The 115,343-nt window shown below is 67.1% G+C and carries 93 protein-coding genes and 1 tRNA gene (2 of these 94 running past the window's edge); 51 read left to right on the forward strand and 43 right to left on the reverse strand.

The window, feature by feature from the left end:
- Positions 1–890, forward strand: the 3' portion of a protein-coding gene (gene rfbA / locus LZC94_41955; GenBank protein WXB14379.1) for a glucose-1-phosphate thymidylyltransferase RfbA. 25 nt of this gene lie to the left of the window's left edge; 890 of the gene's 915 nt are visible here — the last part of the coding sequence; its start codon lies off the left edge, out of view; its stop codon occupies positions 888–890.
- Positions 891–962: 72 nt separating this feature from the next.
- Here rfbA and LZC94_41960 read toward each other — a convergent pair whose 3' ends face one another.
- The gene (locus tag LZC94_41960; protein WXB14380.1) at positions 963–1,817 is read right to left on the reverse strand and encodes a hypothetical protein; all 855 of its coding nucleotides are present in this window, start codon (positions 1,815–1,817) and stop codon (positions 963–965) included.
- Between the two features lie 268 nt (positions 1,818–2,085).
- On the opposite strand from LZC94_41960, the gene LZC94_41965 reads away from it, so the two are divergent.
- From LZC94_41965 to LZC94_41985, 5 genes are all read left to right on the forward strand, one after another.
- Positions 2,086–2,256 (forward strand): hypothetical protein, encoded by a 171-nt coding sequence (locus LZC94_41965; GenBank protein ID WXB14381.1) that lies wholly within the window; start codon positions 2,086–2,088, stop codon positions 2,254–2,256.
- A gap of 12 nt (positions 2,257–2,268) precedes the next feature.
- A complete protein-coding gene (gene rfbB / locus LZC94_41970; GenBank protein WXB14382.1) occupies positions 2,269–3,330 on the forward strand; it encodes a dTDP-glucose 4,6-dehydratase in 1,062 nt (353 codons plus the stop codon).
- Between the two features lie 25 nt (positions 3,331–3,355).
- Positions 3,356–4,195, forward strand: coding sequence for a sugar nucleotide-binding protein (locus tag LZC94_41975; GenBank protein WXB14383.1), 840 nt, complete (start codon positions 3,356–3,358; stop codon positions 4,193–4,195).
- A 67-nt stretch (positions 4,196–4,262) separates the two neighbouring features.
- Positions 4,263–5,906: a glycosyltransferase gene (locus LZC94_41980; protein WXB14384.1), complete on the forward strand. Its 1,644-nt coding sequence runs from the start codon at positions 4,263–4,265 to the stop codon at positions 5,904–5,906.
- A 48-nt stretch (positions 5,907–5,954) separates the two neighbouring features.
- Entirely contained in the window at positions 5,955–7,310 is a 1,356-nt protein-coding gene (locus LZC94_41985) for a hypothetical protein (GenBank protein ID WXB14385.1), read from the forward strand.
- A 16-nt stretch (positions 7,311–7,326) separates the two neighbouring features.
- On the opposite strand, the gene LZC94_41990 is transcribed toward LZC94_41985, so the two are convergent.
- On the reverse strand, positions 7,327–8,271 hold the full coding sequence (locus LZC94_41990; GenBank protein WXB14386.1) for an NAD-dependent epimerase/dehydratase family protein: 945 nt from the start codon (positions 8,269–8,271) through the stop codon (positions 7,327–7,329).
- A gap of 182 nt (positions 8,272–8,453) precedes the next feature.
- On the opposite strand from LZC94_41990, the gene LZC94_41995 reads away from it, so the two are divergent.
- The 4 genes from LZC94_41995 to LZC94_42010 all read left to right on the forward strand — a co-directional run bounded on the left by LZC94_41995 (position 8,454) and on the right by LZC94_42010 (position 11,448).
- Positions 8,454–8,526 (forward strand) — tRNA-Lys (locus LZC94_41995).
- A 172-nt stretch (positions 8,527–8,698) separates the two neighbouring features.
- Positions 8,699–9,766 carry a M4 family metallopeptidase gene (locus LZC94_42000; GenBank protein ID WXB14387.1) on the forward strand — a complete coding sequence of 356 codons (1,068 nt, stop codon included), beginning with the start codon at positions 8,699–8,701 and terminating at the stop codon, positions 9,764–9,766.
- A 30-nt stretch (positions 9,767–9,796) separates the two neighbouring features.
- Positions 9,797–10,108: a hypothetical protein gene (locus tag LZC94_42005; GenBank protein ID WXB14388.1), complete on the forward strand. Its 312-nt coding sequence runs from the start codon at positions 9,797–9,799 to the stop codon at positions 10,106–10,108.
- Between the two features lie 116 nt (positions 10,109–10,224).
- Positions 10,225–11,448 carry a histidine kinase gene (locus LZC94_42010; GenBank protein WXB14389.1) on the forward strand — a complete coding sequence of 408 codons (1,224 nt, stop codon included), beginning with the start codon at positions 10,225–10,227 and terminating at the stop codon, positions 11,446–11,448.
- Here LZC94_42010 and LZC94_42015 read toward each other — a convergent pair.
- Positions 11,438–12,487 (reverse strand): NAD(P)-dependent alcohol dehydrogenase, encoded by a 1,050-nt coding sequence (locus LZC94_42015; GenBank protein ID WXB14390.1) that lies wholly within the window; start codon positions 12,485–12,487, stop codon positions 11,438–11,440. The genes LZC94_42010 and LZC94_42015 overlap by 11 nt on opposite strands.
- A 144-nt stretch (positions 12,488–12,631) precedes the next feature.
- Between LZC94_42015 and LZC94_42020 the strand changes: the two genes are divergently transcribed.
- The gene (locus tag LZC94_42020) at positions 12,632–13,552 is read left to right on the forward strand and encodes a LysR substrate-binding domain-containing protein (GenBank protein ID WXB14391.1); all 921 of its coding nucleotides are present in this window, start codon (positions 12,632–12,634) and stop codon (positions 13,550–13,552) included.
- Positions 13,553–13,578: 26 nt separating this feature from the next.
- Here the strand turns inward: LZC94_42020 and LZC94_42025 are convergent, their stop codons facing one another.
- The 3 genes from LZC94_42025 to LZC94_42035 all read right to left on the reverse strand — a co-directional run bounded on the left by LZC94_42025 (position 13,579) and on the right by LZC94_42035 (position 16,726).
- A complete protein-coding gene (locus LZC94_42025) occupies positions 13,579–14,571 on the reverse strand; it encodes an alcohol dehydrogenase catalytic domain-containing protein (protein WXB14392.1) in 993 nt (330 codons plus the stop codon).
- A gap of 377 nt (positions 14,572–14,948) precedes the next feature.
- Positions 14,949–15,899, reverse strand: coding sequence for an AraC family transcriptional regulator (locus LZC94_42030; GenBank protein ID WXB20317.1), 951 nt, complete (start codon positions 15,897–15,899; stop codon positions 14,949–14,951).
- Positions 15,900–16,285: 386 nt separating this feature from the next.
- Entirely contained in the window at positions 16,286–16,726 is a 441-nt protein-coding gene (locus LZC94_42035; GenBank protein ID WXB14393.1) for a hypothetical protein, read from the reverse strand.
- Between the two features lie 212 nt (positions 16,727–16,938).
- Between LZC94_42035 and fadI the strand changes: the two genes are divergently transcribed.
- Positions 16,939–18,261, forward strand: coding sequence for an acetyl-CoA C-acyltransferase FadI (gene fadI, locus LZC94_42040; protein WXB14394.1), 1,323 nt, complete (start codon positions 16,939–16,941; stop codon positions 18,259–18,261).
- Positions 18,258–20,459, forward strand: a complete 2,202-nt coding sequence (gene fadJ / locus LZC94_42045) for a fatty acid oxidation complex subunit alpha FadJ (GenBank protein WXB14395.1) — start codon at positions 18,258–18,260, stop codon at positions 20,457–20,459. Before fadI ends, fadJ begins: the two co-directional genes overlap by 4 nt.
- A gap of 1 nt (position 20,460) precedes the next feature.
- Here fadJ and LZC94_42050 read toward each other — a convergent pair whose 3' ends face one another.
- From LZC94_42050 to LZC94_42060, 3 genes are read right to left on the reverse strand one after another with little or no spacing between them, the layout of a single operon-like run.
- The gene (locus tag LZC94_42050; GenBank protein ID WXB14396.1) at positions 20,461–20,829 is read right to left on the reverse strand and encodes a type II toxin-antitoxin system VapC family toxin; all 369 of its coding nucleotides are present in this window, start codon (positions 20,827–20,829) and stop codon (positions 20,461–20,463) included.
- Entirely contained in the window at positions 20,826–21,083 is a 258-nt protein-coding gene (locus tag LZC94_42055) for a type II toxin-antitoxin system prevent-host-death family antitoxin (GenBank protein WXB14397.1), read from the reverse strand. Before LZC94_42055 ends, LZC94_42050 begins: the two co-directional genes overlap by 4 nt.
- 38 nt (positions 21,084–21,121) lie before the next feature.
- Positions 21,122–21,448 carry an RNA-binding protein gene (locus tag LZC94_42060; GenBank protein ID WXB14398.1) on the reverse strand — a complete coding sequence of 109 codons (327 nt, stop codon included), beginning with the start codon at positions 21,446–21,448 and terminating at the stop codon, positions 21,122–21,124.
- Positions 21,449–21,606: 158 nt separating this feature from the next.
- Between LZC94_42060 and purB the strand changes: the two genes are divergently transcribed.
- The 7 genes from purB to LZC94_42095 all read left to right on the forward strand — a co-directional run bounded on the left by purB (position 21,607) and on the right by LZC94_42095 (position 32,710).
- Positions 21,607–22,902, forward strand: coding sequence for an adenylosuccinate lyase (gene purB, locus LZC94_42065; GenBank protein ID WXB14399.1), 1,296 nt, complete (start codon positions 21,607–21,609; stop codon positions 22,900–22,902).
- A gap of 29 nt (positions 22,903–22,931) precedes the next feature.
- Entirely contained in the window at positions 22,932–24,128 is a 1,197-nt protein-coding gene (locus tag LZC94_42070) for an AAA family ATPase (GenBank protein WXB14400.1), read from the forward strand.
- A gap of 17 nt (positions 24,129–24,145) precedes the next feature.
- Entirely contained in the window at positions 24,146–24,574 is a 429-nt protein-coding gene (locus LZC94_42075; protein WXB14401.1) for a hypothetical protein, read from the forward strand.
- A complete protein-coding gene (locus tag LZC94_42080; GenBank protein ID WXB14402.1) occupies positions 24,571–26,517 on the forward strand; it encodes a hypothetical protein in 1,947 nt (648 codons plus the stop codon). Before LZC94_42075 ends, LZC94_42080 begins: the two co-directional genes overlap by 4 nt.
- On the forward strand, positions 26,514–30,302 hold the full coding sequence (locus LZC94_42085) for a protein phosphatase 2C domain-containing protein (GenBank protein WXB14403.1): 3,789 nt from the start codon (positions 26,514–26,516) through the stop codon (positions 30,300–30,302). Before LZC94_42080 ends, LZC94_42085 begins: the two co-directional genes overlap by 4 nt.
- 578 nt (positions 30,303–30,880) lie before the next feature.
- Positions 30,881–31,552: a hypothetical protein gene (locus LZC94_42090; protein WXB14404.1), complete on the forward strand. Its 672-nt coding sequence runs from the start codon at positions 30,881–30,883 to the stop codon at positions 31,550–31,552.
- 360 nt (positions 31,553–31,912) lie between these two features.
- Positions 31,913–32,710 (forward strand): trypsin-like serine protease, encoded by a 798-nt coding sequence (locus LZC94_42095; GenBank protein WXB14405.1) that lies wholly within the window; start codon positions 31,913–31,915, stop codon positions 32,708–32,710.
- 51 nt (positions 32,711–32,761) lie between these two features.
- Here the strand turns inward: LZC94_42095 and LZC94_42100 are convergent, their stop codons facing one another.
- Positions 32,762–33,517 carry a glycosyltransferase family 2 protein gene (locus tag LZC94_42100; GenBank protein ID WXB14406.1) on the reverse strand — a complete coding sequence of 252 codons (756 nt, stop codon included), beginning with the start codon at positions 33,515–33,517 and terminating at the stop codon, positions 32,762–32,764.
- A 24-nt stretch (positions 33,518–33,541) separates the two neighbouring features.
- Here LZC94_42100 and LZC94_42105 point away from each other — a divergent pair, with 24 nt between their 5' ends.
- Positions 33,542–34,162, forward strand: coding sequence for a hypothetical protein (locus LZC94_42105; GenBank protein WXB14407.1), 621 nt, complete (start codon positions 33,542–33,544; stop codon positions 34,160–34,162).
- A gap of 37 nt (positions 34,163–34,199) precedes the next feature.
- On the opposite strand, the gene LZC94_42110 is transcribed toward LZC94_42105, so the two are convergent.
- The gene (locus LZC94_42110; protein WXB14408.1) at positions 34,200–34,592 is read right to left on the reverse strand and encodes a rhodanese-like domain-containing protein; all 393 of its coding nucleotides are present in this window, start codon (positions 34,590–34,592) and stop codon (positions 34,200–34,202) included.
- Between the two features lie 167 nt (positions 34,593–34,759).
- On the opposite strand from LZC94_42110, the gene LZC94_42115 reads away from it, so the two are divergent.
- Both LZC94_42115 and LZC94_42120 read left to right on the forward strand, forming a co-directional pair.
- Positions 34,760–35,257: a hypothetical protein gene (locus LZC94_42115; GenBank protein ID WXB14409.1), complete on the forward strand. Its 498-nt coding sequence runs from the start codon at positions 34,760–34,762 to the stop codon at positions 35,255–35,257.
- Between the two features lie 131 nt (positions 35,258–35,388).
- A complete protein-coding gene (locus LZC94_42120; protein WXB14410.1) occupies positions 35,389–36,021 on the forward strand; it encodes a hypothetical protein in 633 nt (210 codons plus the stop codon).
- Positions 36,022–36,053: 32 nt separating this feature from the next.
- Here LZC94_42120 and LZC94_42125 read toward each other — a convergent pair whose 3' ends face one another.
- The 6 genes from LZC94_42125 to LZC94_42150 form a co-directional block, all read right to left on the reverse strand.
- Entirely contained in the window at positions 36,054–37,127 is a 1,074-nt protein-coding gene (locus LZC94_42125) for a polysaccharide deacetylase family protein (GenBank protein ID WXB14411.1), read from the reverse strand.
- Positions 37,128–37,662: 535 nt separating this feature from the next.
- Positions 37,663–38,805 carry a hypothetical protein gene (locus LZC94_42130; GenBank protein ID WXB14412.1) on the reverse strand — a complete coding sequence of 381 codons (1,143 nt, stop codon included), beginning with the start codon at positions 38,803–38,805 and terminating at the stop codon, positions 37,663–37,665.
- Positions 38,806–38,902: 97 nt separating this feature from the next.
- The gene (locus tag LZC94_42135; protein WXB14413.1) at positions 38,903–40,090 is read right to left on the reverse strand and encodes a PEGA domain-containing protein; all 1,188 of its coding nucleotides are present in this window, start codon (positions 40,088–40,090) and stop codon (positions 38,903–38,905) included.
- A 59-nt stretch (positions 40,091–40,149) separates the two neighbouring features.
- A complete protein-coding gene (locus LZC94_42140) occupies positions 40,150–41,460 on the reverse strand; it encodes a metallophosphoesterase (protein ID WXB14414.1) in 1,311 nt (436 codons plus the stop codon).
- A gap of 101 nt (positions 41,461–41,561) precedes the next feature.
- A complete protein-coding gene (gene prmC, locus LZC94_42145) occupies positions 41,562–42,443 on the reverse strand; it encodes a peptide chain release factor N(5)-glutamine methyltransferase (protein ID WXB14415.1) in 882 nt (293 codons plus the stop codon).
- Positions 42,440–43,849 (reverse strand): phosphomannomutase/phosphoglucomutase, encoded by a 1,410-nt coding sequence (locus LZC94_42150; GenBank protein ID WXB14416.1) that lies wholly within the window; start codon positions 43,847–43,849, stop codon positions 42,440–42,442. The genes prmC and LZC94_42150 overlap by 4 nt, the downstream gene beginning before the upstream one ends.
- Positions 43,850–43,892: 43 nt before the next feature.
- Between LZC94_42150 and LZC94_42155 the strand changes: the two genes are divergently transcribed.
- Positions 43,893–44,534 (forward strand): hypothetical protein, encoded by a 642-nt coding sequence (locus tag LZC94_42155; protein WXB14417.1) that lies wholly within the window; start codon positions 43,893–43,895, stop codon positions 44,532–44,534.
- Between the two features lie 52 nt (positions 44,535–44,586).
- On the opposite strand, the gene LZC94_42160 is transcribed toward LZC94_42155, so the two are convergent.
- The 3 genes from LZC94_42160 to LZC94_42170 are packed head-to-tail and all read right to left on the reverse strand — an operon-like array spanning position 44,587 to position 49,810.
- The gene (locus LZC94_42160; protein WXB14418.1) at positions 44,587–46,872 is read right to left on the reverse strand and encodes a UvrD-helicase domain-containing protein; all 2,286 of its coding nucleotides are present in this window, start codon (positions 46,870–46,872) and stop codon (positions 44,587–44,589) included.
- Between the two features lie 35 nt (positions 46,873–46,907).
- Positions 46,908–48,875, reverse strand: coding sequence for a glycosyltransferase family 39 protein (locus LZC94_42165; GenBank protein ID WXB14419.1), 1,968 nt, complete (start codon positions 48,873–48,875; stop codon positions 46,908–46,910).
- Entirely contained in the window at positions 48,872–49,810 is a 939-nt protein-coding gene (locus tag LZC94_42170; protein ID WXB14420.1) for a hypothetical protein, read from the reverse strand. Before LZC94_42170 ends, LZC94_42165 begins: the two co-directional genes overlap by 4 nt.
- A gap of 70 nt (positions 49,811–49,880) precedes the next feature.
- On the opposite strand from LZC94_42170, the gene LZC94_42175 reads away from it, so the two are divergent.
- Positions 49,881–51,410 (forward strand): hypothetical protein, encoded by a 1,530-nt coding sequence (locus LZC94_42175; protein WXB14421.1) that lies wholly within the window; start codon positions 49,881–49,883, stop codon positions 51,408–51,410.
- On the opposite strand, the gene LZC94_42180 is transcribed toward LZC94_42175, so the two are convergent.
- Positions 51,407–52,633, reverse strand: a complete 1,227-nt coding sequence (locus tag LZC94_42180) for an NAD(P)/FAD-dependent oxidoreductase (protein WXB14422.1) — start codon at positions 52,631–52,633, stop codon at positions 51,407–51,409. The two genes, LZC94_42175 and LZC94_42180, sit on opposite strands and share 4 nt — an antisense overlap.
- Positions 52,634–52,848: 215 nt before the next feature.
- Between LZC94_42180 and LZC94_42185 the strand changes: the two genes are divergently transcribed.
- The 5 genes from LZC94_42185 to pyrE all read left to right on the forward strand — a co-directional run bounded on the left by LZC94_42185 (position 52,849) and on the right by pyrE (position 56,369).
- On the forward strand, positions 52,849–54,222 hold the full coding sequence (locus LZC94_42185; protein ID WXB20318.1) for a HAMP domain-containing histidine kinase: 1,374 nt from the start codon (positions 52,849–52,851) through the stop codon (positions 54,220–54,222).
- A 50-nt stretch (positions 54,223–54,272) separates the two neighbouring features.
- Positions 54,273–54,707 carry a polymer-forming cytoskeletal protein gene (locus LZC94_42190; GenBank protein ID WXB14423.1) on the forward strand — a complete coding sequence of 145 codons (435 nt, stop codon included), beginning with the start codon at positions 54,273–54,275 and terminating at the stop codon, positions 54,705–54,707.
- 108 nt (positions 54,708–54,815) lie between these two features.
- Positions 54,816–55,130 carry a polymer-forming cytoskeletal protein gene (locus LZC94_42195; protein ID WXB14424.1) on the forward strand — a complete coding sequence of 105 codons (315 nt, stop codon included), beginning with the start codon at positions 54,816–54,818 and terminating at the stop codon, positions 55,128–55,130.
- Between the two features lie 7 nt (positions 55,131–55,137).
- Positions 55,138–55,812: a polymer-forming cytoskeletal protein gene (locus tag LZC94_42200; protein WXB14425.1), complete on the forward strand. Its 675-nt coding sequence runs from the start codon at positions 55,138–55,140 to the stop codon at positions 55,810–55,812.
- A 2-nt stretch (positions 55,813–55,814) separates the two neighbouring features.
- Positions 55,815–56,369, forward strand: a complete 555-nt coding sequence (pyrE, locus tag LZC94_42205) for an orotate phosphoribosyltransferase (protein WXB14426.1) — start codon at positions 55,815–55,817, stop codon at positions 56,367–56,369.
- 182 nt (positions 56,370–56,551) lie between these two features.
- Here pyrE and LZC94_42210 read toward each other — a convergent pair whose 3' ends face one another.
- The 8 genes from LZC94_42210 to LZC94_42245 form a co-directional block, all read right to left on the reverse strand.
- On the reverse strand, positions 56,552–57,493 hold the full coding sequence (locus tag LZC94_42210) for a hypothetical protein (protein ID WXB14427.1): 942 nt from the start codon (positions 57,491–57,493) through the stop codon (positions 56,552–56,554).
- A gap of 62 nt (positions 57,494–57,555) precedes the next feature.
- Entirely contained in the window at positions 57,556–59,064 is a 1,509-nt protein-coding gene (locus tag LZC94_42215; protein ID WXB14428.1) for an ATP-binding protein, read from the reverse strand.
- A gap of 122 nt (positions 59,065–59,186) precedes the next feature.
- Positions 59,187–60,098, reverse strand: coding sequence for an ornithine carbamoyltransferase (gene argF / locus LZC94_42220; GenBank protein WXB14429.1), 912 nt, complete (start codon positions 60,096–60,098; stop codon positions 59,187–59,189).
- The gene (argH, locus tag LZC94_42225) at positions 60,095–61,537 is read right to left on the reverse strand and encodes an argininosuccinate lyase (GenBank protein WXB14430.1); all 1,443 of its coding nucleotides are present in this window, start codon (positions 61,535–61,537) and stop codon (positions 60,095–60,097) included. The genes argF and argH overlap by 4 nt, the downstream gene beginning before the upstream one ends.
- 31 nt (positions 61,538–61,568) lie before the next feature.
- The gene (locus LZC94_42230) at positions 61,569–62,051 is read right to left on the reverse strand and encodes an arginine repressor (protein WXB14431.1); all 483 of its coding nucleotides are present in this window, start codon (positions 62,049–62,051) and stop codon (positions 61,569–61,571) included.
- The gene (argJ, locus tag LZC94_42235) at positions 62,029–64,167 is read right to left on the reverse strand and encodes a bifunctional glutamate N-acetyltransferase/amino-acid acetyltransferase ArgJ (GenBank protein WXB14432.1); all 2,139 of its coding nucleotides are present in this window, start codon (positions 64,165–64,167) and stop codon (positions 62,029–62,031) included. Before argJ ends, LZC94_42230 begins: the two co-directional genes overlap by 23 nt.
- Complete coding sequence (argC, locus tag LZC94_42240; protein ID WXB14433.1) at positions 64,164–65,216, reverse strand: N-acetyl-gamma-glutamyl-phosphate reductase; 1,053 nt, start codon at positions 65,214–65,216, stop codon at positions 64,164–64,166. Before argC ends, argJ begins: the two co-directional genes overlap by 4 nt.
- Before the next feature lie 114 nt (positions 65,217–65,330).
- Positions 65,331–65,816, reverse strand: coding sequence for a hypothetical protein (locus tag LZC94_42245; protein ID WXB14434.1), 486 nt, complete (start codon positions 65,814–65,816; stop codon positions 65,331–65,333).
- 642 nt (positions 65,817–66,458) lie between these two features.
- Here LZC94_42245 and LZC94_42250 point away from each other — a divergent pair.
- Positions 66,459–67,304, forward strand: coding sequence for a kinase/pyrophosphorylase (locus LZC94_42250; GenBank protein WXB14435.1), 846 nt, complete (start codon positions 66,459–66,461; stop codon positions 67,302–67,304).
- A 4-nt stretch (positions 67,305–67,308) separates the two neighbouring features.
- Here LZC94_42250 and LZC94_42255 read toward each other — a convergent pair whose 3' ends face one another.
- A complete protein-coding gene (locus tag LZC94_42255; GenBank protein WXB14436.1) occupies positions 67,309–68,379 on the reverse strand; it encodes an ADP-ribosylglycohydrolase family protein in 1,071 nt (356 codons plus the stop codon).
- Positions 68,380–68,451: 72 nt separating this feature from the next.
- Between LZC94_42255 and LZC94_42260 the strand changes: the two genes are divergently transcribed.
- The 4 genes from LZC94_42260 (at position 68,452) to LZC94_42275 (ending at position 74,370) form a co-directional block, all read left to right on the forward strand.
- Positions 68,452–69,645 carry a TerB family tellurite resistance protein gene (locus LZC94_42260; GenBank protein WXB14437.1) on the forward strand — a complete coding sequence of 398 codons (1,194 nt, stop codon included), beginning with the start codon at positions 68,452–68,454 and terminating at the stop codon, positions 69,643–69,645.
- A gap of 172 nt (positions 69,646–69,817) precedes the next feature.
- On the forward strand, positions 69,818–70,657 hold the full coding sequence (gene proC, locus LZC94_42265) for a pyrroline-5-carboxylate reductase (GenBank protein ID WXB14438.1): 840 nt from the start codon (positions 69,818–69,820) through the stop codon (positions 70,655–70,657).
- A gap of 760 nt (positions 70,658–71,417) precedes the next feature.
- Entirely contained in the window at positions 71,418–73,307 is a 1,890-nt protein-coding gene (locus LZC94_42270) for a hypothetical protein (GenBank protein WXB14439.1), read from the forward strand.
- A 40-nt stretch (positions 73,308–73,347) separates the two neighbouring features.
- A complete protein-coding gene (locus LZC94_42275) occupies positions 73,348–74,370 on the forward strand; it encodes an NAD(P)-dependent oxidoreductase (GenBank protein WXB14440.1) in 1,023 nt (340 codons plus the stop codon).
- 12 nt (positions 74,371–74,382) lie between these two features.
- Here the strand turns inward: LZC94_42275 and LZC94_42280 are convergent, their stop codons facing one another.
- Entirely contained in the window at positions 74,383–75,924 is a 1,542-nt protein-coding gene (locus tag LZC94_42280; GenBank protein ID WXB14441.1) for a right-handed parallel beta-helix repeat-containing protein, read from the reverse strand.
- Between the two features lie 226 nt (positions 75,925–76,150).
- Entirely contained in the window at positions 76,151–78,007 is a 1,857-nt protein-coding gene (locus LZC94_42285; protein ID WXB14442.1) for a hypothetical protein, read from the reverse strand.
- 86 nt (positions 78,008–78,093) lie between these two features.
- Here LZC94_42285 and LZC94_42290 point away from each other — a divergent pair, with 86 nt between their 5' ends.
- On the forward strand, positions 78,094–80,205 hold the full coding sequence (locus LZC94_42290; GenBank protein WXB14443.1) for a hypothetical protein: 2,112 nt from the start codon (positions 78,094–78,096) through the stop codon (positions 80,203–80,205).
- Positions 80,206–80,247: 42 nt separating this feature from the next.
- Here LZC94_42290 and LZC94_42295 read toward each other — a convergent pair whose 3' ends face one another.
- Positions 80,248–81,069, reverse strand: coding sequence for a hypothetical protein (locus LZC94_42295; protein ID WXB14444.1), 822 nt, complete (start codon positions 81,067–81,069; stop codon positions 80,248–80,250).
- Between the two features lie 397 nt (positions 81,070–81,466).
- On the opposite strand from LZC94_42295, the gene LZC94_42300 reads away from it, so the two are divergent.
- Positions 81,467–83,290, forward strand: a complete 1,824-nt coding sequence (locus LZC94_42300) for a hypothetical protein (protein ID WXB14445.1) — start codon at positions 81,467–81,469, stop codon at positions 83,288–83,290.
- 286 nt (positions 83,291–83,576) lie between these two features.
- Positions 83,577–85,340 carry a YfhO family protein gene (locus tag LZC94_42305; protein ID WXB14446.1) on the forward strand — a complete coding sequence of 588 codons (1,764 nt, stop codon included), beginning with the start codon at positions 83,577–83,579 and terminating at the stop codon, positions 85,338–85,340.
- On the opposite strand, the gene LZC94_42310 is transcribed toward LZC94_42305, so the two are convergent.
- From LZC94_42310 to LZC94_42320, 3 genes are all read right to left on the reverse strand, one after another.
- The gene (locus LZC94_42310; protein ID WXB14447.1) at positions 85,324–86,385 is read right to left on the reverse strand and encodes a M50 family metallopeptidase; all 1,062 of its coding nucleotides are present in this window, start codon (positions 86,383–86,385) and stop codon (positions 85,324–85,326) included. The genes LZC94_42305 and LZC94_42310 overlap by 17 nt on opposite strands.
- Before the next feature lie 98 nt (positions 86,386–86,483).
- Positions 86,484–87,095: a hypothetical protein gene (locus LZC94_42315; protein ID WXB14448.1), complete on the reverse strand. Its 612-nt coding sequence runs from the start codon at positions 87,093–87,095 to the stop codon at positions 86,484–86,486.
- Between the two features lie 16 nt (positions 87,096–87,111).
- Entirely contained in the window at positions 87,112–87,867 is a 756-nt protein-coding gene (locus tag LZC94_42320) for a helix-turn-helix domain-containing protein (protein WXB14449.1), read from the reverse strand.
- A gap of 286 nt (positions 87,868–88,153) precedes the next feature.
- On the opposite strand from LZC94_42320, the gene LZC94_42325 reads away from it, so the two are divergent.
- Positions 88,154–89,293, forward strand: a complete 1,140-nt coding sequence (locus tag LZC94_42325) for a hypothetical protein (protein ID WXB14450.1) — start codon at positions 88,154–88,156, stop codon at positions 89,291–89,293.
- Positions 89,294–89,326: 33 nt separating this feature from the next.
- Here the strand turns inward: LZC94_42325 and LZC94_42330 are convergent, their stop codons facing one another.
- The 3 genes from LZC94_42330 to LZC94_42340 are packed head-to-tail and all read right to left on the reverse strand — an operon-like array spanning position 89,327 to position 93,936.
- A complete protein-coding gene (locus LZC94_42330) occupies positions 89,327–90,340 on the reverse strand; it encodes an iron ABC transporter permease (protein ID WXB14451.1) in 1,014 nt (337 codons plus the stop codon).
- A 28-nt stretch (positions 90,341–90,368) separates the two neighbouring features.
- Positions 90,369–91,139, reverse strand: coding sequence for a type III pantothenate kinase (locus tag LZC94_42335; GenBank protein WXB20319.1), 771 nt, complete (start codon positions 91,137–91,139; stop codon positions 90,369–90,371).
- Between the two features lie 19 nt (positions 91,140–91,158).
- Positions 91,159–93,936, reverse strand: a complete 2,778-nt coding sequence (locus LZC94_42340) for a YdcF family protein (GenBank protein WXB14452.1) — start codon at positions 93,934–93,936, stop codon at positions 91,159–91,161.
- A gap of 60 nt (positions 93,937–93,996) precedes the next feature.
- Between LZC94_42340 and LZC94_42345 the strand changes: the two genes are divergently transcribed.
- The 3 genes from LZC94_42345 (at position 93,997) to LZC94_42355 (ending at position 98,619) form a co-directional block, all read left to right on the forward strand.
- Complete coding sequence (locus LZC94_42345; protein WXB14453.1) at positions 93,997–94,839, forward strand: MBL fold metallo-hydrolase; 843 nt, start codon at positions 93,997–93,999, stop codon at positions 94,837–94,839.
- A 941-nt stretch (positions 94,840–95,780) separates the two neighbouring features.
- Positions 95,781–96,437 carry a sigma-70 family RNA polymerase sigma factor gene (locus LZC94_42350; protein WXB14454.1) on the forward strand — a complete coding sequence of 219 codons (657 nt, stop codon included), beginning with the start codon at positions 95,781–95,783 and terminating at the stop codon, positions 96,435–96,437.
- A gap of 349 nt (positions 96,438–96,786) precedes the next feature.
- Complete coding sequence (locus LZC94_42355) at positions 96,787–98,619, forward strand: S41 family peptidase (protein ID WXB14455.1); 1,833 nt, start codon at positions 96,787–96,789, stop codon at positions 98,617–98,619.
- Positions 98,620–98,672: 53 nt separating this feature from the next.
- Here LZC94_42355 and LZC94_42360 read toward each other — a convergent pair whose 3' ends face one another.
- A complete protein-coding gene (locus LZC94_42360; protein WXB14456.1) occupies positions 98,673–99,416 on the reverse strand; it encodes a TSUP family transporter in 744 nt (247 codons plus the stop codon).
- A gap of 205 nt (positions 99,417–99,621) precedes the next feature.
- Here LZC94_42360 and LZC94_42365 point away from each other — a divergent pair, with 205 nt between their 5' ends.
- Positions 99,622–99,894, forward strand: coding sequence for an FHA domain-containing protein (locus LZC94_42365; protein WXB14457.1), 273 nt, complete (start codon positions 99,622–99,624; stop codon positions 99,892–99,894).
- On the opposite strand, the gene LZC94_42370 is transcribed toward LZC94_42365, so the two are convergent.
- Positions 99,855–102,797, reverse strand: a complete 2,943-nt coding sequence (locus LZC94_42370) for a TIGR03960 family B12-binding radical SAM protein (protein WXB14458.1) — start codon at positions 102,795–102,797, stop codon at positions 99,855–99,857. The two genes, LZC94_42365 and LZC94_42370, sit on opposite strands and share 40 nt — an antisense overlap.
- Positions 102,798–103,100: 303 nt before the next feature.
- On the opposite strand from LZC94_42370, the gene LZC94_42375 reads away from it, so the two are divergent.
- From LZC94_42375 to LZC94_42385, 3 genes are read left to right on the forward strand one after another with little or no spacing between them, the layout of a single operon-like run.
- Complete coding sequence (locus LZC94_42375) at positions 103,101–103,754, forward strand: radical SAM protein (GenBank protein ID WXB14459.1); 654 nt, start codon at positions 103,101–103,103, stop codon at positions 103,752–103,754.
- Between the two features lie 20 nt (positions 103,755–103,774).
- Positions 103,775–104,293 carry a hypothetical protein gene (locus LZC94_42380; protein ID WXB14460.1) on the forward strand — a complete coding sequence of 173 codons (519 nt, stop codon included), beginning with the start codon at positions 103,775–103,777 and terminating at the stop codon, positions 104,291–104,293.
- Positions 104,280–104,639 carry a hypothetical protein gene (locus LZC94_42385; GenBank protein ID WXB14461.1) on the forward strand — a complete coding sequence of 120 codons (360 nt, stop codon included), beginning with the start codon at positions 104,280–104,282 and terminating at the stop codon, positions 104,637–104,639. The genes LZC94_42380 and LZC94_42385 overlap by 14 nt, the downstream gene beginning before the upstream one ends.
- A 49-nt stretch (positions 104,640–104,688) precedes the next feature.
- On the opposite strand, the gene fbp is transcribed toward LZC94_42385, so the two are convergent.
- Complete coding sequence (fbp, locus tag LZC94_42390; GenBank protein ID WXB14462.1) at positions 104,689–105,762, reverse strand: class 1 fructose-bisphosphatase; 1,074 nt, start codon at positions 105,760–105,762, stop codon at positions 104,689–104,691.
- A gap of 104 nt (positions 105,763–105,866) precedes the next feature.
- Here fbp and LZC94_42395 point away from each other — a divergent pair, with 104 nt between their 5' ends.
- The 5 genes from LZC94_42395 to LZC94_42415 all read left to right on the forward strand — a co-directional run bounded on the left by LZC94_42395 (position 105,867) and on the right by LZC94_42415 (position 114,610).
- Positions 105,867–106,790: a class I fructose-bisphosphate aldolase gene (locus tag LZC94_42395; protein ID WXB14463.1), complete on the forward strand. Its 924-nt coding sequence runs from the start codon at positions 105,867–105,869 to the stop codon at positions 106,788–106,790.
- Positions 106,791–106,794: 4 nt separating this feature from the next.
- Positions 106,795–107,874, forward strand: coding sequence for an aspartyl protease family protein (locus tag LZC94_42400; protein ID WXB14464.1), 1,080 nt, complete (start codon positions 106,795–106,797; stop codon positions 107,872–107,874).
- Positions 107,875–107,879: 5 nt separating this feature from the next.
- A complete protein-coding gene (locus LZC94_42405; protein ID WXB14465.1) occupies positions 107,880–108,803 on the forward strand; it encodes a retroviral-like aspartic protease family protein in 924 nt (307 codons plus the stop codon).
- Positions 108,804–108,822: 19 nt separating this feature from the next.
- The gene (locus LZC94_42410) at positions 108,823–111,825 is read left to right on the forward strand and encodes a protein kinase (protein WXB14466.1); all 3,003 of its coding nucleotides are present in this window, start codon (positions 108,823–108,825) and stop codon (positions 111,823–111,825) included.
- Positions 111,826–111,949: 124 nt separating this feature from the next.
- The gene (locus LZC94_42415) at positions 111,950–114,610 is read left to right on the forward strand and encodes a protein kinase (protein WXB14467.1); all 2,661 of its coding nucleotides are present in this window, start codon (positions 111,950–111,952) and stop codon (positions 114,608–114,610) included.
- A gap of 71 nt (positions 114,611–114,681) precedes the next feature.
- Here LZC94_42415 and LZC94_42420 read toward each other — a convergent pair whose 3' ends face one another.
- Positions 114,682–115,343, reverse strand: the 3' end of a protein-coding gene (locus LZC94_42420; GenBank protein WXB14468.1) for a radical SAM protein. Its footprint extends 1,201 nt past the window's final position; the window shows 662 of its 1,863 coding nt (coding positions 1,202–1,863); its start codon lies off the right edge, out of view; it ends in the stop codon at positions 114,682–114,684.

The following is a 115,343-nucleotide window of genomic DNA, read 5'->3' on the forward strand; positions in this document are numbered from 1 at the left end:
TGGCCGGAGGGTCCGGCACGAGGTTGCATCCGCTGACGCGCGCGGTGAGCAAACAGCTGCTCCCCGTTTACGACAAGCCGATGATTTATTATCCGCTCACGACCCTCATGCTCGCGGGGATTCGGGAGATCCTCGTCATCACCACGCCCGAGGACGCCCATGCCTTTCACCGTGTGCTCGGCGATGGTTCGCAATGGGGTATCCAGCTCTCCTATGCCGTGCAGCCGCGGCCCGAGGGGCTCGCGCAAGCGTTCATCATCGGGCGCGATTTCGTGGGTGGCGATCGGGTCGCGTTGGTGCTCGGCGACAATATTTTCTATGGGCACGGGCTGGTGGCGCTATTGCAACAAGCCGCCGCGCGCCAGGACGGCGGGACGATATTCGCCTATCATGTGCTCGATCCCGAACGCTACGGCGTGGTGGAGTTGTCCCCGGGGGGCAAGGCGCTGCGCATCGAAGAGAAGCCGCGGGAGCCGAAGTCGAATTACGCGGTGACCGGGCTCTATTTCTATGACAATCGGGTGCTCGACATCGTGGCGGGCCTCGAGCCTTCGGCGCGCGGGGAGCTCGAGATTACCGGGGTCAATCAGGCGTATTTGGAGCTCGATGCGCTCCATGTCGAGATCATGGGCCGCGGCTACGCGTGGCTCGATACGGGGACCGTCGCGTCGCTGCAGCACGCCTCGCAGTACGTGGAGATCGTGCAAGCACGGCAAGGCTTGTCCATTGCGTGCCCCGAAGAGATCGCTTATCGCCTCGGCTACATCGATGCGAACGCCGTGCTGCGGCAGGCGGAAACGCTCAGGAACTCCGAGTACGGCAAGTATTTGCGGCAGTTCATCGAGGCCGTGCGCAGCCGACCGGGCGACGGGGGGGACGAACTCGTGTAGGATGCGCGCCCGATGCAGGTCATTCTCGTCACCGGCGGCGCTCCCGCGCCACGTACGTGGAACCACATCGAATCAGAAGCCATACCGATTTCTCATATACGTCTCGACCTGAATTTCTTGTGCGTCGGTCACGGTACCGTGAATTCCAAGTAAGAGTGCAATATCGCCCTTGAGGAACTCGACGTCCGGGGCGCCGCCGATGAGCGCGTTGAAACCCGAAGTGTTGACGTCTTTGGTGTTCACCAGGGATCCGACGACCGCGCCGTCCACACGAAGCTCGAGCGAGGTACCCGAGCGTCGAAGAACGGCGATGTGCATTTGCCCATCGGCGTAACCGACCGCCCCGCTTTTCGTCGACTTGATCCTCGTGTCGGCGTCCGTGCCTGCCCAGAATTGGCTCGGCAGACCCGTCGCAAAGAGCTGGACGCCTGGAAACGGACTGTTCGAGGCGTTCTTCGCATAGATGACTCCTGCGACTTTCTGCGGGTGATTGATGTCGGTGTAACGAAGGGCCACGAAGACCGCAAAATCGTCGGTGCCCCAGGTGAGGCTCGCCGAGTCTGCGATGATCATCCGAGTCTCCCCATTGAACGAAACGGCTCGACGTCCGTTGATGGTGACGACCCCAGGTCGGAGTGAGACGGTCGTCTGCGTCGCATGGTTGTTGTTCCCGGATGTATCCGACCACTGGGAAATGGCGCCATCAACGAGTATGACATTGTCCCCATCCAGCCAAAAAGCCGGCCGCAGCATTGCCGGCGACCACGGTGTCGGTTCGCGGATGGTGATGGGCGGAACATCGGATCCGGCGTCGCTTGCTGACGGCGAGTTGTCGTTCGACGAAGAACAGCCGCTAGAAAAGACGGACGCTCCTAGCACGGAGCATGCACAAATAGGTGCGAACAAGAAAGCGTAGCGCCGGTTCATACCGCTCTCCCATATCACTCGACCTCACCCCGAGAAAGGGTGCCCGTGTCGAACGAAGCTCCGCCTACATTTCACCGACGACGCTACAGCCCCCTCGCGAGAAGTAGCAGCACACCTTGGCGAGCCGCCGTTGAACGCGCGTCCGCTCATGTGCCATCCGCATACCCAACTTCTAGCTACGGCGCCGACCGTTTCACCAACGACCGTATACGAAAGAGTCCCCGGCCGAGCCCCTGCTCCGTTCGTACGCGTGCAAGCACGGCAAGGCTTGTCCATTGCGTGCCCCGAAGAGATCGCTTATCGCCTCGGCTACATCGATGCGAACGCCGTGCTGCGGCAGGCGGAAACGCTCAGGAACTCCGAGTACGGCAAGTATTTGCGGCAGTTCATCGAGGCCGTGCGCAGCCGACCGGGCGACGGGGGGGACGAACTCGTGTAGGATGCGCGCCCGATGCAGGTCATTCTCGTCACCGGCGGCGCGGGGTTCATCGGGTCGAATTTTGTGCATTATGCACACGATCGCGGGAAGCGCATCGTCGTGTTCGACAAGCTCACGTATGCCGGCAATGCGGACAACGTGGCGTCGCTCGAGGGCGATCCGAATTATGCCTTCGTAAAAGGAGATATCGCCGACCGCGCGCTGCTGGCAAAGGTGCTGGTGGAGCACCGCGTGGATGCCATCGTGCACTTCGCGGCCGAGTCGCACGTCGATCGATCCATCGATGGTCCGGGGGCGTTCGTGCACACCAACGTGGTCGGCACCTTCGAGCTGCTCGAGGCCGTGCGGGCCCACCTGGGCGGGCTCTCGGACGCGGAGCGAAAGCGCTTTCGGTTCGTTCATGTCTCCACCGACGAGGTGTTCGGCTCGCTCGGGGCCACGGGCGCCTTTCACGAGGAGACGCGCTACGCGCCCAATTCGCCCTATGCTGCGTCCAAGGCGGCGTCGGATCATTTGGTGCGCGCGTACCGCGAGACGTATGGGGTGCCGGCCATCACCACCAACTGCTCGAACAACTATGGGCCGTATCAGTTTCCGGAGAAGCTCATCCCGCTGGTGACCTTGAACGCGCTCGACGGCAAGCCCCTGCCCGTGTACGGCGACGGCTCGAACGTGCGCGATTGGCTCTTCGTCGAGGATCACTGCGCCGCCATCCTGCGCGTGCTCGAGGAGGGGCGCCTGGGGGAGACGTATTGCATCGGCGGGCGCAGCGAGAAGAAGAACATCGACGTGGTGCGGACCATTTGCAGCGCGCTCGACGAGATGGCGCCGCGGGCGACGCCGTATGCGGATTTGATTACGTTCGTGCGCGATCGGCCGGGGCACGATCGGCGCTATGCGATCGATTGCGGGAAGCTCGAACGCGAGCTGGGGTGGGCGCCCGCGCATACGTTCGAGAGGGGGCTTCGCAAGACGGTGACGTGGTATCTCGAGCACCGCGCGTGGTGTGAGCGCGTGAGCTCGGGTGCGTACAAGCGCGAGCGGCTCGGGCTCGGCGATGCGGGCGAAGCATGATGGGATCACCGGAAGGAATGGCGCGATGAGCGTTCTCGTTTTTGGAGCAGGTTTTCTCGGGCAGCGCCTCGCGCGCGAGGTGCCCGGCGCGAAGCTCGCGCGGGTCGACATCACCGATGCGCGCGCGGTCGCCGCCGCCATCGAGGAGCACCGGCCTGCGGCGGTCTTGAACGCGGCAGGCAAGACGGGGAAGCCCAATGTCGATTGGTGCGAATCGCACCCCATCGAGACGTACCGATCCAATGTCACGGGCGCGCTCACCTTGGCCGAGCAGTGCGCGAAGGCGAGCGTGTACCTCTTGCACCTCGCGTCGGGCTGCATTTTCTATGGTCCCTCGCCCTCCCCCGGCGGCTGGCGCGAGGACGATGCGGCCAACCCCAGCGCGCTCTATTCGCGGACCAAGTATGCCGCCGATCTGGTGCTCTCCCGCTTGCCCAACGTGGGCATCGCGCGGCTTCGTATGCCCATCGACGGCGTGCCGGGATCGCGCAACCTCATCACCAAGCTCGCCGCGTACCGTCAAGTCGTGGACGTAGAAAATTCGGTCACCATCGTGGACGATTTGGTGCGCGTGGTTATCGGCCTCATCGAGAAGCGCGCCACCGGGGTCTTTCACGTGACCAACCCTGGAACGATGCGGCATCGCGATTTGCTCGCGCTCTATCGCGAAATGGTGGATCCCACCTATACCACCACGTTCATCGGCGAAGACGAGCTCGTCGCCAAGGGCCTCGCGGTTCGCGCGCGATCCAACTGCGTCCTCGCCTCGCCGCGGCTCGATGCCATCGGCCTCACCATGCGACCCATCGACGTGGCGCTTCGCTCCACCATGGCGGAATATGCGCGCAGGGTGCGCACCACGTAGCGCGCGCGAATCGCGCCGATTTGCACGAAAGGTGCGGCCTCGGCGTCGTCTGGTATATTCCGCCCCGATGCTGGAAAAATCCGATCGACCGCGGCTCCTTATCTTCGTCATTGCCTACCACGCCGAGTCCACCTTGCGGCAGGTGCTCGAACGCGTGCCGCGGGCCATCTTCGACGAGTACGCGTGCGAGGTGCTGGTCGTCGACGATGCCTCGACCGATCGGACCTTCGAGATTGGACAAGATTACCGGCACGTCCACCCCGAGACCCCGATGACCGTTCTTCGGAACGAGCGGAACCAGGGCTACGGCGGCAATCAAAAGGTCGGCTACACGTACGCCATCGCGGAGAAGTTCGACTTCGTGGCGATGATTCATGGCGATGGACAGTACGCGCCCGAAGAGTTGCCGAGGCTGATGGAGCCCCTGCGCGACGGGCGGGCGGACGCCGTCTTCGGCAGCCGCATGATGGTGCCCGGCGCCGCGCGAAAGGGCGGGATGCCGCTGTACAAATTCGTGGGGAACAAGATCCTCACGCGCGCGCAGAACGCGCTCCTCGGCACCCGATTGAGCGAGTTCCACAGCGGCTACCGCATTTATTCCACGCGGGCGCTGGCGCGGATACCGTATCGGCTCAACTCCAACGATTTCCACTTCGACACGGAAATCATCATTCAGTTTCTCAATGCCAAATTGACCATCGAGGAGCTGCCGATCCCCACGTACTACGGCGACGAGATCTGTCGCGTGAACGGGATGAAGTACGCGAAGGACGTGATGGTCGCCACCACCAAGAACGCGCTCCACCGCGCGGGGGTGCTCTACCAGCGGCGCTTCGACACCGAGGAGCAGGAGAACGCGCACTACGATCTCAAGCTCGGATATGCGAGCAGCCATAGCTGGGCGCTGGAGGCGGTGCCGCCCGGGGGCAATGTGATCGACATCGGCGCGGGGCCCGGCGGGATGGCGCAGGAGCTGCTCGGCAAGAGCTGCAACGTGGCGGTGGTCGATCAGTTCGATCTCAGCGTGAAGCCCACCGACATCGAGGACGCGTCGCGCATCAAGGTGTTCGTGCAGGACTTGGACGAGGCGCCCAAGTTCGATGTGCGGCCCTACGAGCATTTGCTCCTCTTGGACGTGATCGAGCACCTCAAGAGCCCCGAGCAGTTCCTCGAGCGCCTGCGCGCGCAGTTCGATCACGAGCCCAAGCACCTGGTGCTCACCACGCCGAACATCGCGTTCGTGGTGCAGCGCTTGATGCTCTTGGCTGGGCAATTCAACTACGGAAAGACGGGGATCCTCGACCGAACGCACACGCGGCTCTTCACCTTCCGCTCCATCCGGCAGCTGCTGGAGGACACGGGCTTCCGCATCAAGGAGATCCGCGGGGTGCCCGCGCCCTTCCCCAAGGCGCTCGGCGACAACGTGGTTTCGCGCTTTGCGCTGAACGTGAACCTCGCGCTCATTCGCGTGAGCAAGACCCTCTTCTCGTACCAGATCTTCATCGAGGCCGAGGGGACGCCCGATATGCACTTCGTGCTCGCCAACACCAAGGAGAGCAGCGCCAAACGCGAGGCCAAGCGCCAGCGCACGACCAACGGGCACGCCGTGCTCGATGGCACGGTGAACGGGCAGAACGGGCACGCGGCGCTCGATGGCCGCATGAACGGGCACGCCGCCACCTTGGGTGGTGGCGGCAACGGCTCGCGGTAGCCCTCTTCGAGAGGCGTCTCCTCCTCGAGGCATCCCATGTCGATTCCCATGAAACGTGAGACCGGCTGGCTGCTCGTCGTCGCGTGGCTGATCGGGTTGGTCATGCTGCTGACGGCGGGCATCTACGATGGGCCGCTCGCCGAGCCGGCGCTCGCCCTCGTCTTGCTCTGCGCCGGAGTGCTCGGCGTGTACTTCGTGCGGCTGCTGCGGCGCGCGCCATCCGCCGCCACCCCGGCGCGGGTGCCGCTCGTGGCGGCGCTGGTCGGGCTCGTGGTCTTTGCGGTGGCCATCTTTGCCGATCGGCGGCTGCTCATCGACACCGACGCCGTGCCGCGGATCATCCACGGCATCGAGCTCGCCCAGCTCGCGCTCCTGGCGTCGTACGTACCGGCGATTTTATGGAAACGCAGCGAGCCGCGCGCGTGGGTCGAGGGGCGCTTCGCGCTGTTCACGATCTTCTTCGTGGTGGGCGGGGCGAGCGTCTTGGCGCTCTCGCCGCACCCGCACATCGACGTGTTTACGTTTCACACGGAGGGGGCGCGGGCGCTGCTCCACGGTGAAAATCCGTACCTGCTCGAGATGCGCGAGACCGGGCCCACCAAGCTGACCTTGGGCTTCGTGTACCCGCCGACCCCGGCGTATTTGAGCCTGATCGCGCTGGTGCTCGGCGGCGACGTTCGCTGGGCGCAGCTCACGGCCATTCTGGCGACCGGCTTGGCCATGCGCTTTCTGGCGCGCGGCGGGTGGAGCGCGCGCGACGATCGCGCCGGCTCGGCGCTGCTGGAGGACGCTCCGAGCCTGATGCTGTGGCTGACGCCCAAGGCGTTCTTCTTCATCGAGCAGGGCTGGAACGATGTCTTTCCCGTGTCCTTCGTGGCCCTCTCGCTGCTGGCGCACGCGCGCGGGCGCAAGCGGCTGTCGGCGCTGCTTTTGGGCGTGGCGCTGAGCTCGAAGCAGACGATGGTCTTGCTGGTGCCGCTGGCGTTGCTCCTCGGGTTTCAGCTGGTGGAGTGGGGCATCTTCCTCGGGACGGCCGCTATCCTGATCGTGCCGCTCGCCTTGTGGAACTACCCGGCGTTCCATCACATGGTGGTGCTGCTGCAAGGGCAGCTACCCCCGAGGCCCGATGGGCTCACGCCGATGAATTGGCTTTACCGCCACTTTGGCATCGTGCCCCGCGGCGGCACGGGGATCCTGCTGGCGGTGGTGACGTCCGCGATGGCCGCGTGGCGGGCGCCGCGCTCGCGAAGGGCCTTTGCGCTCTCGGCGGCCACCGTGTTCTTCGGCTTCTACGTGTTCAACAAGTGGACGTTCCTGAACTACTACTTTTTTCTGACCGGCCTCGCCGCCCTGGCCGCCGCCGTGACGGCCGGAGAGCGGAGCGAGTCCGCGCCGCAAGGCTAGGTGTGCCTAGGCTCGCCTAGGAGACCTCCGCGAGCCATGCCGCCTCGGCGCGCAGGCCCTCGCGGAGCGATACCTTGGGCGCATAGCCGAGCAGGGTGCGCGCGCGGGTCGCGTCCGCCCAGGTGTGGTGCACGTCGCCCAGCTGGCGCTCGCGCCGGTCGATGCGCAGAGGCCCTACGACCTCGCCCAGGGTCGCCAGGACCTCGTTGACGGTGACCCGGGAGCCGCCGCCGATGTTGAACACACCGCCCTCGGCGGCCTCCATGGCGGCCAGGTTGGCGTCGACGGCGTCGGCGATGAAGGTGAAGTCGCGCGTCTGCTCGCCGTCGCCGTAGAGCGGAATGGGCTCGCCCCGGCGGGCGGCCGTGATGAAGCGATGGAACGCCATGTCGGGGCGCTGGCGCGGGCCGTATACCGTGAAGTAGCGAAGCGATGTGGTCGGTACACCGAGGTTCATGCGATAGAGCTCGCAGAGGTGCTCGCCGGCCAGCTTGGTGACCCCGTAGGGCGAGTATGGCTTGGTGGGGCTGCTCTCGCGGGTCGGGAGCTCGCGCTCCTCCGTGTTGCCGTACACGGAGGACGACGACGCGTAGACGAGGCGGCGAATGGGGTCCTTGCGCGATTTGAGCGCCTCCAGCAGGCGCTGGGTGGCCAGCACGTTGTCGTGGAGGTACCCGCCGAAGCTCTGGCCCCAGCTCGCCCGCACGCCCGGCTGCGCGGCCTGGTGAAAGACCACCTCGGCGCCCTCGAGGATGGGCGCCAGCTCACAGGTGGCGATATCCGCCTCCACCAGCGAGAACCGCGCTTCATCGCGCAGGCGGGCGAGGTTTCGCTCTTTGATGGCGCGCGCGTAGTAGTCCGTGAATCGGTCGATTCCGACCACTTCGTGCCCCAGGGACACCAGGCGCTCGGCCAAGTGCGATCCGACGAATCCGGCGACTCCGGTGACTGCGATGCGCATATTCCGCTCAGCCTACTCGGCCGGGCGGCTGAGTAAACAGCCGAACGGTTTTCAGCACCCGAAAATCCGCAGGATTTCATGTGCCATGGTGGCCGAAATGACGCGACGCATTTTCTGGCCTTGACTCTAGCGCGCCTGCCGGATAAACGAGCGGTTCTCAATTCGCGAACGTAGCAACGAGCGGGCCATTAGCTCAATTGGTAGAGCAGCGGACTCTTAATCCGTTGGCTGAAGGTTCAAGTCCTTCATGGCCCACTAAACGCAGAGCAGGGCGACGAAGAATTTTCTCCCCGAGTGCGGGTGCGCGAGACCGAGGTCCGACGCGGGCGCACATCCCTCCGAGCAGCACGACCGAAAGTCCTAACGAGGACGCGGCCGACGTGGCACGAGTATACGACCACACTTGCTCAGGAGAGGCCGAGGACACATGGGAAACATGGACCGCAGTGGCCGGACCATTCACTGCTTTCTTCCCCCGCATATTCTTCGCAACATCGCCAAGAACGGCACCGATCAGGAGCGCGACGCGGCGCTTCAGACGCTCGCGTTGGACACCACGGCGCGGACCAGCCGCGTGGTGCAAGCCTTCGCGCGGGTGGCGGTGCGCCAGCCGCTGTTCGACGTGGGCATCCCCAAGGTCCAGCGGACCATCTACGACGCCGGTGGAAGGACCGAGCTGCCGGGGAGGGTCGCGCGGGGTGAGGGCCAGGAGAGCGCGGGGGACGTGGCCGTCGACGAGGCCTACGATGGGCTCGCGGCCACGTTCGACTTCTACGCCAAGGTCCTGAACCGCAACTCCATCGATGACAATGGCCTGCCGCTGCGCGCCACCGTCCACTACGGCCGCAACTACGACAACGCGTTCTGGAACGGCGAGCAAATGGTGTTTGGCGACGGCGATGGAACGCTCTTCAACCGCTTCACCATCGCGCTCGACGTCATCGCCCACGAGCTGACGCACGCGGTGACCGGGAGCGAGGTCGGTCTCGTCTACCTGGGGCAGTCGGGCGCGCTGAACGAGTCGGTCTCGGACGTTTTTGGCTCCTTGGTCAAGCAGTACGCGGCGAAGCAGTCGGTCACGGCGGCGGATTGGCTCATCGGGCAGGGGCTCTTTACGAACTCGGCCAACGCGCTTCGCTCGATGAAGCGTCCGGGCACCGCGTACTCCGATCCCGTGCTCGGCTCCGATCCGCAGCCGGATCACATGACCAAGTACGTGGAGACCCACGAGGACCACGGCGGGGTGCACATCAACTCGGGGATCCCCAACCGCGCCTTCTACGAGACGGCCACGGCCCTCGGAGGCTTCGCGTGGGAGAAGGCGGGGCGCATCTGGTACGGGACCATCCGGGACAAGACGCTTCGCTCGAACGCGTCGTTCGCGAGCTTTGCGCGTCACTCGGCCACCGTCGCCCAGCGCCTCTACGGCGCCGAGAGCGTCGAGCGAAAGGCCGTGGTCGAGGGTTGGGGTAAAGTCGGCATCGAGATCGCCTGAGGGTCGCGATGCGGTAAAGGGGGTGGGACCATGCGGGTGACGTTGAAGACGAGCGGAGGCGTCGGTTTCTTTCCTGGGCTGGCGAGGCCCATCGTGGCGGACACCGACGCGCTCGAACCCGAGCTGTCCGAGCGGCTTCGGGAGCTGGTGGAGAACGCGGGCTTTTTTGAGCTCCCGGACCCCATCAGCACCCTGAGCCGCGGCGCGGCCGACGTGCGAACCGAAACGCTCACCGTCGAAGATGCGGCGCGCGTGCACGAGGTCGCCGCGGTGGAGACGTCCATCCCCGAAGCGCTTCGCGAGCTGGTCGACTTCGTCAAGGAGCACGGGACGCGGGCGTGAGGCGCGGCGCTCCATTCGTCCCCGCGGATGGCGCCGTTGGGCCCCGCGGGGCTCCCGCGCGTCCCTTTGCGCCCTGGGGGTGCGCGCGGGGCCGCTAAGGTGGGTACGAAGGTAACATGGGGCGCATGGAGAAAGAGACGCAGCTGCTCGATCGGTTCGGCCTGCTCGGGGTCGCGTCGTTTCTCTTTTGGACGGTGGACGGGCTGATCGGCGTCGTTGGCTACCGCCGCATGCTGGGGCCCGAGGGAACCGTCTCGTGGTGGCACGCGCTGCGCGCGTCGATGGTGGGCGCGTGGATGTGGGTGCCGCTCACGGTGGGCATCTTCTGGCTCGCGCGGCGTTCTCCGCTCGATCCCGAGCACAGGGGGTGGCGGCGCAGCGTGGGGGTTCATGTCGCGGCCAACGTGGGGGTCATCTTGTTTCGCGCCGTCTTGGTTTACGGCGGCAATCGCTGGATCGGCTGGTACCCGGAGCTGCCGTCGTTCGGCGAGATCCTCTACGCCAGCGTGGACCACAACCTCCTCCTCTATTGGATGCTGGTCGGCGTGGCGCACGCGCTCCACTTCGCGCGCCGTCATCGCGAGCGAGCCTTGCACGCGAGCCGTCTCGAGGCGCAGCTCGCGACGGCGCGACTGGGCGCGCTCGAAGCGCAGCTCCGGCCGCATTTTCTCTTCAACGCGCTCCACTCGCTGGCGGAGCTGGTGCACCGCGACGTGGACGCGGCCGACCGCATGATCGTCCGCCTCAGCGAGCTTTTGCGCCGCACGCTCGCGGGCGACCACGCGCACGAGGTCCCTTTGCGCGAGGAGATCGCGCTGCTCGTGCCGTACATCGAGATCGAGCAGCTGCGCTTCGGCGATCGGCTCTCGGTCACATGGGACATCGCGCCGGAGGCGCTCGATGCCCGCGTGCCGCATTGGATCCTGCAGCCGCTGGTGGAGAACGCCCTGCGCCATGGTCTGGGGCGCCGGGCTGCCCCCGGGCACCTCTGCATCGCGGCCCGCGCGCAGGCGGGCCGGCTGATGCTCGAGGTTCGGGACGATGGGTCGGGTCCGCGGGAGGGGTGGGAGAAGACGGCAGGCGTGGGCTTGGCCAATACGCGCGCGCGGCTGCGGGAGCTCCACGGCGAGGATCAACGATTCACACTCGCGGCGGCAAACGACCGCGGCGCGGTGGCCTCGATCGACATTCCGCTCGCGCGGGGCCTGGCGGAGCGCGCAAGGTCGTCCGGCGCGCCCGGGGCAACGACGTCGTCCGGCGCGCCCGGGGCAACGACGCCACCCGGCGCGCCGAGGGCAACGACGCCACCCGGCGCGCCGGCGCCGCCCGCTACACCTTGAAGGACGCCGTATCGATGACGAAGCGGTAGCGAACGTCGTTCTTGAGCATGCGCTCGTACGCTTCGTTGACGTCCTGGACGCGGATGGTCTCGACGTCCGCGACGATGCCGTGCTCGCCGCAATAGTTCAGCATCTCTTGCGTCTCGGCGATGCCGCCGATGTTGGACCCGGCGAGGCGGCGGTTGCCCAGGATGAGCGAGAAGGCGGCGAGGCGCGCGTCCTCGGGCGGCACGCCGACCAGGACCATGGTGCCATAATGGTGCAAGGTGCCGAGGTACGCGTTCAGATCGTGCGGCGCCGACACGGTGTCGACGATCAGGTTGAAGCGGTTCGCCAGCTTCTGGAACGTGCTCGCGTCCTTGGTGACCTCGAAGCCTTGCGCGCCGAGGCGGCGGGCGTCGGCCTCCTTGGAGCGCGAGGTGCTCAGCACGGTCACCTCGGCGCCCATCGAGGCGGCGAGCTTCACGGCCATGTGACCGAGCCCGCCGAGGCCTACGACGGCCACGCGGTCGCCCTTTTTGCAAGCGAACTGGCGCAGCGGCGAGTACGTGGTGATGCCGGCGCACAAAAGCGGCGCGGCGCCTGCGAGATCGAGCCCCGAGGGGACCTTCAACGTGTAGTCCTCGCGCACCACGATGTGGGTCGAGTAGCCGCCGTAGGTCGGCGTCTCTCGGTCCATTTCCGTGCTGTTGTACGTGTACGCGACGCCCTGCTCGCAGAATTGCTCGTAACCTTCGCGGCACGGCCCGCACACGCGGCACGAGTCGACGAAGCAGCCGACGGCGGCGTGGTCGCCGATCGCGAACTTCGTCACGTCCTTGCCCACTTGCGTGACGCGGCCCACGATCTCGTGGCCAGGGACCATGGGGAACGTGGCGCCGCCCCACTCGTCGCGCGCCTGGTGGACGTCGCTATGGCAGATACCCGAGTAGAGGATCTCGATGAGAACGTCCTTCGGGCCGGGATCGCGGCGCTCGATGGTCGAAGGTGCCAGGCGTGCCCCCGCGGTGGCGGCCGCGTATACCGAGGTTTTCAACATGGTGCTCTCCTTTGGACCCGGAGATGATGGCTGCAATACGGCGCCAGGGAAAGACGTGCGTAGCGGACGTGCTATGTAGAAAATCTTACGAATCATGGCGCGCGCGCGCCAACCCGTCACGCCCGCTCTCTTGCGCGGAAATTCATGGCATTTACCCCGCTCAACGCCCTCAACGCCTTCCTCGCGGTCGCGCGCCGGCGAAGCTTCGCGGCGGCGGCGTCCGAGCTGGGCGTATCGCCGTCGGCGCTCAGTCAATCGGTGCAAAAGCTCGAGGATCGCCTCGGTATCGCGCTCCTCGCCCGAACGACCCGGAGCGTGGCGCTGACCGAGGCCGGGCGCCGGTTGCTCGAACAGGCGGGCCCCGCCGTGAACCAAGCGCTCGAAGCGTTGAAGAGCGCATCGGCGCGGCCCGGCGAGGTGACGGGCAAGGTGCGCCTGACCTTGCCGCAAATCGCCATGGAGCCGGTGCTCGCGCCGATCCTCCCTCGCTTCCACGCGCGCTTTCCGGAGGTCGAGGTCGAAATCCAGATCGACAACCGCCGCGCCGACATCGTGGCCGAGGGGCTCGACGCCGGCATCACCTTGGAGGAGTTCATCGCGCGCGACATGATCCACGTGCGCTTGACGGGGGAAGCGCGCTTCCTCGTGGTGGGCGCGCCCCGCTACATCAAGCGCCGGGGGAGCCCGAAGACGCCGCGCGACCTCTTGCAGCACGATTGCATCTGCATCCACTCCCCCAACACGGGCGAAATCTGGCCGTGGGATCTGGAGCGCGGCAAGAAGACGTGGCGCGTGCCCGTGCGAGGCACCTTCACCTCGAACGACACGAGGCTCACCGTGATGCTGGCCGAAGCGGGCCTCGGCCTCGCGTACGTGTTCGAGCCCGACGTGGCCGCGCCATTGGCGAGCGGGCGGCTCGAGATCGTGCTCGAGGAGTTTTCGGCGCGCGTCCCCGGGTTCTTCCTCTACTTCCCGAGCCGCGCCCAAGTCTCCCCTGCCTTCCGCGCGTTCATCGATGTGGCGCGCGAATCCATGGCGCGGGGACCCGCGGCGCGCGCCCGGTGAGGCGCCGGCGCGCGCGGCGATGAACGCTAGGCGTGCGCGAGGACCGCGCGGTAGCGCACTTTGCCGGCCTCCAGCCGGTCGCGCACCTCGTTCGCTCGGGCGAGCGGGTAAATTTCGAGCTTCGGCTCGACCTTGCCCTTGGCGGCGAGCTCGAGGATCTCCGTGAGGTGGCTCCGCTTGTCGGGCACCGCCCCGCGGAACTCGCGAAAGGCGATCATGGCGCCGAACGAATCGATGGCGACGGGGCCGTCCGCCACGCCGGTGCTCACGAGCCGGCCCCGGGGCCTCAGCCCGTTGAAGGCCGACCCGATTTGTTTCGCCGAGCTGGTGGTCGCGATCACGATGTCCGCGCCGCCCGCGTCGAGGAGGGCCTTGCCCGGATCGTCGCCCGAGACGACGACCTCGTCGGCCCCGAGCTCGAGCAGCTCCGCGCGCTTATCGGGTTTTCCGGTGATCGCAAATGTCTCGAGGCCGAGCGCGTGCGCGACTTGAACGGCGAGGTGCCCGAGCCCCCCGACCCCCAGCACGGCCACGCGCTCCCCCGGCGCGGGGCTCGCGTTTCGGAGCGCGCTCATGACCGTGTAACCCGCGCAAAAAATGGGCGCCGCCGCCTCGAGGGCGAGGCCGTCGGGGATGAGCGCGCAGCCCGAGGCCCACGCGAGCATCAGCTCCGAGTTGCCGCCCCCGAGGTCGAGCCATGTCTGCGCGTTCGGGCAGCTCACGCCCTTTTGGCATGAGGGACAGCGCCCGCAAACCTTTTGATCCCACACGACCCCCACGCGATCGCCGACCTTGAAATCGGTGACGCCGGCTCCGACCTCGACGATCTCGCCCGTCGGCTCGTGCCCGGCGACGACCGGGAGCTTGGCCGGGAACTGGCCGCGATGAAGGTGAACGTCGGTCCCGCACATGCCCGAGTAGCGAACGCGGATGAGGACCTGTCCGGCTTGGGGCCGCGGATCGGGGAGCTCGATCAGCTTCCACTCGCGATGAATCTCCGAAACGACGACAGCTTGCATGCACCATCCTCCGATTGGATCACTCCGGCCTCCGGCCTCGATGGGCGTTCGGCTCTCCGAGGATGTTTAGGCACCCCCCGGAACCCGGGCGACGACGGCTCCTGCGAAGCTCTTGCCAAATCCTGCTACGGCGCAGACGGCCACGGCGCGGCCATTCGCGCGTTGCGTCCGGTCGCGCGTTGCGGCCATTCGCGCGTTGCGTCCGGTCGCGCGTTGCGGCCATTCGCGCGTTGCGTCCGGTCGCGCGTTGCGGCCATTCGCGCGTTGCGGCCGGTCGCGCGTTGCGGCCATTCGCGCGTTGCGGCCATTCGCGCGTTGCGGCCGGTCGCGCGTTGCGGCCGGTCGCGCGATACGCCGCGATCCCGCACCCCCCGGGCTCACCGATCGCGAACGCGGCGCACGTATTCGCCCGGCGAGGCGCCAAAGAACCCGCGAAAATCCCGCGTAAAATGCGACGTGCTCTCGTACCCGGCGCGCGCGGCCGCCTCCCCGACGCGGAGCCCTTCGGCGATCATCAAGGTGCGTGCATGCTGCAGGCGCAGCTGTTTCAAGTAGCGCATCGGGCTCACGCGCGCGACCGCGCGGAACCGATGCGCGAAGTGCGACGGGCTCATCGCCACATGGCGCGCGACGTCCTCGACGCTGAGCGCGCGCTCGACATTGGCTTGGAGAAACAGCATCGCCGACTCGACCTTGTCCGTATCCCGATCCTGCCCGACGGCGCTTCGAACGGCAGCCGCCGCGTCCGTGCGGAGCAGGCGAAAGACGAGCTCCTCGACCACCAGCGGCGCGACCACGCGGCGCTCGAGCGGATCCTCGATGGCGCGCAACCATCGCACCGAGCAATCGAGGATGTGCGTATCGATGGGCGCGACGAACGCCGGAACGGGCTCCGCCATCGGCGCCGCGTCGTTCGCATCCGCGAGGGTCAAGAGCGTCTTGGCCACGACGTCCGGCGGAATGGCGTAGCAAAACGCCAAAAAGGGCTTCTCGGGTGCGGCCTCGATGACCTTGCCCGCAAACTCCGCCTCGCCCGTGACCACCAGGTAGTGCAAGGGATCGTACGCGAGGCTCACCCCCCGATACGTGGCGACCTTTCGGCCCTGCGCCACCACGATGAGCATCGGCCCGAACGCGTGCCATTTGCGGATGCTCGAGGGCTTCGATACGCGAAGAAAGCGAAACCCGGAGAAGACACTCTCCGTATCGCCCTCGTTCGTAGCCCCACGCGCCACGAGCTCCAGGAGCTCGCCCGCGAGATAACCGTCCTTCGACGTCGGTTTCGGTGTCGGGGAGAACGGAAGGCGCGATACCTGCGGCACGCGCATGCTCACGATTTTCTCATCCGCGGTCTTCGCGGGCCGCCAGGTTCGTCGTTCGAACGCGCTCGCGCAGCCTCATCGGGAGGCCATGGCGGCGTCACCCGCGAGGCGATGTCACCCACGACCTTCGACGCGCCTTTGGCGAAACCAAAGAGCGACTCGGGGGGTTGCGCTCGGGCACGCATGACCATCGTCATGATTATGGTCGTCTGGCAAACGGCAAGCAATCGCCGGCGGCGCACACCGGAGCTCTCCCCGCAGCTTCTTCAGCTCGCGAATCGCTCCGAGAGCCCGCAGATCCTTCGGTTGGTCACGGCGACCTTTCGCGTCAGCTTGGCACCGTCGTCTCCGCCACCCACCCCGCACGGAAGATGTTCCCCCCCGAGCAAACCTCAGTTCGCGTGCTTCTCGATCATCTGGCCGAGACGCGGAACCGCAGCCTCGACGTTCTTCTTCGCGCTGCCGCGGAGCTTGTCGTACGTGCCTTTGACGACGCCGCTCTTCGAATTTTTGGCCTTCGAGTCGGTGATGGCGAGGAGGGCGTCGGCGACGCGGCCGCCGTTGGCGCTGAAGAAGGCTGCGATGGCTTTGTTGCCGCTCTTGGCCTCTTGGTAGAGCGGGTCGAGCGCGGTGGCGAACTCGGGAAGGAGATCGGACACCACCTGCTTGATGAAACCCGGCTTGACCCCTTTCACCGCGGCATACCCGGCCTTGATGGCCAGGCCGGAGATTCCGGATTTGTCGGCCACCTCGGCGTCGATGAGCGCGAGGCAGTCGTCGACGACGAGCGCCTTCTTCACGTCGCTGGTGAGAACTTCAGGGAGCTTCGGCATCGGTTTTTTCCACCTTTCGTGGGCTCTGCAAGGGTCGGAGTCGAAACGTGTAGCGGTTCCCGCGATAGCACACCTTGTCGGTCCGTGCATGCCTACGCATGGCTCTGCTTGACACAACGCGTTAGCTTGCCCCACGTTATAAGTGACTGAATCGTCATTCACTTAAGGGCGCTTCACGCTTCCGGGGAGCGATCGAAACACGAGGAGACGTCATGGCCACCGCGAATGGAAACGGAAATGGCAAGGGTCGGGGAGAACGCATCGCGATCGTCTCCGGGCTGCGGACCCCCTTCGCCAAGTCGCAGACCGCCTACCGCGATTTGAGCGCGCTCGATCTGGGAAAGATCGTGGTCGCGGAGCTGCTCGCGCGCGCGGAGCTCTCGCCCAAGGAGGTCGGGCTCTGCGTTTATGGGCAGGTGCTGCCGTCGATTTCGGCGCCCAACATCGCGCGGGAGATCGTGCTGGGCACGGCCATGCCGAAGGATATCCAAGCCTTCTCGGTGAGCCGCGCATGCGCGACGTCGTTTCAGTCGCTGACGAGCGCCGCCGAGGCGCTCTTGGCGGGCCAGCACGACGTGGCCATCACCGGCGGCGCCGATAGCGCCAGCGACGTGCCCATCACCGTCTCCAAGAAGCTCGCCGCCGCGCTGCTCGACGCGAACAAAGCCAAGACCTTCGGCGAAAAGCTCAAGGCCTTCCGCAAGCTCTCGCCCGGCGATTTTCTGCCGGTCCCGCCGTCGCTCAAGGAGCCGACCACCGGCCTCACCATGGGCGAGAGCGCCGAGAAGATGGCCAAGGAGGCGCACATCTCGCGCGAAGAGCAGGACGTGTTCGCGCACCGAAGCCACTCGCGCGCCGCCCAAGCGTGGAAGGACGGCCTCTTCGCCGAAGAGGTGATGCACGTGGTCCCCGCGCCCCGCTACGACAAGCCCATCGCGCGCGACAACTCGGTTCGCGAGGAGTCGTCGCTCGACGCGTACGCCAAGCTCAAGCCGGCCTTCGATCGCAAGTTCGGGAGCATCACGGCCGGAAACTCCTCGCCGCTCACCGATGGCGCCAGCGCGCTCTTGGTGATGACCGAGCAAAAGGCCAAGGCCCTCGGCTACAAGCCGCTCGGCTACCTCCGCTCCTGGGCCTACGCGGCGCTCGACCCCGAAGGTTGGATGCTCATGGGCCCCAGCTACGCCACGCCCATCGCGCTCGACCGCGCCGGGCTTTCGCTTTCGCAGATGGACATCGTGGACATGCACGAGGCCTTCGCGGCGCAAGTTCTGTGCAATGTGCAAGCATTTTCGTCGAAGAAGTTCGCGGAGGAAAAATTGGGACGGAGCGAGCCGATCGGCGCCATCGACGACGCGAAGTTCAATGTGCACGGCGGCTCGATTTCCATCGGGCACCCCTTCGCGGCCACCGGGGCGCGCATGGTGACCACCGTGCTGCGCGAGCTCAAACGGCGCGGCGGTCAGTTCGGTCTCGCCACGGCATGCGCCGCGGGCGGGCTCGGGGCAGCGGTGGTGCTGGAGGTGGGCGAATGAGCGCGCAGACCACGACGGGAAAGAGCGCGGCACACGACGGCAAGGGCGCGATCCTCCACACCGAGGTGCGGCCGGATGGCGTGGCGGTCATCACCATCGACGCGCCGGGCGAGTCGGTGAACACGCTCACGCAGAAGTTCGGCGTGGAGCTGAAGGCCGCCTTCGAGCGCGTGGTGTCCGACTCCACGATTTTGGGCGCGGTGCTCACCAGCGGCAAGAAGGACTTCGTGGTCGGCGCCAATGTCGACATGCTCAAGGCGATCACGGTGGCGGCCGACGCCGAGCGGCTCTCGCGCGAAGGGGCCGAGGGCCTGCGAGACATCCGCGAGTCGCGCAAGCCGTTCGTGGCGGCGATTTCGGGGCAGGCGCTGGGCGGCGGCTTCGAGCTGGCCCTGGCGTGCCACGCCATCGTGGCCAGCGACGATCGGAAGACGTTGGTGGGGCTCCCCGAGGTGCAGCTCGGGCTGATGCCGGGCGCCAATGGGCTGATGCGGGTCGCCGAGCGCGCGGGTCTGCAAGTGGCGCTCGATCTGGGGCTCACCGGCAAAAATACGCGGGCGGTCAAGGCGAAGAAGCTGGGGCTCGTCGATGAAGTGGCCCCGGCGTCGGTGCTGCTGGAGGCGGCCGTCGCGCTGGTGAAGCGCCTGGCCGAGGGCAAGCCGCAAAAGCGCCCCGGCTTCAAGCTGGACACAGCGCACCTCACGAAGCTGGCGCTGGAGAAGAACCCCGCCGGGCGCGCGCTCCTCTTTCGCAAGGCGCGCGAGGCGACGCGCAAGAAGACGCACGGGCACTACCCGGCCACCGAACGGATCATCGACGTGCTCGAGCGCTTCGGCGACAAGGGCTTCACGGCCGCCGCCGATCTGGAGGCGCGCAGCTTCGGCGAGCTGGTGGTGAGCGAGACGGCGCATCGCTTGGAGGAGATCTTCTTCGCCACCACGGCGCTGAAGAAGGACACCGGGGTCGACGATCCCAACGTGACCGTGCGCCTGCCCGACAAGATCGGGCTGATCGGCGGGGGGCTCATGGGCGGCGGCATCGCGACCGTGTCCATTTCGGCCGGCATCCAAGTGCGCTTGAAGGACAAGGACGACGAGGGCGTGGGGCGCGGCCTCCTTCATGTGCGCGGGGTCCTCGACGAGCGCCAGAAGAAGAAGCAGCTCTCGCGCGAAGAGCGGGACCAAGTCTTTGCGCGCGTCACCGGCACCACCGACTACACGGGGCTCCGCGAAGCGAGGGTGATCATCGAGGCGGTGTTCGAGGATCTCGCGCTGAAGCATCGGGTGCTGCGCGAGGTGGAGGCGGTGACCAAGGACGACGCCATCTTCGCGAGCAACACATCGTCGATCCCCATCGGGCGGATCGCGGAGGCGTCGAAGCGTCCGCACACGGTGGTGGGGATGCACTACTTCAGCCCCGTCGAGAAGATGCCGCTGCTCGAGGTCATTCGCACCAAGCAGACGGCGCCCGAGGTGGTGGCCACCGTGGTGGCGCTCGGAAAAAAGCAGGGCAAGACGGTCATCGTGGTCAACGACGGCGTGGGCTTCTACACCACGCGCATCCTCGCCCCGTACATGAACGAGGCGGCGTACATCCTGTCGGAGGGGATCCCCATCGAGACGCTCGATCGCGCGCTGGTCGATTGGGGCTGGCCGGTGGGTCCCGTCACCTTGCTCGACGAGGTGGGCATCGACGTGGCCGCCCACGTGGGGCCGATCATGCAAGCGGCCTTTGGCGAGCGTTTTCTGCCGCCCGACGCGATGGCCAAGCTCATCGCCGACAACCGCAAGGGCCGCAAGAACGAGCGCGGCTTCTACCTTTATGGCAAGAACGCCAAGGGGAAGAAGAAGGCGGTCGATCCCACCGTCTACGCGGCCTTGGGCATCGAGCCGAAGAAGGACACCAACGTGCTCGGCGAGGAGCTGCAAATGCGCTGCTCGCTCCAGTTCGTGAACGAGGCGCTCCGCTGCTTGGGTGAAGGCATCCTGCGCTCGCCGCGCGACGGGGACATCGGCGCCATCTTCGGCCTTGGCTTCCCGCCCTTCCGCGGAGGCCCTTTCCGCTATGTCGACACCATCGGCGCCGCCGAAATCCTGCGCCGCACGCAAGGCTACTACGACCGCTTCGGCAAACGCTGGGAGCCCGCGCCGCTGCTCGTCGACATGGCGAAGAAGGGCGCGCGTTTTTATAGCGCGTGATTCAGGCCCACACGACGTGGACCGGATAGCGTGAAAGCAGCGGGTCTCGCGAGACGATCGCGAGACCTTCTGCCTTCGCTTGCGCTACGAGCATGCGATCGAAAGGATCGCGGTGGTGGAGGGGCAGGCTGCGCAACCCGGAGGCGTGACGGACTTCGATTGGAAGCTCCGCGAATCCATAGTCGGCGATTGCCTGTGCGACATCCGCTCGAGCCGGAAGCTTCCCGATGCCACTTTTTATGGCAATTTCCCAAGCAGTAACGGCGCTCACGAACACCTGGTCTGCTTTCTGGATGCGTGCGACGACTCGGACGGGCAGTTCGTTTTCATCCCACCAGAGAAACGTGTGTGTATCGAGAAGCAGGTTCACGAACTGGCGCGCCCCTCGAAGAGAGCGATCCATTCTTCGGACAAGGGTGCCTCGGGCTCGCTCACGGACCGAAAACGCCCCTTGCCCTTTCCGGGAACGCGAAGCTGTTTCGGCTCCGCGGGCTCGAGCGGCATGAGACGGGCGCGTGGCTTGCCAGCGCGAGCGAGCACGATCTCTTCACCGTCTGCTGCGCGTTCGATGAGCTCCGGCAGGCGAGCTTTTGCCTCGGCAACATTGAAAATGGAGCGTTTCATCGACTCTTCACGGTAGCAACATGACCAACTTGGTCAAACTACCGGGCTCGCCCGGTTCGGGCCGCGCGGTCACCGCCGCGGCCCGCGCCGGGTCCGCTGCTGCCCCCGCCTCCTTCGCGGGGGCGCGCTTCGTTGACGGTGAGGGTGCGGCCGCCGAAGACGGAGCCATGCAGCGCGTCGATCGCGCGCTTGGCGTCGTCGTCCGAGACCATTTGAACGAAGGCGAAGCCGCGCGGTTGCCCGGTCATGCGATCGTGAATGATGGCGACTTCCGCGACGTTGCGACCATCCCCCGCGAAGAGATCGCGGAGCTGGGTTTCATCGCACGTGTAAGGAAGGTTTCCCACGTAAACCTTGGTCCCCATGCGCCTCACTCCTGCTGCTGGCGTTGCTACAGAAGCGTACGGTGCTCAGTGCGCTTTGCAAGAGCCCCGGGCGGGGTCTTGAGCGCATCGAACGGGCCGCGGGCCGGCCGGGGAGAATGGTGTCGCCTTGCCGCCAAAGCGGGGATAAGAACCCACCCATGATCCCGCGTTATACCCCGCCCGATTTTCAGGAACTCTGGTCCCCCGAACGCAAGCTCGCGACCTGGCTCGAAGTGGAACTGGCCGCCTGCGCAGCCATGGAGGAAGCCGGGACGGTCCCCGCGGGCACGGCCGCGTCTTTGCGCGCCAAAGGGATCACCCTCGATCCCGCGCGGGTGGATGCCATCGAGAAGACAACGAAACACGATGTCATCGCTTTTCTTACCCATGTGGAGGAGCGGGCCGGCATCGAAGCGCGCTGGCTTCATCGCGGGATGACATCGAGCGACGTGCTCGACTCCTCGTTTGCCATCCTTTTGCGCGACGCGGCCGGCCTCCTCTTGGTCCGCTCGCACCGGCTGCTCCGCGCCCTCGCGAAGCGAGCCCGCGAGCACGCCAAGACACCGATGATCGGGCGAAGCCACGGGATCTTCGCGGAGCCGACCACCTTTGGCGTGGCGCTGGCGGGGCACCACGCAGAGATCGCGCGCGGGATCGCGCGTCTCGAGGCGGCGAAGAAGGAGATCGCGGTGGGCAAGATCGCAGGCGCCGTGGGCACGTACGCGCACCTCTCGCCGGAGATCGAGAAGAAGGCGCTCAGCGCGCTGGGCCTCGAGCCCGAGACGGTGGCCACGCAAATCGTCTCCCGCGATCGCCACGCGGCGTTCTTTTCGGCCTTGGCGTTGCTCGCGGCGGGCATCGAGCGATTCGCGACCAACGTGCGGCACTGGCAGCGCTCGGAGGTGGCGGAGGCCGAGGAGCCCTTTACCGTGGGACAAAAAGGGTCGAGCGCCATGCCGCACAAGCGCAACCCGGTGGTGAGCGAGAACCTCTGTGGCCTCGCGCGCATCGTGCGCTCGGCGGTCACGCCGGCCTTGGAGAACGTCGCCTTGTGGCACGAGCGCGACATTTCGCACTCCTCGGTGGAGCGCATGATCGCCCCCGACGCCACCGCGACCTTGGGCTACATGCTCGACCGCGCCGCGGCCTTGGTCGAAGGGCTGGTGGTGTACCCCGAGCATCTGCAGCGCAACCTGGATCGCGCCGGCTCGCTCTACTTCTCGGAGGCGGTGCTGCTCGCATTGGTCGACTCCGGCATGCCGCGCCAAGAGGCGTACGTGCTGGTGCAGCGCAACGCCATGCGCGCATGGTCGGGCGAGGGCACCTTTTACGACAACCTGGCCGCCGATGCCGATGTCATGGGGCGCATTTCGGCGAGCAAGCTCACGGCGTGCTTCGACTTGGAGCATGCGCTGGCCCATATCCCCGCCATTTTGGACCGCGCGCTGTCGTGATGCGGCCGCCGTCGTGGTAACGACGGACTGTGTCGAACGAAACGTCGGAACGGAGGCGCGCGGCGGAGAACGTTCGCCGCGCCATCTCCGAGGCATGCCAGGGGCTCGTGGATCGCGAGGCGCTCGTGGAGCTGGTGGTGCTCTGCGCGGTCGCCGGCGAGCATCTGCTGGTCATCGGCCCTCCCGGGACGGCCAAGAGCGAGGCGGTGCGGCGCATCGCGCGGCGGCTCGGGGGCGCGTACTTCGAGTACTTGATCGGGCGGTTCACCGAACCGACGGAGATCTTCGGGCCCATCGATCTGCGCAAGTTGAAGGAGGGCGTGGTCGAGACCGAGACGTCGGGGATGCTCCCCGAGGCCGATATCGCGTTTTTGGACGAGGTATTTCTGGGGTCGACGGCGATCTTGAACACGCTGCTCGGCATCCTGAACGAGCGAACGTTTCGCCGCGGGCGAACGGCGTTGGCGTGCCCGCTTCGGGTGTGCGTGGGCGCATCCAATCGGCTGCCGGCCGAGGAGGACCAGCTCGCGGCGTTCGCGGACCGCTTTTTGGTGCGGGTGTTCGTCGAGCCGGTGCGCGATTCGGCGCTCGAGGAATTGCTGGCGGCGGGGTGGTCGCTGCGCCCTTCGCCGGCGACGGTGGGGACGGCGGCCGCGTCGCTCGGGGATCTCGATGTGCTGGCGGGGGCCGCGGCGAGCATGGATCTGAGCCCGATCCGATCGGCCATTGCGCAGGGCGTGCGCCTCGTGCGCGAGGCGGGGATCGCGTGGACGGATCGGCGCATCGTGCGGGTGCAAGGCTTGATTGCGGCGGCGGCCGCGCTCGCCGGTCGGGAGCGGCCAACCGAGGCGGATCTCTGGCCCATGGTGTTTGCGCTGCCGAGCGAGCAGGCGCAGCGCGCCGGGCGTGATGCGCTGCGGGAGCTGCTTTCACGGTCGGAGAATGGGAGCTTGGTCACGGCGGCCGCGGAGGGCTCGCTCGCGCCCGAGGCGCGCGGCGCGATCCTGGCGAAGCGGGGTGCGGCGATCGTGGCGGCCCGGCCAAAGGCGGAGCCGAGCGATGGCGGTCACGGGCCATGGCGGCTGCAGCTCGAGAGCGTTGCGCGCGAGATCGACGCGACCTTCACGGCGGATGCGATGCCTCTGGAGCTCGTCGCGCTGCGTGCCCGGATCGTGCAGCTTTTGGGGGCTCCGGAGCCGAGGGGCGAAGGCGCTCGGGCAACCTAGGAGCAGGGCGCGGGATCATGGTTGGAATCGCGGTCACGTTTTCGGCGCGCCGGGAGCCGCTCGAGCCGGTTTGCGTGGTCGGCGTGGGGGAGATCGGGCGACGGTTGGCGCAGCGGGTCCTCGCGAACGGCGATGAGGCGCTTCGGGCGTTGCGCGGCATGGCCACGAGCGAGGCGCTCGTGATCCTCGGGGCGAGCGAGTCGCTTCCGTGGGTGGACGGGGTCCAGTACCTGGGGCAGGACGCGGGTGCACCGCGCTTGCTGCTGCCGACGCAGCTTCGTCCGAGCGTGCCCGTGGACGCGTTCGAGCGCGCGCTGCTTCGACACGCCGCGAAGGTGGCCCCGCCGCTGGCGGTGCTGCTCGATCCGCCGAGGGTCATTTCGGTGGCGGAGGCGAGGCCGCTCGATCGCGATCGGGTTCGCGCGTGGCTGGAGGTGCGCGCGTGATTGCGTTGCCGCCGGCGCTCAGGCCGTGGGAGAAGCAGCTCGCGATCTTTCCGCCGGAGGTCGCGCTGGCGTTGGGGGCGTTGGCCGCGCGGCTCGCCGGACTCGTGGGTGGGGCGGGCCCCGTGAGGTCGCACTCCGGGGTGTTCGATGGGTTCAGCGGGCTGACGCGGCGGGGCGCGTACGAGCGGCTTTTGACGAGTGAGTGGCTGCTGCAGGAGGAGCTGCCGGACGAGTTTTTGCGCCGTGCGGTCTCGGGCGAGCACGCCTTTCTCGAGCGCGCCTACCGGCACGAATCGAAGCACGGGCACACGCGGGTGCTGTTCGATGCGGGGCCCGAGCAGCTTGGCGCGCCGCGGATCGTGCACTTGGCGGCATTGATTGTCCTGGCGCAGCGCGCGGAGAGCCGGCAGACGGCGCTGTCGTGGGGTATTTTGCAGGACCGCACGCGCACCATGCACGCGCAGGTGACGCCGGAGAGCGTACGCGCGCTCTTGCGAGGGCGGAGCCTGCGGCGCGCGTCGGTGGCCGACTTCGAGCGCTGGTGCGAGGCAGGAGACGCCCCGGCAGCCCGTTCGCCGCAGGCCGCGATGGCCGCGGGAGGAGGTCTCCCGGCGGGCGCGGTCACGGCGGTCACGGAAATGTGGTGGGTGGGGCCCGCGCACCTCGCGGAGGAAGCGCCGCGCCGGGGTGCGTATCTTCTCGGGATCGAAGAGTCGATGGATCCGGCGCATCCTTCGCGGCTGGCGGTGAGCGTTTGCGCACCGGGCACCGAGCGAAGCGGGGTGAGCGCGAGGCTTTCCGCGGCACCTGCAGCCGGGAGGCCGCGCGAGGTGACCTTGGAGCTTCCGGCGCCGATCCTTTGCGTGCGCATGCTTCGCGATCCGTTCGCGGTCGCGGTCGCACCGTGCAGGGCGGGCAAGACGCCGCTCGATCCGAGGACGAGCATCCTCTTTTCCCCGGAAGGACGCGCGCTGCACGTGCGTACGGCCGGTGGCGCGCTGCTGACATTTCCGATCCCCAACTCACCGCGGACGGAGGCCGAGCCAACCCGGATGTACGTGCCTCCGGAAGGACATGCCGTGCTGGCCGTCGGGCGATCGGGCAGGCGCGGGCGAACGGTCGTCTTGACGCGACGAGGGTCCGTGTTCGCGTTGCACACCGTCGCCAAGCGCGGATGGCGCGTCATCCGCACGGAGGAGCACACGGCGGACGAAGACTACGAGCCTTGGCCCGTGGATTCGATGCGGCCGCTCGCGTTGCTCGGGATCTTGGACGAGCACGCCGCGTGCTTCATCGACGACGCGAAGCGCCTCGTCACCTTGGTGCGGGGACGCGTGGAGATCGTCGACGATATGCGATGCGTCGCTCCCAAGGTGCACGCCAAAGGTTTTGGATTTCTCCGGGCGGACGCCCCCGCTCCCGTTGGCCCTGCCCAGGATTTCGCCTTCCTCGTGCAGCCCGATGACAAAGAAGGGGTCGTCGTCGTGCCATCGGGTCCCGGGGTGCCATGTCGCGGCGAGGATCCACGCGTGTTCGTGGGGGCGGCCGAAGATCTCGTCGCCGTCGCCGTGGAGGGCTCGCGCTGGGAAATCCATCGAGGCTCGCGCACGACGTCCATCGCGGTGCCCGAGGGGCAGACGGTCATCGGTGTGCTCCAGCGCGGGCACGCGCGCGAGAACGCGTTCCTCGTCGTCCTGAACGGCTCGCGCACCAAGGTCGGACTGCTCCGCGAGCCACCGTCGGAGACGCTCTTCACGACCACCACGCCCATCACGTGCGCCGCGGTGAGCACCAGCGCGCCCCACATCGCCTACTTCACGGCCGCAGGCGAGCTGGGTATCTATTCGTGCGGCTACGGTGCGATGCTCCTTCGCATCGACACGCCGCGCGATGCTCCTGCGCGCCCGCGTGACGAGACGCCCCATACGGCGAGGCATCCATGACGGAGCCATGCCGTCCACGCCGGCTCGTTCATCGAGGCTCGATCCTCGCGTCGGGCTTTGTGCTCTCCACGCGCGTCGTGGGCGAAGACGCCGCCCGCGCGCGGATCCTCCGGCTCGAGGGCGCCGACGTCTTTCGCGTCGATCACCTCCTCGTGGTCCGCCTGCGTACCGAGGCGCGCGTTCATTGCGACAGCAGCCTCGGGGCGCCGCTCGTCCGCTACGGGCAGCTGCATTCCCCTGCCCCGCTCGAGCCGGACGAAGTGGCGATGCTCCGGGGCGCGCCGCTCGGTGATGGCGGCGATCGCCGGGCGGAGGCCGTGGTTCGGATCGCAGGCGGGCTCGCGGCCGTCGTAGCGCTCGAAGCGGGGCTCCGCGAAGACGTCGCGCAGTGGCTCGACGTGAGCGCCTTCGCGGTGGTGACGGAGACCATCGCGCTGGGTGCGGTCGCCATGTCGCCCACGGCGATGGTGCCTGCGCCGTCCGGCGATCTTCGAACGCCGCTGGGCGTCTCGTCGCTGCCGGCCCGGGGCGCGTCCCTCGTGGCGGACCTGGCGACGCGCGCGCGGGCGGGCGAAACGGGTGCGTCGGGCGCGTCCGGTACATCGGGCCCGTCGGGCGCGAAACGGAGCATATCGCGGCGCTCGGCGGGCGCGATGGGGAATGGCGCGGCCTCGCACGTGCTCGGAGCGCTCCTTCGCCTGGTGCGGTGGATGGGGCTCGGCTTGCAGGCGCTCGCTTGGATCGCCGGCGGATCGGCTGGCGCAGGCACATCGGGCGCGGCGCGCGCGCGGGGCTGGCTCGTGGCGCGTCGAGGGCCCGTGATGCGGGACGCATCGCAACCGCCAGGGTCTTCGTGGATCGACGTCGCGCGCGCATGGATCGGTCACGCGGCGGCGGGCTTGCTCGTATGGGCGCGGCTCGCCCCGTTGGTCGGCCGCCGGCACGCGCGGTACCTGGCCGACATGCTCGAGATGTTCGATACGAACGATCTCGAGAGCGCCCTTCGTCACGCCATTCCGCTGAGCAACGAGCTGAAGGCGCAGCTCGAGCGTCTTCCGCCCGCGCTCGGAGCGATGTCGCCGCGCAAGGAGCTGGCCCTCGTTCCCGAGGAGACCCGCGCGACGACGGCGCTCCAGCTGGGCAACGTGTACGATGTTCTGCGCGCGAAATACCGGCGCGCCTTCGAGCAGCTCGAGGCGCGGGGCGAAATCGAGAAGGCCGCGTTCGTCCTGGCGGAGCTGCTCGTAGCCAACGAGGAGGCGGTATCGTTTCTGGAGCGGCACGGCCGGTGGAAAATCGCGGCGGAGATCGCCGAGGCGCGCGGGCTCCCGCCGGGGCTCGTCATTCGCCAATGGTTCCTCGCCGGAGAGCACGCGCGCGCACTTCGCATCGCGCGCCGCACGGGCGCCTTCGCCGACGCCGTGCTGCGGCTGGAAGCTTCGCACCGAGGGCACGCCGCCGCGCTTCGCGTGATGTGGGCCGACGCCCTGGCGTCCGCAGGCTCGTACGCCGCAGCCGTCGACGCGGTATGGCCCGTCGAACATGCGCGGCACGTCGCCGCCGCGTGGATCGATCGGGCCATCGACGTGGGCGGCATCCAAGGCGCCAAGATGCTCGTTCGCAAGGCGCGGCTCCAACCGGATCGTTTCGCCGAGGTGCGCGAGCGCGTGCGCGACGTCCTCACGCAGGGCGACGGCGACGCACAGTGGCTTGCGCAAGCCATGGCGCGCGAGCTCCTCGCCGGCGAAGCAAGCGACGCGACCCGCGTTCTGAGCAGGAAGGTCGCGCGCGCGCTCCTCTCCGACGCGCTCGACGGCGACGAGGCGAAGGAGGCGCAGCAGCTCGGGCAAACGCTCATCGAAATGTCAGGCGACGCCATCCTTCGCGCAGATGTTCGCGCCTCCCGAGGCGGGAACAGGCGCACCGTGCGCGCCCTCCAGATGCGGGCGTTCGCGCTCACGCAGCGCGGCGAGAGGCGCCAATTCAATGAGGACATGGCGCTTGCAACTGAGCTCATGCGCCTGCTAACGCCAATCGTTCCCAGGCCACAGGAGGGCAACCCGACCGAGCTTGGCGTACTGCTCGGTGTATTCGATGGCGGCGGCGGTCAAGGGAACCCCGCGAGCTACTTGATCTGCGAGAGCATCGTGCACACCATGTCGGTCCATTTCGAAAACCACCGGCACGCGCCTGGCGTCTACGCGGAGCACTTCGCCCGCACCGTCGAGCACGCGGGCTCGGTGCTCTTCAACCGGGCGCAGTACGACCGTTCGCTGCGTGGCAAGGGAAGCACGGCCACGGTCGCGACATGGAGCGGCGACGCGCTGCTCATCGCACACGTCGGAAATTCGCGCGCGTACGTGCTCCGAAACGGGACGCTCGTTCCGGTCACCGAAGATCACTCGCTCTTGAACCAGCGCATCGCGGAAGGGAAGCTGACCCCGAAGGAGATCGAAACGTTTCCGCACCCGAACGCCATCGTGCGATGCCTCGGAACGAGCAAGGACGTGCCGGTCGATCTCGTCCGTGTCGAGGTGCGGCGCGGCGACACCCTTTTGCTCTGCTCCGATGGCTTGCACGGGGTGCTCGACGCGTCCATCATCCGCCAAACGCTGCTCGACGCGGCACCACGCGCCTGTTGCGAAGCGCTGGTCGCCGCCGCTCGGAAAGCGGGAGGACACGACGACATCTCCGTCGCCATCGCATGCTTTGGCGGCGCGGACTTGCGCCCGCCCGGCAACGATCCCGTTCTTTTTGCCCCAGTTCCGCGCAAAAGCATCGACGAGATCCCGCTCGACCCGTATCCACGCAGACCGACGGTCCCATCGCCCGTCCACGTCGTGTGGCCCGAAGCGGAGCGAGGCGCCCTGCACATCTACGACCTCGTCGAGCTCCCCGACGGAAAGCTCCTGGCCGGCCTCGGAGAGATCGGCGCGTGGTTGCTCTCGCGCGAGGGACGGGTGCTCACCCGCTTCGCCCAACCCACGCACCGCATCGTCCTATCCGATCACGGCGATCGCGCCATTCTGATCGCGCCGCGCGGCGAGGTTCGCCGCCTGGCGCAGCTCGACATCTCCACCCGCCGGGTGCGCGCATGGTGCGACGCGCGCATCGATGAGCACGCGCCCGATTTCGACGGCGCCATCTGGTACGTCTCCCATGGCGGTACGCTCTTCGCGATCGACGCGCTCTCGACGGGCTGGGAGCACATCTGGAGCGTGCACGAAGAGGGTCGCGACGTCGCGGCCATCCGGCGAGACCCGTCGAGCTTGAGCGTCGGGTGGAAGTACACGGGCGATTCGATCATGCACGAAGTCTGGGTCTTCGACGCGTCGTCCCACGCGCTCCGGCAACGCCAGCCCTTCAAGCTCGATCCCACGACCCTCCACCTGGAGATGGCATCGACAGGGATGGCCGTCAGCTGGCAGCAAGATGACAAAAGCACGGACATCAGCACGCTCATCACGGAATTCAAGAGAACCGGAGCCGAACGGTGGCACCTCCCATTCACTACGCGCGATACCGCGCACCCACCGCACATCGCCGAGGGCACCGTCGCGTTCCCCGCTGCAGACGGGGACGGACAGACCACCCACTTCTACGAGCCCTCGTCATCGCGCGAAATCGCCACGCTCCGCGTGGATCGCTCCGGCGCCGATCCCCATATACCTCTCGGCATCCGAACGCGCGACCGTCGTGCGCTCGTCTTCGACCCCCACGGTTCCGCGGTCATCGTCTCACTAACGACCGGCCGCATCCTCCGCCACATTCGCATCAGCGGGTAGCGACCGCGGCATTTCGTGCACATGCCGGCGCACGACCTCCCATTGCATCAACCGGCGGCGACGCTCACGAAATGGTGTCGGGGAGAGGGCGATTCCAAACCATAGCGAACCCCGTCGTAAGATAAATTCGAAGTGGCCAATTTGACAGAACCGCCCGTCAATGACGGTCGATAGACACCCGAATACCTGTCGATGGCTCAAATTTCTGACCCCACACGCGTGCAGCCTCGATGTCACGCAACGGCCATGTCGTACCGCCCTCCAGCTCGCCTCGATGCGCGAATTTTCTTCGCCAAAACGCCTGCGTCGATGCTTCCGCATGCGCTGTCGTCCGGTTTCCTAAAAGGTTTCGCAAAATGCGATTTTGCACAACTAGGTAATCACCAAATCAAATGTAGTTAATTTGATGGCACGGCGTCGGGGAATCGGTTATTTGATTTCCGCGTTCGTACACGCACTCGCGACGATGTGGCGTTGCAGCGCGCGCAGATACCAGGCTGCACGGAATGCTGCACGGAATGAGGCGTGTATCGACGCATCGTTACCGCCATAACGTATTTTATTACAAAGGAACGGATATGCAAATTCGATATCTTGGCGCTGTCATGTTTGCCATGTTTGGTGTGCTCAGCGCGACCGGCTGCGCGACGGAAACCTCGAATGGCGGGGACGCTCCCGGCCTCACCGGAGAGCAAGAGGCGGCTGGACCGCGTCCGCCCGTAGCGCTCACGAACGAACCGGGGCGCGACGTAACGGCCGAGCAAGTTGGCAACCCGGGAAGCCTCAACCCACTTCCGTGGGTCGGTGATCCCAACCGCGGCGGTGACCGTGGTATGATTGGTGGGGGCGTCGCCTATGCCGTCCGAATTTCCGCAGGTGATTTCGTGGATCAGATCGCCGTCGCTTACTACCACCCGAGCAATCCGGATAATCAATATCGTGAGGGGGATGCCCATTACGCGACGAATCCCATCGGCCATGCCGGCGGCGTAACGTACGACTGGGAATATTGCCCGGCCGGTTATGCGATAACCGGAATTCATGGCTCACAGGGGCAGGCCGTCGACGGGATCAACGTCATCTGCAGCGAAATCAACAATCCGGCCAATAAGCGATACTTGCCGGTTCGTGGCGCCAATCGAGGGGTCCCCTTCAGCCTCGAGTGTGAATATAATGGCTTCATGTCCGCCGTTCACGTTCGAGCCGGTTCCTGGATGGACGCGCTCCAAGGGTTGTGCGCTACGCGGTAACTGAGCGTGTGGGGCCCGGTGGGTTCGTTCTTTCTGCCGGGCTCCGGCGTTTTCGCGCGACGGGCACAACGAGATGCGATCCCTGATGTGGTTCTAATCCGGAAGGGCAGACGGCGCGATCCACGGGATCGTGCATGCGGCCAACCAATTTGTCGGCCATCTTTTGAAGACAAATCACCCATGCGCGAAAATGTTTGGCTGCCTACTTGGCGGCGCCTGACCGTGCTCCTGCTCGCCCTCGTTGCGTGTGACGCGCCACCAGCCCCCCTCGCGGAAAGTCCGTGTGAGAGCTCCCAAGCCATCCTGGGAGGAACCGCCGCGAGGGATGAGCGATGGCGTGCAGTCGGTACGATAGGATTCGTGAATTCATCGGGGGTCTTTCTGCCGATGTGTTCCGCTACGCTCGTCACTCCGCTTTCGATCCTGACAGCGAAACACTGTGCGCTCGCGCTCATGTCGCGATCTCCCCCGACCGACCTTGCGTTCGCCGTGGGGGAGAACGCGACCGAACCGGATCGCCGGGTCGGTGTTCTCAATGTGAAATTCGCATTGCCGAACGAAGGAGGTTTCACGGGACGAGGAAGCGACGTTGCCGTGTGGCGCCTGCGTGACGAACTGCCGGGGGTTGTTCCGCTCGAAATCGCAACGCAATCGCTGGTCAGCGTGAGCCCTGGTACGCGTTTGCTCACAATCGGTTATGGGGCCGCCAGCGTGGAAGAGAGCCGGTCCGGAGCGTACGCATGGCATCGCCGTGCGGGAGTCCAGACGATGCGGGCTGCGCGCGGGCGCCTCTTGGAGATGATCTACGGCAATCCGCAAAACTGTCGTTTGGATCGAAGTGTGGCGCGCCGCCATCGCCCATGTGGCTCTCCGGTCATTGCCATGGACTGCAGCGCATACGATCGGACGGTCCTCCTCGACGGTTACGAAGCTTGGGCAGGCGGGGCGGAAGGCGACGCACAGACATGCCAGGGCGATTCCGGAGGACCGCTTCTCATCGATTCCGATGGTGCGATGAAGATCGTCGGCGTCACATCGTGGAGTTGGCACTCTTCGAATCAGCGCTGTGACTACGGGACCGTATACGCCGCGATTGGCGACGATGTGCGTGAGATGACGAGGCAGCTACGAATGGACGGCTTGGCGGATACACCGTGAAGCACCGTTCGATTCCATGGCGCGGGAAGACAATCCGTGCGCATCGGGCCATCACCGCGTAGCGCCCGCTGCCTCCGCGCCGGCCGCCGCCCCCTCGACCCGCACCTTCCACGCGCTGCGCGCGATGATCCGCACGATGCGCGGAAGGTGCCAGAGACGCAGCTTGCTCTCCTCGCCCGCGTAGATGGGCCGCACGGGCACCTCGGCGATGGGAATGCGCCGCTGCGCCAGCTGCGCGAGCAAGTCGTTCGGATAGCCGTAGCGCGGCCAGAGCGCGTCGAGCGCCAGCGCCTCGCAAGCTCCGCGCGCCAGCGCCGTGTAGCCGCACTGGCTATCGTGGATGGAGACGCCGATGGCGAGCGACGTGAGAAAGGAGAACACGAGACCGCCCAGACGGCGGCCGGTGGGCATCACCGAGCGAATGTCGGGCGCGGAGAAGCGCTCGCCTTTCACATAGCCGGCGTCGCCGCGGGCGATGGGTCCGACCACCACGGGCAGATCGGCGGGGTCCATCTGACCGTCGCCCGCCATGACCACCAAGACGTCGCGCGCGGCATGCGTGAGGGTCAGCGCGTGGCGGTAGCCGGTCACGATGGCGGCGCCCACCCCGCGGTTCTCGGAGTGGGAGAGGACGATGATGCGGGGATCGGCCACGGCCTTCGCCATTTCGGCGGTGCGGTCGCGGCTGGCGTCGTCGACGACGACAACGTGATCGATCCAGGCCGGAAGGGTGCGCAGAACTTGGGCAATTCTCGCCTCTTCCTCGAAAGCGGGGACAACAACGACAACACGGGCATCGGCGAACATCGCCGCGTGTAGTATCACGCGAACGTGCGCGCATTACATGGGAGAAGAGTCGCGCTCGGCGTTGCTTTGGTGGTCCTCGGCGTTCTGGCCTTTGCCCTGCTCTATCGGCCGTTCCCGTCGGACCGAACGCCGGAGGGCGCGTACATGCGCGTGGCCCACTCGGTGAGCGAGGATCGAATCGCTGCGATTTTTCCGTATCTCGAGACCGACGCCCAGTGGGCGAGCTACACCATCCGCGACATGCGTGCCAGCGCCTATGCGCGCATCCGCACGAGCTACCCCGAGCCCGAGCGCAGCCGCATGCTCTCCGCCTACGAGCAGGAGGCCAAGGCCCCCGACGGCGCCGATGTCTTCGCGCTCCTCGCCCGACGACGCGGGTGGATTGCCCGGCTGCGAAAAGATCTCTCCGGCGTCGTTCGCATCGAGGTCGATGGCGAGCGCGCCAGCGTGATCACCGCCCGCGGCACACGCTACCCCTTCCACCGCCGTGAGAACGGCATCTGGGGGCTCACCATCTTCACGGCGGATCTCATCGCCGAGAGCGAGCGCGCCTCGCGCGATCTGGCGGTCGTCGCCTCCGCCGCAGACGACTATGGACGCGCCAACGCCGCCGCCGATGCGGGTGCGGACACGACGCGCAATTAACGAGGTGCGCCGCGAAGCGCCGCGAAGCGGTACGCGGTTATCCCTGCTCGGTCGGCAGCCCGGCCCGCACCCACCCGGGCTCGGTCAATTGCCCGAACGGATCGCGCACGCCGTCCCACCCGGCGCGCTGGTCGATAACGTCCGTAAAGCCGGCGGCGAGCAGCGCGTGGGCGGCGCGCAGGGAGCGTCCGCCGGAGCGGCATCCCAGAACGAGCTTTGCGTCCTTGGGAAAGCGGGCTTCCACCGTAGAGACGAACGCGGGGTTCGGGGTCATCGATCCGCCTTGCATCACCGCAAAGGGCACGTTGATGGAGCCGGCAGGGCGTCCCTCGGCAAACTCCTCCTGGGTGCGAACGTCCAGGTAGGTGTAACCGCGTGCGAGGTAATCGGACGCTTCCTGGGGTGAAATGCGCTTGGGAGAGTCGGGCATGTACCCGTTTTCCATAGGTTTTTCCGAAAAGCAAGACGGAGCCAGCAAACTCAAGCGCAAAGAGTTATCCTGATGGGATGAATCTGCGGCGCGCGCTAGGGGATCAACGCGGCGCAACTCTGGTGGAGGCTGTGCTTCTTGGGGTTGTGGTCCTTGTCATTGCGGTCATGGGCTTCAAGCTCCTGGGAAAGAACACGGCACATCAGGGCGAGGAAGCGAACCAAGCCTTCACCGGCCCCACCCGAGTACCGGACGATCGGAAGCCGAGCGTGGCGAGCAAGAGCAGCATCGCATCGAAGGCGACCGTCGGCGGTAACGTGACCGTCGGCGGGGGCCGTCCGCGGAGTGTGGCGAGCCGCATCACGGACACGTCGGCCGATGACCCGGAGTTTAGCTTCAAGAAGCTCGCGCGCTGGTTTGCCATCGTCTTGGTCGCGATGGGGGTCGGTGTCGGCTTCACCGTGTTCAAGAGGGCGCGCGCGGAGGTCGCGGCCGCCGGACCCGCGGCTTCCGTCGAGGGGGCCGGGCCCGGGCCCCTCGCGTCCCTCGCCACCGCCGATGCGGATCCCGACAAGACTTCGCCAAGGGGTGTCATTCCCACCGCCGTGCTCCCAGGCACCGGCGGACCCGTGAGCCGCCGCGCGCCCACCAAGTCCACGGGCTAAGGCACCTGCCTTTCCGCGAGCCGACCTCGAATCAACCCAGCTGCGAGGGGTGCGGCGCACCGCTTCCCTGGGAGAGCGTCGATCGCATCGTGGGTGTCTGCGGGACATGCGGGTGCTCGTTCGACTTCAGCATGCGCATGCAGGCGCCCGCGCCGAATCCGGCGCTCGCCCGGCCGCGTCCGCCCTTGCGGGTGCCGCTTGGCTTTGCGGTCGACGCATTGGAGCGCGAGGATCTGCTGCGCATCACGTTCGGGCGGGAGCTGCGGCGATGGAACTTTCTGGCCGGTGTGGCGCTGTCGGTCTTTACGGCGAGCTTGGTGGTGCTGATGCTCGTGCTCGGGAGCGCGCTCGCGTTCGTCGCGTTGTTTTTGCCCATCGTGCACGCGGGGCGGGCGGCGCGGCGGGCGTTTTCGTCCACCACCGGGGTTGCTTCGGTCACCGCTTCGCGCGAGGCCATCACCGTGCATTACGGTCCCCGCAGCTCGCGCGAGCCGCTGGTCCTCGGTGCGCGCGACGTGATCCAGCTCTATGTCGCGTTGAACCGCGAGCTGCAGATGCCGCCGGCGGTGTCTACGCGAAAAATGCAGACTCGGTTCCCGCGGTGGAACGAGACCTATGCGCTCTGCGCGCTTTTGACCGATGGCCGGCGCGTGCTCTTGGTCCCCCGGTTGCCCAATCGTGACCAGGCGCGGTTTCTCGAGCATGCCATCGAGATGCACTTGGGGATGGTTGACATTCCCGTGGATGGTGAGCTGCCGATGTAGCCGGCGTGGCTCCGGCGCGGCTTCGACTGGCGCTACTCCGAGCGGCGCGAGCGCGGAATGAGCGGACGCGCGGCGGCGCCTCGGCGCATGGCCTCGGTGCGGGTGCGGATGTACTCCTGCTTGCGCGCCTCCTCGAGCGCGGCGCGATTGGGGTACGGCTGCGGGCGTTGGGCGGTGGCGCGAAGGTAAGCGGCGAGATCGACGATGCGGTAGCCGACCGCTTCGGGGTGCGAGGGATCGTATTTTCGGGCGTCGAGCCACGTCAGGATGCGGGGCAGCGCGGCGACGGTGGAGGGGCGCACGTCGTGGAGCAAGACGATACCGCCGCCGTTTCGCTCGATTTGGCCCTCGATGCTGGCCGCGAGCTGCACCGGATCGTCGGCGAGCATGTCTTGCGCTTCGACGCTCCAGAGCACCAGCTCCCAGTGGCGCGATGCGATGGCGTCCTGCGTAAACGGGTCGAGGCGCCCGTACGGCGGTCGGAAGAACACGGGCTGGCTGCCCGTCACCCGCTGGATCGAGGCGGCCCCCTGGTCCATCTGCTCCAGCGCGCGGGTGTGCGTCACCGCGGTGAGCAGCTGGTGATCGTGCGTATGATTGCCCACCACGTGCCCGGCGCGCACGATCTGCCGAACCACGTCGCGCGCCGATTCCATGCGTGGCTCGTCGCGGTCGAGGTAGCGGCCGATCAGAAAGAACGTGGCCTTTACGCCGTGCTGCTCCAAGGAGCGCAAAATGGTCGGCGTGGTCGCGGTCGATGGGCCATCGTCGAACGTAAAGGTCACGAGCCGCTCGCCGCTCGCCGGATCGGGGTCGGGTCCCTCCGCCAGCAGCCATGCGCGATTCAGCCCCGCGTCGCGATTGAGCCGCGGCCATGGCAGAAGATCCGGAAGGGCCTCGATCAAAGGCGAGAGCGGCTGCAGCACGGGGGCCGGCGGCGCCTCCGTCGGTGCAATTTCGCCCTGATGCATGGTCGCCTTCTCGGCGCGGTCGAGCACCTCATGCGCAGCTTGTTCGATTTTTCCGGAATGATCGCGATAGTACGCACGCAACGCATCGACATCCGGACGGCCCATGCCGAGCCATGTACCGGCGGCGAGGGCCATTATCGGGAGCCAAAATTGGGAGCTCGTCACCTTGGGGGCGATCGTATGGACCCCATCGCGGGCCGGCAAAGTTTTGGCATGTTGCGAGCTTGGGACACCGGCGCGGCGCTCAGCGCCAGGCGCGGCCGGCGTGAGCACGGCAATGGCGGGCGGTCAGCGCCAGGCGCGGCCGGCGTGAGCACGGCGACGGTGCGCCAGGCGCGGCCGGCTTGGGCACGGCGACGGCGGGCGGTCAGCGCCAGGCGCGGCCGGCGTGAGCACGGCGACGGTGCGCCAGGCGCGGCCGGCGTGAGCACGGCGACGGTGCGCCAGGCGCGGCCGGCTTGGGCACGGCGATGGCGGGCGGTCAGCGCCAGGCGCGGCCGGCGTGAGCACGGCGACGGTGCGCCAGGTGCGGCCGGCGTGAGCACGGCGACGGTGCGCCAGGCGCGGCCGGCTTGGGCACGGCGACGGACCCGCCCTCAGCGCCAGGCGCGGCCGGCTTGGGCACGGCGACGGCGGGCGTCCTGGACACAGAGTGGTCACAGGCCGGCGGTCACAAGCCCGGTAAGCCCGGAACGCGGGCGCGGCGGCCCCACCCCGCGGTGCGCGTGCCATCCCCAGCCCAGGGTGCGGCAAACGCATCGCGCATGACGAGCTCGGCGACCTTACCGCGCGGCGAGAAACCCCACTCCGCCTCTTGGGAGACGTCGTCCGGATCGGCGTAGACGCGCCAGACGAAGAACCCGGCGAAGTCCGGCTCGTCGAGCAACGGGGCAAGCAGGGCGTGGTAGGCGAGCGCCTGCGCGTCCTCGTCGACCTTGACGTGCGCCATTTGGTCGGGCCACTCCCACGGGCGAACGGCGGGATCGGGCCGGGTGGTGTAGCCGATTTCGGTGAAGAGCACCGGCTTGTGCCATGTCTCGGCCAGGGCGTGCACTTTGTCGCGCACGCGCCGCGCGCCCGCGAGGAGCGCCTCGTAGCCATCGCCATCGTGCTCGGCCAGCGGGTAGAACGCGTTGATGCCGATGACGTCGAGATCGCCCAGGATGACCGTGCGATCCACGTCGTCCCAGTTGCCCGAGTACGTGATGGTGCCGTGGTAGATGTGCCGTAGGTCGCGCAGCAGCGCGCCGAAGCTGGGCGCGCGCGCGGTGGTCACCCACGACCGGAGCTCGACGCCGGCCGAGAACATCTCCGCGCCCGTCTCCTCTGCGACCTTGGCCCAAGTGCGCGCGAAGTCGCCGTAGCTTTTGGCCCACGCGGCCCACCCCTCGTCGGTCTGCGGATCGATTTTGGCGCGCCACTCGCCCGATTCCACCCAGATGTGCGGTACGAGCATCACCTTGAGATCGCGCTCGTGGGCCATCTCGATCGCGCGGCGAACGGCGGCGCGGTTTTCGTCGAAGGGGACCTCGAACGTCCGATCGATGCCGCGGCCTTGCAGATCGGCGGTGCGCCCGAACGGCGTGATGGCCACCCACTCGGCGCCTGCGCGTTTGCACTCGGCCAGGGTGCGGCCGTACGCTTCGGAGCCGTAGCCGACGCCGGGGTGGTAGCCGTTTTCGATGGGGCCGATGGTGATGCCGCGTGCGCCGCGCCAGCCGGTGTCGTGCCAGCCGCGCGCCGTGGGGAGCGGCTGGGAGATGGGTGCTCTCCCCCACCCCACCCCTCCGCCGGGGGGCGACGGGGCTACCACGGGAGCCACGAGAAGCGCGGCGGCAGCGATCCGCGCGCGGGTCCTGCGTGCGCTCGTTTTCACGCCGGGTGCTCCCGGTGCGCGGGTTCTTTGAAGGTCATTTTGCATCGAACGCGAAACCCATGCTGCTTCCCAGCCGCCACCATAGCCCGCTTGCGTCGACGGTGGATGGCGGGATCTCGCGCGCGCCGCGGAAGGCGGGGTGCGCTTGAAATGTCAGCGGGGAAACGATCAACCGCAGCGCCGGGGTGAGCGCGATCGAGGCTTCGAGGCCCGCGTGCCCCAGAACCGCCAAGCCGCGCGAGCTGGGACACCCCGCCGCCGAAGCCTCGGCGTTCGACTCACCACCGAAGAGGCCGGCCGCGCCCACGCCGACGTCGGCCCCGATTCGAATGCGCGGAGAGGCGCGCACGGCAAAACCGGCGGTGACGAGGCCGCCCGCCTCGACGGAGGATGCGCCATTCGCCATTTGACAGAGGGGCGCGGGCGACGTTCCGCCATAGCTCAGCGCCGTTGCGCGGAGGCCCGCGGTGAGCAGCACGCGCGACTCGGGGTTGAAGACATAGCGCAGCGCGAGGTGCCCCGCGGGGCGCGCGGAGCCTTGAAGGGAGCCAAGACGGGGGACGAACAGCCCCCCTTCCGCGGAGATGAGAAAACGGCGCGCCGGTCCGGAGGTGGCCATGGTGCCACCTTCGGGCGATCCGCCGGCGTCGATCGATGCGCTCGTGGGCACGAGCTTGACGCTCACCAAAATGGCGCGGCCGAAACGGGCCTCCACCTTGGACTCGTGCGGGTGGTAGCCGGCGCGCTCGATGCGAATGCGGTGCGCGCCGGGCGACACGTCGATTTCGAGCGGGGTGGGCGAGGCCGCGGGCCGGCCATCGACGAACACGGTGGCGCCGATGGGATCGGTGTCGAACGACGTTGGCGAGGGACGGCGATGCAGCTCCTGCAGCTCGCGAAGGGCCTCGGCGCGCTCGGAGGGCCGCAGATCGGGCTGCTCCAAGTAGAGCGCGAGCGCGCTCGCCGCGTCCTCCGGCTCGTCGAGGCGCTGGTAGCAGCGCACCACGTTCCAGATTTCGCTGGACGGACCGCCGAGGCGGTAGGCCGCGTTGAAGAGGCGGATCGCGTCGCGGTAGCGCCCTTCGCGAAACGCGCGAACGCCTTGTTGATCGAGGCCGCGCGCGCGAACGACGTCTTGCCCGTCGGGGGCTTGAGCCGAGGCCGTCGCGTGGGAGCCGACGAGCGCCGCGAGCACGGAGAGCGCGAGGACCAAACTTCGCATCGAACCGTTCGTTTGTTCTTAAACGACCCCGCCGAAGAAGTCCTCATTCTCGCAGCGGATTACGCGGACACGAGGACGATCTTCGTGACCTCGGGCGGCGCTCCGATGCGCGTGGGTGGACCGGCGACACCGAACCCGCGGTTGACCCATAGCGTGGAGCCCGCCTCCACGTAGCGACCCGCGAGGTAGCGCATGAAGAGCGAAGCCGGACGGAAACCGGGGTTGATTTGGCCGCCGTGCGTGTGTCCCGAAAGCTGAAGTGCGACCTGCCCTTGCGACTCGACGAAGAACTCGGGTTGATGCGCCAGCAAGATGCGCGGGCGATCGGGCGGCACCATGGCCATCGCGCGCGCGAGCGAAGGCGGCTCTTCGCGTGCACCGGGGGCGAAGATGTCGGCCACGCCCAGGAGCGCAAAGCCGCCGCCGTCGCGACCGCGCAGCACCAGGCCCTCGTTCACCAAGGCGCGCACACCCGCCGCGCGCAGGCCCGCGAGGACATCCTGCGCGCCCGTATAGTAATCGTGGTTGCCGAGGATCGCTGCCACGCCGTCGCGCGCGCGGATGGATCCGAGGGCGCGGGCCATGGCCGGAATGTAGCGCTCGTCGTGATCGACGAGATCGCCGGTGGCGACCACCAGATCGGGCCGCGCCTCCGCCACCCGCTCGAGCCCTTCGCCGAGCTCGCGATCGCCGACGAAGAGCCCCACGTGAATGTCGGAGATCTGCACGATCGTATAGCCATCGAGCGCGCGCGGCAGCCCGGGGATGCGAACGGGCACCTCCTCGATGACGAACGCGTGCCGCCCGCGAACCATGCCCCACCCCAGCGCCGTGCCGCTCGCAGCAAGAGCAGCGGCGCCGCCGACACCTTCGATGATCTGGCGGCGCGTCAGCTGCGCGGGCACCTCGTGGGCCGGGGTGTCGGTTCGCGCGACCATGGCCGGAGCGGCGCTCGGAGCAGCATCGGCCGCAGGCTCCTCGCGCCCGGGCGAAGCCGCTTCGTGCGCCTCTTCGTCTCGGCGGCGGAACCAGCCGGCCGCGCCAAAGCCAACGTGAACGCCGAGGCGCACGAGCCCCAGCGGGATCATGCTCAGGGCGACGATGGATGCTTCGACGGTGCCCAGGCTCCCCACGCGCTGGCTCTTCTCACCGTGCCACTTTCCGTGAACGATGCGCGCGGCCATGGGGATCAGCACCAGGCTCGCGACCAGCGCCCACACCCATCGCCGGCGCGCCGCCAACCATGGCGATATTTGCATGGCCCACACCGCGAGCACGTAATGGGTGCACACGGTGATCGCGAGCACCATCAAGGGAAGAACCACGGCGCGAAGCATGCTGGAGTGCAGAACGGTTACGTTAGCACGCACATTCCTTCTGTCCCGGCGGCTCCGCTTTCAAACTTCGACGCTCCGGCCCGCCGGCTGTCTTTCGAACTTCGACACGCCGGGTCCTGCCGGCCCTGAGCCTCCTACGGGGACGCGACGCAGACGCCGGACACGACCCGCTCGATGCCGCCGTAATCGCGCGCAATCTTCACGTCGGTGTAACCTCGCGCTTCGAAGAGATCGCGCACCGCTGGAGCCTCGCCTGCGCCGACCTCGACGGCCAGCACGCCGCCTTGGGCGAGCGAGCGCGGCGCGTCGTCCACGATGCGGCGGAGCAGGTCCAGGCCGTCTTCGCCGCCGTCGAGCGCCAGGTGCGGCTCGAAGCTTCGAATGTCCGGCGCCAAGGTCGCGATTTCGGCCGTCGGGATGTACGGCGGGTTGGCCGTTACCAGATCGAAGGTGCGGGCGGCGGGAGGGAGCGTGCGAAGGGCCGCGAAGAGATCGCCAGGCGCCCAGCCGACGTTGTAGGCGCCGAGGCGGAGGGCGTTGTTGCGCGCCACGGCCAGCGCGTCGTCGCTGATGTCGCTGGCGATCACGCGGGCGGTGGGGCGCTCGCGGCCCACGGTGATGGCCACGCAACCGCTGCCGGTGCAGAGATCGAGCGCGCGCAGGCTCATCGAGAGATGGCGCGTGCGCTCGAGCCCCACTTGAACGAGCACCTCGGTGTCCGGGCGCGGGATGAGCACCCGCGCGTCGACCCGAAAGGGGCGGCCGTAGAACTCGCGCTCCCCGCGCAAAAAGGCGATGGGTTCATGGCGCCGCCGCCGCTTCACCAGATCGCGAAAGCGCGCGAGCTCATCGGCCTCCAGCGGGCGGCGCCCGTCGACGATGAGCCGCACGCGATCCGTGTTCAGCGCAAACGCGAGCAGGAGCTCGGCATCGAGCCGCGGCGACTCGATGCCCCTCGTGCGAAAGTCGTCGGTCGCCCAGCGGACGACCGCTTCGATGGTCCAGGTCTCTTTCACGCGGTCGTCGTCTGACGGGCGGAGAGCACCGTCGCCTCGACCTCGGCTCGAATGCGATCGCGCTCCTCGGCGGTGGTGGCCTCGAACCGCAGGACCAGCACGGGACCGGTGTTGGAGGCGCGCACGAGCCCCCAGGCGGGCTCCCCCGGCTTTCCGAATTGAATGCGCGCGCCGTCGATGTCGATGACCTCGCGGCCGCTCTTTTTGTAGTGCTCGGTCACCGCGCGCACCACGTCGAACTTGATGGCGTCGGGGCAATCGACGCGAAGCTCGGGGGTGGAGAAGGTGGTCGGCACGTCGGAGAGCATTTCGCCGAGCGAGCGCCCGTCGTTGGCCAGGATCTCCAAAAGGCGGAGCGAGGCATAGATGGCGTCGTCGTAGCCGAAGTAGCGGTCGGCGAAGAAGAGGTGGCCGCTCATTTCGCCGGCCAGGAGCGCGCCGCTCTCCTTCATCTTCGACTTGATGATCGAGTGGCCCGTCTTCCACATGATGGGCTTGCCGCCTTGCGCCGCGATGTCGTCGTACAAGGTCTGCGAGCACTTGACCTCGCCCAGGATGGCGGCGCCGGGGTTCTCCTTCAGGAGCGCGCGCGAGAAGAGGATCATCAACTTGTCGCCCCACACCACCTCGCCGTTGGCGTCGACGGCGCCCAAGCGATCGGCGTCTCCGTCGTAGGCGATGCCGACCCGCGCGCCCGTCGTGCGCACCCGGTCGATGAGGTCCTGCACGTTCGCGAGCACGGTCGGATCGGGGTGGTGGTTCGGGAAGCGGCCGTCCATCTCGCAGTAGAGCGGATCGGGCTTCAGGCCGAGGGCGTGCATGACCGCCAGGGCCGTGGGGCCGCCCGCGCCATTTCCGGCGTCGACGACGAACGGGAGGTTCACGTTGGCGGGCAGCTTGATGCGCGCCTTCACCGCCTCGATGTAAGCCGGCAGCACGTCCACGATCTCGAGTGCGCCGGGGCGGTCGGCGACGACGTTCTCGTTCTCCTGCGCCTCGATGAGCTGGAACAGGCTCACGATGTCGGGGCCGTAGAAGCTCGCCTTCCCCTTCATGATCTTGAAGCCGTTGTCCTCGCCCGGGTTGTGGCTCCCGGTGATCTGGATGCCGCCGTCCGTGTGAAGGTGGTGCACGGCAAAGTAGAGGAGCGGGGTCGGTACGATGCCGATGTCCACCACGTCGATGCCCACCTGGGTCAGCCCGGCGATCAGGGCGTCGTGCAGTCGCGGGCTCGACAGCCGACAGTCGCGGCCGAGGGCCAGGCGCGTGCGGCTGCCATCGGCGTTGGCCAGCATGGTCCCGAGGCCGCGCCCCAGCGCCGTCGCCAACGAATCGGACAAATCCCGGTCGGCGACGCCTCGAATGTCGTACTCGCGAAAAATATGGCGCAAGGGAGCAAAACTCATGGCCGTCCTTATACGCCAGGCCCGGCCTGGAGGCACCGGTGCTATGAAGTTGGCCCCGACGGTACTATGGTCGCGCGCCGTGGACGCCCCGCCGCCCCCGCCGACCGACCCGCCCGCGTACATTTACGCCCCGACCGACATTGCTCCGCGCTCCGATCGCGAGCGAAAGCTCTGCGAGCGGGCGAGCACGGTGGACTGGCTCTATCTGTCGGCCTTGGTGTTGGCCGACGTCGCCACCATCTACGTGGACGGCCAGGTCTTCAAGTACCAGAACGAGTCGCAGCTGCGAACCATCGGCCCCGCGCTGGTGGGCCTCACGTGGGGCGCGACCCTCGGCGCGATCTACCCCGCCCTTCCAAAGTGCGATCCGACCTGGATCAGTTATGCGCCCCCCGAGGGCGAGGTCCGCTCGAGTTTGCCGTACGCCCTGTCGATGGCGCTCCTCGCCGGCGCGACCGCGCCCGTGATCATGGGCATCGAGACGGGGCCGCTCAAGGACAATTGGACCACCACCGAGCGCGTGACCCGCGTCCTCGTCTCCGGGGCCACAGGCTTCATCGGAGCGCTCTTGCCGTATTGGACCGTCATCTCGCCCCGCACCTGGCGCGCGGGGCAAGAGCTGGCCAAAATCCGCGCGTGGGGCGACTCCAATGGCGCGTTTCTCGGCTACGGCTTTCAGTTTTAGCTCGCCCCTCGCGGGCGTCGCCCCCTCCGGGTCGAGCCTCTCCCAATCGCCTTTAAGCGGGCCGTAGGAACCGCGTGAGGATCTTTTTCTCGCCCCAGCCCGGAAAGAACGCGACCACCGCGGGCTCCGCGGCATGCACCACGCTGCGAACCTCGCCCTCGCCGAACTGCTGGTGACGCACCCGCGACCCACGGCGCAGCGGCGCGCTTTCGCCGCCGTGATCGTCTTGGAAGAACTCGCGATCGACATAGCGCTGCCCCGGCGTTTGGCTCGGCGCGGGCCTCGCGGGGGCCGGCGGCGCAGACGGCGCTCCCCAGCCGCCGCGCGATGCAGCGGCCCACGGCGCGGGGGCCAGCGGGCGCTCCGGGCGGTCGATGAAGCGCTGCGGGACCGACTTGGCGCCGCGGGTTTGCTTGTGAACGATGGCCTCGCGCGGAAGATCGCGCAAAAAGCGGCTTGGGGCGCCCCAGCGCGTCTTGCCGAAGATCTGGCGCGCCTGGGTGTGGGTGAGCACCAAATGGCGCCGCGCGCGCGTCAGGGCGACATAGGCGAGGCGGCGCTCTTCCTCGAGCTCCTCGTCGCCGCGCTCGTCCATGCTCTTGTAGGGGAACATGTCCTCCTCCATCCCCGTGAGGAAGACGTACTCGAACTCGAGGCCCTTGGCGCCGTGCACCGTCATCAAGGTCACGCGCGGCTCGTCGCGAAGGCCGTCGATGTCGCTCTGGAGCGAGACGCTCTCGAGGAACCCATCGAGCGACGCCTTTTCGCCCGCCGCCGCGGCGCTCGCCTCGTACTCGCGAATGGACCCACCGAGCTCCGCGAGGTTCTCGAGGCGCGCATCCGACTCCGCCGTGTTGTCGGCCCGCAGCGCTTCGCGGTAGCCGGTTTGCTCGATCATCTCCAAGAACACGTCGCTGGGCGATGCGATCTCCACCCGCGCGCGCAGCCGCTCGAGCAAGTGGCGCAGCGCGGCCAGCCGCTTCTGCGCGGCCGCGGCGATGTCGCGCGCCTCGTCGATGACCTCGAGCGCCTCGTGGATCGACTGGTTGCGCGAGCCGGCGAAGCTCACCAGCCGATCGACGGTGGTGGTGCCGATGCCGCGCGCCGGGGTGTTGATGATGCGCAGGAGATCGACGTCGCTGCGCGGGTTGGCCAAGAGGCGCAAGTACGCGAGCGCATCTTTCACCTCGGCGCGCTCGTAGAACTTGGTGCCGCCCACGATCTGGTACGGCAAGTTGGCGATGCGCAGCGCTTCTTCCAGAACGCGGGACTGCGCATGAACGCGGTAGAAGACGGCGATTTCGCGCAAGCTGGCCCCCGCCTTGCGCGCGTCGAGGACGCGGCCGGTGACGAAGGCGGCTTCGTCGCGCTCGTCGGCGGCGGCCATCACCTCGATGGGCGGGCCGTTGTCGTTCTGGGTCCAGAGCTCCTTGGGCTCACGGTGCGGCGAGGGCGCGATGACCCCCAAGGCCGCGCGCACGATGTTCCCCGTGGAGCGGTAGTTCTGCTCGAGCTTCACGACCGTGGCGCCGGGGAAGTCGCGGCGGAAGTAGCGGATGTTGCGCACGTCCGCGCCGCGCCAGCGGTAGATGGATTGATCGTCGTCGCCGACCACGCAAATGTTGTTGTGGTCGCGGACGAGGGCGCGCACCAAGCGGTACTGCATGGCGTTCGTGTCTTGGAACTCGTCGACGAGCACGTGCGAGAAGCGCCGCCGGATCGCGTCGCCCTCCCCTTCGCGCTCGAGCAGCCGCACCATATGGCCGATGAGATCCTCGAAGTCGACCGCGTTCGCCTCGCGCATGTGCGCCTCGTAGCGGCGGAAGACCTTGATGACCGCGTCGTCGACGTACGACTCGGGGCTCATCTCGTCGGGGCCCCGCCCCTCCTGCTTCTCCTTGTGGATCTGGTACAGAACGCTGCGCGGCGGATAGCGCCGCTCGTCGAGATCGAGCTCGCGCAGCACCCGGGTGACCACCGCCTTTTGGTCCTGCGTGTCGTAAATGAGAAAGTTGCGGGTAAGACCGATGGCCTCGCCATGGCGGCGCAGCAAGCGCGCGCACGTCGCGTGAAAGGTGCCGACCCATAGATCGCGCACCACGTCTTCGCCCGCGAGCCCCGTGAGGCGATGCTTCATCTCGCCCGCGGCCTTGTTGGTGAACGTGACGGCCAAAATGCGGTAGGGCGCGATGCGCTCGCGCGCGATGAGGTTCGCCACGCGGTAGGTGATGACCCGCGTTTTTCCGCTTCCCGCACCTGCAAATACGAGCAGCGGCCCGTTCACATGGGCGACGGCCTCGGCTTGCGGCGTGTTGAGTTCGACATCGACGGAGGACACGGGGTGCATCCTAGCCGATCTGGCCGGCGCCGCGCTCACTTGCGCCGGTAGACGCTGACGATGGGCACACCATCGTGCGTGAGCACGTAAATCGGCGCGCTGGTGCCATACGCCACCCAGATCGAGTAGTCGACCTCGTTCATATGAAGCTCGTGCTGGACGAGCGAGAACATCGCCTCGCCCGGGCCCCACGTTGCGCGCAAATCCCCGCGGACCCGGCCTTCGTCGAGCATGCGCGCCCACGCGTCGCCGGTGGTGTCGTGAATGAACACGCTGGCGCCGCGCGGCGCATGGTCGCGCAGGTACGGCGCGACGCTCTGCGTGGTAAAGCCCCAGAATTGCCGGTTGAGCCCGAGATCCGCGCCGCCTGCCGTTCCGCCCACCAGCGGCACATAGGCCGAGAGGCCGAACGGATGCGAATGCGCCGTGATGGCAAGCGGCGCCAGCAGGCAAGCCACGGCGAGCGCCCATCGCGCCACGGTGCGGCGCACGTCGGACCACGCGGTGAGCCGCGCATCGAGCGCGCGCGCCACGAGCTCGAAGCCGCGCCCCGCGAACAGCGCCAAGAACGGGTACGCGGGCAACCAATGCTTGGTGCCACCGAAGATGGGCGTCTTCGGAAGAAAGAACACGGCCAAGGGCGCCGCAAAGGCGAGGAACAGCAAAAGATCCGGCTCGGCGCTCGGACGGCGCGGCGTCTCGCCCGCCGTGAACGCACCCCGCACCCGCTTGGCCAGCGCCCAAAGCCGATCCCCCGCGCCCAATAGAAAGCACAGGAGCGTGATGCTCGGCACGGTGGCGAGGATCATCACCGGCGCATAGCTGCGCGGCGACGGAGGGCCGAACACGTTCTTACCGAGGTATTCGATATTGTAATATTCGTGATTCAAATGAAAATTGAGGTACTCTTGGATCCGATTTGCCGTATCGGTCCACATCCACGGCCATAGCGCGTAGAAGACGAACGGCCCGACGGTGGCCATCGCCACGAGCTCCATCGGGAACCGAAAGCGCCCCGGGCGCGGGCCCGCCGACAAGAAGCGGCCGTAGGTCACGAGGGCGTGGGGCACGAAAACGGCGGGGAGAATCCAGGCGTTGTGCTTGGTCTCCAGGGTGAGGCCGTAGACGATGCCGGCGGCGAGCGCCCAGCCGAGGGTGCCTTCCTGCACGGAGCGGAAGTACACGTACACGGAGAGGAGCCACATCGCCATGATCGGGATATCGAAGCAGGCGAGGTGCGAGTGAAAGAAGATATGCGGCATCAGCGCAAGGAACGCCGCCGCGATCACGCCTGCCAGGCGTGAGAAGACCCGCGCGCCAAAGAGATACGTGACCCAGAGCGACATGCCGCCCATGGCCATGCCGGGCAGGCGGTACGCGGTGCTGGCGTCGGCGACGAGCTTCCACTTTTCGTGGAGCACGAGCCATGAGATGCCGAAGAGGCTCTTCATCAACGACGGGTGCTCGTGGTTGTACGACCACGCGCCATCGATGGCGCCCTGCTCGAGGGCTTGCTTCGGGTGCTCGACGAGCTGCTGGAACCAATACGCGTAGCTGGAGCCCGCGCGGAAATAGAAGCTCTCGTCCCGCGGAAAGCCGAGCGAGCGCGCCGTCACCACCAGCCACGCGACATACGCCACGAAGAGGGCCGCGCCGATCCCATGGTCGCGCCAGCCGATCGCAGCCGGCCACTGCAACAAGGTCCGCCGCGCGGCTTTCTCCGACACGACTTGCGCACGCTGCGACGGTTCGCCTGCGGGCTGCGCCGATTCGCGCTCCGCCTGCGCCGATTCGCGCTCCGCCTGCGCCGTTTCGCCCGCCTGCGCCGTTTCGCCCGCCTGCGCCGTTTCGCCCGCCTGCGCCGAGTCGTCCGACAACGGCGAACGTTGCGCCATTTCGCCCTGCGCCTGCGCCGATTCGGCACGCGCCATTTCGCCCTGCGCCGATGGCGCCGACGACTGCGGCTCGGGAGACGCCGGAGGGGTATCGATCGGATCGCTCATCGCGTAATCGCCTCGAAGCAGTACATGCGGCGGTTCGCGTTCGCGCTGGTGATCTCCACCGTCAAATCCGCCGTTTTCCCAGCAAACTCCGCCGTGGACAAATCGAAGCTTTTCCAGCCATCGCCATCGGCATGGTTCGCGTACCCCAAGAGGCTATCGCCCACCGAAAAAACCAAGCGAACCGAGGGCCCGTGCCGATCGCGCTCCGCCTCGACATAGAGCCCATGGTGACCGTGCAGCGTCTCGCCAAACGAAACGCCGTGAAAGACGAGCCGAAGCGCCTGCCCGCCCCCGGCCGGCGGCGCATAGATGCAGCGGCGCGGGCGGTAGTCGAGATCGGCCACCACGCTCACCCCGGCGAAGGTGCCCGGACACGCGAACTTGTCGCCGGGGACCGAGGGCCCAAAGCCCAAGTTGCCCGACTGCGGTGAGCCATGCACCCAGGTGCACGGGTGCACCCCGGCGTTGTCCAAGCTGCGCACGAAAGCCTCGCTCGCGGGCGGGTGAACGAGGTTCACCAGATCGGTCAACGTGGGCCGGTAGCTGGGGTTCTCCAGAGTCGCCAGGGTGATCCCGTCGACCTTCTTCTCCGCCACGCGCCTCCAACCCGCGAGCTCGGGCTCGTGCTCCCCCCGGATCGAGACCTCGATGGCCCGCGGAAAGCGTGAAACGTCCGCCCAAGCTTCGCGCTCCAAGGTCGCGAGCTCGTCGCCGAAGACCATGCGCCCGATGGGGTCCGTCCAGCGCGGGGCGAAGACGAGCAGATCGCCGGGCTGCACGAGGGCTCGGGTCTCCTCGCGCGCGCGGGCCCAGCTATCGTCCCCGATGGCGCCGCCCACTTGGACGACGTGCGCGCCGAGCTCGAAGAGCGCGATCGCTGGAACCGCCAAGAAGGCCCACGTCTTCGTCCACCCGCGCCAGCTCCAAGCCAACAAGATGGGCGGGAGCTTACACCGTTCCGTTCCGCTCCCCCGTACGAAAACCGTGTAACGTGGGCGCGCCGACATGCGGCGCACCCTCTCCTTCCGCGGCTTTCAGAGCATCACGAACATCCCCCAGGCGACATGGCTGTGGCTTCTGGTCGCCGTGGTCGCCAGCGCCCCCGCGTGGATCGTTCGCTATCCGCCCATTCAGGATCTGCCCTTTCACCTGGCGGCCATCCGGGTCATCCACGATTTTCACGACCCCGCGTACGGCTTCGATCAGGACTTCGTCCTCGCCCTCGGCCGCACCCAGTACGTCTTTTATTACCTGTTGGCGGGCGCGCTCGCGTACGTGCTCGGCGTCGTCAAGGCGAACATTGCGCTGCTCTGCATCTACCTGGGCGGCACCCCGCTGGCGATCCGCGCGCTGCTCCGGGCGCTGGGCAAAGACGAACGCCTCGCGCTGTTCGCCGTGCCGCTCTTGACCAACGTGATGTTCATCTTCGGGCTTTTGCCGTTCTTGCTCGGCATCCCCATCCTCTTTTTCGGTCTCGCCGTGGCGGTGCGCTACTTCGAGCACCCCACGCCGCCGCGCGGCATCGCGCTGGGCGTGCTGGCGCTGGCGCTCTTCCATTCGCACGTCTTCCCCTTTGCGCTATTTGGCATCGGCTTCGCGGTGATGTTCCCCTGGGATCAACCGAGGCGATGGCTCATCGCAGGCGCCCCGGTGGTCCCCGCCCTGCTCGCGGTCGCGCGCTGGACGTTCCTCACGGACGCCGGGCGCCTCACGGCCGGCGTGCTGCAACCGACGCAAGCCGACAATGTCGCGCCGCTCAGTGCGGCCATCCCGGGCGCGTACCAGTGGCTCACCGATGTGTGGCACGACACCAGCGACGAGCTCTTGCTCATCCTCCTCGTCGCCGCGGCCATTCTGGTCACCGGCCTCGCCCAAGGCGATCGCGATCGCGCCAAGCCAGTGGCGCGCGCGTACACGCTCTTGCCCCTGGCGTGCATCCTCTTTTACTTCATCCTGGGCGAGAGGCACGGCTACATCTGGCTCATTTCCCAGCGTTTTCCCATTCTATGCCTCTTCGCGGCCATTCCCCTCCTGCGGATGCCGCAAGGCCTGCGCGGATGGTTCGGGACCGCGCTCGCGGCGGGCCTGGCGCTCGGCGCGACCATCAACACGTGCAAGCACTTCATCGCCTTTCAGCTGGAGGAGGTGGGCGACATCGATGGTGCCATCGCCGCCATGGAGCCGCGAAAGCACGTGGCCGCGCTCATTTACGACCGCGGCTCGCGGGTGACCAACTGGGTCCCCTTTCTCCACTTCGGCTCGTACTACCAAGTCGAGAAAGGCGGCGTCGTGCAATTCACCTACGCCGGGTACTTCCATTGGCCGTTCGACTTCCAACCGGGTCACTATCCGCCCCCGGGCGGCCCCGCCCGCGAGCGCTGGGAGTGGACCCCCGAGCAGGTCTCCGTGCAGGGCGAGCTCTATCCTTATTACGATTACGTGCTCACCCGCGGCTCCGGCTTCCATCCGCCGCCCGGCACCTTTCACGTGAAGTGGCGCGGCGATCGCTGGGCCGTGTGGGAGCGCGATCGTTAGTCGCGATCGCCGGCCGGGATCGCCGGCCGGGAGCGCTCGCCGAGTCGCATCGCCATATAGTGCGCGCCCGCGCCCATCACCGACACGGCCATGTCGGCCGCCGACTGCCGATGGCCGGCGAAATGCCGGATGCCCGTGCGCAGCGGTGAGCCGCCGCTGCCCACGAGGAACCGCTCGGAGACGGCGCGAAGCTCGCCGAAAAAGTGCGGCAGCATGCGGGTGCGCTTGCGCAAATCCCACCCCAGACGCGAGCGCCGGACCACGTCGCTCCAGCTCGGGAGCACGGCCCGCCCGGCCAGAACGTCGGCCAAAAAGGGGCCCGCCAGCGCGCCGTACTCGATGGCTTGCGCGATGCCCTCGCCGGTCACCGGATCGATGCCCGCGGCCTCGCCCACCAGCATCAAGTGGTTGGTCGCGAGGGGTAAGTCGGGCTCGTAGCCTCGTTCGGCAAATCGTTTTTGCTTGTAGCGCGAAAGATCGAGGCCCATGTGCGCCAATCGCTCGCGAAGGCGATGCTCCAGATCGACCGGTTCGTTGTTCAAGAGAATGCGATAGATGCCGCGGCAATGGAGCGCTCGGCCGTCCACCAAGGTGGGAAAATCCCAGAAGTAACCGGAGAACGAGTGGTCCGTCAGATCGAAGTGGAGCATGCTCCGCGCGCGATCGTCGGGCACGGGCTCCGTGTCCACTTCGAGCACTTGCGCGCGCAAACGGCCGGCCCCATGGCCCATGGCTTTGCGCACCGTGCTCCCCACGCCGTCGGCGCCGACGACCACTCGGGCCCGGTATTCCCCGCGCGAGGTGGTCACGCGAGCCCGCGCACGCGAGATGTCACCCGAGCCCGCGGGCTCGACGTCGATGGCCTCGACCCTCGCTCCTTCTGCCACCGTTACCCCGCGGGAGGCCGCGATGTTGGCGAGCGCATGATCGAACTCCGCGCGCCGAACCACACGGCCAATCGAGCCGACCGACTCTTTTCGTTCGCCTCCGAGCCCGCGAAATGAGATCCCTTCGAGGGGGACGGATGGAACCTTGGGGGAGGCGTCGAGCTCGGCAAGTATCTTTTCGCCGCGGCCACCAAGGGCGCCCGCGCAATATTTCTCACGTGGATACGTGGCTTTTTCGAGGAGCACGATCGTTCGGCCGGGGGCGGCCTTTGCGAGCGCGATCGCCGTCGTGCTACCCGCAGGACCACCGCCCACGATCGCGACATCGAATTCCACGGGGCGCATCATGCACACTTACATCAAGGATGACCGACATGCGCAAGGGCGGGCAGAATCTCTCGCGCTCGATGGTTTAAGGGCCCATGCAATCCTTCGCTCCGTGGAAGGATGCAGGGACCGCGCGTAGGCGTGGGTGGGTGGAGGGGCATTCCATGGCGCCGATGCAGAGGAGGGAGCGCGCAGATTTCGGGTGGACATCGCGCTACAGCGTGATGGTACTCGCCTCCTTCGCCATCGTGGTCGCCTGCTTCGGCGCATCGACGCTCTATTCGGATCTGCGTCTGCACGACGTGGCGATTCAATCGGGCGATGTCTCCCACAATTCGCTCCCGAGCATCGTTCATCTGGCCGAAATCCGCACCACCTTGCACGATCTCGACGAGGTGACCAACGACGCGATCAGCCCCGCGTACCGCGGCGCGGTGCCCATCGAGCGCACCCTCTCGACCTTGCGCGAAGCGCGCGCGGCCTACGAAGCGCTCCCCGGATCGAGCGAGGAGGAGCCCGCCATGTGGCGGCCCGTTCGCGACCAACTCGACGCCATCGAGCGGCGCGCGCAGAACCTCGCCAGCGAGATGCACCGCACCGATTCGAACTCCGAGGTGGTGCGGGCCGGCCGCATCGCGCTGCGCGAAGACGTGGCGCGTGTCGACGATGCGCTGCGCGATCTGGTCGCCTTCAACGCGCGGCAAGGCGCCAAGACCATGGAGCGCCTCGACGAGGACCGACGGCGCATTCGGCTGGTGGGCTTTACGCTCGACGCCGTCAGCCTCATCGTCTCGATCGCCCTGGCGGCGCTCGCGGCCCGGGCCGTCAAGCGTTATACCGGGCTGGTCGAGCGACGCGCGGACGAGCTCGAAACCTTCGCCAGCCGTGTAGCACACGATGTGCGCGGACCCCTCACGCCCGCCTTGGGCGCCATGGAAATTGCGCGCAAGAAGCTGTCGAACTCACACGAGCTCGCGCCCATCCTCGATCGCGGCGTGCGCAGCGTGCGCCTGGTGGAGAGCATCGTCGACGGGCTTTTGGCCTTTGCGCGGGCGGGCGCCCAGCCCGAGCCCGGCGCCTACGCGGATTTTCGCACCGCGGTCGAAGAGGCGATGAGCGAGTGTCAGCCGTACGCCGACTCACGGCGCGTGGAGCTGCGCGCGGAGTCCATGCCGGATGTGGCAGTGCGTTGCACACCGGGCCTCTTGGCCAGCGTTCTCTCGAACCTGGTGCGCAACGCCATCAAATACATCGGCGACGGAAATGGCGAGAGCGGCGGCTCCGGCACCGACTCCATCCGCCACATTCCCATCGACGAGGAGCGCGCGGTCACCGTGCGCGCGGTGGCGGAGGGAGACGTCCTGCGTTGCGAGGTGATCGACACGGGTCCGGGCATTCCGCCCGCCATGCAGCGCGCTATTTTTCTGCCTCATGTCCGGCTCGATCGGCGGGGGCACGGTCTTGGCCTCGGGCTTGCCACCGTGGACCGGGTGGTGCGTGCGCATGGCGGGCAAGTGGGCGTCACGGCGAATCCAAAGGGGGAGGGCTCGCTCTTTTGGTTCGAGCTGCCCCAAGCCACCACCGACGACGTCCGGTGACGATGGTCCGATGACAAGAGGGACAAGCTGTACTAGGAAGCGTCCCTCGTATGGCGCGATCCACGACACGAAACACCTCGGACGAGAGTGAGGCACGCATCGGCAGCGGCGCTCAGGTGCGCGGGCGCATCGCGGGCGACGGGGATCTCACCGTCGAAGGGCGCGTCGAAGGCGACATCGTCCTGCGCGGGCTCCTGACCATCGCCGAAGGAGGCACCGTCGCCGCCGATACGGTGGAGGCGGAAGAGATCACGGTGGCAGGCACCCTCGAAGGCGAGCTGCGGGTCAAAGGCCCCGTGCGGGCCCTTGCAGGCGCGCGCGTCCGCGGCAACATTCGTGGTGGCAACCTGGCGTTGGAGGAGGGGGCAGAATTTTCGGGGCGGGTCGACTTCGATTTCGAGCTTCCCGCTGAACTCGAGTCGGGGGCGCCGGCAGCAGCCAACGGAGGAGGCGCTCGCCTGCCGGCAGCGTCCGGCCGTCGCTAGGCGGCCGTTCCAAAGAGTCAGCAGCGTCGCGAAGAGCGCGAGAGCAGCAGAAGTAGCGTAGAAGAAGAAGCAGCAGAAGAAGAAGGCAGAGGGACAAGGAGTCCGGGCATGGCGAGCACGATCATCGGCGCAGGGATCACGATCGAAGGGGAGATCACCACGGACGACGACGTCGTCGTGCAAGGGACCGTTCGCGGCAAGCTCACGGCCAAGGACTCCGTGACCGTCGAATCGGGCGCGGTGGTCGAAGCGGACATCGTGGGCGGCCCGCTCGCGGTGTCGGGCTCCATCACGGGCAACATTCAATCGAGCGATCGCGTCGATCTTCAACCCGGTGCCCGCGTCGTTGGCAACGTGAAGGCCACCCGCATCACCATCGCCGACGGCGCCCAGTTCAAGGGCAACGTCGACATGGACGTGTGAGGAAAGAATGGCAGAGACCACTGTAATCGGCCGAAGCTCGCACATCCGAGGGCGCATCACCGGCTCCGCGGATCTCGAGATCGCGGGCCACGTGGAGGGCACGGTGGAGATCGCGGGCGAGCTGGTCGTGACCGCCGAAGGCCGCGTCGCCGCCACCCTGTCCGCCGAGCGGGTCATCATCCGCGGCGCCGTCAAAGGCGATGTCACCGCCACCGAAGCGATCCACCTCGAAGACGGCGCCCGCGTCGTCGGCGACGTGCGCGCCCCCCGCATCGCCATCGCCCCGGGAGCCCTCTTCCGCGGCTACGTGCAAACCGCCGGCGATCAAGCCTCACCGAACGCGCGCACGCGCGTGCAGCCCGCCGCCGTGAGCACCCCCAGCGCTTCGCGCGCCACCAACAACGGGCGCCCAGCCATCACGCCGGCGGCGCTCACGCGCGCCTCCACGGCCCCCACCGCCCAAGTCGTGGCCGCGAGGGTCGAGGTTCGGAGCCCGGCGCAGCAAGCCGCCGCGCGGCCCTCGGCGCCGCCTGCGCGAACGGTGCCCGCGTCGAATCACAATCCCTCGTCGCCCCCTGGTCGCGCGACCGCGCCGGCGGGGGCCAAGCCGGGTCCGCCGGCCCCCACGGTCCCCGTTCTCAAGAAGGGCGCCCGAGGGACCCTGCAGAAGAAGCGCGCGTAGTCATGTCTCCGTGGCAGCGCCTCCTCGAACTGCTCAAGGTGCACTCGTACCGGAAGCAGCGCGTGACCCTGGCTTCGGGCAAAGAGAGCGACTTCTTCATCGACTGCAAGCAGACGATCCTAGGCGCTGAGGGGCACGCGCTCACCGGCGAGATCCTGTACGAGGCGGTGCAGCAGCTGCGGCCGTGTCATGCGGTGGCGGGGGTGGAGCTCGGGGGCTGTCCGCTGGCCAGCGCCGTTTCGCTCACGAGCTTCTTGCGCGACGAGCCGCTCGACGCCATCTACGTCCGCAAAGAGGTAAAGGATCACGGCAGTCGCCGAACGCTCGAGGGCGACGTTCGCCTCCCGGCGGGGGCACGCGTCGTGCTGCTCGAAGACGTGATCACGACGGGTGGTTCCACGTTGAAGGCGGTCGCCAAGCTGACGGATGCCGGTCACACCGTGGCGGGCGTGGTGGTGCTGGTGGATCGGCTCGAGGGCGGGCGTGAGGCCATCGAGGCGGCGGGGCTCACGGTGCGTGCAATTTACACGCGAACGGATTTCGATCCGTCGGTGTGACGGGCGCCGTCGGTGTGACGGCTGACGGGCGCCGTCGGTGTGACCAGCGCCGTCGAGGTGAAGCTCTCGCGCATCAAGCTCACGCTGACAGGTGCCGTCGGTGTGACACAGCTACCCGCCCCGTGCTCCTCCGGATGATCCGAAGGGTGTGCCCCTCCGAATCATCCGCAAACCGTCCCCCCTCATGTCAACACGCCCTTGTAAGGCGCAGCAGCCGGCGGCAGCTCTTCGCGGAGGCGGGCGCGCAGATTGCGCTCGATGGTGGTCGAGATGCCGCCGAGGGGCAGATCGTTGATGTCGGTGCCGAAGGGTTGCTCGATTTCGGCGCCGATGGCGTCGAGGCCGAAGAAGGCATACGAAATGGCGAGGACGACCAAAGGTGTGGCGTCGCCCGCGGTTTCGTCGAGGCCGAAGGGGAGCAAGGTGCAGTAGCCCGCGACGATGCGGTGCATGAGCACCGTGTACGAGTACGGGATCGGCGTCGACTTGATGCGCTCGCACGCGCCCTGAATGTCGGTGAGCGAGACCAGCGACTGCTCGAAAATGGCCACGTGGTACGGATTCACCCAATGGCGCTGGCGCGCCTCGGACATCAGCTCGCCCATCCGCTGTAGAAGTGCGAGCGGCACATTGTCATCGCCCCGCACCCGATCGAGCTCGCCGGGCGGCAGAATGCGCTCCAACGTCGATGTCGAGTCCGTGTCCCGCAGATGATGCCGGAGCGCGTGCACATAGCCGATGATCATGTGCACGAAGTGGCGCTCGAACGCGATCAGCGCGTCGGGCTTTGGCGCACCTGGCCCCTCCTCCGGCTCCAGCAATGTCAGCACCTGGCGGGTGAGGCTGCGCGAGGTGTTCACCAACGAGCCCCACAGCTTGCGCCCCTCCCAGAAGCGCTCGTACGCCGCGTTGTTGCGGAAGCCGAGGAAGATACCGAGCGGCAGCCCGATGAGCGCAAACGGCTTATCGCCGATGGAATGATGGAACACGGGGACCGCGTGGTAGAGCACCGTCACGATCACGCTCACCGCGGTCACCATCAAGGTCCGCTTCCAGATGCGCGGGAGAACGTACCCGCCGAGAGCCACCGTTGCGAACCACGACCGATTTCGTTCGACCCACATCGCGCGCATACCCTAGCAGGATGCGCCGCATCCTCGAGCCGCATCCACGCGCAGAAGGGTGACTAACCCCGCGGCAGCAGCACCGTAAAGGTCGTGCCCGAATCGCTGTCGCTGGTGGCCTCGATGGAGCCACCGTGCGCGAGCACGATTTCCTGCGCGATGTAGAGCCCGAGCCCCAGGCCCCGCGGCAAGCGCTCGGCGGAGCGCGCGCGGCCGCCTCGGCGGTAGGGGCTGAATAGCTGACCGAGCTCGCTCTTGGGGATGGGCGGACCGTAGTTGGTGATCGTGGTCTCCAAGAACCGACCTTCCTCCACCATGACCACATAGATGGGTGTGTCCGCCGCGCCGTAGGTCACCGCGTTGCACAGCAAGTTCTGAAAGACCTGCGCCATGCGATCCGGATCCCAGTGCCCGCTTCCATCGCCATCGACCGCGAGCTCGATGGTGCGCGCCGGGTTGACGGTCGCAATCTCGTCCACCAAATGGCGCATCAACTCGTGCAGATCGAGCGACTTGCGCGCCACGGGAATACCGCCGCCTTGGCGGCCGCGCGCGAAGTCGAGCAGATCGCGGATCATGCGGTTCATGCGATCGCCCGAGCGGACCACGCGGCGCACCAGCTCGAGCGAATCGTTCGGGAGCCCTTGCTTCAAGAGCGTCTCCGACGCGTAGTTCACCACCGACAGCGGCTGGCGCAGATCGTGGCCCAACATGCCCACGAAGCGCTCGCGGAACTCGACCTCGCGGCGACGCTCGGTGATGTCGAGCACCGTGCCGATGAAGCGCGTGGGCCGCCCCGCGTCATCGAAAAAGCATTTGCCTTCGCAGCTGACCCACCGCTCGGGCCCGTGGCTCAGACCGACCGCGCGGTATTCAATCTTGTAGGTGCCGCCGCTGCGCGGCTCCAAGGTCTGCTCCACGATCGCTTCGACCCGCGGGCGATCTTCGGGGTGAATTCCTCGAAGGAAAGCGTCGTACGAGGGCTCGTGCCCGTCGGGCAAACCCCATATTTGTTTGCAGCGATCGTCCCAGGTGAGCTCGCCGGTTATCGGCCGGAATTCCCATGTGCCGACTTCGGCGGCAACGAGCGCGAGTCGCATGCGATCCTCGTTTTCGCGAAGCGCGTGCTCCACGCGATGGCTCGCGGCGAGCCGGGCGCAGGCAACGCGATGAATGTCCGATACGATTTCGGCCATGGCATGATCGATCTCGTGATGCACGTATTCGATCGCCGTCGTCGATAAACGCACGCCCCCGCGCGAAAACGCGCGAAGAATGGCGCTTCGAAGCAGCGAGAGCTCGCGAATGGCCTCGGCGACCGTACAGTTTTCGGAGTGGCGGGCGCTCGCGACGAGGATGGCCCCCGATTGCCTCTCCTCGTCGTCCACACTAAAAAGCCGCTCGACCAGTTCCGGAACGAAGCGAGAGAGCGCGGGCTCGGTGCGAATGACCCCGCGCTCGTTGCTCTCGGAGCGAACGCGTCGCCTCCACTCCTCGAGAATTTCACGCTTAACGTGCGGAACCGGCACGAGCGGCATGTCGCCGTAGAGCCCGATCCCCGAAGTCGTCATCCCCTCAAACTTGATCCGGATGAACCGCAACCGGTAGGGGAAAAAACATACGCACCGGCCATTTTTATGGCAAGGGCGGCTATACGCCAAATACCTTACATGCGAATTGCTCGATAGAAAAATTATGTAAGCAGCAACTCGAGTAACGCTTTTTGCGCATGAAGGCGATTTTCCGCTTCATCGAAGATCGCCGATTGGGGTCCTTCCACCACGTCGTGCGTGATCTCTTCACCCCGATGCGCCGGCAAACAATGCAATACGATCGCAGACGGGTGCGCCGCCGCCAAAAGCGACGAATTGACGCTGTACCCGCCGAGCACGCGCCGGCGCTCCGCCGATTCCGCTTCTTGCCCCATGCTCGTCCAGACGTCCGTGGTGACGACATCGGCGTTGCGCACGGCCTCGCGCGCGTCGGTCGTGACGTGCACGCGCGCCCCTTTGCCGACCGTCTCGAGGAACGCGTTCGAGGGCGCATATTCCTTCGGCGCCCCGATGCGCAGCTCGAAGCCGAAAATGCGCGCCGCCTCGATCCACGAGCGCGCCATGTTGGAGGCCGCGTCGCCGACCCACGCCACCACGCGCCCTTCGAGCGATCCATGGCGCTCGATCACGGTGAACAGATCGGCCAGCAGCTGCACGGGGTGGCCGCCCTCGGAGAGGCCATTGATGACGGGCACGCGCGCATACCGTGCCATGGCCTCCAGCCGTGAGTCCCCGAAGGTGCGGAACACGATGCCGTCGGCGTAGCTCGCGGTCACCCGCGCCGTGTCTTCGATGGGCTCACCGCGCGCAATTTGGCTCTCGCCGGCCATCAACGTAATGGCATGTCCGCCGAGCTGATAGGCGGCCGCCTCGAACGAGAGGCGCGTGCGGGTCGAGCTCTTTTCGAAGATGACCACCAGCGTCTTGCCCGCGAGCGTCTGGTGCGTCTTGCCCTCGCGGCGCTCGCGCTTGAGGACCGCGGCGCGCTCGAAGAGCCGCTCGTGCTCGTCCCGGGTCAGATCGCTCAGCTGAAGGAAATCGCGCTTTTTCATAGGGGAGCCTCTCGCAATTGGGCAAACAGCGTCGAAAGCCGCGGGATCGATTCGGCGCGCTCCTTGGCGCGCGTGACGCTCTCGCGCAGCGCTTCGAGTTGCTCGCGCACCGAGTCGGGGCCCGTCCCGCCCGGGCTGGTCTTGCGCGCCACCGCGCCACGGACGCGCGCCGCTTGGAGCACCTCGTCGTTGAGGCGCGGGTCGATGGCCTGCGCCATCTCGGTGGTCACGTGCGCCAGCGGCACACGCGCGTCCTGGCACGCGCGGACCAAGGTGCCCGCGAGCTGGTAGGCCGTGCGGAACGGGAGACCCTGCTGCACCAGCGCCTCGGCCACGTCCGTCGCCTGGGTGGCGTCTTGTTCCACCGCGGCGAGGCAGCGCATCTTGTCGAAGGTGACGCGCGAGAGGCCGAGCTGCAGAATGTCCAGCACCCCGCGCACCAGCGGGCCGGTGGCCAGGATGGGCGCGCGATCCTCCTGCTGATCGCGGTTGTAGCCGCCGGGCAGCCCCTTCATATCGACGAGCAAGGTCACCAAGTTGCCGATGCCCGCGCCGGCCTTGCCGCGCACCAGCTCGAAGAGATCCGGGTTGCGCTTCTGCGGCATCATGCTCGATCCGCAGGCGATGGCGCCGTCGAGGCGCACGAAGCCGAACTCCGAGGTCGAAAAATCGACGAAGTCGGTGGCCACGCGGCTGGTGTGCACCAGCAAGCGCGAGGCGGCGTACGCGTAGTCGAGCGCAAAATCGCGATCGCCCACCGTGTCGAGGCCATTGGCGGTGAGCCGGCCGAAGGCGAGCAGCTCGCGCACCAGCTGTCGATCGATGGGCAGCGAGGTGCCCGCGATGGCGCCCACGCCCAGCGGCGAGGCGTCCGTCTGCGAGAGCACGAAGCCGAACGAGTCGACGTCGCGCGTGAACATCGCGCCGTAGGCCGCGAGCAAATACGACAAGGAGATGGGTTGCGCGCGCTGCCGATGCGTGTACGACGGCAGGATCGTGCCCGACTCCACCTCGGCGCGCTCCACCAGCGCGCCGATGAGACGCGAGAGCGCCGAGAAGATCTCCGCGCACTGCTCGCGCACGTAGAGCCTCAAGTCGAGGGCGACTTGGTCGTTGCGCGAGCGCGCGGCGTGGAGGGCGCCGGCGGCCGGGCCGAGCTTGGCGGTGAGCAGCGACTCGACGGCCATGTGCACGTCTTCTTCGTCGGGGAGCTGCAGATCGCCGGACTGGGCCGCGTCCCAAATGCTCACCAGGCCGTCACGGATGGCGCGCGCCTGCTCCTGCGGCACGATCCCGCGGCGCGAGAGCATGGTGAGGTGGGCGAGGCTCCCCACGAGATCCTCGCGGATGAGCGCGCGATCGAGCGCGAGCGAGCTCGTGAAGGCGAGGACTTCGGGGAGCAAAGTGGGGCCCCCAGCGGCGGCCGTTTTGGCGATCACGAGATGCCTCCTTGAATACGTTGGCTCATGGTTACTGCATCCCTTTCTTCCAGACCGAAATCAATCGTTTGACCAAGTTCGCCGGCGGAATCCGCGGCGCGGGCGCGAGAAAAATCGTGTCGTCGCCAGCGATGGTGCCGAGCAGCTCGGGGAGCTTGGCCCCGTCGAGCGCGCGCGCCACCGCCGAAGCAGCCCCCGGGAGCGTGTGCACCACCACGAGCGTGTCGCCCGCGAGCACGCTGGTGACCATATCGCGCACCCGCTCGAGATCGCCATCGCCCGCGGTGGTGGCAGGGAAGCCCTCGATCTCGTAGACCATCCCGCCGCCCGCCAGGGTGACCCTGCGCGCCCGCAGCCGCGCCAGATCGCGCGAGAGGGTGGCCTGGGTCACGTCGAAGCCGAGCTCCGCGATCCGTTCACGGAGCTCCTCTTGAGTGCCGATCTGCTCGGTGCGGATCAAATTGCGAATCGCTTCGCGCCGGGAGAGCGACTCATTTGGTCGCACGGGCCCCATGCTCTCCTGCCTGGCCCGCGGCCCACGCGCCGTGCAGAATGGTCCCCACGCCCTTGTCGGTGAAGAGCTCCGCGATGATCGAGTGCGGCGTGCGCCCATCGAGCACGTGCACCGCTTTGATGCCGCCGTTGAGCGCGCGCACGATGGAGTCCGACTTCACGGCCATCCCGCCTTGGACGGTGCCGCTTCGAATCTTCTCTTGAAGATCCAGCACGGTGAGCTCGCTCAAGAGCTCCCCATTCTCGAGGATGCCCGGCACGTCCGAAAGATAAATGAGCTTCTCCGCGCCCACGGCCACCGCCACACCTGCCGCCACCGTATCGGCGTTCAAGTTGTAGCTCTGTCCATCCTGGCCGAGGCCCACCGGCGAGATGACCGGCAGATAGCCTTGGTCGAGCAGCAGGTTGAGGAGCCCGTGGTTTACCTCCACCAGCTCGCCCACGTGGCCGAGATCCTGCCCATTTTCCTTGATGAGCTTTCGCGCCTTGAGCAGCGCCGCATCTTTGCCCGACAGGCCGATGGCCAGCGCGCCGTTGCGATTGAGCAAGGTCACCAGCTCGGTGTTGATCGACCCGGTGAGCACCATCTCCACGACCTTGAGGTCGGCCGCGGGGGTGACGCGAACGCCGTCGATGAACTCGGGCGCCCCTCCCCCGAGCCGCTCCAGCGCGCGCGTGATGTCCGGCCCGCCGCCATGCACCACGATGGGGCGCAGGCCGACGGCGCGCAAAAGGAGCACGTCTTGGCAGAACGAGTGCTTCAAGGACTCCTTGGTCATGGCCGCGCCGCCGTACTTGATGACGCAGCGCTGCCCTCGAAACTTTTCGATGTATCCGAGCGCCTCGACCAGCAGCGAGACCTTGAAGGCGGGGCTGTAGTTCGAGAGCCGATCGTCCTTCGCCACCCCGCCCGACGGGGTCTCGATGATCAACGACGTGTAGTCTGCATTGATCTTGACGTAGTCGTACGTGAGATCGCAGCCCCACGCGATGCCGCTCTCGGTGCCCGCGTCCAGATCCACCTCGATGAGGATCTCCGGCTCGCGCATCTTCGCCTTGAGCAGCTCGCGGTGCTCGAAGATGTCGCCCGCGCGGTACACGGTGACCCCTTGGATGCGCACGGTGGCGCGGTCGGGACGGACATCGGTGAGGCCGAGCGTGCCCGTGTGCGCGCCCACCGTGGCCAGCACGCGGCCCCAGTTGGGATCGGCGCCGAAGATGGCCGACTTGACCAAGGACGAGCCGGCGATTTTCTTGGCGATGTCGCGCGCGAGCTCCACGCTCGGCGACTGCTGGATGCGGACCTCGATGCGCTTGGTCGCGCCCTCGCCGTCGGCGGCGATTTCGCGCGCGAGCTCCTGGCAGAGGCTCTCCAGGTTGGAGGCGAACTGCTCGAAGGCGGGGCCGGTCTCCTCGATGGGGAGGTTCTTCGCGGCGCCGTTGGCCAGGGCGAAGACGATGTCGTTGGTGCTCATGTCGTCGTCGACCGTGAGCTGGTTGAACGAGGTGGTCGCGGCGCGGCGCAGGGCGGTGTGCAGGAGCTTCGCTTGAATGGCGCAGTCGGTGGTGACCACCACGATCATGGTCGCCAGCGCCGGCGCGATCATGCCGGAGCCCTTGCCGATGGCCGATAAGGTGACGGGGGTGCCCTCCACGTCGAAGGTGCGGCTCGCCATCTTCACCCGCGTATCGGTGGTGAGAATGGCCTCGGCGGCCGCGTCGGGCTCGCCGCTCAACCCTTCCACCAGGCGCGGGGTGGCCGCCACGATCTTGTCGACCGGGAGCCGGACGCCGATCACACCGGTGGAGGCCGAGAGCACGGACGATTCGGAGATGCCGAGGGCCGAGGCCACGGTGGCGTGAACCTGGTGCACGGCCTGGAGGCCCAGCGGGCCGGTGAGCGCGTTGGCGTTGCCGCTGTTCACCACCACGGCCTGAATGCCCGACGCGGGGAGGCGCGACTCCGCGTCCACCACGGGCGCAGCCTTGGCCGCGTTTTGCGTGAGCACCGCGGCCGCTTGGGCGGGCAGCTCGCTGAACACGAGCGCGAGGTCTTTTTTCTTCGGCTTGATGCCGGATGCGAGGCCCGAATACTTGAAGCCAATCGGCGTCTTCACGTGTGGAATCTCCGAAGCTGGGTGAGGCCCGCGACCTCGTCGCAGCCCAAAATGAGGTTCAAGTTCTGCACGGCTTGCCCCGCCGCGCCCTTGAGCAAATTGTCGATGGCCGAGACCACGACCACGCGCCCCGAGGCATCGCTCGCGGCGCCGATGACGCATCGATTCGTTCCGACCACTTGCTTGAGCGACACGTCGTTGGGCGAGCGCACCACGCTGACGAACGGCTCCTCGGCGTACGCATTGGCCAGCGCCGTGGTGAGATCCGCCGATGAAGCTTTGACGGAGAGCCGCCCATACGCCGTGGACAAAATGCCGCGGGCGATGGGCACCAGGTGCGGCGTGAACGTGAGCTGCACCTCGGCGCCCGCCCGCCGCGAGAGCACTTGCGCGATCTCGGGGGTGTGCTGATGCGCGAGGACGCGGTAGGCGCGCACGTCCTGGTCGACGGCCACGAACCCATACGCCTCGGTGCTCTTTCGCCCCGCGCCCGTCACGCCGGAGACGGCGTTGACGATGACGTCCGTGCGATCGATGAGCCCCGCCTCGAGCAGCGGCGCCAGCGCCAAGGTGGCGGCGGTGGGGTAGCAGCCGGGGTTGGCGATCAACTTGGCGTCGACCACTTCATCGCGAAAAAACTCGGGCAAGCCATAGGTGCCCACGCGCACGTCGCCCTTGGCGCCCACGACCTCCTTGCCGTAGTACGCGAGCGCCGAAGAATCGTCGGTGAGCCGAAAGGCGCCCGAGAGGTCGATGACCTTGCAGCCCGCGGCCAAGAGCTTCGGCGCGACCTGGGCGGAGACCTCGTTGGGGGTCGCCAAAAGCGCGACGGCGCAGCTCTTCGCGCGCTCGGCGGCTTCTTCGAAGGAGGCGTAGACCAGCTCCCCGGGCTTTCCTTCGATGCCCAGGTGCGTGGCGAGCGAGTCGCCGACCCAGCGATCGCTCGAGATGACCTCGATGCGCGCGCGCGGGTGATGCGCCAAAAGGTAGGTCAGCTCGATGCCGGCGTAGCCCGAGCCCCCAAGAATCGCGACGGGTGACGTATGCATACGGTGCGCATGTTTATGCGTTCGTTATGCATCGCTGTCAAGCAACGACTCGGAGACGACTGGGGCGCCGCTCCGTGTCAGGCTCGGATGTTCAAAGCGCTACGGCGCGCGCGCTCACTTGTCGTCGAAGACTTTGCCGAGGCCGCCGCCCTGCATACCTTGGAGCAGCTGCTCGATGGTCGGCCCCAGCTGGCTCGACTCGTCGATGGGCGAGGGTCCCGCGGGTGCACCTTTGCGGTCGTCGTCGCCCTCGCCTTTTTTCTTGGCCTTGGCGTGCTTCGCGCTCGCGGCGGGCGCGTTCTCGGCCTTCGGGAGGCGCTCCGCGTCGATCACGGGAATGCGCGGGGGCTCGGCGGATCCGGCGCCGGACGGGGGCGGCGGACTGGGCGGCAAGATGGTCGATAGGATGGCCGCCGGCGCCGACATGCCGGTGGTATCGGGCATGGCCTTTTGCACCAAGTTGGCGGCGCTCGACGATACATCCCGCTCGGTCACGAGCACGACGGTGGAGGCACCGATGATGATGCCCAGCGCGAGAAAGCGTAAGCGCTCGGCCCAGGATGATGAGGATGCAACTTTGGGCTCTCGCGATTCCGACATGCCGTGGGCACTCCGACCCGAGCTAAGGGCGACCTGCAGAGCAAGCTCGCTTCGCTCGGTCCGCCGAACGGATGGTACGGTCGCATCGGCCGGCGATGCAAGGTAGCTGGGCACGCCAGCACCGGAGGTCATTTGGCGGCGAAGAGAGGGGTCGGTTTTGGAATCTCTGGACACGTGACCCATTTCAAACTGACTCATGAGCTGAACCTTGCCAAGACGTCCCAAGCGTGGCGCTTGCGACTCAAGCATGGGCAAGGCACGAAGTATACCCATGTGCGATAGCCGTCAGGCTCGCTTCACAGTCCATCGATTGCGCGCATTTATCGGGCGCGTTTCGTACGTGAGTCAACGCTGCACCAGGACGTAACCGAGAAGATTGGATATCGATTGTCCACCGGGCGCTCCCCTCCCGTTTGCCTCCCGGGCTGGTGAAGAAGGGGTGCATGGGCACGACCCCTGCCCGTTTCTTCACGTTTCACTTTGAAGTTAGCGGAATGCCTTGGAGGTTGATAAACGTACTTTGCGTACCGTGGGAGCAGCAAAAGCATCCTCACCCGCGCGAACGCGAGGTCCCCTGCAGATAGCCGGGCCCGCGCTTCGCCTTCGAGCTCGTAGGGACCCTGGCAACTTTGGAGGCTCGTTTTGAGCGAGATCCGCACCATCGACGTACTCAGTGATTCCACCGGCGAAACGGCTGAAAAGGTCGTGCGCGCCGCGCTTTTGCAGTTCCCTCACTCCGGCGTGCAGATCCGTCTGCACACCCGTGTGCGAACGAGGGACGCCGCCCGCCCCGTCCTCGAACGCGCGGCGCGCGAAGGAGCGCTGGTCGTGTTCACCGTGGTGAGCCCGGAGCTGCGCGAGTACATCCACGCATCGAGCTACGAGCTTCGGGTGGAGGCGCTCGATCTGATTGGTTCGCTCATCGGAAAGCTCGGCACCTACCTCGATCGGCAGCCGATCAACACGCCGAGCGCCATGCTTCCACTCTCGGACGAATATTTCCGGCGGATCGAAGCGGTGGAGTTCACCGTCAAGAGCGACGACGGCAAGGAGCCGCGCAACTTCAAGAAGGCGGACATCGTGCTCGTGGGCGTGAGCCGTACGTCGAAGACGCCGCTGTCCACGCTCCTGGCCCAGCGAGGCCTTCGGGTCGCCAACCTCCCCATCGTGCTCAACTTCGAGGTGCCGCCCGAGCTGGAGGAAGCGCCGCAAGATCGCGTGGTCGGGCTCACCATCGGGCTCGATCAGCTCGTGGAGATCCGCAAGGCGCGCCTGAAGCAGCTGGGCATGCCGGTCGACGCCAGCTACGGGCTGCGCGATCAGGTGCGCGAGGAGCTCGAATACGCGGCCAAGATCTTCCGCGCACACCCGCAGTGGCCCGTCATCGACGTGACCGGCCGCGCCATCGAGGAGACCGCCGTGATCATCCTCGAGTCGCTGAAAGAACGCGACGAGCAAACGAAGAACGCGCGCGCCGCGCTCGTTTAGTCGCTCAGTGCTTCGCGGCCTTGTGCGACGCGCCGCCCGCGAGCAGCGCGTCGCCCGCCGGCAAGATCCGCGACGTGGTGCGCGCCAGGCCCGGCAGGGGCCGCCGGGCGCTGGGCGCGCTCGAGCTCGGAGCCGGCGCGCTGGAGCTGGAAACGGGTGCGCTCGAACCGGGAACCGGCGGGTCGGAGCCCGCGAGCTCCTGCACGAGCAGGGCCGCCGGGACATGCTCCGAGAGATCGGCCGCGAGGGTGCGCAGGTGGGTGGGCCCGAAGTGGCCATCGCGCAGGCGTGCGACCTGGTTCCATGGGAGGCAGGCGCCTCCGAGCAAGGTGCCCATCCAGGAGCCGAGGATGGCGCGCGGGGCGCGGGCGTGGACACCGACGACGGTGTCGAGCTGCTCCATGGCGGTGCGCGGGGTATCGCCGTAGCGCACGAAGGCAAAAGCTGCGAGCGGAACCGCCGATGTCGCGTCGTTGGAGACGCCGAGCTCGCGGGCGGCGAGGCCCATGGTCACCTTTTTCTCGACCAACTCGAGCGCATAGTGGAGCGCTACGACCAGCTCGGGCGCGCGCACCATGCCGCGGGCGCGATCGGCGAGGGCCTCGCGATCGCCGTTGGCGGGTGAGAGCACGCAGCCTGCTGCGACCTCGGCCACGAACAGGGCCGCGTCGATGGATCGTGGATCGGTGTGGGTGACCTCCGCGACGGCGTGGCCCACGGCGCATCGCCGATTGACATCGAAGGGAAACGCCGCGCCGATGATGGCCGCCCGCATGGCCGCACCACTGGTCGGAGCGGACGTGCCGGTTCGGCGAAGCCCCAGCGCAATGCAACCACATGCGTGCAAGGTGTCGGCGTCGGCGGCCCACGGGTGCCGGAGCGCCCAACCGATCAGCGCGCGACGAAAGGTGGAAGCGACTTGGTCGGCACCTGCACCGTCTCCGCCGTCGTGCAGCCGCGCGCGCGAAAGGGCGTTGGCGACGAGGCCCGCGTGGGCCGCGGCGACGCCGCTCGCATCGTTCACGGCGGCACCGAGCAACGTGCCTGCCAGGCGGTCTTGTCGGAAGAGATCCATGCGCGTGGATTCCGACGTTCGAGCGGTCCCGGATATTCCAAGGCACCGCCCTCCACGTGTACCGTACCCCCCATGCCCGACGCCACGCCCGACGCTCCGCCGCAGCCCCCGGAATCGGCGACTCTCGCGCTAGGTCAGCTCGTTCCCGTGCTCGCCGAGGAGGCGATGTTCGCGGCCCTGGCCATCCCGGGCGCGACCCGCGACGCCGTCGAAGGAATTTTGAAACGCCGCCACGACGCCCATGTGGCCTGGGCGCAAGGCCAGCCCTCGCCGAGCATGCTCGGGTCCGAGGACACATGGATCGTCTCGCTCGCGCGCGCCATCGCCCCCATCGCGCCACCCACATGGCTGCCCATGGGCGACGTGATCAAGCAGAAGGTCACGTTGGAGGTGGGCGCACGCGGTCTGCGCTCGCTCTTCTCGTCGAAGCCAAGCGACAAAGACGTGCAGCGCGTCAAGCGGCTCGGCACCCTGGCCGTTCGCTCCCTGCGCGCCGTCTTCTCCGCCGATGGTCTGATCTCACCGCTGGAGCGGCGCAACATCGCCGCGGTGGTCGCGTCGCTGGGCCTTCCGGACGCCGACGCGCAGTCGCTCCTCGACGAGGACCCCATCCGCGTGGAGCGCCTGGACGTCTACGGAGAGCTCGAGGTGGACGTGGCGCGCGCCATCCTGAGCGGCGCCTGGTTCGCCGCCGCCTCCGACGGCCTCGATCCGCGTGAGGAGCAAGTGATTCGCGCGCTGGCGGTCAAGCTTCACCGCTCGACGGAAGAAGTCGAAGAGGCGCGCAGCGCCGCCAACGCCCGCGTGGAGGCGGCGCGCGTGGTCGGCCTCGCGCTGGTGGACGTGACGCGCACCTTGCTCGCCGATCGCGCCAAGCCCGGCGGCCCCGAGCTGACCGGCGCGCTCGGGCGCCTCGCATCCCCTGCGCGCTACCACGACGAGGTGGTGGCGCAGGTGACGTCATCGGCGGCGGCTCCGGCGGTATCGTCGCCGCCCACGTCATCGCCGCAAAAGGCGCAACCGCCGCAGCCCGCGAGCCTCGCCAAACGCTACGCGAGCTTGCACGCCGAAGGCCGCGGCGCGCTGCTCGCCGCCGCATGGGCGGCCGCGCTGCACGAGGATCCGGCGCTCTCGCGTCGCTCGGCGCTGCGCGCGCGCTTCGATCGCATCGCGTCGGAGCTGGGTGATGAAGGCGGGCGCGTGCGCGGGGCCGTGGAGGGGCCGATCGACGAAGCGCTGGCCACGCTCGCGAGCGCCATGCGGTGAGCGGGTTCGCCGTCGCCTTTCGCGCCGAGTCGCATCGGGCCGCAATCGGGCTGCACCGCCATCGTGGCAGGTGCACGCAGTCGGACGTAGTTGCACGCAGTCGCAGTGCCGTCGCACGGCATCGCATACGCAGTCGTAGTCGCAGTCGCAGCCGGAGTCGCAGGAGTCCATCATGACCAAGGAACGAAGAACCGTAGGCTTTCTCGGCGCCGGCAACATGGCCGCCGCGCTCATCAAGGGGCTCTTGCACGCCGGCGTCTTTCTGCCGTCGGAGATCTATGCGAGCGACGCCAAGGCCGACCGCTTGAAGCACATTCAGACCACGCACGGCATCCGCGTGGCGAGCGACAACCACGAGCTGGCGCGCACGGTCGACGTCCTGGTCCTCGCGGTCAAACCGCAGGTGCTCGATCGCGTCCTCGACTCCATCGCGGGCGATCTCCGCCCCGACACGTTGATCGTCTCCGTGGCCGCCGGCGTCCCGCTCGAAGCCCTGGAAGGCCGCCTCCCCCCCACGGCGCGGGTCATCCGCACCATGCCGAACACCCCCGCCACGGCCCTGGCCGGCGCCACCGCCATTTCACCGGGCTCCCACGCCACCGAGGCCGATCTCGAAATCGCGCGCTCCCTCTTCGAAGCCGTGGGCCGCGTCGTCACCCTCGACGAACCCCTGCTCGACGCCGTCACCGGCCTCTCGGGCAGCGGCCCCGCGTACATCATGCTCATCATCGAAGCCCTCGCCGACGGCGGCGTCAAAATGGGCCTGCACCGCGACACCTCCCTCCTCCTGGCCGCCCAAACCGTCTACGGCTCCGCGAAGCTCCTACTCGACACCGGCGAACACCCCGGCCGCCTCAAGGACATGGTCACCAGCCCCGGCGGCACCGCCATCGCCGGGCTGCACACCCTCGAATCCGGCGCCCTCCGCAAAACGCTCATCGACGCCGTCGAAAGCGCCTCCCTGCGCGCCGCAGAGTTGGGCGCGCAAATGGCGGCGAAGATGAAGAAGTGACGGGGCGTGGGGGCCCACGGGCGCGTTCCAGACGAGCTATGTGCTCCATCGACGAACACGTTGTCCGTAGCAGGATGGCGGCGAAGATGAAGAAGTGACGGGACGTGGGGGCCCACGGGCGCGTTCCAGACGAGCTATGTGCTCCATCGACGAACACGTTGTCCGTAGCAGGATGGCGGCGAAGATGAAGAAGTGACGGGGCGTGGGGGCCCACGGGCGCGTTCCAGACGAGCTATGTGCTCCATCGACGAACACGTTGTCCGTGGCAGGATGGCGGCGAAGATGAAGAAGTGACGGGACGTGGGGGCCCACGGGCGCGTTCCAGACGAGCTATGTGCTCCATCGACGAACACGTTGTCGCGACGGACAGTTGCACGGGTGGCGGGCGGATTGCTCATGGCTCCAAATCCCCCCGCCGCCTATTCCCACGTTGAAAGGCGCGTTACCTTTGAATGTCAAAATGGTGCCGCGTCCCAAGCAGACTCGCGCAAATTACCGTGATACTAAAATAGCCTCGCGGGCATCTAGACACCTAGGCACCTAGGCACCCAGGTCGCGCGACATCCCCGTTCGTGCGACGTGCTGAACCGGCCGCACCGGCAAAGACTCCGGACCTCCAACCTCCGCATAGAACTTCGACCTCCCTCCGCCCTCGGTTGCTCACGGAATCGTGTCGAAGGCGCGGGTGGCGCGGATCGCCTGCTCGTAGGACTTCGCTCGCCTCGTCCGCGCCGTGTGATGTAGGTTGACGCGGACTTCCATGGCTTGGCTCGTCTGGATCTTTCTTACGCTTCTCGCGATCGTCTCAGGCTACGCCGTTGCCGCTGCGGTCTATCCCGAGCGGGGGCTCAGTCACCGACTCGTCGTTCTGCACATCGTTACGGCGTCGCTCATCTTGACCGCCGTACAAGCCTGCGGTTATTCGGGCCACCTAACGCCCGTTCCCTTGGGCCTATTCAGCTTATTGCTCTTCGGCGGAACGCTGTTCGTCGCAGGACGCTCCGCTGGCTGGGAGCACCTTCGGAAGATGGCCATCGCGGACGTGCGCACGCCGGGGCGCGTTCTGCAGGAGGCGTGGCAGCAGCGCGAGCCCGCGATCCTGATCGCCATTCCGGCGAGCATCGCGTTCGGCATGAGCCTCCTCATCGCATGGACGTGTCGCTCGTGGACGTTCGACCCGGTCTGGTTTCACGTCCCCATTACGGGATATGCCATTCAGAATGGCTCGCTCGCCTGGTTCGATTCACACAATGGCTTCATCTCGGGATACCCGAACGACGTCGAGTTGCTGGCCGCGTGGAATTGTATCTTTCCTCGCGACAACCGCTTCGACGAGACATCGCAATTTCCGTTTGCCACACTCGGCGTCTTCTTGACGGTCGCGTGGGCGCGCCACGTGGGCGCGTCCCGGCCCGTCGCAGCCGCGGCCGGTGCCGCATGGTTCGCCCTGCCGCCCGTGTTCTTGTTGACGCACACGAGCTACGTCGATATCGCATGCAACGCCGGAGCCGCGGGCGCGATCTACTTCTCCATGACGCGCCCCACGGCGAGGGATCGCTGGATGTCGCTGCTCGCGATGGGAATCTTCGTGGGAAGCAAGTACTCGGGCGCCTATCAGCTCGTGCTCTTGGCACCGTGGTTCGCCGCGCGCGCTGCCTGGGAGATCTGGAACACCCCCGGATCGCGCCTTCGTACCTTGGGCAGCATTGCGCTCTCGATCGGCGGATTTACCGCCGTCGGCCTTTGCAAGTACATCCAGAATGCCATTCACGTTGGAAACCCCGTCTATCCTTTCCGCCTCAAGTTGCCGATCGTGGGCATCGAGCTCGCGGGACCGGAGGTCGGCTTCGAGAATGTCGGCGCGGGCGGAGAATCCAAACCGTGGATCTTCGGAAGCGTCGCCGATCTGCAAACGCTGATCGACAAGTGGCTCATCGTCAAACCGAACTACACGCCCGAAGTGCACGACGGCGGGTTCGGCCCGTCGTTCTTGTGGCTGGCGCTCCCGTGCTTGGTCTTCGTCGCAGGCGACGTTCTACGATCGCGAAACTGGAAGAAAGGGCTCCCCCTGATCATCCTCTTCGTGCTCGTGCTCCGGCAACCGATGTCGTGGTGGCCGCGCTACACCCTGGCCGCGCCGCTCGCCGCGATGGTCGCGCTCGCGCTGATCCATACGCAGCTTCGCGTGATCTGGGTGCGGCTCGGGTTTTCGCTCGTGTTTCTTTACCTGGCTTGGATCGGGTTCCGCGCGGGGTCCGATGGCTACCGCGACGTGTACCCTCAGAAGGTCCGGCGCGCATGGAGCGCCTCGTGGGAGGAGCGCGCGTGGATGCAGCTCGAGCCGTTCCAATGGCCCGAGCATTTCGCGCGATTGCGAGAGACGGAGCTCGGGCCCGACGACGTCATTACGTACGATCAGAGCGCGAGCTTCATCGCCGAATATTTCTCGCGGGACTACCATACGCGGGTGACATACGTGAGCAGCAGCGGAGATCCCGAGGCCTACGTTCGGCGCCTGCGCGATCTCCGGGCGCGCTGGGCGGGCGTGACCCAAGGGAGCCCGGCGGAGCGTGCTGTTCAGCAAGCCGGAGGGGCACGCCTGTTCGTTGCTCCCGGCACGAGCTCCGTTCTTTATCGCATGCCGCAGTAGAGGCTAGCTTTTCTCGGGGTGAGTCTTCCATAGTGCGAACATGCTTGGTTCGAGAACCTACAATCACCCGGTGGTCGTGACCGGCGGCGCCGGATTCCTCGGCACCGAGCTGGTGAAACAGTTGCTGGAAGCCGGCTGCCCCGACGTGCGCGTAGTCGATCTTCATCCATATCCGGAAGGATCGGATCGCGTTCGATCGTTCTCACTCGATATTCGCTCGGGCGAGCTACACGCCGCGTTCGCGGGCGCCAAAACGGTTCTTCACCTCGCCGCGTGCCAATACCACTCACCGCTCGCCAAAACGACGTATCGCCTCCCCTTCTTCGGGGTGAACGTGGATGGTACCCGCCGCCTCCTGGCCGCCGCCGAGGAGCACGACCTCGAGCGCTTCGTCTTCGTGTCGACCAACATGGTCTACGGCCTGCCCCAGAGCCTTCCGCTTCGTGAGGATCATCCGAAGATCCCCATCGGTCCCTACGGCCATTCGAAGCTCGAAGCCGAGAAGTACGTCGAGCAGGCGCACGGGCGAAAGCTCGACACCGCGATCGTCCGCCCTGGGCTCATCGTGGGCCCCGGACGCATCGGCGTCATCGCGCGCGTGTTCGATTGGATCCTCGGGAACAAGCCCGTCGTCCTCATCGGCCGCGGCGACAACCGCTACGAGCTCACGTCCTCGTTCGACGTCGCGAGCCTCGTCTTCAAAGCGGGCCTGGCGAGGGGTCACGCGGTGTACAACACGAGCTCGGCCAACGTCCCCACCATGCGCGAATGGATCTCGCACGTGATCGAACACGCCGGCTCGCGCTCGCGCATCATCGGCATCCCGGGGCAGCCCCTCAAGCTCGCGCTGCAGGTCCTCGAGAAGGCTCGCATATCGCCTCTGCGCGGCGACCAATACGAAATCGCCGATCTCGATTATTACATGGACACCACGCGCGCTCGTAACGAGCTCGATTGGCGTCCGCGCTTCAGCGGCTTGGAGGCCGTCCTCGACACCTTCCGATGGTACACGTCGGCCGAGAGGAAGAACGCGGCGTCGCACGCCCGCGCGACCGCGCGGTGAACGGCGTCCGCGTCAGTTGATGATCACGTTGTCCGTGGCGGGCGAGCTGCACGAGCCGGGGTTGGAAAGGTGCCAGAACGGTAGCTTGCTCTCCGCCCAGCAACCGGCCGGCGGCTGCTGCGACGAGCCGGTGCGCCTCCAGACATTTCCGCTGACGGTGACGGGGAGCCGTAATTCCGGGCCGCGATCGTCGTCGATGGACATGTCCTCGAAGGTGTTGCCACCGGGGCTCGCCGGCGTTCCGAAGTCCACCGGCGCACCATTGAGATAAATAGGACTGGCAACGAAGGTCGACCCGCGCACGCGAATGACGTCCGCACTGGAGCCGCCGCCGATCGCGAGCCCCACGAAACGATGACCTTTGAAGAAACTGTCGGTAACGCTGGCGCTCCCGCCTTTGTCGTTCTGGAAGATCAAGGCATTCCTGGGATTGTCATGAAAGTTCCCATTCGTGATGCTCACGGACACCGGTGCGCTGTCGTTATGGGTCCAAATGCCGGAGCTCTCCGGATCACCCGGCGATCCGTTCTCGCCGATCTCCGTCCCCGTAACCGTGAGCGGCCCCACGCCGACCATATGAATCCCCCAGCTTCCATTTCCGATGAAGTGACCGTTGACGACGGTGACCCTTGCAGTGTCGAGGACCATCAACCCGGCCTCCGCATTGTTCTTCGCGTCGACGTTCTCCAGAGTGATTTTTGCCGTCCCCATGGCTTGAATACCGTGCTCCCCCATATCGTGCAATCGGACGTCGCGAACGCTCACGGTCCCGGCCTTCGCGAGGATGGCGGTGCAGAACTCCGAGACATCGAGCCCCTGCAGCTGCGTGTCGCCTGCGAGGACGAACGCGTAGCGGGCCGTGGGCTGAGCGCAGCCCACCTTGCGCGGGCCGACCAGCTTCGCAGCCGCGCTCTGTCCTTTGATCGTGATGCCAGCAGGCACGTTCGGCTCGCCCCCCCTCGGAACGGCATCGTCATTGGCCACCTCGTGGACGCCATCCTTTAGAAGAACGGTGTCTCCCGCCTGCGCCAGAGAGAAGGCCCTCTTGAGCGATCGGAACGGGTGGTCGTTCGTTCCATCGTAAGCTTTCGCATCGGGGCCGCCATCCGTCCCCGTCGGTGCAACCGTGATCGGAGTAATGGTCACGGCGTTTGCGACCGACGCCGTTCCCCCCGGTCCAACGATTTTGACGCCGTGCACTCCAAGCGGAGCGCCGTGAGGTACATTGATGGCGAAGACGATCTCCGCCGAAGTGTTGCGGACGATGGTTCCACGCAGGGCGTCGCCGACCGTAACGGAGGAGATTTCGTCCAGCTTGGCGCCACTCAGGTACACGACCGCCGGCGTGCTCGATGGCGCGGCCCCGGAGCCTTGCCGAATTTGGCCACCTTCGACCCGAACCCCCAAGATCTGCGGTGCCGACGGCAAGGGGATGACGTAGCCGTCCGAGCCCGCGTCCCCTCCCGGAGCGCTGGGCGGCGCATCGCTTCCGCACGACGCGAGCGAGATCGTCGCAGAGGCGCCCGCGAGCGCAGCCAACGCTGGGATCGACACGGCCCGTCTCGGGCGAGATAAGTAAAGCGGTAAGATTTTCATCGAGCTCAATGCGGGAACTTCTCTATTCCGCACTCCTAGCTGGGCGCATCCTATTCGCCTTCAAACGAGAGTACGTGGTCTTTTTCCAGATGTCGGGAGATCACCGATCGCTCGGCAGCCTCCTCCGGCGAAGGGCCTCACGGTCCGATAACCCGATGACCAACACCGTGCGGCGGTGGGCCCGCTAAGGAACCCTGGGCGCCGGCCCATCCCCCTGGGTCTGCCAGTCGCCCTTTTTTCGCCATAGCTCCCAGTCCCCCATTTTGCGGATGCGCACGCCGTGTTGGGTGGCGGCGGCGAGCTGGTCGCGGGTGGGGTTCCAGCCGTGGACGAGGACCAGCTCGAAGTTGTTCCAGACCTCGGGCCACTTGGACCAATCGGCGGAGTGGCCGGTGATGCGGTGAAAGTCGATACCGGCGCGGTAGCGGATGGAGCTGGTGGACACGATGGCGGGGTTGTCCGGCACCTGCCCGAAGCGATCGGACATGTAGTACTTGTCGACGTGCCAGTTGGGCTTCCACGCGAAGATGGCGCTGGTGTCGGGCGAGACCTTCACCATGTGCAGGTTCTGCCGATAAGGCGTTTGCTCGAGGACGAACTCGATGCCATTCGCCTCCGTCTGCTCGAACACCACCAGGTGCTTGTACCAAGTCCGCAAAAAGTCGCCCGTCCAGAGGACGATGCCGGCCACCACCGCGAAGCGCGCGAACCGCGAGACGCGCGCGGGGACCGGGGTGACGATGGCGGAGAAGAAGAGCCAGAGGGACACGCCGATCTGGCGCGAGCCCACGACGGGGTTGCTGGCGATGGCCTCCGGGAGGAAGAAATACGAAATGACGGTGATCGCGAAGGCCGCCTCCAGCACCGGGGGCTTGCGCCAGTGATGAAGGCGCGAGAACGCAATGGCGCCCAGCGCGAGGCCACCGAGCCCGTAGAGGGCAATCATGTCGGAATCGTCGGTGTAGATGTTCAGCGCATAGGCGAAGAGGTCGTGAAAGAGCCCGCTCGGCGTTTTGAACTCCGCGGCGAAGTTCTGCTCGATGCCGACGGTCCCCGTGGTCCCCGCGCCCTGAATCTTCCCCGAGCCGAACGCAAACGTATACCAATTGAAGAAGAGCAGCAGCGACGGAAGGGCCGCTGCGAACGCGAACATCGCGACCTTGGCCGCGCCGATCAGTCGCGCGCGAGCTTCGCCGCCCGTGCGCGTTCCGTCGGATGCGAGGGACACCGCTGCGCTGCTGCGCGCGAGCGCGCGAACGAAGTGGTAGAGCGTCAGGACGAACGTGAGGGCGCCCGTCCAGAGAAAGGCGTGGGCGTGCGCGAGAAAGGTGCAAATCAGGAGAATGGCCGCGATCCGGACCCGCCAGCGAGTCGGCGCCTCCAGCATCTGATGAAAGACGGGGATGGCCAGCACCATGAAGGGCGCGGCGAAGAGCAAGTTCGCAAAGCCCCCCACGTAATTCATATTGTAAACGAGCGGCACGCTCAGCACCGCGCCCCAGGCCGAGCGCCCGAAGGCGCGCAGCGCATACAGGTTCGCGAGCGGCACGCCGACCAAGTAAAACGTCATTCCCAGGCGCACGGCCGGCGTAACGCCGATGATCTTTCCTGCGTAACCCGCCACGAAATAGAGGAGCGCATTGGCGTTGAGCGGGTTCGGGGGATCGTAGAGCGGAGGATAGATCGAGCCCGCGCGACCGTAATCGGCGACGACCGCGCTCAGGCCGATGTGGTGTCCGAGGTCCTGCATCGGCTGGAACTTCCAGCGCCAGTAGGTCCATACGCTGAAGGCAAGCGCGACGAAGAGGACCACCAGCGGCAGCAGGGTGAGCGGCTCTGCGAGCGGATCGTCGTTGGGGTCGAAGCGCGCCAGAAAGCGCCGGCTGCGATCGCGAATGGGCAGCCAGCGGTCGCGGATGGCGCCGTAGTCCTGTCGAAGTGACTCGACAAAGCCGGGGTCGGGTGCGGGCGCGGGCGGCTGCGGGGGTTCTACGGGCTGCACGGGATCGGACTCGGGCGACACGCCGCGGGAACATAGCATGCCGGCGGCGGTCTCTTGCGAACCGCCGATCGCACACCTGCGCACCGCTTGAACGCTGCAGCCAGGGCGGACTACCCTCGCGCGACATGGTGAACGACGTTTCCCGCGGATCGTTGGCGTCCGCAGCAAAGCGCGCCCTGCGATCGGCGTGGAATAGCCGCTGGCGGGACGAAGTGGCCATATTCTGTCTCTTCGTGGGGATCACCATCGTCATGACGTGGCCCTACCCGAAATTTGCGGCGACGCATCTGCCGGCGGTCGGGATCGATGATGGTCTGATCAACGCCCGGTTCGTAAAGAACTTCCAAGACTGGGTTCTGGGGCGACGGCCGGGCGGTCTCTTCGACTTCGACTTCTTCTTTCCACATCCCTTGGCTGGAACGAGCAGTGATCCCTCGTTCGGCCTCGGAGCTTTGACGCTCCCACTGCGCCCTTTTACCAACAACTATCTCTTCCTCGTCAATTTCGCGACCTTGGCGTCGTTTCCCCTCGTGGCGCACGGAACGTATCTCCTCACGCGCGAGCTCACGGGATCGCGTGGGGGCGGTGTCTTTGCCGGCCTTGCGTTCGCGTTCTGTTTCTTTCGTTTGCATCACCTGGATCACGGCCACCTCCTTCAGATGCAGTGGCTCCCTTATGCTCTGACCTATCTCCATCGCATGCAGCGCGAAGCTACGTGGAAGAACGCGGCCTTGCTCTGCGTCTTTGTCTTTGCAGCGTGCGCGGCGAGCAACAACCTTGGTATCTATTGTGTCCTGGTCTTGCCGTTCGTCGGCCTTTTCGTGATCGGCACCGCGCCCAAAGAGACGCGACTACTTTGTGCATCGCGAATCGCGTTAGCGGGGGCGCTCGCCGTCGCGATGCTCGTTCCTGTGTATTCTCCGTACCTACGCGCGGCAAACCTGTGGCTAGGTGCCAAGCAAACATGGGAGGTGCTGCAGTACTCGGGACGTTTGGAGAGCTTTTATGCGGCGCCTTCGTCGAGCGCCCTCTACTCGAAAAATGCCATCTACGCGTTCAACGAAGGTCCGATGTTCATCGGTTTTTCGGTGCTCGCGTTTGCCGCGATAGGCCTGGTCTGGTTCGGTCGTTCCGCGCGACGGAAGCCAATGACATGGTTCCGCTATATCTATTTCTCTCTGGCGGTCGTCTTTGGCATCCTCTGCCTCGGGCCGCAGATTCGCTTCAAGGATCGCGTTCTCGCAAAGGGCATTTGGGACTATTTGACGCTGCTGCCTGGCTATGGCTCGGTCCGCACCCCAGGGCGTTTTTATTTCGTCACGGCGATGGGCCTCGCGTTGCTCTCGGGCTGCGGGGTAGCCCTCGTCCTGGCACGCGCGAAGTCGAGGTGGTTGCACGTCGCGCTCTCCATTGCGGCCTCGCTCGTGCTTCTATTCGAGCTGCGCGCCACCCCCATTGGGCTGCGCCCGTTCGACAGCTCCGAGGACACGACCGCGGTCTATCGCGCCCTGGCGGCCGCTCCACAACCGGGGGCCGTGGTCGAGCTTCCGCTCTCTTGGGATCAAGAGATGCGCCAGCGGATGTACCACCACATGATTCATGGCCGACCAACCGTCGACGCCGTGTCATCGTACAGCCTCTACTATTTTTCTATGACGGAGGACGCACAGTTCAAGGGCGATGACGGCCTTCAAACCATCTCGGAATTGCACGCGGCAGGCCTGCGATACGTGACGCTGCGCAATAACTCGCTGAATCTCGAGCAGCGCGCTCGCTACATGTCGCTGATCTCGAGCGTGGGTGCCAAGCCTTGGCGCACGGTCGGCGCCTACGACATTTTCGAGCTCCCGCCGCCTCCCAAGACCGTGCCCCTCCAAGCGGACCGGGTTACCGTCGACGTGGCATCCGGCACCAGCAGGTGGGCACCTTCGGGGACGACGGGGGGGTTCGAAATAAGGCTCCACTCGAAAATGGACGAGTTCATGTTCGAACGAGGACCGCGGTGGCTCGATCTGGACGTCAGCATGGACGCCCCCGGTGCCCCGGCACATGCCACGTTTCGCATCGGGCTCGCCCCCGTGCTCATGGCACCGCACAAACCACAACAACTCATTCGAAAGTTTCTGACGTGGAGAGTCCCCCCTGGAAACTACCGAACCAGGTATCGAATCCGGGAAGGGAGCACCGTTTGGGCAGAAGGCGAGGTCGAGCTCACCTTCATGCCGCCGAAACAGTGACCCCGGGGGAACGATCGCGCCGCCACGACAGGCGGCCGAGCCTCAGCGCGGACGCTCCGCGACGTAAATCTTCCACGGCCCCGAACGATCGGAGCCAAAGTAGATCCGGCAACCGTCGGGCGAGATCCAACTGGGCCGCTCGTTTCCCGACGAGTTCTGATTGAGCTCGACCACATTGCGGATGCTCGAGGAGACGAAGGCATCGTTCACGGTGGGTCGGGTGGCGGTCCAGATGTCGTCCTTTTGGAACCCACCATCACGACCCGAGCCAAAGAAGATCGTCAGTCCGTCGGAGCTGAGGATTGGAGCCGACTCGATTGCTGCGGAGTTCAAGTTGGATTCGGCTGTCGCGGTGGCGAACGAGCCGTTGACGAGCGCGCTGTGGTAGATGTCTCCCGCGCCTACGGCGTCGGTGACCAACCAAAGCTCCTTGCCGTTCCAGATCCACGGATAGCCCACGTTTCCATCGAGTCTAAATTCGGTGATCGGCCTACCGCCGCCAAAGTCCGACGCGCCTGGGCTCCGTCGGTATTCGAATATCTGCCAGCCACCGCCGCTCGATCGATTCGACGAGAAAAGAAGCTGGGTCTCATCGGAATTGATCCACGGGTACATGTCTCGTACCGGTGAGTTTACCGCCTTGAGCCACGTCAACCTGGCATTGGATCGGTTCAATTGGACGATATCGTCCGACCCCGACGCCGATGCATTCGTGGCGCTGGTGGCGAAATAGATCGTTCGCTCGTCGGGCGTGAGCCTAGCCCCTTCGCTGCCATCCGGAATTCCCTCGACGGGCACCGGGGACGTGAAGGGGCGCGTCGTATCGCATGGCGGCGCTGCGTCCTTCGCGCTCGAGTCATTCATGCCCGAGTCATTTGCAGGCGGAGGAGCAGGGATGATGAGCGACCCATCGGGCACTGAATCCTTGGACGCTGCCGGTGAGCTCTCGGAGGAACACCCCCCATCGAGCGCAGGCGCGGTGCCTACGAGAGCGGCAGCCACCATCAAGGCTGTACGGTGAGTTTTCATTGCGTTCACATCATCCTTCGGCCTTCTCGCGCGCGAAGCGTCGGGCGCGAGACGCGGATGCGCGATCTACCCGGTTCCGCCGTGAACCGCCGCAAATTCGCGCATCCGCCCGCTTTTTATCGCGCCCCTCGCGCTGCCGCGCCGGCCAACACGAGCGGAAGCCCGCGGCATGAACGACGCTCGCCCACGTCAGCGCACTCTTGAGCTATAGGAGAACCCAGAGAGGAACCACGTGACCTTCGCGAAAATGGCCCGAGCGCCCGGTATCGTCGCGGTGTTCTTCTCGCTGCTCTTCGTCGTGTTCACCACGGTGTTTCCGTACATGGCGACGCTCAACAACCCGAACGAGAACGTTCGCGTGTACATGACCATGGCGGTGGTGGAGCAGCACACGTTCCGAATCGATTCGATTCTGGAGCGGCATGGGTACGTGAACGACATGGCGCGGGCGCCGGATCCGAAAAATCCGGCCGAGTCGCATCTTTATTCGATCAAGGCGCCGGCGGTCAGCTACCTGGCGGTGCCGGTTTATTGGCTCTGGACCAAGGTGGGGCCGCGCGTGGGGTACCCCGTGCCCACGCGTTTTTCACCGCCGGAGGAGAAGGCCGCCTGGTTCATGGCGAGCGTGGTCCTATTTCGGCTCTGCGTACTTCAGATACCGATCTTTCTTTTTCTGGTGGGCTACGAAAGGTTCCTGCGCGCCGTGAGCTCCGACGTCGCGCTGCGGCTGATCACGGTGGCCGCCGTGGGCGTGGGGACGAACTTTCTTGCGTATACGTTGATGTTCGTCAGCCATAGCTTCTTTGGTATGGCGGCGTTCACCTCGTTCGCGATCACCACGCGCGAGCGGGCCCTCGTTCACGATGCGCGCCGGAGACGGCCTTGGGCGGCGTTTTTCGCGGGGTCGTTCGCGGGGCTCGCGACCTTGGCCGAGTATCAGGCATTTCCCGTCTCCGTGGTGCTCTCGCTGTATGCGCTCATCGTGTTCTACCGGCCGACACGGCTCGCGGCGTTTGCGCTCGGGGGGTCGATCTGCGCGGCGGCGCTCATGTTTTATCAATGGGCCTGTTACGGCAATGCCTTTACCCCCGGGCACAAAATGGCCGAAAATGCGCAATTTGCGGCGTGGCATCAGTCGGGGTTCTTTGGCTTGAGCGCGCCGAGCTGGGATACGTTTCGGCAGCTCTCGTTCAGTCACGCCTTTGGCTTCTTCGGAATGAGCCCGTTCATGTGGCTCGGGCTCCTCGCCATTCCATTCGGGCTCGTGCTCGGGCGAGGGACGCGCGACGAGAGGCGGCGACGGCGGCTCGCGTCCCTGTTCTGGATCCTCGCCATGCTCGCGCTCTTCGTGCCCATCAGCGGCGCGGTGAACTGGCGCGGGGGGTGGACGCTGGGGCCTCGCTTCTTCGGCGCCGCGCCGCCCTTCTTTGGCTATGGCGCGCTGGTGGCGCTCGAGCACCTCGCGCAGCGGCGGCCGTGGCAGCGTGCCCTTGCGCGGGGGGTCGCCGGGGGGCTCGCGCTGGCTGGCGTGGTGCAGCTCGGGTTCGTGGCGCTCGTGTTCAACACGTACCCCGAGAGCGTGACCCGGCCGCTGCCGCAGGTGGCGTTGCCGCTCGCGCGGCTTGGGTTCGTACCCCATCACGCGGGGGAGCTCGTGGGATGGCGCTCGCCGGCGTTCTGGTACTTCGTGGTCGCGTGCCTCGCGATCGCGGCGCTCCTCGCGGCGCTTTGGCCCGTTTCGGATCGCGTCGGCACCTACGCCCTGCGCCTGGGCGCGATGGGCGCCATGTTCTACATGGGGTTGGCCCCCGCCTTCAGCGCGCCCGAGCCGGACGAAGGCGGCGACGGCGCGGGCGATCTGCGCTTCTTCGCCGCCCAGTGGGAGCCCAAGGGCCGCGACCGCATCGCCCAGCTGCGCGAAACGGCGGAGCGCCATGGTCCGCGCGGGCCTTGCCTCTGGTACCAGCTCGCCGACATGGAGCGCATGGTCCACTGGGACGCCGAAGCGGCGCGCGACGAGAAGCGCGCCAATGTGCCGCGGTCCGAGTGCCCGTAAATCGAGCCTTCGTAGGAGCGCCCACCTCGTTTCATCCCTTACGCTCGGCAACGTAGATGCCGCGCGCACCGCTCTTATCGGCCGACGCCCGTCGTAAGTTGCTACCCGTATGCACGTATGGGTGCGGCATGTCGCGCGATTCGCGCATCCCGCGCGCGATTCGCGCATCCCGCGCGATCATCGCCGCAAGCTGAACCACATTCGCCGAGGAACGCGGCTCCCTCCTTCGAGCCTGCAAACGCGCACGCGTGCTACAAAGTAGCAGCGCCCCCAAGCCCCTCCAACGATGCCAAATCCGAGTTCCCCCGAGCCGCCGATCGCATCCCTTCGCGTCCGCGCCGCGATCCTCGGAAGCCTCGCCGTCGTGATGAGCACCCTGGCCTGGTACACCATGCTGGGTGCCTACCCCCGCACGCAGCAGGGCGACGGCATGACGTTTCACAAGACCATCGACGCCGCGCGCGTGAGCGTGCTTCGGTATCACGAGCTGCCGCTGTGGAATCCGTACGAGTGCGGGGGCATTCCCCTTTGGGACAATCCACAGCAAGTGGCCGCGGCGCCGCTCGCGTGGCCGGCCTTGATCGTGGGCACGACGGCGGCCATGTATTTTTGGTACGTGATCCACGGCGCGTTTGGCTTCTTGTCGATGTGGCTCCTCTGTCGATACGAGCTGCGCGCGTCGTGGATGGCGGCCTTCATCGGCTCGTGTGCTTGGGCCTTCAATGGTTTTCATCAGCACCACTATTCGGGCGGCCATCTCGCCTTCGTCGCCTTCGAGTATTTTCCGCTCGCCATTTTGCTCTGGCGACGGGCCGAAGCGGATCTGCGAGCGGCCGTCGGCTTGGGGGTGCTCGTCGCGTGGATGTTCTACGAGGGTGCCGTTTACCCATTGCCGCATCTCGCGCTGTTCCTCGGCGCGGAGACGCTCACGCGCGCTTGGCCGGCGAGGCGGCTCCTCCCCATCGCGCGCGCCGCGGCCGTCGTTCTCGTGGTGGGCTTCGTCCTCGGCGCGGCCCGCATTTTACCCGTCTTGGCGCAGATCCGAGCGCACGCGCGCGAGCTCGGAGTCGAAGGAGACGTTCTTCGAGGGAAGACCTTCCTCCGCATGTTTCTCGCCCGCCATCATGAGCGTGAAGTGCCCGGGCAGGAGTATGTCTGGACGGAGTACAATACCTATCTAGGGCCCATCATCCTGGTGCTCGCCCTCGTCGGGATTGCGCTGGCCGGGCTCCGATATGCTTGGATCTATGCGCTCCTCGCCCTCGCCGTGGCGTTGATGTTCGGCCATTTTGCGCACCTCGCGCCCTGGTCGATCCTCAAAGGGCATGTCTTCCCGTTCAAAGAGATGCGCGTTCCTTCGCGCTTTCGCTGCGAGACGAGCTTGTTCCTCGCCATGTTCGCCGCCATCGGGCTCGATGAGCTCCGCGAGATGATTCGCAGTCGCACCAAATCGATCGAGCACGCCACCGCAGCGGGGACGCTGCTCGTCGCGCTGGCGTGCATCGGGGTCGGGGACATGCTCAGCGTCAGCCTGTCGTGGATCGAGACCCGCTTCACCAATCCGAGCGCGGGCAAGGTCGTCCCGGCGGCCCACCTCTATTACGGCGGCCCCAGGCTCGCGACGTTCATCGACCAGCCGCAACAAAACCGCGGTGAGCTGGATTGTTGGGACGAATGGGGTTTCTCCGCCGGAGCGCCGCTCTGGCAGGGCGATCTGCCGCAGGCGCGCGGCGCAACGAGCGATGTCGTCGTCGAAGCCGTGAACCGTACGCAAAACACGTTCACCATGGATGTCACGGCGGCGAACGCAGGACGGGTCCTCGTCAATTCAGCGTACGATCGAGGATGGCGCACGGACACGGGGACCTTGCTCGAGGTCGACAAGCAGCTCGTCCTCGAGCTCCCGGCAGGGCGCCATCACGTCCGGCTTCATTACTGGCCGCATGGCCTCACCCTCGGGTTCGTGCTCACCCTGATGGGGATCGCCGCGACCACCGCGTATTTCGTCTGGGAGAGGCGGCGAAGGCGCCCGATCAGTGCTTCGGCATGATCTCGGAGTAGGTCACGAACGCGATCAACCCGAGCATGAGCAAGAGCCCCACCGCGTGGATGCGCGCCTCGATTTTGGCGTCGGGTTTGCGGCGGGAGGTGGCCTCGAAGAGCAGGAACAGGAGACGGCCGCCGTCGAGGGCGGGGATGGGTAGCAGGTTGAAGCCGCCCAGGTAGGCGCTCAACATGCCGAGCAGCTTGAACGTGTCGCCTGCGCCGCGTTCGACGGCGCCGCCGACGGTGCGGACGATGCCGACGGGGCCACTGAGCTCGGCCTTGGTCTTCCCCGTGATCCAGAGGCCGAGCCCCTTCACGAGCTCGTAGACGACCTTGGGCGGCTCGGTGACGCTCAGGAGCGCGGCTTGGCCCACCCCGATTTTGGTGACGCGGACGGGGGTGCCGATGAGGATTTTGCCCTCGATGCTGTCGCCGCTCTTCGACTTCTCGCCTTTGGCGGCGACGGTGGGGTGCTTGATTTCGGTTTGGCCGTCGCGCTCGATGGTGACGTCGATGGGCTCGCCGGCGTGCTTGCCCACCGCCTGACGAAGCTCGTCCCAATTGTGGATGGCCTCGCCATTGACGGCGACGATTTTGTCGTTGTCGCGCATACCGGCGGCCGCAGCGGGGCTCTCCTGCATGACGGTGATGTGCATGCTCTGATCGTCGACGTCGGTCCGGCCGGCGATGAGGAAGCCGATGAACATGAGCACCGACGCGAAGAAGTAGTTGGCCAGGGGACCGGCCGCGATGGTCACGATCCGGCCCCAGAGCGGCGCGTTGGCGTAGCTGCCCGTGTCCTTTGGGTCCTGCTCCTCGTACGGGTTCATGCCCGCGATCTGCACGTAGGCCAGGAAGGGGATGATGGCGACCTGGAAAACCGTGGGGCTTCCCTTGGGGCGGTGCTTCCAGATCGTGGGCCCGAACCCGATGGAGAATCGGATGACGCGCATCCCATATCGCCGCGCCGCCAAGTAGTGGCCGCCTTCGTGGACCACCATCAGTACGGCTAGACCAAGCGCAGCAATGAGGTTGTGGGCAACAGACATGGGGTCAGTCTAAAACCTGAAGCCGATTGACGCCATCCGAGCCGTAAATCAGCTCCGAGAAAGCTCCCGCACCGGAGACCCCGTCACGAGGAGCCTCCTCACAGAAAGAAAGAGGCCCCGATGGAAAAGGTCGGGTAGCCGACCCGCATGGTGAGGGAAATTTTTTCATTGAAGTGATAACGGCCCAAAACCGAGAACATCGGGCGCAGGCCGGTGCGGTCGGGCCGGCCGCACGAGATGCCCGGTCCGCAATAATCGTCGTCGAAGAAGCCGTGGTAGATGAAAAGGCCCGGCTCCCCGGCCACGCTCCAGCGCTCGGCGACGTAGAAATTCCATTGCATCGCCACGGGAAAGAACAGGTAGTTCGCCCCGCACCCGACTTCGCCGAACGCCCCGCGGTAGTAGCAGCCGCTGTAGTGGACCAGGTCGAGCCCGAACGAGATGCCGATGCTGTTGTTGATGGACGGGACGAAACCATTGTGAACGACGGGGATGGTGAACCGCCCTCCCGCGCCAAAACCCGTACCCCCGTAGAAATCTTCCCACGCGAACAAACCGTGGGGTTCGAGCTCGAGTTTGTAGTCGGGGTGGTCGCCCGGGTGCTTGATGGTGTCGTCGGCGTGGGCCGAAGGTTCGCCGACGAACGACGAGAGAAGGACTGCGAGAAGGACGGCTGCCGTCGAACTGCCGATGGTTCGGAGCTTGCGCATGCTCATGGACTCCCTTTCAGATCGTCTTTGGCAGGTGGCGGAAAATGCGGGGATGCGCCGTGGACGCAAGTGATTCGGCCGACGCACGCGGACTGAGCCACCAAATGCCGTCACGCGTGCTGCGTGCACGGCCATCACGCTCGAGCCGCGCAAGAAGGCGGCTGACCGTTTCCGTCGTTGCGTTGACCATGCGTGCGATATCACGACGGCGCAAAGGAATGGCGATAAAGCGCCCTTGGCCGAGAGGCGTACCGTGTGCGCGGGCGAGTCCGTCGAGCAGGCGAATGATGCGCTCGTCAGCCGATCCCGTCACCAATTCGTCGATTCGTTGCACATAGGCGCGCGCGTCGTCGGCGGCCTGGGTCAGGAGGTAGCGAGAGAGAGAAGGCTCGCGCGGGAGGATCGCGAGGAGCGCGTCGCTCGCGATGGTGAGCACCTGCGAGGAGCGCAAGGTGACGATGCTCGCCATGGCGGGTCGCCCGTCGAAGATGGACGTGTCGGGGACGCGGCAGGGTGCGCGCGCCACCGTGAGGACGATGGGGTCCGCGTTTTCGACGTCGGCCGGCTGGTGCACCAGTTTGACGGCCCCGCGCACGAGGACAATCAAATGCGGCGAGACGGCGCCCTGGGCGAGGAGGGTCACATTGGCGTGCGCCACGCGGTGGGTGGCCTCGGCCGCGAGCTCCGCCAAAACATCGGCACCGACGTCCGCCTCTGCGAGACCGGGGACGAGCCGCAGCTCCGAGGCTACGTCGAAGGGGGCCTTTGCCATGAGGTAGACTGCCGTCGAAAATATGCCGCGGTGCCCCAACACCGCAAGCACCGTCGAATTGCGTGCAACATGCAGCTTTTGGCCGATTATCCTACACGTTCGGCCGCTGTTGCGGCTGCGCTACGAGCGTGTGGCGGACGCGCGAAACCAGGTGGGCGGGCGGGCCATCACCTAACCAGGCTGCGCCGGTTTGGATTTGGGCGTTCCTTCGCGTTTAATGGCGGGGATCGGTAACCAAAGCCTGGGCCTTGTGATAGCTTGCGCACCCTTCAGAAAGGTCGAGACCATGACCCAGAGCAGCAACGAAGCGGAACAGACGGCGGGAATCGCGCTGAAAGGTGGCGCAGCCATCCTCGCCCCCGTCACCGCATTCCCGAATGGAATCCCCAGCAACGCCCTCGTCCTCATCCCGCTCGGCCCCAACGGCCAGGCGGTCGAGAAGAAGATCGTGGACGGACCCGTCGCACTCACGCAAGACGAAGTGTGGAAGCTGCTCGGTCTGAATGGGCCGCCGGTCCAGGTTCAGGACGATCAAGGGCGCCCCATCGTCATTGGCGTGGAGGATCTGCTCTCGGGCCTGGAGAAGCACTGGCGTGAAAACCCCAACCCGGACGACGCGTCGCCGGGCCGCATCTACGCGCAGAAGCTCATGGAGTACGGCCGCCACGCCAAGGCGGAGACGGTGCTCGCCAAGATCGTCGCGCTCGGCGGCGAGGGTGAGGACTGGCTGGCGCTGGGCGTCGCGCAGATGCAGCAGCAGAAGCTCGACAAGGCCGAGGCCACGTTGCGCGGCGCGCAGAACCTGATGAAGGACAGCCCCTTCCCGTCGCTGCACCTGGCGAAGCTGTCGCACGAGAAGAAAGATCCGAAGGCCGAGCGCGAGGCGGTGGAGCGGGCGATTCAAATCGACGTAAACTCGGTCGACGCCTGGGCGTACCTGACGAATTTCCTCCGCGACCAGGACGGCGAGGACAAGGCGATCGCGCAGGTCGAAGAGCTGGCGAACGCCCCCGTCAACAGCCGCAGCGCGGCGCCGTACGTGGCCCTGCAGGGCTTCTACGCGAGCGAAGAGAGCACGCGCGACAAGGCCATCGCCTTCGCCAAGAAGGCCGTCACGCGCGCGCCGGACGACACCTTGGCGCTGCTGTGTCTCTCGGCCCTCTACGGGCAGGCGGGCAAGCTGGAGGAGGTCATCAAGGTGCTCGCGCCGCACGAGGCCAAGATGCAGCGCGACGTGCGCCTGGCGCACAACTACTTCGAGGCGCTCGTGCAGATGCGCGACATGCCCAAGATCACGGGGCTGCTCAACAAGCTGGCCACGTCGCCGAACCGCGAGGTCAAAGACTTCGCCATTCAGCGTTCGCGTGCGCTGCAGCAGATGCTCCAGCAGCAGCAACAGGCGCTGGCGCAGAACGTCAACGGTTGACGGCGAACGCGGTTCGCTCGGGGAGCGGCCTGCTCATGTTTGCAGCCGTTTCCCGAGCAGCAGCAGGAAAAGCGGTCCACCGATCAGCGCGGTGACCGCGCCTACGGGCGGTTCGGTGTGTAGGAAGCGGAAGAGGACGCGGCTCACGAGGTCGCAGAGGACGAGGGTGCCGCCGCCGGCCAAGAGGGAGGCGGGGAGGATGACGCGCACGTCGGGGCCGAAGAGGCGGCGGAGCGCGTGGGGGACCATCAGGCCGATGAAGCCGATGAGCCCCGTGATGCTGACGATGCCGCCGACCACGAGGGAGCACGCGAAGAAGGTGCGGCGCTCGAGGGCGCGCACGTCCACGCCGAGGTGGCGCGCGGGATCGTCGCCGAGGGCGAGGAGATTGAGGCGGCCTGCGTCGACGAGCAAGATGGTAGCGCCGATGCCGACATAGACGGCGAGCGAGACGAGCGCCGTGGGCGACGGTACGTCCAGGAAGCCGATGAGCCAGAAGAGCAGCTCCTGCGCCTTGGCCGCGCTGACCAGCGTCTTCAAGAAGGTGATGGCCGCCGAGGCGATCGCGTTCACCACCACCCCCGCGAGCAAGATGCTCGTGGCCGACGGCGCCTGGCTCCTTCGCGCGACGGCGTACACCATGGCGGTCGCCGTGAGCCCGCCCGCCAAGGCGGCCAGCGGGATGAGCGAAGCCCCCAGCACGCTCAACGCCGTGAGGCCGAACAGGATGGCCAAGGTCGCGCCGAACGCCGCGCCGCCCGAGACGCCCAAGATGAACGGCTCCGCCAGCGGGTTGCGCAGCAAGGTCTGAAACGCCACCCCCACCGCCGCCAGCCCGCCGCCGGAGACGACCCCGAGCAGCACGCGCGGCAGCCGCGCCGAGAGCACGATGGTGCGATCGAGCGACTCGGGCTCCGACACCACGCGCGCGAGCGAGACCGACTCCGCCCCGAACGAGACGGCCGCCGCCACCGCGATGACGAGGAGCCCGAACCCGGTGAGCAGGGCGCGCGCGCCGGGAGCCGTTCGATGATCCGACGATTTCAAGGAGCTCCGGTGATCGAAACCTTCGGGCTCAAGGAGCGCTGTTTCGCTCGTACAAGAGGCGCAGGCCCACCATGGTCAGATCGGGATCGTAGTGGCTGATGGTGCGCGACAGCGGCGCGATGAGCGAGCCCAGGCCGCCGGTGGCGATCACCTGGCTCGGGTACCCGAGCTCGTCGCGGATGCGATCGACCAGGCCGTCGACCATGCACACGTAGCCGAAGACGATGCCCGACTGCATGGAGTGCACGGTGTTGCGCCCGACCACGCGCGGCGGCGATACGATCTCGACGCGGGGCAAGCGGGCGGCGCGCGCAAAGAGGGCCTCGGCGCTGAGCTGAATGCCGGTGGCGATGACGCCGCCCAGGTACTCGCCCTTGGGGGTGACGCAGTCGAAGGTGGTGGCGGTGCCGAAGTCGACGGCGATGACGGCGCCCTTGAACCGCTCGTAGGCGGCCACCGCGTTGACGATGCGATCGGCGCCGACCTCGCGGGGGTTCTCGTAGAGGATGGGCATGCCCGTCTTGATGCCGGGCCCGACCACCAAAGGCTCCGAGCCAAAGGCGCGCTGGACGAGCTTGGCCATCGAATCGGTGAGGGCCGGAACGACGCTGGCGATGATGGCGGCGTGGATGTCTTGGGTGGCCACGTCGTGCATGGCGAGCAGCTGCCGAAGGACCACGGCATATTCGTCGGCGGTGCGGCCGCGATCGGTCTCCACGCGGAACTGGTGCACCAGGGTTTTGTCCTCGAACAGACCGTAGACGATGTTGGTGTTCCCCACGTCGATCGTCAAAAGCATCACGATGCCTCCGCTCTTATCATTCCACGCGCACGTCGTGGATGACATCTCCTTGCGCCACCGCCCACCAGTCTCCCTCGGCACGTCCAACGCGTGTGTAATTGCCATCCAGGTGCGGCGTCCGTGAGAGGGTCACGAAGATTTGGCTGGAACCGGTGTCGCGTCCCGCCGTCGCCACCCCCACCGTGAGCGGCTCGAACGGCACAGGCGAGGTCTCGCAGCGCAGCGATCGGCCCGAGCCCCCGTAGCCATCGCCGCCCGGATCGCCGAACTGCGCGACGAAGCCCGGCACCACCCGGTGCACGCGCACGCCCTTGTAGAAGCCACTGCGGGCGAGCGCCAGGAGCCGGGTCGCGGTCACCGGGGCCAAGCTCGGGTCGAGGACGATGGCGAGGCGGCCGGCGTCGGTCTCCAGCACGATCTTCGTCGGCTGATCGAGCAGGTGCGCGATCTCCTGGGCCGCGGGCGCTTCGTCGGGCACGCACGCCCCCGAATCACCCAGGCGAGCGGGGGCGGCGCCCGCGTCGAGGTCCAGGGTGGCGAGCGCCTTGGCCGCCCGCTGGCGCATGGTCACGTTCGGCGACTTGCACGCGGTGAGCGCCGCCGCGCGCGCTTCCTTGAGCCCCACGGCGGCCGCGGCCTCGACCAGGGCGATCTTGGTCTCGAGGAGGTCCTCGGTCCAGGGGAAGGCGAGCGCTTCGGCGAGCGCGGCGCGCACCGCGGGATCGGGCCTCCGCGCGTCGTGCGCTGCGCTCGCGCGATCGGGGTGTGAATGGATCGCGTCGGCCGCCGTGCCCGCGAGCCCCGCTTGGCCCGAGCGCAGCGCCAGCGCGAGCAGCGGCCGGACGGCGTCGCCCAGCTCGGGGTGCGCATCGCTCGCCTCCAGCGCCGCCTCGCGCACTTGCAGGTTCGCGCTCTTCGCCAGCGCCGCCCAGGCGTTGCGGCGCTCGCCCGTCAGCGGCTTGCGCACCACGGCGGCGAGGCGCGCGCGCTCGAAGGCGACGCTGCCCTTGGCGTCGCAGCGCGCGAGCAGCTCGTGCTCGTACACCTCTTTGGCGATGGCGCTGGCCGCGGCACACCGAAGCGCGCCGAGGCGCCGCGCGAGCACGGGGGGAAGCTCGCCCGGAGCTTGGAGCCCCGCGAGCGAGAGCATCGCCGCCTCGCCGCTCTTCGGCACCTCGCCGTGGAACGCGTCGACCAAGGTCGAGAGCACGCCGAAGTCGTCGCCCGCCAGCGCCGTGAGGGCGATGGGATCGGCCTTGGGCACGAGCGCCGCGAGCACCTCGCCGGCCGCGTCGCGACCCGGTGCTTCGAGCTGGCCCAGCCCGCGCGCCGCCTCCGCCCTCTCCGCCGCCGTGAAGGTGCGCTCACGCGCGATCTTCGCGAGCTCGGGGGCGGCGCCGGGCCCGGCGTGCGCCAGCGCGCGCACCGCAAAAATGCGCTCCGGCGACGGCGCGGCGTTCGCCAGCGCGCCGCGCGCCACCTCGACCAGGCGCGGCGCGAAGGCGTCCGGCAGCCGCTTGATCCGCCCCAGACCATAGAGCGCGGCGGCCACGGGCGACGGCGGCGAGGCCGCGTCGAGCAGCGCGGTGATCGACTCGTCGCCGAGGCGCGCCGCCGCCGAGAGCGCCCCACCCGGCAGCGAAGCCCCCGCTTGCGCGGTCGCGATATCGCCCAAGCCGTAGGCCGCGCCCTCGGCCCATGGACCGCGCGAGCGCACCCACCCCACGAGGAGCGACTCCGCCGCGGGCCCGCCGCAGTGCCCCAGCGCGCGCGCGATCGCCCATTTGGCGTCGACGATCTCGGGCGCGATGCCGCTCGCGCTCTGCGGCGCTGTGGAGCTCGCGGGCTTGGCGGCCGCCAGCGCCGCGAGGGACGCGGCGAGCGATGCGGCCCGCGTCGAGAGCGCCGCGACGTGCGCCTCCTCTTTTCCTTTGCACGTGTACCCGAGACCGTACGCGGCCCACGCGACCACCGTGTCGTCGGTGTCCGACAGCGCGCGCATCAAGCCGGGGATGCTCGCATCGTCGGCGATCCGCGCGAGCGCGCGCACGGCGCGGCGCCGCACCCGGATGTCGGGGTGCGCGAGCATCCCATCGCCAATTTCGGAGGCGCGGCGCCGATCCTCGGCGCGATCGATGGCGCTCCACTCCACCGGATCGATGGTGGCGATGGTCGCGCCATCCGCTCCGCCGTCGGACGACGGGGTCGAGGTCTCGCTCTTTTTGCAGCCCACACCTGGAAGGACGAGCAGCACCACCAAGAGCGCCACGCCGATGACCGGCAAGGTCGAGAGCCACTGGGCGACCCGCTCGCGTCCCCAGCGCCAGACCCGGTGCCCGAGGTTTCGCGGGGGCGCGGGGGCAGGCACTTGGTGAACGCGCAAACCTTGCCGCTCGAACGCGCGGCGGGCGCGCGGCAGATGCCAATCGCACGTCACGAGGAACACCTCGTCGATGGCGCGGCGGGCGAGCAGCGTGGCCGTAAAACGCGCATTGTCGACGGTATGGAAGGAGCAGCGCTCCCGCACGATGTGTTCCTTAGGCACACCACGTTCAATAAGTCCCTTCTCCAACGCATCGGCTTCCACCACCCCGTCCCATACGCGCCCGCCGCTGACGATCACCACCGGGGCGCCCGCCCCCCCCGTAGAAGAAAGCGGCCGCCACGCCTCGGCTGCAGCATCGAGCCGGCGCTTGGCCGGCCCTACCAGCTCGCCTCGTAGGTCGAACCGGAGCTTGCAACCGAGGACGACCATCGCCGCGCTCGAGGCGGCCGCTCCACGCGAGGTGCTCACGGGACCGATCCATGTAGCGATTGACGGCCTGCTCGTAAGGGGCTTATCTCCATAAATTGCATGCGGATCACGTTCTGGGGAGTCCGTGGAAGCATTCCCACGCCCGGCCCTGACACCGTCGAAATCGGTGGAAACACCAGCTGCATCGAGGTCCGCGCGGGCAAGGCGATCGTCATTTTCGACGGAGGCACCGGATTACGCCTTCTCGGGCAAAAATTGCTCAAGGAAATGCCGCTCACGGCCCACATCTTTTTCAGCCACGTGCATTGGGACCACATTCAGGGCTTCCCCTTTTTCGGGCCCGCGTTCGTTCCCGGCAATCACATTCACCTCTACGGCGGAAACAACGTCTCGAGAACCCTCGAAGAGACGCTCGCCGGTCAGATGGATTACCCGAGCTTTCCCGTCCACCTCACCGAGATGGCGGCAAAAATGACCTTCGCCGATCTCTACGAAGGGCAGACCCTCGAGATCGACGCGGGCGACGGGAGCGCCTTTCGCGTCACGACCTCGCGGGGCAACCATCCCAACGGGGTGTGGGCCTACCGCTTCGAGCACAAAGGCCACGCGGCCGTGTACGCGACCGACACCGAGCACTATTCGGTGGTCGACCCCAAGCTGACCAAGCTCGCGCGCGACGCCGACATCCTCATCTACGACGCGATGTACACCCCCGAAGAATACGCGGGCACAGCGGGAACCGGCGGGCCCAAGGTCGGTTGGGGGCATAGCACCATCGATGAGGCAGCCAAGCTGGCCAAGGCCGCGGGCGCCAAGAAGTTGGTCCTCTTCCACCACGATCCCGGCCAGAGCGACCAAGCCGTGCGCGAAAAAGAGCGCCGCTGCCGCGAGTGGTTCGCCAATACCGTGGCCGCCTACGAAGGTCTTACGTTCGAGCTCTAGCCGTAGCCGTCGAGCGGAACCTCACGTTCGCGAGGATGCCGACGGCAAACGCCACCTCGCTCGTTGAGCGCATTGTCAGTGGCGTAGGCCGCCTTACATTCGGACCCAATCGAGCGCCACCTCGGTACGCGCCGTGAGATCCGTCTGATCCCGCCAGGCTGCCGCGAGTGGTTCGCCAATACCGTGGCCGCCTACGAAGGGCTTACGTTCGAGCTCTAGGCCGTAGCCGTCGAGCGGAACCTCACGTTCGCGAGGATGCCGACGGCAAACGCCACCTCGCTCGTTGAGCGCATTGTCAGTGGCGTAGGCTGCCTTACATTTGGACCCAATCGAGCGCCACGTCGGGATGCGCCGTGAGATCCGTCTGATCCCGCCAGGTTGCCGCGAGTGGTTCGCCAATACTGTGGCTGCCTACGAAGGTCTTACGTTCGAGCTCTAGGCCGTAGCCGTCGAGCGGGACCTCGTTGAGCGGATTGTCAGTGGCGTAGGCTGCCTTACATTTGGACCCAATCGAGCGCCACGTCGGGATGCGCTGTGAGATCCGCCTGATCCCGCCAGAGAAGTGTCGTGCATCGATGCAAGGTCGGGATGACAACGACGACCGCGCAAGCTTTGCGTCTCGATTTGAGGCCCCGGTCGCGCGTTGCGCGAAGAGCGCGAGCGGCTTTTGACCGATCGCTAGAAACGCGCGTCATTTAGCGCGGCATCACCCGTGCATAAGGGTTCGCGAGCCCCGGCTCCAGTGGGAGATCAGCCCCCGGGCCTCGAAAGTGGAGGAGTCTATGAGCTCCGTGTTCGATGGCGCGTCGTTGCGCGCTTACAGGGAGAGTCTTGCCTCAGTTGCACCGCTCGATCGCGAGACCGAGCGGGATCTTGCTCGTCGCTGGATCGATGGCGACAAGCGTGCGGGGGAAAAGATCGTCGAGGCTTGTCTACCATTCGTGATTGCCATTGCCCTCGAATACCGCCGGTGGGGTATTCCGCTGGAGGACATCGTTCAGCAGGGAAACCTCGGCCTTCTTCGCGCCGCGAAGAAGTTCGATCCCGAGCGTGAGGTGCGCCTGGCGACCTACGCCGCTTACTGGATTCGCGCAGAAATTCGCGAGTACGTCGTTCGCGCCTACCGCGTCGTCCGTCTCGGCACGACCAAGGCCGAGCGCCGCGCGCTTCGCGCCTACCGCACCATGGAGCGCGACCCCGAAGAGCTTGCGCGATTGTCCGGTCTCTCGCCGGAGCGCGTCGAGCTGCTCATGCCGCTCCTCGCCGGACGCGAGATGAGCCTCGACGCGTCGGGTGCCGATACGACTCCCGTCGTGGAGCGCATGGCGGCCAAGGGACCCGATCCCGAGGAGGCCGCGGGCGCGCAAGAGGTTCGCGATCGCGCGCAGGGCGCCGTTCAGGACGCGCTCCGCCACCTGAACGAACGTGAGCTCCTCATCGTCAAAGAGCGCCTCATGAACGACGATCCCGTCACCTTGCAGCGCCTCGGCGAAATGCTGGGTGTGAGCAAGGAGCGCGTTCGTCAGCTCGAAGAGCGCGCGCGCGGCAAGCTCCGCGACAAGCTCGCCGGTCTGCGCGAGCACGCACAAGCCATGTAGTGGCTCCTGGGCGCCCCTGGCGTTCGCTGCGCGAGCGCACGCGAGGGGTGCCCGTCGAGGAGCTTCATCGAGCTCGCAAGTCTACGAGCTCGCCAAAACCGCCCCCGCGTCGTGCTGGTCACGGCCGGGAGGGCGGTTTTCGGGTTTCTGGGAGCGATTTCGGGTTTCTGGAAGGAAGAGGAACCTCCTGCTAGGCTTCGGGCATCTTTGAATGCTCGGCGGAACGCGGCGCGGCGCATGGGTGGGCTTGCTGTTGGCGGTTGGTGCCGGCGCGACGTGGATTGGTACGCATCCTTCGTTGATGCGGTCGGGCGCAGCGTCTGCGCCAAATCCTGGCAACGTTTTGGCGGTGGAAGGTCGCCTCGCGAAGGAGCCTTCGGACGGCGGCCTCGAAGAGAACAATGGCGGTCTCTTCGAGACGGACGAGTCGCAGGCCACATCGTTTCGCGTCCCTTCGGGCGCGCCCTCGGCGCTCTCGTGTGAGGAGGCGCGCAGCATCATCGGCCAGGTGCGCGAAATGCTCGCGTACCGCCCGGCGCCCATTCGCGCCAGCACCTTCGCCGAGGCCGTGATCGATTGGCTCGATCCGCACGGTCTCTGGAGCGCCGCGCCCGATAGCCCCGTGGCGACGGCCATCGAGCGCCGCGGGCGCGAGCTTTTGCGCGAAATGGAGCACGAGCGCGGCGACTGCGCGGCCGCGCGCGACGTGGGGCGGGTGCTCGAGCGCTGGGTCGCCGATCTCAAGCGCGGGTTCAACGAGCGCCGCGCAGGGATGACGGGCTCGGAGATGTCGATCGACACCGCCGTGTTCGAGCCGATCACGGACAACAACGCGCCCTCGCCCAAAGCTTCGGCCTTCGCGCTCTTGCTCGGCGAGCGGGTGGGCGCGGGCGAGCGGCTCCTCGGCGCGGGCGGCGCGATGTTCGCGCGCGCGGCGCAGGAGCATTTTTTTCCGGAGATGGACGCCGAGGGGTGGTCGCGCGTGGTGCTCGCCGCCGCCATCCGCGCGTACGTGCCGCTCATCGATCCGCACGGCGGGTGGGCGCCGCTCGAAGAAGAGGCGAGCATCTACGAGTTCGATCTGGACTCGCACCCGCGCGCGTCGCTCTGGGACAAGATTGGTCGCACGGCGTTCGGCGCGCGCATCGAGTCGGGCGCGCTCCCGCCCATGCACGACGGCGACGCGGTGCTGTCGCTCGGCGGGGTTCGCACGGCGGGGCTCGCGATGGAGCAGCTGCAGCAGTTGGCGATCGTGGTGGCCGCGTCGCACAGGCCCACGGAGGCCATCGTGCTTCGGCGTGGGGACGCAGAGCCGCGGGCCATCAAGCTCGATCCGGGGGCGAGCCTCGCGCAGGTGAGCGAGGAGCCTCACGACGGTCTCCCGGTGGAGCGCATTCCTTACGGCGAGGGGTCGATCGTCATCGTGCCCATCCGCGAGGTGCGCGACGATCTGGGCGCGCAGCTGACGCGCGTGGTGACGCGGGAGCGGGCGCAAAAGCCGCCGCCCACGGGCTTCGTGCTCGATCTGCGCGGCAACGGCGGCGGGTCGACCGATGGGGCCATTCACGCGCTGGGCATTTTCCTCCCCGGCGCGCCGCTCTTCCCGATGAAGCGCCAGGACAACAGCATCGAGCTGGAGCGCGCCCCCGAGCCGCCGATGGCGGAGCGCTTCGCGGGGCCCGTCGCGACGTTCGTCGATGGCAACACGGCCAGCGCGGCGGAGATGATCTCCGGCGCCCTGAGCACGTACCACCGCGCGCCGAGCGTGGGCCGCCTCACGTACGGCAAAGGCTGCGCGCAGGAGTACGCGGACGACGATGCCCGCGCCGGGGTCCTTCGCCTGACCACGTTGCTCTATGCGCTCCCCGATGGCTCGCCCGTTCAGCGCGTGGGGCTGGCGCCGACCCTCCGTTTTCCCTTCGCTCTTTTGCCCGACGAGGACAGCTCCGGCGAGAGCGAGGCGAAGCTCCCCGAGGCGCCGCCGACGTGGCGCGGGCCCGATGTTCGCAATCGGCAGATGGTCGCCCAGTTCGACGCGGCGAAGCTGATGACGTGGCCGCCGCACAAAGGCCACGTGGGTCCGTGCAAGGATGCGGACGTCTGCCGTGCCCTTCAAGCCCTCGGCGGCGGCGTCTCCGGCACGCCGCGGATCTCCGTCGCGTCGAAGCTGGCGGGCCGTTAGCCGCACTTGCGGCTTCGAGCCGCGGCGGCGGCGGGGATCGAGCGGCGGCTCGGTCAGTGGCGAACGAAGTCGTGACCGAGCTTCACGACGATGGCGATCACCACGCAAAACACGACGCCGCCCACGAACCTGTCGCCGCGGCGGATGGCCAGGCGCGAGCCGAAGAAGGCGCCCGCGGCGCTGGCGGCGGCCATCGGCAGGGCGACGCTCCAGAGCACGTGACCGCGCAGCGCAAAGAGGCCGAGCGCGGTGACATTGGAGGCCATGTTGATCACCTTGGCGTTGCCCGACGCGCGCGTGAGCGAGTCGCCGAACAACATGGTGAAGCCCACGATGAGGAGCGAGCCGGCGCCCGGACCGAAAAATCCGTCGTAAAAGCCGATGGCCAGCGCAAACCCGGCGAGCACCGCTTTGGGGTTCCCGAGCTGCCGCACGCGCGGACGCATCCGCCGCGGAATGGCGACGATGATGGCGGCGACGACGAGCAGCGCCATCACCACCGGCCGCAGCGGCTCGGGGCGCACGGCGAGAACCATGAGCGCGCCGGCCAGCGCACCGGCGACCCCCGAGAGGAACGCGACGGGCACGCGATCGCGATCGATGCCGTCGCGCCGCCAGAACGAGACGAAGGACGAGACCACGCCGAACGAGGATTGGCCCTTGTTGGTGGCCAGCGCCACATGCGGCGGCATGCCCGTGGCGAGCAGCGCTGGCAAGGTGATGAGCCCGCCGCCTCCTGCGATCGAATCGATGACCCCTGCAAAGAACGCGGCCAGAACGAGAAAGAGCAGGGTCATCGTGACGAGGGCAACCTGAAGAAGCGTTTCATCCCCAACGTAACTTTCAGAGCAAGAGCCGGGGTAAGTTCCGGTCCAGCTGATTCATAGGGCCGCATTGGAAAGTGAGCTGGACTAAAATGAACGGTTCAAAATGACGACGTCCTCTACGTCCTCGGGCAGGCACGTCGCGGTTACGCTCAGCGTCTATCGACGAGAGCGTCTCGTGAAGACCGTGACCCTTCACGACCCCGTGTTGCGCATCGGCACCGATCCTCGCAGTCAACTCAGCATCGACGACGCCACCGCTTCACGCACCCACGCGGTCGTGGAGGTGCGTGAGGATGGGCCTACGTTGATCGATCTGGGCACGAACAGCGGCACCTGGGTCAACGGGGCGCGGGTGAACCGCTGTCGGCTGCGCGTGGGCGACGACATCCGCATCGGCTCCACGCACATTTACGTGGAGCGCATCGAGGAAGCGTCGACGCCCTCGTAGCTCGAGGCCCTCGGCGGCGCCCGAAAATGGGCGAGCTCGATGGGCGAGACGAGCTCCTGTTCGCGGAACCGACCGAGCCCCGCGCGCACCGCCACGTAGTCGAGCGGATCGTCGGGCGATAGCGCCTGCACGGCCTCGGCGATCTTCGCCGTGCCGGAGGGGCGAATGTCCAGGTCGACCAGGATGGGCACGAGATCGCCCACGAAGCCCGCGGCGGCGGCGGCCTGCGCGGCCCTGGGATCGCCCACCGCGATCTGCCGCAAGAACGCGCGCACGTCGACCCATTTGCCGACGCCCTCGATCTTGCGCAGCACGCGGCTCTCGGTGGCCGCGAGGAGCGCGTTCGCGCGCTCGTGCAGCCAAGCTTCGCCGCCGCGCCCGGCCAGCACTGCGCGCGGGACGCACACGGCGTAGCGCGCGCCCTCGATGACCCGCGAAACCGCCGGATCTTGCGCGCCGAGGCGAACGCCGGCGAAGAAGTCGACGCCCTCGGGGGAGCCGGCGGAGAGCGCGGCCAGGCGCTCATCGACATCGACGTCGCACGTGAGCTTGATGTCGATGATCTCCGTGAGGCTGGAGACGCCCAGGGAGAGCGCGGGCGCGAACATCATGTCGGGCTTCGGGTGGTAGCCGGAGGAGTAGAAGAGCGACAGGTCGCACCTTCGGAAGGCGCGCGGGAGGGCGCGAATCAAGTCCAGGTGCGAGAGGAAGGCGCTGCGGCCAATCTTCGTATAGGCGAACCGGTAGCGGCGCGCCTCGCCTTGCACGATGAGCGGCGGGGGCTTCTTGCCCGTGCGGGGTTTGCCTTTTTCGGCGCGCGCCGCGACCTTTTCGCCTTCGGCGACCGGCGCAGCGGCGACCGGCGCGGCGGCGACTGGCGCTTCGGCGATCGGCGCGGCAGGCGCTTCGAGAACCGGCGCGGCGGCCGTGACGATCGGCAGCACACGGCGCTCTTTTGCGCCGAGCTTCGTCAGGTAATCGTGCCGCTGATCGCGCATCGCATCGAGATCGCAGGCGACGCCGCAGTCGTAGCAGACGAGCCGGCGCTCATCTTTTTCGGCGTCGGCCAGGTTCGTGTGGTGCACGAACATGCCGGCGGCCTTTCCGCACGGAGGCGACAGGCGGCTCTTCAGCGCCTTGCGGTACTCGCGCGTGAGAAACCCCTCCTCGAGGCCCACGTCGATGTGATCCCACGGAAGGCGCGCGGTCACCGGGATGGTCCCGAGGTAGCGCGCCGGATCGACGCCTTCGGCCTGCAACGCCTCACGCCACACGTCGATGTCGAGCTGATCGTCCCACGAATCGAAGCGCGCGCCGGCGCGGTACGCGCGCTCGAGCACCGCGCCCAGCTTGCGATCGCCGCGCGCGAAGATGGCCTCCACCCACGAGCCATCGGACCCGTGCACCTTGAGCTCCACCTTGGCGCGCTTCGCTTCCTCGGCGAGCCAGCGCTGCTTTTGCTTCACGCTGTCGGGCGCATCGATGGCGCACCATTGAAACGGCGTATGCGGCTTGGGCACGTGGGTGGAGACGCTCACGGTGACCGACGGCGCGCCGCCCTGCATCTTGTTCTTGATGCGCCGCCCCACCTCGCGCGCGCGCCCGCCGACCCGCGGGATTTCGCGCACGTCGCTCTCCTCCTCCGTGGGCAGCCCGATCATGAAATAGAGCTTCATGCTGGTCCACCCGCGCGAGAAGATGCGCTCGGCCGTGGTCATCAGCTGCTCTTCGGTGACGTTCTTGTTCACCACGTCGCGCATCCTCTGGCTGCCCGCTTCCGGCGCGAATGTCACGCCGGTGGCGCGCACCCGTTGGATGTCATCGAGCACGCTCTCCTCGAGCCCATAGGCGCGCAAGGACGAGACGCCGAGGCTCACGCGCTCGGGGGCGAGCTTGTCGGTCACCTTCTTGATGAGCGGCGCGATGCACGAGTAGTCCGCGGTCGAGAGCGAGGTGAGGCTCACCTCGTCGTAGCCGGACTTCTTCACGGCCGCGAGCGCCGTCTGCACGATCTGCTCGGGATCGCGCTCGCGCACGGGGCGGTAAATCATGCCCGCTTGGCAGAAGCGGCACCCCTCGGTGCACCCTCGCGCGATCTCGATCGACATGCGATCGAAGATGGCCTCCGGCCCGCCGATGGGACCATCATCCGGAAAGGGAAACCGGTTCAAGTCATCCACCAGCGACCGCTGCACCGGAAACGGAACCTCGGGATCGTCCGGCGCGGCCACCACCTCGAACCCGGTGTCGGGATCGACCCTCGTGGAATACAGGCTCGGAATGTACACGCCTTCCAGCTTGGCCAGCGCGCGCAGACGCTCGCGACGCGGCACACCCCGCTCGCGCAAGGTCACCCACAGGAGCGCGACCTCCGTGGCGCGCTCCTCCCCGTCGCCCACGACCACGGCGTCGAGGAAGGGAGCGAGCGGCTCGGGGTGGGTCGCCGTCGGGCCGCCTGCGAGGATGAGCGGATCGCGATCGCTGCGATCGGCGGAGCGCAGCGGGATGCGTCCGAGATCGAGCATGGCGAGCACGTTGGTGTACGTGAGCTCGAACTGGAGCGAGAAGCCCACCACGTCGAAGTCCGAGAGCGGCCTTGCGCTCTCCAAGGACACCAGCGGCAGCGCGCGCTCGCGCAGCTCCTTCTGCATGTCGACCCAGGGGGTGTAACAACGCTCGGCCAGGGTGCGCGGATCGTCGTTCAAGATCTTGTAGAGGATCTTGAAGCCGAGGTGGCTCATGCCGATGTCGTACAGATCCGGGAACGCGAGGCACACGCGCGCGCGCACGGCGCTCCAGTCTTTTTTCTGCGCGCCGAACTCACCTCCCAGGTAACGCGCCGGTTTTTCGACGCTTTGAACGAAGGAGGCATACGGATGATCGAGCGCGGCAATGGTCGACATGAGCGGGATCCACGAGCGTTAGCACAGAGAAGGCTATGATGCGGCCCGTGGTACGCCGTGCCGTCCCGTTCGCTTTGGTTCGCGTTTTTCTGCTCGCCGCGTTCTCCGTGGGGGCCGCCGCTTACGCGATTGTGCGGTATTACACGCACCCGCATCAGCCCATGCTCATTCCGAGAACCCCCGCCTCATCTTCTCCCGCGGCGACCGCGACCGCGCCTGAAGCGAACTGGTCCGATGCCGGGGAGATTCCCGCGCCTGAGCTGATGCCCTATCAAGAGTCGAAGTGAAGGAAGACCGTTCGCAGTGAAGGAAGACACGCTCGTCATTCATGAGATCTACGCCAGCATCCAGGGGGAATCCTCGTTTGCCGGCCTGCCGTGCACCTTCATTCGAACCACGGGCTGCAACCTGCGCTGCAGCTGGTGCGACACCACGCAAGCCTTCTACGGCGGGACCCGCATGCCCCGCTCGGCGGTGCTCGCGCGCGCGCTCGACACGGGCACCGATCTCGTCGAGCTCACTGGCGGCGAGCCACTCCTTCAACCCGCCGTCTTCCCGCTCATGACCGAGCTCTGCGATCGCAACCGCACCGTTCTCGTCGAGACCAGCGGCGAAGCCGACGTCTCCCCCGTCGACCCTCGGGTGCACAAAATCATGGACCTGAAGCCCCCCGGCTCGGGCGAGTCCCATCGCAACCGCTGGTCCAACCTCGATCACATCACCGCGCGCGACGAGCTCAAATTCGTCCTCACCGGCCGCACCGACTACGAGTGGATGCGCGGCATCATCCGCGATCGCCACCTCACCTCGCTCACGCCCAAGCTCCTCGCCAGCACCGCCTTCGGTACGTTGCTGCCTCGCGATCTCGTCGCCTGGGTACTCGAGGACAAACTGCCGGTGCGCGTGCAGTTGCAGCTCCACAAATACATCTGGTCGCACGACACGCAGGGCGTCTAGCGCGGTGCTAAGCTCTGGGCGTGAGCACATTGAGCCGCGCTCAGATTTTCGATGCACTGAACCGGCTCAACGCGGAGCTTTCGAACGCCAGCGTGCAGGCCGAGTGCTTCCTCGTCGGCGGTGCGGTCATGTGCCTCGTTCTCGATGCGCGCCCCGCCACCAAAGACGTGGATGCTTGGTTCACGGAACCACAGGCCGTGCGCGCCGCCGCCGCGAGGGTGGCAACGCAGATGGGCCTGCCCGAGGACTGGCTCAACGACGCGGCCAAAGCGTTCGTACCCGAAGGGGCGTCGTTCGAGCAATGGCGATCGTTTTCGAATCTTCAGATCTCCGTGGCCGACGAACGGACGCTCTTGGCGATGAAATGCGCCGCGTCCCGCTCGGAGGAAGACAGGCAGGACATCGCGTTTCTCGCGCATCGGCTCGGTTTGTCGAGCAGCCAAGCCGTTTTGGACGTCGTCCTCCAGTTTTACCCGGCTGCCCGGCTGCCCGTGCGTACGCAGCTCATGCTCGAAGAGATGTTCGATGAGAGCGATTGATTGCTTGCGGCAAGCGAAGGAAGCGAAGGAAGCCTACCAACGACCGATCAACGCGTTCATCGATGCGTTCCGTCGCGCCTCGCCGGAAGAAAAGCTTCGGTTGGTCGAAACACCCATCCTCGAGTCGGGCGCCCTCGAAGGCTTGGTCGCTGCCGTCGTGAGCGCGCTGTGCAGAGAATCCGGTGTGGCGTGGCCGAAGTGGGTCGAGACGATTCACAGCCCCAAGCCCTTCTTCGCGTTTCCTGCGCGCTCGTATGCGCTACGTGTGCGCTTGATGTTCGAATCCCCTGCACCGTTTCGCATCCGAAACGTCTTCGTACCTGCCAACTACTTGTCGCGCGCGTAGTGCGCTTTCGCAGATATTCGGGACGCGCCCCCCCGAGGCGTGAGCTCGACTACGTCCGCTTCTCCGAAGCGAAGGCCTCGTAGTCGGCGACGTCGTGTTTGGAGCCGAAGATGAGGGGGGTGCGCTGGTGGAGCTCGTCCGGGTGGATGTCGAGGATCGATCGGTGGCCGTCGGTGGCGGCGCCGCCGGCTTGTTCGAAGAGGAAGGCCATGGGGTTCGCCTCGTAGAGGAGACGGAGTTTGCCCTTCTTGTTCTTCGTGTCCGCCGGGTAGGCGAAGATGCCGCCCTTGAGGAGGGTGCGGTGGGCGTCGGCGACGAGGGAGCCGACGTAGCGGTGGCCGTAGGGGCGGCCTTCGTCTTTGTTTTCCTCGCGGACCCAATCGTTCCAGCGGCGGACGCCCTTGGACCAGCGGGCGTAGTTGCCTTCGTTGGCCGAGTAGCTGTTGCCGCGCTCCGGGCAGCGAATATTTGGGTGCGAAAGAAAGAACTCGCCGACATTGGGATCCAACGTGAACGCGTCGACCCCGTGGCCCGAGCTGAGGACGAAGATGGTCGACGGGCCGTAGAGGGCGTAGCCGGCGGCGATGATGCGGCGGCCGGGTTGGAGCGCGTCCTCGACGTGGGGGACGATTTCGCCGTGGCGGCGGCGGAGGATGGCGAAGATGGTGCCGATGGAGACGTTGGTGTCGATGTTGCTCGACCCGTCCAAGGGGTCGAAGAGGACCACGTACTTGCCGGAGTTGGTGGCGAAGCGCGCCTCGTCCAGCTCCTCGCTCGCCAAAAGCCCGCAATGGCCGCTGCGTTCGAGCACGTTGACCAGCACGTCGTTGGCGAACGCATCGAGCTTTTGCACCTGCTCGCCCTGGACGTTGGTGTCGCCCGTGTAGCCGAGCATGCCCGCCAAACCCGCCGCGCGGACGCGCGTGGTGATGATGCGGATGCCCAACGAGATGTGGTTCAAGAGCGACGTGAATTGCCCGGTGGCCCCCGGGGCCGCGTGCATGCCCGCGAGGACGTGCTCGCGCAAGGTGGTGCCCACGACGGAGGAGGCTTGCAGCGGTAGGCTGGTCGGCCCTTCCGAGGGGATGATGGAGGTGCGTTCGGTGCGTGTGGGGTCAGTCATGCGAACTCTTCATGGATAGACTATGTGCAAGTCTCGCCTTTGGCGACAGCCTCGGATACCCTGCACCCGCAAATAAGCAAAGATAATCAAGAAGGAGCTCTGCGATGGCACTTACCGATCGCGTGAAACACATCCTCTCCTGGTACGGTTCGGAGAGCCCGGGCGTCAAAGCGAATCTCGTTCGGCTGATGAACACCGGCGCACTTGCGGGAACCGGCAAGTTCGTGATCCTGCCCGTTGATCAAGGCTTCGAGCACGGTCCTGCACGTTCGTTCGCGCCGAACCCCGAAGGCTACGATCCGGACTACCACTTCCAGCTCGCGATCGATGCAGGCTGCAACGCGTACGCCGCGCCGCTGGGCTTTCTCGAGGCGGGCGCCGACAAGTTCGCGGGGCAGATCCCGCTCATCTTGAAGGTGAACAACTCGGACACGCTCGCCAAGGTGGACCAGCCCTGCAGCGCCATCACCAGCTCGGTGAAGGACGCTGTGCGCCTCGGCGCATGTGCCATCGGCTACACGATTTACCCGGGCTCGGGCCAGCGCAACCGCATGTACGAGGACCTTCGCGAGCTCATCGCCGAGGCGCGCTCGTACGGCCTTCCCACGGTGCTGTGGGCCTACCCGCGCGGCGCGGGGCTCTCGAAAGAGGGCGAGCTCGCGATCGACGTGGGAGCCTATGCCGCGCAGATCAGCGCGCAGCTCGGCGCGCACATCATCAAGATCAAGCCGCCGAAGGACTTCATCGAGCAAGCCGAGGCCAAGAAGGTCTTCGAGAAGTACAACATCCCCACCAAGACCCTGGCCGATCGCGTGCGGCATTGCGTGCAGAGTGCATTCAATGGCAAGCGCATCGTGATCTTCTCCGGCGGCGAGGCCAAGGGCACGGAGGACGTGCTCGAAGAGGTGAAGCAGATCGCGCAGGGCGGTGGCTTCGGATCCATCATGGGACGCAATGCGTTCCAGCGTCCGCGTCCGGAGGCGCTCAAGCTGCTCCAATCGGTGGTTCAGATTTTCAAGAACGCGTGAGCGCGTGAAGCACCGCTGCGCTCTGGCCGCAGTCCACGTGTGCGTCCTCGCATACGCGGGCTGCGGCGGCGCACCCGCGCCCTCCGCCGCTCCCGGTCCGAACGAGAGCGGCATGGTGGTGCTGCGGGCGGAGCGCGCGACCATGGATCGCGGCGGGGCGCCGCCCGCGGGCCCGGCAAAGGCGGCCGTCGCCGGGCCGGCGTACGCGCGCATCAAACTGCATTACGATCTCGGGGGCCGCACGTTTCCGCTTCCGTTGGTGCACGGCGCCATCGGGGGCGAGCCCACGTGGATGCTCGTGGACACGGGCGCCAACAGCCATGTGATCGCCGGGTGGCTCGCGCGCAAGGCGAAGCTCGACGCGAAGAACTTCGGCGACCAAGGCACCGATCACGCCGGGCATGCCATCACGACGTCGCGCGTGGATCGCACGCAGATGACCCTCGACGGATGGAGCGCGCTTCCGGAGACGCCCACCTTGGTCACGGAGATCCCCGAGGCGGTGGCGCGCATCGGCATCGGTGCGTTTCTCTCGCCGCAGCAGCTGGCTTACGACTCAGCCTTGGTGCTCGATCTGGCGCGGGCCGAGATGTACACGGCCGACTCGGCACAAGCGGCCGCGGATCTCGAGGGCAAGGGCGCCAACCCGTTCACGGCGGCCGCGCGAGCCTGCGAAGATCGTGACAGCCCGATCCGCGGCCTCGCCTTCGTGGTGCCTGCGATGGTCGACAGCGTGCGCGTCTCGCTGCTCCTCGACACCGGAGCGCATCGTTCGGATCTGCTGGCACATACCCCGGCGGGACGGAGGCTCCTGCCGCGCAGTGTTCCGAACAGGGAACAAGTCTACGCTGCCAGCGGCAAGATCTCGACGCGCACCGTTCGCGGCGCCAAAGTGAGCGTCGGCGCGTACACGACCGTGACGGACGTCGATATCCTCCCGGGCGAGTCCGATTCAAGTTGTCCGCGCGACGGGGTGCTTGCCATGGATATTCTCAGATCGTGCATCGTCGTCTTCGACCGCAGCACCCTCACCGGGCGCTGCGATCCCGCGCTGCGCACCCCTCGCAGCGGGGCGGGCAAGTGAAGGCGGTGCGGGGGTTCGGGCTGGCGCTCGCGATGATGGCGTGCGCGATCGCGCTGCAGACCGAGGCCGCAACGCCGCTCGCGCCAGCGACAGCATCGGCCGTGCGCAAAGCGGCCTTGCGCTACGACGTGGCGGGCATCGCGCCGCTCCCTTTCGTGCGCGGCACCGTGGGGCGCGAGCCTACATGGATGCTCCTCGACACCGGGGCGGCGACCCATGTTGCCACGGCAGCGATCGTGAAACGGGCCGGGCTTCGCACCAGCGGCGCGGGCGACGACATCGACGATCATGCGCAAGGCACGCTCGCCTCGACGGTCACGGACCTCGCCCACGTCGCGCTCGAGGGCTGGGGCAAGATGCCCGCCGGAAAGCTGCTCGTGATCGAGCAAGACGGCGCGAGCTTGGCCACCAAGGCGAATGTCGGCGTCTTTCTCTCCCCGCAGCGCATCGACGAGGGGCACATCGTGATCCTCGATCTGCGGGTGGCGGAGCTGCGCATCGCCGACGAGCTCGATGTTCAGCGCACGATGGCCACCCGCGGCAAGGATCTTTTGGGTCAAGGCGTGCGCACGTGCAACGGCGTTTTCGTGATCCCGGCGCGGGTCGAGGGACAATCGGCCGATCTCCTGCTGGACACCGGCGCCACCCGTACGGCGTTGTACGAGACGGCGGCGGCGAGCAAGCTCCTGGCACCGCGCGCGACCAAGAGCAGCTTGAACGGCGAGACACCTTCCGGAAAGGTCGCGTCGCGGACCGTGCGCGCGGTGCGCCTCGAGGCTTCGGACTGGCAAACCACCTCCGATGTCGAATTGATTGGGGGCAAGGCGCCCGAGGGATGCACCAGCGACGGGGTGTTGGGGTTCTCGGCGCTGCGCTCGTGCGTCTTGGTCTTTGGACCAAAGCGCGGGCAATTGCGCGCGAAGTGCTGAAGCATTACCTTGACGCCTCTTGAGGGGGCCGGCGCGCGATCGCATGGAGGGTGTTCGAGGTGCGCGCGCGCGGGAGCTCTTTGCCGACCGCTTCGAGATCGAGGAGGAGGCGGGGCGCGGCGGTATGGGCATCGTTTACCGCGCGCGGGACCGCGTCACCCAGAGCACGATTGCCCTCAAGGTGCTGCACAAAATCGAGCCCGGGGTCATTCGAAGGTTCGCGCGCGAGGCCGAGGTGCTGGAGAAGCTGGAGCACCCGGACATCGTGCGCTACGTGGCGCACGGCGTCTCCGACGAGGGCGAGCCTTACCTCGCCATCGAGTGGCTGGAGGGCGAGAGCTTGCGCGTCCGGCTCAAACGGGTCGCGGAGCACGGCGGGCAGCTCGAGATGGCGGCCGTGGTGGAGCTCGGGCAGCGGCTCGCGGGGGCGCTGGCGGCGGCGCATGCGATGGGCATCGTTCATCGCGACGTGAAGCCGAGCAACATTTTGCTCGTCGGCGGCAACCTGCAAAAGCCGAAGCTCGTCGACTTCGGGGTGATCCGGGCGGCCTCGCCGGACTTCGTCACCACCTCGGGCACCATGCTGGGCACCGTCGGCTTCATGGCGCCCGAGCAGGCGCGCGGCTCGGGCGATCTCGACGCGCGCGCCGATCTCTATTCGCTCGGATGCGTGCTCTTTCGTTGCCTCACCAACCGCGATGTCTTCGACGGCCCCGATCCGGTGACCGTGCTCTCCATGTTGCTGCTGCACGAGCCGCCGCGCCTCGCGACGCTGCGGCCCCATGTTCCGCGCGAGCTCGACGCCCTCATCGGGCGGATGATCGCGAAAGAGCGTGAGAATCGGCCCGACTCGGCGACGGAGGTGAAGCACGCGCTCGCGCGCATCGGCGCCGATCTCATGATCGCGACGCAGACGTCTCCGCGGTTTCGCGGACCCCTGCCGGATCTCGATGCGAAGCCGCTGCCGGCGACGGCGAAAACGCCGGAGCGGACCAAGGCGCGCGGGACCGTGGATGCGGCACTACGCGCGGGTGCGCCGGGACGCCCGGATGCACCGCGACGCGCGGGTGCGCCGGGACGCCCGGATGAACCGCGACGCTCGGATGCACCGCGACGCCCGGACGCACCGCGACGCCCGGATGCACCGCGACGTCCGGATGCATCGGAACGCCCGGATGCACCGCGACGTCCGGATGCATCGGAACGCCCGGATGCATCGGGACGCCGGCGTGCGCCCAAGCTCGGGAACGCACACGGACCGGCGAATGCGCCCGCGTCCGCGAAGATGCGGCGCGGGAAGCGATGGTTCCGCACGGCGTTCGCAGCCGCCGGCGTCGCCGTCATCGCCGTTCTGGGCGTCGCGCTCGCGCCGCGGCGTCTGCCGTCGATTTCGCCTTTGCTCGAGCCAAAGGTGCCGCCACCCGCGCCCACGGTGGTCGGCGCCCTCCCCGTCTCGCCGAGCTGCGCGCCGCGCGCGGTGGCCTTGTACGAGCAAGGGGTGCTGCGGATGCGCGAGGGACGATGGGGCGGCGCCGAGCGCCTCTTGGAGCAGGCGGCCCTGGCCGATGGCACGTGCCCGCAGATCCAATTCCGGCGCTACCTGATCATCGACGAGCTGCTCGTACCCGTGAGCGAACAGCGCGAACGACTGCGGACGGCCATGCGCTTTCGCGACGGTTTGAGCCAGCGCGATCGGCTCGTGCTCGAAGCCTTCGGGCTGCTCGTCACCGACGACGTCCCGCACCACGAGGAGACCAACCGGCTCCTCGACGAGGCCGTGCGCCAGTTTCCCATGGACGCCGAGCTCCTGGTCTTGGCGTCGTACGAGAAGCTCAACATCGCGCGCGGCCGCGACGATCTGGAGGCCATCCTGGAGACGGCTCGGAGGGCCACGTCCATCGACCCCACCTTCTCGGCCGCCTGGCAGCTCCAGGCACGCGCGCTCGACTTTCTCGGCCGCGCCGAGGAGACGCGCGCCGCCCTCGAGCAATGCTTGAAGATCCTTCCCGGCTCGGTCGACTGCTTGGCCGACCGCCTCTTTTTGCTTCGCACGCTAGGCCAGTGCAAAGAGGCGGCCGCCGACGCCCGGCGATGGACCTCGTGGGAACCCGACGAAACCCTCGCCTATGCGTCGCTCGCGGGCGCCCTGGCGGCCACGGAGGCCCCGCGGGAGGCCATCGACGAAGTGCTGCTCGCGCACTGGAACCACGTGCCGGCCGAGTACCGCGAGCAAGCGCGCCTGGTGGAGACCGCGAAGCTGGAAGCGTGGCTGGGCAACTTCGACCTTGCGCTCGCCACCGCCGAGCGGCTCGAGCAACACCGCACCGGCCTCGGCGATCTCGAGGCCCACTGGAGCGCCGCCATCGTCTCCGTCGATACGCTCCTCGAGATCGGCGACACGGCCCGCGCCGCGCGCATCGCCGAGCAAGCGCTTCGCCGCAAGGAGGCGTGGCCCCGCGACAATTGGACGGCCCTCGACGTGGTTCGGTCGGAGGCGTGGCTGCTCGCCGCGGCCTTCCGCGGCGGAAGGATGTCGGCAGGCGAGTGGGGTGGAGCGGCCGACGCCTGGGAACGCTCGAGCAAGCTCGCCCTCAACGACGTCGAGCGCTGGGTGTTTCGTTGGGGCAATGTCGTCGACTCCCCGCGGCCAGGCGTGGCCGCCCAGGCCGTGGCGCACGCCCCTACGGGCGAGGTTCGCCAGGCCACGCGCGACGTCAATGTCGAGTGGCGCGTGGGCCTGCTCGACTCGTTCGCGGGCCGCATTCATCTGCAAGCCGGCGACCTCGCGCGCGCGGCGCCCCTCTTGGAGAACGGCGCGCGCGGGTGCCAGGGGCTCGAGTTCCCGTTCGCCAGCGTTCGCGCGCACCTCTGGCTGGGGATGGCCAAGGAGAAGCTCGGCGATACGGCAGCGGCGTGCGACGCGTACGGCTTCGTGGTCCGTCGGTGGGGCCATGCGAAACCGCCTTCGGTGAGCGCGCGCGAGGCCGCGCGGCGCATCCGCACGCTCGGGTGCAAGGAATGACCTCGCCGCCTCGGCCGCCGCGCGAAGCTCGTTCGCGCGCACGCTCCACCTCGGGGGCGCGTCAATTGCACACGCAGGGTCGAAGCGGTAGCATTCCCGCTCCTTGAACGGCACGTTCAATCGCATGTCCGGCAGCCGAGATGCGGAAGCTCCCAGCGTTTTCGCCGACCGCTTCGAGATCGAGGAGGAAGCTGGCCGCGGCGGAATGGGCATCGTCTACCGTGCCTTCGACCGGGTCACCCAAGCCACGGTCGCGCTCAAGGTCCTGCACAAAACAGAGCCGTCGACCGTGCGACGGTTCGCGATGGAGGCCGACGCGCTGGGGCGAATCGAGCACCCGGACATCGTGCGCTACCTCGCGCACGGCATCGCCGACGGCGGCGCCCCTTACCTCGCCATCGAGTGGCTCGAGGGCGAGAGCCTGCGCGTGCGGCTCGCGCGCGTCGCCGAAAATGGCGGGCGGCTCGATCTGGCGGATGTGCTGGAGATGGGGCGGCGGCTCGCGGGGGCGCTGGCCGCCGCGCACTCCATCGGCATCGTGCACCGCGACGTGAAGCCGAGCAACATCTTGCTCGTCAAAGGCGAGTTGGTGAGGCCCAAGCTCGTCGACTTCGGCATCGTGCGCGCGACCTCGGCGCAAGAGGTGACCACGTCCGGCACGGTGCTGGGGACCGTGGGCTACATGGCGCCCGAGCAGGCCCGCGGCGCCGAGGATCTCGACGGGCGCGCCGATCTCTACTCCCTCGGCTGCGTGCTCTTTCGCTGCCTGGCCAACCGCGATGTCTTCGACGGCCCCGATCCGGTGACCGTGCTCTCCATGCTGCTCCTGCACGAGCCGCCGCGCCTCGCGAAGCTCCGCCCCGACGTACCTCCGGATCTGGACGCGCTCATCGCGCGCCTGCTCTCGAAGGATCGCGAAAAGCGGCCCGTCTCGGCCACCGCGGTGAAGCTCGCGCTGGAGCGCATCGCCGGGCAGCTCTTGGGCACCACGTTGACGTCGCGTCGCTCCTTCGACGTCGTGTCCAAGTCGGAGCCCCCGCCGCTGCTACCGGTGTCGGAGCGCGCCCCCAAGCGCCTGCGGCGTGTGCTCGCGCTCGCGGGAGCGGTCATGGTGACGTGGGCGTTGATCTTGGGGTTCGCGTACCACCGGCGAAAGCCGGCGGAGACCGAGCCGGTCGCGGCGCCGGTGGGCACGCTCATGACCGCGCTCCCCGTCTCGCCGCTCTGCACGCCGCGCGGGGCCGCTTTGTTGCAGCAGGCCTTGCAGACCATGCGCGAGGGGCGGTGGGACGGCGCGCGTCGCCTGTTCGACGAGGCGATGCAAGCCGACGGAGCGTGCCCGCAGATTCGCTTTCGGCGCTTCGCGGGCGCGGCCGGCAGCGCCGTCGTGCCCATCGCGGTGCAGCGCGAACACTTTCGGGACGCCATGCGCATCCGCGACGTGTTGAGCGAGCGCGATCGCATGCTCATGGATGCGCTCGCCCCCCTGGTCGCGGAGGACATGCCCCACTACGACGAGGCCAACCGGCTCCTCGACGAGGCCGTGCAAAAATTCCCCATGGACGCGGAGCTGCTCGTCCTCTCGGCGATCGAAAAGATGACCTTCGCGCGCAACCGGGAGGACCTCGAGCTCGCGCTCGACCGCACGCGCAAGGCCGCGGGGATCGACCCCGCGTATTCCGACGCATGGCAGCTGCAGGCGCGCGCGCTCGACTTTCTCGGTCGCGACGAGGAAAAGCGCGTGGCCCTCGATCATTGCCTCAAGGCGTCCCCCGGCTCCGTCGACTGCATGGATGACCGCATCCTCCTTCTTCGCCGCCTCGGACAATGCGAAGAGGCCACGGCGGAGGCTCGGCGCCATACGTCTTGGGATCGCGAGGAGTCCTCGGGGTTCAGCAACCTCGCGATCAACTTGGCGGCCACGCAGGCGCCGCGGGAGGCCATCGAGGAGGTGCTGCTCTTGCGCTGGCAGCGGCTGCCGCCCGCCTTGCGCGAGCGCACGCGCCTGTTCGAAACCGCGAAGCTCGAGATATGGGCCGGCAACTTTGACGCCGCGCTGCGCACCGCCGAGCAGCTCGAGGCCGAGCTGGCCGGCTCCGGGGCGCTGGAGCCGCACTGGAGCGCCTCGATGCTCTCGGTCGAAGCGCTGCTCGAGACGGGGAACGTCGGGCGCGCCTCGCGCGTGGCCGAGCAGGCCTTCCGCCGCAAAGATGCGTGGACGCGCGACAACGGCGACACGCTCAACGCCGCCGAGTCGGAGGCATGGCTGCTCGCGGCGGAGCTCCACGGCGGGCGCATCACCCCAGGCGCCTGGCGCAAGGCCACCGACGCTTGGGACAAGGTGCACGCCCCGGTGCTCAACGACTTCGAGCGCTGGGTCTTTCGCTGGGGCAACGCCGTCGCCACCCCGGCCGATGCCGCCGAAGCGCTCGCGCTCATCCCCGCCGACCAAAACGATGGCCGCCCGCGCTACCCCAACGGCAAATGGCGCGTCGGTCTGCTCGATGCGTTCGCAGGTCGGGTCCATCTGCTCGCCGGCGACGAGGCGAAGGCGGCGCACCTCCTCGAACGGGGCGCGCACGCCTGCCACGGTCTCGACTACCCCGCGCTCCACATGCGCGCGCACCTCTGGCTCGGCATGGCCAAGGAAAAGCTCGGCGACACCACCGCCGCCTGCGACGCATACCGCGTCGTCGTGGACCGATGGGGCCACGCGACCCCCCCTTCCGTCACCGCCCGCGAAGCCGACCGCCGCTCCCACGCCCTCGCGTGCAAACGCCACTAACCCGCGTCGACCGACCAAATCGGCACCACGTCGACCGTTGCCCTGCTGCAGCGCCGTCGCCCGTCCCCCCGCTACTCCGCCGCGATCAACGGCAACCGCACCCGCTTTCGCGCCTGCGACTCCGCCTCGAGCCTCTGCGCCGACTCGGGAAGAACGATGGTCCCCAGCGCCTCGGGGAGCGGCAGGTCCTGGTTCTTGGCGTAAATCGGATGGCGCCCCTTCTCGCGATACCACTCGGCCACGGTGGCATTGGCCTTCATCTTCTCAATGATGTTCCGCCAGCCAACCCCCGTATTGTACGCGCAGAAGCTGATCTCGCCCATCTGCGTACCGTATGGAATGATGCACATCTCCGTCCGGCGAAAGTCGTAGTTGAACAGATCCTGAAACCACATGCCGGCCACGAAGAGCGCGCGCCACTCGAACTCGCCGGCGTCGCTCTCGAACTCGCCCACCCGCTTGCCGCGGTTCCCGGTCTGGCTCATGAACTGCTTGATGAGGTGGTAGAACGTAAAGCCCTTCGGCGCCTTCTCCGGCTTGAAGTTCTTGAAGAGCGCCATCCCCACCTCCGCCAAGGTGATGGCCCGGCCTTGGGCGGCGTCGGTCACGTCTTGAATGTCTTCGAGCAGCTGCTCGAGATCGAGGAACTCGGTGAGCGGCACCATCTGCTTCGTCTTTTTGTGCACGAACAGGACGGTGCCGATGCCGCAGTTGGGGTGGCAGCCGCATTTGA

It is taken from the genome of Sorangiineae bacterium MSr11954, from assembly GCA_037157815.1.
In the GTDB taxonomy this organism is placed as follows: Bacteria; Myxococcota_A; Polyangia; order Polyangiales; family Polyangiaceae; genus Pendulispora; species Pendulispora albinea.

What these genes read in the sequence shown, in the direction of transcription:
- argC (WXB14433.1), bottom strand. Translation starts at nt 65,216, where the DNA reads ATGCATACGTCACCCGTCGCGATTCTTGGGGGCTCGGGCTACGCCGGC.
- fadJ (WXB14395.1), top strand. Translation starts at nt 18,258, where the DNA reads ATGAGCGCGCAGACCACGACGGGAAAGAGCGCGGCACACGACGGCAAG.
- LZC94_42290 (WXB14443.1), top strand. Translation starts at nt 78,094, where the DNA reads ATGGTGAACGACGTTTCCCGCGGATCGTTGGCGTCCGCAGCAAAGCGC.
- LZC94_42120 (WXB14410.1), top strand. Translation starts at nt 35,389, where the DNA reads ATGCGCATGCAGGCGCCCGCGCCGAATCCGGCGCTCGCCCGGCCGCGT.
- LZC94_42000 (WXB14387.1), top strand. Translation starts at nt 8,699, where the DNA reads ATGGGAAACATGGACCGCAGTGGCCGGACCATTCACTGCTTTCTTCCC.
- LZC94_42090 (WXB14404.1), top strand. Translation starts at nt 30,881, where the DNA reads ATGCAAATTCGATATCTTGGCGCTGTCATGTTTGCCATGTTTGGTGTG.
- LZC94_42035 (WXB14393.1), bottom strand. Translation starts at nt 16,726, where the DNA reads ATGCCGAAGCTCCCTGAAGTTCTCACCAGCGACGTGAAGAAGGCGCTC.
- LZC94_42155 (WXB14417.1), top strand. Translation starts at nt 43,893, where the DNA reads ATGAAGTTGGCCCCGACGGTACTATGGTCGCGCGCCGTGGACGCCCCG.
- LZC94_42270 (WXB14439.1), top strand. Translation starts at nt 71,418, where the DNA reads ATGGCTTGGCTCGTCTGGATCTTTCTTACGCTTCTCGCGATCGTCTCA.
- LZC94_42075 (WXB14401.1), top strand. Translation starts at nt 24,146, where the DNA reads ATGGTTGGAATCGCGGTCACGTTTTCGGCGCGCCGGGAGCCGCTCGAG.
- LZC94_42415 (WXB14467.1), top strand. Translation starts at nt 111,950, where the DNA reads ATGTCCGGCAGCCGAGATGCGGAAGCTCCCAGCGTTTTCGCCGACCGC.
- LZC94_42385 (WXB14461.1), top strand. Translation starts at nt 104,280, where the DNA reads ATGAGAGCGATTGATTGCTTGCGGCAAGCGAAGGAAGCGAAGGAAGCC.
- LZC94_42055 (WXB14397.1), bottom strand. Translation starts at nt 21,083, where the DNA reads ATGAAACGCTCCATTTTCAATGTTGCCGAGGCAAAAGCTCGCCTGCCG.
- rfbB (WXB14382.1), top strand. Translation starts at nt 2,269, where the DNA reads ATGCAGGTCATTCTCGTCACCGGCGGCGCGGGGTTCATCGGGTCGAAT.
- LZC94_42015 (WXB14390.1), bottom strand. Translation starts at nt 12,487, where the DNA reads ATGTTGAAAACCTCGGTATACGCGGCCGCCACCGCGGGGGCACGCCTG.
- LZC94_41980 (WXB14384.1), top strand. Translation starts at nt 4,263, where the DNA reads ATGCTGGAAAAATCCGATCGACCGCGGCTCCTTATCTTCGTCATTGCC.
- LZC94_42395 (WXB14463.1), top strand. Translation starts at nt 105,867, where the DNA reads ATGGCACTTACCGATCGCGTGAAACACATCCTCTCCTGGTACGGTTCG.
- LZC94_42110 (WXB14408.1), bottom strand. Translation starts at nt 34,592, where the DNA reads ATGCCCGACTCTCCCAAGCGCATTTCACCCCAGGAAGCGTCCGATTAC.
- LZC94_42185 (WXB20318.1), top strand. Translation starts at nt 52,849, where the DNA reads ATGGTACTCGCCTCCTTCGCCATCGTGGTCGCCTGCTTCGGCGCATCG.
- LZC94_42345 (WXB14453.1), top strand. Translation starts at nt 93,997, where the DNA reads ATGCGGATCACGTTCTGGGGAGTCCGTGGAAGCATTCCCACGCCCGGC.
- LZC94_42320 (WXB14449.1), bottom strand. Translation starts at nt 87,867, where the DNA reads ATGGCAAAGGCCCCCTTCGACGTAGCCTCGGAGCTGCGGCTCGTCCCC.
- LZC94_41975 (WXB14383.1), top strand. Translation starts at nt 3,356, where the DNA reads ATGAGCGTTCTCGTTTTTGGAGCAGGTTTTCTCGGGCAGCGCCTCGCG.
- LZC94_42175 (WXB14421.1), top strand. Translation starts at nt 49,881, where the DNA reads ATGCGGCGCACCCTCTCCTTCCGCGGCTTTCAGAGCATCACGAACATC.
- proC (WXB14438.1), top strand. Translation starts at nt 69,818, where the DNA reads ATGACCAAGGAACGAAGAACCGTAGGCTTTCTCGGCGCCGGCAACATG.
- LZC94_42370 (WXB14458.1), bottom strand. Translation starts at nt 102,797, where the DNA reads ATGTCGACCATTGCCGCGCTCGATCATCCGTATGCCTCCTTCGTTCAA.
- LZC94_42030 (WXB20317.1), bottom strand. Translation starts at nt 15,899, where the DNA reads ATGCGCGTGCCGCAGGTATCGCGCCTTCCGTTCTCCCCGACACCGAAA.
- LZC94_41985 (WXB14385.1), top strand. Translation starts at nt 5,955, where the DNA reads ATGAAACGTGAGACCGGCTGGCTGCTCGTCGTCGCGTGGCTGATCGGG.
- LZC94_42100 (WXB14406.1), bottom strand. Translation starts at nt 33,517, where the DNA reads ATGTTCGCCGATGCCCGTGTTGTCGTTGTTGTCCCCGCTTTCGAGGAA.
- LZC94_42025 (WXB14392.1), bottom strand. Translation starts at nt 14,571, where the DNA reads ATGCAAGCTGTCGTCGTTTCGGAGATTCATCGCGAGTGGAAGCTGATC.
- LZC94_42360 (WXB14456.1), bottom strand. Translation starts at nt 99,416, where the DNA reads ATGACCCTGCTCTTTCTCGTTCTGGCCGCGTTCTTTGCAGGGGTCATC.
- LZC94_42245 (WXB14434.1), bottom strand. Translation starts at nt 65,816, where the DNA reads ATGTCGGAATCGCGAGAGCCCAAAGTTGCATCCTCATCATCCTGGGCC.
- LZC94_42255 (WXB14436.1), bottom strand. Translation starts at nt 68,379, where the DNA reads ATGGATCTCTTCCGACAAGACCGCCTGGCAGGCACGTTGCTCGGTGCC.
- LZC94_41990 (WXB14386.1), bottom strand. Translation starts at nt 8,271, where the DNA reads ATGCGCATCGCAGTCACCGGAGTCGCCGGATTCGTCGGATCGCACTTG.
- LZC94_42325 (WXB14450.1), top strand. Translation starts at nt 88,154, where the DNA reads ATGACCCAGAGCAGCAACGAAGCGGAACAGACGGCGGGAATCGCGCTG.
- LZC94_42005 (WXB14388.1), top strand. Translation starts at nt 9,797, where the DNA reads ATGCGGGTGACGTTGAAGACGAGCGGAGGCGTCGGTTTCTTTCCTGGG.
- LZC94_42115 (WXB14409.1), top strand. Translation starts at nt 34,760, where the DNA reads ATGGGCTTCAAGCTCCTGGGAAAGAACACGGCACATCAGGGCGAGGAA.
- LZC94_42125 (WXB14411.1), bottom strand. Translation starts at nt 37,127, where the DNA reads ATGGCCCTCGCCGCCGGTACATGGCTCGGCATGGGCCGTCCGGATGTC.
- LZC94_42305 (WXB14446.1), top strand. Translation starts at nt 83,577, where the DNA reads ATGCCAAATCCGAGTTCCCCCGAGCCGCCGATCGCATCCCTTCGCGTC.
- LZC94_41960 (WXB14380.1), bottom strand. Translation starts at nt 1,817, where the DNA reads ATGAACCGGCGCTACGCTTTCTTGTTCGCACCTATTTGTGCATGCTCC.
- fadI (WXB14394.1), top strand. Translation starts at nt 16,939, where the DNA reads ATGGCCACCGCGAATGGAAACGGAAATGGCAAGGGTCGGGGAGAACGC.
- LZC94_42190 (WXB14423.1), top strand. Translation starts at nt 54,273, where the DNA reads ATGGCGCGATCCACGACACGAAACACCTCGGACGAGAGTGAGGCACGC.
- LZC94_42230 (WXB14431.1), bottom strand. Translation starts at nt 62,051, where the DNA reads ATGGGGCCCGTGCGACCAAATGAGTCGCTCTCCCGGCGCGAAGCGATT.
- LZC94_42295 (WXB14444.1), bottom strand. Translation starts at nt 81,069, where the DNA reads ATGAATGACTCGAGCGCGAAGGACGCAGCGCCGCCATGCGATACGACG.
- LZC94_42195 (WXB14424.1), top strand. Translation starts at nt 54,816, where the DNA reads ATGGCGAGCACGATCATCGGCGCAGGGATCACGATCGAAGGGGAGATC.
- pyrE (WXB14426.1), top strand. Translation starts at nt 55,815, where the DNA reads ATGTCTCCGTGGCAGCGCCTCCTCGAACTGCTCAAGGTGCACTCGTAC.
- fbp (WXB14462.1), bottom strand. Translation starts at nt 105,762, where the DNA reads ATGACTGACCCCACACGCACCGAACGCACCTCCATCATCCCCTCGGAA.
- argF (WXB14429.1), bottom strand. Translation starts at nt 60,098, where the DNA reads ATGAAAAAGCGCGATTTCCTTCAGCTGAGCGATCTGACCCGGGACGAG.
- LZC94_42335 (WXB20319.1), bottom strand. Translation starts at nt 91,139, where the DNA reads ATGCTTTTGACGATCGACGTGGGGAACACCAACATCGTCTACGGTCTG.
- LZC94_42020 (WXB14391.1), top strand. Translation starts at nt 12,632, where the DNA reads ATGGCATTTACCCCGCTCAACGCCCTCAACGCCTTCCTCGCGGTCGCG.
- LZC94_42200 (WXB14425.1), top strand. Translation starts at nt 55,138, where the DNA reads ATGGCAGAGACCACTGTAATCGGCCGAAGCTCGCACATCCGAGGGCGC.
- LZC94_42135 (WXB14413.1), bottom strand. Translation starts at nt 40,090, where the DNA reads ATGCGAAGTTTGGTCCTCGCGCTCTCCGTGCTCGCGGCGCTCGTCGGC.
- LZC94_42165 (WXB14419.1), bottom strand. Translation starts at nt 48,875, where the DNA reads ATGAGCGATCCGATCGATACCCCTCCGGCGTCTCCCGAGCCGCAGTCG.
- LZC94_42210 (WXB14427.1), bottom strand. Translation starts at nt 57,493, where the DNA reads ATGTGGGTCGAACGAAATCGGTCGTGGTTCGCAACGGTGGCTCTCGGC.
- LZC94_42285 (WXB14442.1), bottom strand. Translation starts at nt 78,007, where the DNA reads ATGCTATGTTCCCGCGGCGTGTCGCCCGAGTCCGATCCCGTGCAGCCC.
- LZC94_42260 (WXB14437.1), top strand. Translation starts at nt 68,452, where the DNA reads ATGCCCGACGCCACGCCCGACGCTCCGCCGCAGCCCCCGGAATCGGCG.
- LZC94_42085 (WXB14403.1), top strand. Translation starts at nt 26,514, where the DNA reads ATGACGGAGCCATGCCGTCCACGCCGGCTCGTTCATCGAGGCTCGATC.
- LZC94_42150 (WXB14416.1), bottom strand. Translation starts at nt 43,849, where the DNA reads ATGAGTTTTGCTCCCTTGCGCCATATTTTTCGCGAGTACGACATTCGA.
- LZC94_42275 (WXB14440.1), top strand. Translation starts at nt 73,348, where the DNA reads ATGCTTGGTTCGAGAACCTACAATCACCCGGTGGTCGTGACCGGCGGC.
- purB (WXB14399.1), top strand. Translation starts at nt 21,607, where the DNA reads ATGATCCCGCGTTATACCCCGCCCGATTTTCAGGAACTCTGGTCCCCC.
- LZC94_42010 (WXB14389.1), top strand. Translation starts at nt 10,225, where the DNA reads ATGGGGCGCATGGAGAAAGAGACGCAGCTGCTCGATCGGTTCGGCCTG.
- LZC94_42310 (WXB14447.1), bottom strand. Translation starts at nt 86,385, where the DNA reads ATGTCTGTTGCCCACAACCTCATTGCTGCGCTTGGTCTAGCCGTACTG.
- LZC94_42215 (WXB14428.1), bottom strand. Translation starts at nt 59,064, where the DNA reads ATGACGACTTCGGGGATCGGGCTCTACGGCGACATGCCGCTCGTGCCG.
- LZC94_42315 (WXB14448.1), bottom strand. Translation starts at nt 87,095, where the DNA reads ATGCGCAAGCTCCGAACCATCGGCAGTTCGACGGCAGCCGTCCTTCTC.
- LZC94_42060 (WXB14398.1), bottom strand. Translation starts at nt 21,448, where the DNA reads ATGGGGACCAAGGTTTACGTGGGAAACCTTCCTTACACGTGCGATGAA.